We start from the raw sequence: 115343 nt of genomic DNA, 5'->3' as shown, positions 1-115343 counted from the left end.
GTATAATCCATTTTTATAGGAAGGAAGCATCTCAGTAAAATGAAAATAAATATAAATTTAAATGAATTAGCTTATAGGTATGAAATATATCAAATAGTAAATATATTTTATCCTTTTAGCGAGATAAATTTTAATACTAGTGATTCCTGTGATTTAAATATAGATGTAAACGTTAGTGACGATTTGGCAATTATATGGGATGGACTTAATAAGGATGAATTTAACCTTAAAAGTGAGTTTACTAAAAAAGAAGTAATAAAAAATCATCTTTACCTGTTTTTAAGTTTAAAGACAGGTAAAAGTTTTCCATGGGGGACGCTCATTGGAATAAGACCAAGCAAAATAGCACTTGCACTTATGAATGAAGGTAAAGATTATAATGAAATAATTAAATATTATGAGAAGCGTTATTTAGCTAGTAAAGAAAAAGCAGAGTTATGCATAAAGATAGCTAAGCGAGAAAAAGACATAGTCAACAAATCAAGTGAAAATATATCAGTTTATATAGGAATGCCATTTTGCCCTACAAGATGTTTATATTGCTCCTTTGCATCTAATCCAATTAAAGGGTGTAGTAAACTTGTAGAGCCATATTTACAGGCGTTAACATATGAAATTGAGAGAATAAGTGAATTTATAAATAAAAAGCGTTTAGTAATAGAAAATGTGTACTTTGGAGGGGGAACCCCTACATCTGTAAGTAATGATCAATTTGAACGAATAATGAAAGATATATATAATAAGTTTATATACAAAAATAATATAAAAGAATTTACAGTAGAATGTGGAAGACCTGATAGTATAAGTTTTGAAAAGTTGGATACTATGAGAAGATATAAGGCTACGCGTATAAGTATAAACCCACAGACTATGAATGATGAAACTTTAAAGCTTATAGGTAGAAATCATAATTCCCAGGATGTCGTTGAAAAGTTCAACTTGGCGAGAAGCATGGGATTTGATAATATAAACATGGATTTAATAGTTGGACTTCCAGGTGAGAGATTAGTACATATGAAAAAAACTTGTAGTGAAATACTGAAATTAAAGCCTGATAGCTTAACAGTGCATGGTATGTCTGTTAAAAAAGGATCAAAGCTTCTAGATGACTTAAAGCAAAATCTTAATCTTGTAGATTTGGATGAGCTAATTGGAATGCACGATGAAACCGTTAAATTAGCAGAAGCTCTGGAAATGGAACCATACTATATGTATAGGCAAAAGAACATGCTTGGTAATATGGAAAATGTAGGTTACTCATTGCCTGATAAGGAAAGCCCTTATAATATACAAATGATAGAAGAACGTCAAACCATAATTGCAATGGGTGCAGATGCCATTACGAAAATTGTATTTTTAGAAGAAAATAGAATTGAAAGAGCCCCAAATTTAAAGGATGTAAGAGAATACAATAATCGAATAGAAGAGCTAATTGAAAAAAAGATAACCATGCTAGAAGAACTATATTAATTTACAAACTATTTGATATAGGAGACATAATTGTCCCTGATATTTTAATATAAATTTTAATTACTAACTTCGGATTAATATGAGGAGGAAAACAAATGGGAGAAGCATTAAAAGGATTAAAAAGAACCATAATGTGTGGCGAATTGAGAGAATCCCATGTAGGTAATAAATTTACTGTAATGGGTTGGGTACAAAGAAAAAGAAACTTAGGAGGATTAATATTTGTTGATTTAAGAGACAGAACAGGAATCCTTCAAGTAGTTTTTGGAGAAGAAATAAATAAGGAAGCTTTTGAAAAGGCTGATACTGTTAGATCAGAGTATTGCATAGCAATAACTGGAAGTTTAGTAAAAAGAGAATCTGCAAATGAAACATTACCAACTGGTATGGTAGAGCTAAAGGGAGAGAGTATAAAGATCTTATCAGAATCAGAAACTCCGCCAATATACATAAAGGAAAATCTAGATGCAGGTGAAAATATAAGATTAAAACATAGATATTTAGACTTAAGAAGACCAGATATGCAGAAAATCTTAATGATAAGACATAAGGCATCTAAGGCAGTAAGAGATTTTATGGATGGAGAAGGTTTCCTTGAAATGGAGACACCAATACTTACTAAGAGCACACCAGAAGGTGCAAGAGATTACTTAGTACCAAGTAGAAATTACCCAGGAATGTTTTATGCATTGCCACAGTCACCACAGATATTTAAGCAGCTTTTAATGGTGTCTGGTTATGATAAGTATTTCCAAATAGCAAAATGCTTTAGAGATGAAGATTTAAGAGCAAATAGACAGCCAGAATTTACTCAGGTTGACTTAGAAATGTCCTTTGTAGAAGCAGATGATGTTATGGGATTAACTGAAAGATTAATTCAACATGTATTTAAAGCTGTAAAGGGAATAGATGTTAAGCTTCCAATGGAAAGAATACCTTACAAAGTGGCTATGGAGAAGTATGGAAGTGATAAACCGGATTTAAGATTTGGAATGGAAATTAATAATTTAACTGATGTAGTTAAAGCGTCTGAATTTAAAGTGTTTAAGGATGCTATAGAAAATGGTGGCTCTGTTAGAGCTATTAGAGTAGAAAACTCAGCAGATATGGGAAGAAAGCAGTTAGATAAGTTAACTGAATTTGTTAAAGGATTTAAAGCTAAGGGATTAGCTTGGATTGCTTATAAACAAGATGAAATAAAATCTCCAATATCTAAGTTTTTATCTGAAGATGAATTAAAGGCTATTTTAGACACAATGAACGCTAAGGTAGGAGATCTTATATTAATAGTTTCAGATGCTAAAGATAAGGTGGTTTTCCAAAGTCTTGGACAATTAAGATTACATGTTGCCAAAGAGCTTGAGATTTTGAAGGATAATAAAGAATATAGATTTGCATGGGTTACAGAATTCCCACTAGTTTCATACAATGATGAAGAAGATAGATGGGAAGCAGAACATCATCCATTCACAGCACCAATGGATGAAGATATTCAGTATTTAGATACTGATCCAGGTAAAGTAAGGGCCAAGGCTTATGACATGGTGTTAAATGGAGAGGAACTAGGCGGAGGAAGCATAAGAATACATGACTCAAATCTGCAAGAAAAAATGTTTGGTGCTATTGGATTGACTAAAGAAAAAGCTTGGGAAAGATTTGGATTCTTACTTGAAGCATTTAAATATGGTCCACCACCACATGGCGGATTAGCATTTGGATTTGATAGAATGACAATGTTCCTTGCTGAGACTGAGAACATAAAGGATGTAATTGCATTCCCTAAGAATCAAAATGCATATTGCCCAATGTCAGAAGCTCCTAATGTAGTGGATGAAGATCAGATAAAGGAACTTGGAATAGAAATAATAAAAAATTCATAAAAAGTTTTTGATAAATTTTAATAAAAAACATTTAAATTGAGTATAATAATATTATAAGAATAGATAACTAAATAAAGATCCTGCTGTGTGCGTGAAGTGAGTTAATATTGAGCCAACATATTTTTGAACGGGAATCTAACTCTTTTAGTGGAATGATGCTTAGGTTAAACTTAGTCATTAATAAATATATTAAGGTTAAGTTTATATACTTGAGAACAAGAAGCAAAAAGGTGATGCCCACCTGCTTAGTCAGGTTCAACAATAACTCACATAACGGCATGGCGGGATTTTTTAGTTTTTAAGAATTAAGTTTACGAAGATAGGAAATTTGCATAGCAAAGGCTTTTAGCATTATCATAAATTACCCTAAATATAGTTATAAAAATAGAGTTTCGGTTTAATATTAAACCGAAACTCTATTTTTTGTAACTAGGCTTGATATAACAAATGCTATTAAAGCAGGTATAACCCAGCTAAATCCTTGTTTAGAAAGTGGAATATATGAAATGAAATTTACTATAGGAGATATAGTAAATCCTATGATCTTAAGATTATCTAATATACTTATTAGCAAAGTAGTATAAACAGTAGCTTTTAATACAGAATTATTTCTTACTAGTTTGCTCATTAATGTAAGTATAACAAGGACCATTACTATAGGGTATAATATTTGTAAAATAGGTACAGCTAAAGCTACGATTGTATCAACTCCAAGCATTGATATTAAAATACTTACAACAGATATAATTATAGCGTTAAAGGTATAAGAGATTTTATTATTAAAAAGATCACTAAAGTATTTTGCAGCTGATGAGGTTAAACCTATAGAAGTAGTTAAACAAGCTAGAGCTACAACAATACTTAAAAATATAATTCCTGTATTACCGAGTATCTTTTGTACTATATCTGTAACTAATTGAGTTTTTGTAATATCTCCTGGAAATATAGAAACAGTTTGACTTCCAAGATATAAAAGTCCACCATAAATTACTCCAAGTCCTATTACCGCTATTATTCCGGATAGTGAGGTTATTTTTATTATATCAGAAACCTTAGAATACCCTTTAGCTCGTACAGAAGATAATATTATAGATGAAAATATAACTGAGGCTATAGCATCCATAGTTTGATAACCTTCTATTAATGAAGTTGAAAATACATTTTTTGCGTTTGTGCTTACAATAGGTCCTATAGGTGATAATACTCCTTTGGCTATTATTATAAGTAAAATTAAAAGTAACAAAGGGGTAAGTAACTTTCCTATATTGTCTATTAGTGATGAGGGTCTTAAAACAAACACTAATGTTATTAAAAAATATATAATAATAACAGGAAGTATTTTTACATTTGGAAATAGTGGTAGAACACTTAACTCATAGGTAGTAGCTGCAGTTCTAGGAATAGCAAGCATAGGCCCTATGGCAAGTATTATACTTGTAGTCACTATAATAGAAAATGCTTTACCAATAGGATGAGACATTTCTTTAAACGTACCATTTATTTTAGCACAAGCAAGAATGCCTATTAACGGAAGTCCTACTCCTGTAATAACAAAGCCTAAAATGGCTGTAAAAAAATCACTACCAACAGTTTTGCCTAAATACGGAGGAAATATTAAGTTCCCAGAACCAAAAAACATAGCAAAAAGGGCAAGTCCGATTATTAATGAATCTTTAATAGATTTACTCATATAATTCTCCTTTTCTAAATGATATTAATTATCATAAATCATAAGCATAATTATAGCATATAAATAGTTTAACGAGCATTTTTAGTATTATATGAAAATTGAAGAAAATAAATCTGTAAATATAAACTAAGACGGCAAAAATGGATTTATAGTTACAAAAAACAACTATATGTACTTAAATTATACATTAAAAACATATATAAAGATACATGTAAATAATATCAGAAAACTTAAGAAAGGTAATTGAAGATACTTCTTAAAATATTATATGTAAGAAATGCCCAAATTGAAAATGAATTAAAATTAAGTGCGTAAACATATTTATAAAATAACAGGGATTTGATGAAAAATTGTGAAAAATCAAAAAAAACCGAGTATATGCTTCCATTTTTTTATAAAACTGACTTAGAAATATTTAACATTTCCATAAATTGTTGTATAATATATATACAACAATTTTAAGAAACGGGGAGATTATATGGAACGTACTTTAGCTTTAATTAAACCAGATGGATTTCAAAGAGGACTTATAGGGGAAATTATATCTTTATATGAAAAAAAAGGCTTAAAGGTTACTGCTTTAAAAATGACAAAACCTGAAATAAATATGGTAGAAGAACATTATATAGAACATAAAGGAAGGCCATATTATAAAAGTTTGATAAAATATATTACAGAAGATAATATTATAGCTATGATATTAGAAGGAGAAAATGCAGTAGAAGTTGTAAGAAAAATAAATGGAGTTACTAATCCTTTAGAAGCAGATCTTGGCAGCATAAGAGGAAGATTTGGATTAAGTAAAGAAAGAAATTTAGTACATGGTTCGGATTCTACAGAAAATGCTTTAAGGGAAATAAATATATGGTTTCCAGAAATAACATCAGAAAGCTATCAATAATTAAGATTTAACGCAAATTTTCGAATTATTTTGAAATATAAGTGGTGTATAAATCAGATTAAGAGAGCAAGGAAAGGCGTGTGGTTTATGTTTCGAGTTGAAGAGGAAGTAAAAAAGATAGCAGAAGAAATATTATGTATGCTTGTGGTTGATGGATATAATATAGATATAATGACCAAGGAGGAAGTGGGACAGCTTGTGGATAGATATCTTCGAGAAATATATGATGATTATTTGAATGATGATAATTATAATGAGGCTTGTGTTGAAGAAGAAACCTACGATGGATTTGAAAGCTTTTATAAAAATTTTACAACAAAAGTAAAAGAAAAAAATATACATATGGAAGAATATTTAAATTAAAAATTACATATTTAGCTTAAAATTGATTGAACAAAAATATAAGGTAAACAAAATATGCTTATTTATAAAGAGGTTAAAACATATGAAGGCATTAATAAGTTACAAAACAAATGAACATATAATTTGTTTGAGAGAAGACGGAATAATAATAGAAATACTTAAAAAATTCTTGGACAAATTCTATGAAGGGGAGATTATAGATTTGCCAGATAACAAAACAACTAATATAAATTAAAATTAATTTAAGTACATGTTGACTTATTGAGATGTTTAATCTAAAACATGAATTAATAGCCAGGTATAAAACTCCTTTTTGTACAAAAAATATGGGTACAGAAAGGAGTTGTTTTTATGTCTAATAATAAAATGAGATGTACTAAAAATAACAAAAAACAAGATGGTCATTTTAAGAAAAAGAATATAAAACATGATCCTCAAGCAGAAAGTGCTAGAGCAGTTTTTGAAGATCCTAAAGCATATCCAGAAAATGATTTTTAAAATATATAGTTTGTAAATATTACGATGAAACTCAATATTAAATTTGCTGAAAAGATATGTTCATATTGAACTTTAAGGAGGGATTATAGATGAATGAAAATAAGGAACAATTAAAAGGAAGAGCAAGACAAATGCTTATAGATGGAAAAACTCATAAAGAAATAAGGACAGAAACTCATTTAAGAGAAAAAGATATAGGAAGAATACAAAGAGAAATAACTAATAGATTCTAATAACTAAAATTAGTATATGGTAATCAGTAGTTTGCCAAGATTAAATATACACTACTGGTTGCCTTTATACTGATTATTAAAAAGTTATTATATAACCTTTTGTGAACACTTTTAATAAATGTTTCATAGTTTATTAAGGTAAGATAATTTAAGAAAGGTGTTAATATATGTTTTATTGCCCATATGAAATTTGTAATCCTTATCTTTATAGACAAGAGCAATTACAATCTAATTCTTTTGTAAGAGTGCTTCATGCTTCTCCTAATGCTCCAATGGTAGACATATATGCTAATGATAATTTAATTATAAAGAGAATTAGCTATCAACAGTTCACTCCTTATTTTCAATTACCAGTAGGTAGATATAACATTAAAATTTATCCAAGTGGTACAAAAACAAATCCAGTAGTAGATACCGATGTGAATATACCAGTAAATAAAATTTTAACAGTAGCAGCAATTGGGCAATTGCCTAATATAGAATTATATGCTGTATCGGATATGGCGACTATTAATCCTAGTAAAACTCTGATAAGATTTGTTCATTTGTCTCCTAATGCTCCTAATGTTGACATTACATTGCCAAATGGAACTAAGTTATTTGAAAATGTAGGATATAAGGATACAACAAATTATATTACTGTAAATCCAGGTATTTATACTGTACAGGTAAGACCAACAGGAACTGAAAGTATAGTTTTAACTGTTCCCAACATTAGATTAAAGCCTAATAGAGCATATACTATTTATGCAGTAGGCTTAGTAGGAGCGGAACCATCTCTTCAAGTGCTCATACCACTAGATGGATGCTCTTATATTGGAAGATAACTGCTGATTTAGTATCTAAATAGGCTAGTAAGGTTGCGAAGTAATTTACTTATAGTTAATAGATAAAGAATTCACTATTAACTATAAATTAAAAGTTGCTTCGTAATTTTTGTTTTTATATTAATATTAATTACTTTTATTAATAGTGATAAAGTGACTGGATTTTTAAAAATGAAAAGTTAAGTATAGAACTAAAGATTAGGTATAAACAATAAAATTTAGAGAAAAATAAATTAGTAGTTTATGATAAATATATAAGAATCGAGGGAGTGAGATTATGCTAGGGCCAAGGGAAAAACTTCCATTGTTTGTTTATGGAAGTTTATCAGAAGGATTTTATAATCACGATATATATTTGAAGGGAAAGGTTTTAACAAAGCATGAAGCTAAAACAAAAGGAAAGTTATTTCATTTGGCGAATAAAGGATATCCAGCAATGATTGATGGTGATGAATGGGTTTATGGGGAATTAGTTACTATAGAAGATTATGAAAAAACAGTAGAAGAAATGGATGAAATGGAACATTATTATGGAGAGGATAATAATGAAAATGAGTATAATCGTGTTATACTAGAAGTAGAACTTATAGGAACAAGCGGAAAAGTTAAAGCATATACCTATAAGTATAATGAAGAAAGTGAATATGAACTTAAAAATCGACATGAAGAAGTACCACATGGAGATTGGAGAAAGTTTATGAAAGAGGAATGAAGATAAAAAGCAAACACATAGGTATTTATAATTAAATTAACAGTGTGTTAAGAAATTTATGTGATTTTTTGTTTAAGCATAGATATATGTTTGTTAATGTGAGGATAAATTTTTAGATTTATCCTCCTTAGCATTTGTGTCATAAATTAGTTTTTTTCAGGACGCGTAAATAAGATATAAACTATATAAGAAATGTTATTTTCTAAAATTCATCTATACTTTGTAAATACAAAAGGATAGAACTAGAAAGGGGTCTAGTCTATCCTTTATATATTATAGGGGGTCGGGGACAATTTATTTTATACCTTAATTATGTCCATATTTTGAAACTTTAAACATTATTTATGAAGAAATATTATTGGAATATTTCTTCATAAATGGAGAGCGAGAATTAAATCTTAACTGTAGGCAAAACTATTTTTAACAAGTTTTTTATATAAATTAAATTTGATTATAGAAGGGAGTAACTATAATGGTTAACAAACGCAGTTTTACTCAAAAGCAAATGGCTTCACTGGGAATTAGAAAAAATGAAAGGGGAGATTACGAATATATAAATCCTGAAGATAAGAATAAGTCAAAATATAAAGAAATAAGGAAAGAAAATAAATAAGAAATATAAATAGCAAGAAAATATTATGAAATTGAATAATTAAGGAGGCATAAATATGATTCCAGAAAAAATGAAAGAAGTATTAAAATATGAGGGGGTAGTTGCCGTTGCAACACAAGGAGAGGGTAAGGCACATTTAGTAAATACTTGGAACAGTTACATACAAGTTATTGATGACAACAAGGTATTATTTCCTGTTGGTTTTATGAATGAAACTGAAGCTAATATAGAAAAAAATAATAAAGTTGAAGTTACAATGGGAAGCAGAGAAGTTCAAGGGTTTCAAGGCCAAGGCACAGGTTTTTTAATCAATGGAACCATGTGTTTTATAAAGGAAGGGAAAGAGTTTGATTTAATTAAACAGAAGTATCCATGGGCAAGGGCAGCAGGAGAAATAAGAATTAATTCTATAAAGCAAACTTTATAATATAGTAGATCAATAATGTAATAAAAAATATGATTATTAATAATGAGAAAAGTATTGCTTGTGTAAAATAAAAAATCACTTTAGATTAAATCTAAAGTGATTTTTATGGTGCCGAAGGAGTGACACAATTAGTATCCGCACCTTTTTTATATCGGCATAGAATCGTATTTCAAGTTAACCTCTATATCATCTTTATATATTATAACAGAATTTACATAACTTGAAATAAAATTTTTAACTTCTATAATATTTCTATTTAATACATGTTCTCTTTGAGATAAAAGATTTTTTTCGATTTCTCCTGGAGTAATTTCTTTAGTATCTAATTTTAGTTTAGTTATTTCATAATCATATCTTATTTTTTTAAGTTCTTCATCTAGTGAAGTAAGTTTCTGGTTAAAAATGGGCTGATCATATCCTTTAGCTATAGCTGAAATTATGTTATTTTGTTCAAAAGTAATTTCATTAATTCTAGATTTCAAAAATTCAAGCTGCTTATTTTCCTGCTGTTTTTTACCTTTTAAATAGCTATTTAATTTTTTACTTAAATATGTCAGTGCATTTCTGCTAAAGATATTTTCAATAAGTTTTTGAAATACAATTTCCTCTAAAATCTCTTTATCTACTTCAGTATTACTACATCTACCATTACATCTATACATAGTATATACCTTACCAGAGCCATTATGCTTTCTGCTGCCGCAATAAGGCTTCTCACATTCACCACAGAATACAAGTCCACTTAGTAAGTAAACCTCTTTAGCTTTTCTTGTAGAGCGTTTCTTAGGCACCATCAGCTCTTGAGTTATTAAGAAAGTTTCAGTATCTATAATTTGTGGTATTCCATCAGGTATTCTTATAATTTCACTTTCATCTTTATAAGAACGATTATTTCTTTTACCATCTATATTTCTAGATGCTCTTCTATTAAAGGTGTAAACACCAGCATATTTTTCATTACACAGCAGGTCATGAATACTTGCATAAGTAAAGTCTTTTCCATGCCTTGTTTTTATACCCAATTGTTTTAAGGTACTTATTATAAGTGGATACTTAGCTCCATCATTGTACATCTTAAATATAAGTTGAACGTAGGGAGCTTCTTTATCATTTATAATATAAGCCTTAGTTACTGGATCTACAGAATAACCAAAGGGCACATAGCCACCATTAAATCTGCACTTATAAGCATTTTCCCTTAACCCTTTCATAGTTTCTTTAGCTAGGTTAAGAGAATAATATTCAGCAAAGGACTCTAATATACCTTCCATGAGTTGCCCCTCTGGAGAATCATCTATGGCTTGTCCAGAAAATACAACCTTAATATTGCATTTCCTTAAGCTATATTTATTAATGGCAGATTCAATTCTATTCCTGGCAAATCTATCTACTTTATGGCATATTACTACATCAAATAAACCCATCTTAGCATCTTTAAGCATTTGCTGAAAAGCTGGTCTATCATCTGTCTTACCTGACATAGCTTCATCACAATAGTCTTTTATTATTTCAATGTTATTTCTTTTAGCATATTCACGATTAAATCTTATTTGAGCATCTATGCTTTCTTCTCTCTGCATAGTAGAGCTAAATCTATTATAAGTAACTCCTTTTAACATACAGTTCCTCCTAATCAAAAAAATAAAAACCCAATACACAAGTGTATGGGTTTCGTAGAATCTGTATTTTAAAAGTAAAAATAACTTTCATAGGTTTCTGTATACAGAATAACAAATGAATTTATTAAAGTCAATAAAAAATTCACAACAAGAAATATATAATAAAAACAAAAATATTTATTAACAATCAAAACTAAAGCTTTTATTTGCATATAGTAATATTTTATTTATATTATTAGATTTTTTCTCACAAATGGATATAGAATAAAATTTGTATCTTATAATTTCCTCAGTAACATAAAAATGTTCTGACAAATCATATAAAGATGTAATATCATAACTTAATGCTTGTACAAATTCTTCATCTGATATTAAAAAGTTAGCAGCCCACAAGCGAGCTTTTTTCTCCTGTTTTGATAATTTAATTTCATCAGAGTAAGTAAAACATTCAGTTGTTAAGTCTCCAAATGAGGTAAAATGATGCCCAAGCTCTTCAGCTAGTACAGAAAGTAACTTCTTAGAGTTATTACATATAGATTTATTAATTCCGATAGTAGAGGGAAGTCCTGGTAACTTTAAGTAGATACCTTCTATATACTTATATGTTAAATTAACTTCTTCTAGTAGTATCCCTTCTTCTTCAATAATTTCATATATTTGCTCTAAATTTTTCATATTTTGCACCACCTAATAATGTAAAGTATGGTATAATTATATCATAAACAGAACGTATGTTCTATATAAAATGAAAAATTATACATATGAGGTAATTTTATATGGAAACTTGCTATTGCGAGCCAAAGAAATGCAATAAAAAGAATTTATGTAATAGGCATATAATAAAAATGAAAAGCTTTGCTTTGTAACAGAGAAAATAGGGGAGAGTCTATCGGATATTTTAAAATATACATAAGTAGATATTAATAATATTTATCTAGTTTTCAAGGCTAGTCAAATATTATTAATATGTTATCAAAATTTCTTAAAATGATATATAATAAATAAGTAATATACTGTATGAGGTGCTATTATGAGAATGTATAAAAAAATTTACAATAAATGGTTGATTTTTGTGAACTTTCAAAGAAAATATAATTATGTTTTCTATCCAATTGTTACAAGTATAATATTTAATATAATAATTAAAATTCCAAATATAATTACTGTAAATCAATCTATGAACAATAATATAGTATCTGTATCAGGAGTATTAGTGGGCTTTCTTTTTTCATCTCATAGTATATTAATTGCATTACCTGATAATAAAAAATATGTACAATTACTTAAGGAATATGGTTATTTAAAAAGAAATTTTTTAAGTATATTTTTAGGAGAAATATTTTTGACAATTTCTTTAGTATTATCTTTTTTTGAGTTGAATATATTTTTGTCTTTAAATTTTTTTATTATAGGGATTTGCTATACAATAATTTTAGCAGTTAACTTATTTTTTACTTCTATTTATATAGTTAAATAATTCTTTTTTAAGAATATCTTTTATAACTTGTTGTGTTTTAATATCATTAAGTGTTAGTTTGACAGGCACACGTTTAATTAACACTTTTTTTACAACATCTAGCGCCTCAATAAGTTCACTATCTGTAGTTTTCCCACTTATTTTATAATAACAGAACCCTTCAAGTTCACTTTCAGTTATCTTTTCAATAAATTCTTTATCTGCAATTCTATTTTCAAGTTCCAAATTAACAGTGATTTTTTTTAGATTATCGTTGCTAATAGAGTTTAGCTCTCTATAAGATGGAATCCTAGATTGTATATCATTACCGATATACGCAAAAGAAATTCCCAAAAGTTCAGTATATCTGTTTAACTCATCAGTTATATTATCAATTGGTTTTTGATAAATGGCGAAAGATTCAATGAAAACGCACTTAGAAAGGATGTATTTTGATAAACTAGAGTTTATGCTCGGAGCAGCATCATTTTTTAAAACAACTACTATGTTTTGAAAGAAATCTATATAAAAGTATGTAAAACTTTCTATCTTATTGTTACTATTTTCTGGCATATAGTCTTTTTTTTCTAGTGTTTCAGGATTTCTTTGTCTTGTTAAAGCTAATTTTATTTCACTTTCATATTTGCCAACACTACCAAAAACAAAAAAATCATCAATATCATATATATCGATTATCTTATCTTTATATGATACTGACTTTTCCTTAAATGCATATTTAAAGCACTCTGAAAGAGTATGTTTATATTCACATTCCATCACATCATATATTTTATATCTTATATCATAAAAATATATAGACATGTTTTTTTCATTATCTTTATTTATATTCATTTAAATAATATCCCCCTAAAATAAATTTAAATATAAGAACCCTATATGTGTACATATATTCAAGTTTATAATAGTACAGTAAAAGGGCCCTTTTAAATTACATTTTGTTTTTATTATTTATTTGTTCTTCCCATACTTATGTTTTAAAAACTCAATAAAATCCTCAAGCTCTTTTTTAGCTTCAGGAGGAAGGTTTTCATCATATCCATTTTCATTATGCAGAGCTATAGTTGTTTCTTTATTATTTAGGATTTTATCAGCTTGTTCTTTTATGTCAGAATAACCCATCAAATAGTCTAATGAAACGTTAAAATGTTCAGCAATTTGCCTTTTTATAGAATCACTAGGAACTCTTTTTCCGGATTCATATTGGGATAATGTAGTATTACCTATATTTAAATACTTTGCTAAATCTAATTGACTGATATTAGCATCTTCCCTTAATTTTTTAATTCTAAAACCTAAAATATTACTATCCATAAAGCTCTCCCTTTCACAATTAGTGAATTTAATATAATTATAGTTTAAAATAAATAATAAAAAAGGATTTTTCACAAAATGTGAAAAAGATGTTGACTTTCTCAAAGTGTGAAAGTATAATAAAAATATAAGGTTTGCTAAACGTGAAACCAGGAGGTGATTAGAATAAGCAACAAAATGAAGTTTTTCAGGTTAAATAATAATTTAACCCAAGAAGAAGTAGCACAAAAGCTTAGAGTATCAGTAAGTTCATACAATATGATGGAGAACGGAAGAAGGAAAGTTTCTCTAGAGACAGCTAAAAAATTAGAAGATATTTTTAATACAACAATAGATGAAATTTTTTTTAAGTTTTAGTTTCACGATTAGCAAAATAAATGAGAAAGAATATCTTATATGTAAATAATTTTACTCCCATACACAGTAGATAAAAACTATTTAAAATCTACAGCTTGGGAATTTGGAGAAGGAAAGTCTACAGGAGGATGGGCAAAGAATTAAATATTTGGAGGTAATAGTATGGAAAACATGAAACTTACTGTTACACAGGAAAAAAGAGAGTATGTTATAGATACTATTTTAAATGTTATTGAAGAAGAATTTGACGGGGCAGAGGTTACTGCAGTATTTACCAAAGCTCTTTTAGAAGAAGCCATAAGAACAGTAGAGAAAAGGTGCTGCTTAGTACCATTGAAATATATAAAGAAATAAATGATTTATTCATATTCATTTCATAGCTTTATAAATTCTTTTCAGTAAAGCTATAAAAACAAGTCATATCAAAAATAGAATGTATTTTAAAAATTAAATATTGAATAAGGGTTTCGTAGAATAAAGTATTTTAATAAAAGAGAGGTGTTTAAAGGTGAAAATAATTTTAACAAGAGATGGTGTTGAAAAAAGCAAAGTAAATACAGGATGTGTTTTTGATGAAGGTCCTGCAATAAAGTTTTTAGCTGAAATTTTTGAAACTAGAAAAGAGGAAACTACAAGAAAAAATTAAGGTTTTAAATTCCTATGAATAGGCTGAAAGGCCTATTTTAAAAAAAGTTTTCCAAGGAAAATTTTATATGATTATCCATTATATTTTATGTATTCCAAAATGTTTTGGTTACACTTTTAGGAGGGAAAAAATTGATAGGGGTTGCAATTAGAGAGGCTAGAGAGTCAAAAGGGATTACTCAGCAAGATTTAGCAGAGGAGAGTTTCTTATCTCCAAAAACCATAAGTGCTATAGAAACTGGAAGAAGAAATTTAACTCAAGAAAATTTAAAAGCAATTTGCAGTGAGTTAGATGATCCAAGAGTTTATGCTGAGGCAGTACAAGAAATATGTGGGGATGTATTTTCAATACAGTGGCTGGATGGTGAAGCAGCAGATTTGCATAGAGCATCAGTCAAAGAAAAGGTTATAGAGGAGCTATCAGAGGCTATAAGAGCCATTAATTTAACTAAGGTATATAAAAGTCCTACTGCTTGCAGTGATGGTGATATAAAAAGTATAGAGCACAGTATTGAAGAAACTATAGATGTATTTAATGCCAGTGCAATATATATAGCTGTAATGTGTAGGGAATACAACTTAGATATTAAAAGTATGTTTAAGATTCACAAACAAAAACTTATAAATCGTGGATATGTGAGGAGGAATGGAAATGAAATTTTTAAATAAAGTACATGAGGAAAGATTCTTAGAGTGCATTAGTAAAGATAGAACATGTACAGGTGATGTAGAAAGATATGCTTTATTTTATATACTAACTGGTAGCAATGACATATGGTGGAAGGGCATTGATAAGTACTACGACTTTAAGGAGCATGGAATAAAAAGTCCAAGGAGCTTAGGTAAATTATGCTTATGTAATAGCAGTTTATATTTAGTTAAGCTTGCATACAACTTATACAATGGGTACAAATCTGAAACAGTTCTAGAAACCTTTTCTTCTTTAGATAAGGAAAATACTAGATTAGCATTAAATGCAATAAAAATAAGACTTAGATTTGAGGAATAAAAAAAGAACCCTTAACTAAGGATTCTTTAAAAGACGATTTTGGTAAGGAGCTGCAACTCCTTACCCCTATTATACCATTTTATGAGATATGGGGGAAGAGAAAATGAAAAAGAAAATAAAGCTTAAATTTGTTACTTATATAGATAAAACAGGAGCTAAAAGGGTAGCTCTATTAGGGAAAAACTTTTAGGGGGTATGGTGAGAATGGCTGCTACAAAGTACAGACGAATATATGTTGATTTTTGGGAAGATCCAAAGGTTTCAGAGTGCTTCACTCCAGAGGATAAGTATTTTTATATTTATCTTCTAACTAACACACATACAAATTATTCAGGTATCTATGCTATAACGAAAAAAGTAATGGCTTTTGACATGGGATACAGCATTGAAACCATTAATAGCTTAATGGAGAGGTTTATAAGTTTCCATAAATTAATTAGATACAATAATGAAACTAGAGAACTTGCCATAAAAAACTGGGGCAAATTCAATATGAATAATGATGGTAAACCAATGCTGGATTGTTATAAATCTGAACTTATGAGTATTAAAGATAAATCGCTGATTTCATATGTGGCTGAAAATATAAAAAGCGAAAAAATTAAAGCTATTTTTAACGAGTTGTCTAACGTAACGTGCGACGATACGGCCAAGCAAAAGGGGAGCGATACGGATAGCATAAAAAATAAAAATACAGATATTAACAAATGCGACAAACAGGGGGTTCTGACGGAGCGTGAACGTGAGGGGGTACAAGATATAGATATAGATATAGATATAAATAAAGATATATATAAAGATTTATATAGTGAAAATCAATCAAATTTTTCAGATGTGGAAAATGTGGATAACTTAAATAATGCTTTTTCATCAGATGAAACATCTGATAAGAGAAATTTAACTCCTTTGACAGAAATTATGGATTTGTTTAATTCTACCTGTTTTACTTTACCTAAAGTAAAAAAACTTTCTAACTCACGTAAAAAAAGTATTAAGAATGCATATATAGCCTTTGGTAAAAATTTAGAGCGATTTAAAACTTTATTTTATAAAACACATAAAAGTGATTTCCTTTCAGGAAGGTCGGGTGCATGGACAGGTTGCGGCTTTGATTGGATTCTTAAGGAGAGTAATTATATAAAAATTCTAGAAGGCAACTATGACAATAAAGGAAAAGCTCCAGGTGTTAAGCAAGATAGCTTTAATGGGTATGACCAAAGAGCTTATGATGGTTCTGATGGCAGAGAAACTTTAGCTGATATTGAGAAAAAACTTTTGGGTTGGTAATGATATGCGACTTAAATGGCCTAAATTCGCTTAAATTTAACCTGTAACCATAGAGAATATGCAATTTAATATAAATACTTGTCCTAATATAAAATATGGTTTAAAAATGATTTTAAAGCATTTGAGGATTTGAGAGAGATTAGATTAAAAACAAGAGAGAGGGTAATTGAAATTAATAAGGTTATTTTGATTGGAAGATGGACTAAGGATTTAGAGCTTAAATTTACACCAGGTACTGGTACAGCTGTTGCAAGAGGTACACTAGCTGTAGATAGAAGACAAAAGAAGGGTTCTGTAGAAAGAGAAGCTGACTTTATACCTGTGGCAATTTGGGGGAAAGCTGCTGAAAATGCAGTTACATACACAGGTAAAGGAAAATTATGTGGAGTATCTGGAAGAATACAAACAAGAAATTATGAGGCTAAGGACGGAAGCAAAAGGTACGTGACAGAAATAATGGCTGAGGAAGTTAAATTTTTAGAATGGATAAGTAAAGATAATAGCTCAAGTCCTTATGATGGTTTAACTCCAATAGATGATCCTGATGCGCCTTTTTAAAACATGGAGGAGAATATGGAGAATAAGTGCTTAATAGAAGATGTGGTGAAGCTTTATTTTGATGGATATGGAGTTAAAGATGCATTAAAGATTGCAAAGGAAAGAAATGAGCATAGAGAATGCTTACAAGGTGATTTAGATTATACAATAAGCATTAAGTCAGCAACGGAATGTACAAGCTGTAATGAACCTAAGTTATTAGCTATGTGTAGATGTTTAAACGGATTAGAGGATATTGGAGGATTAAATTATGGGGAGAATAGAAAAGCAGAAATTAAATGAAAAAATAAAGAAAAAGGCAGATGAACTTGTAGATGCAGCTGAAAAAATAGGTAGCTTAAATTTCTTTGAAATAAGTATCAAGCACGTAAATGGGGAGCTTATAACAAGCCTTGAAACAAAGTATAAAGAAAAGGTTTAGGAGGATTTGATTTGAAGCTAATGATTTTAACTAAGGTTGTAGGGCACAACAAGAAAAAAATAGATAATTCCAAAACTACATGGGAGGATTGGAAGAAGAAGATCATTGAAGAAGTAGATGAACTTATAGATGCAATACGTGAAAAAGATAGAGTACACATGCTTGAAGAGGTGCTTGATATTTTACAGTGCTGCATAGGAATACTAGCAAAGCTTGCAAGAGAGGGAGTATCAATAGACCAAGGGATTCATCTTCACAATAAAAAGCTAATTGATAGAGGATGTGAGCCAAGTGCGGAAATCAATATTCGCATTACAAGGAGAATATGAGGACAAACATTTGGCTTATGGAAAGATTATAGTTACGGCCATACCATACAAAAGTTTCAAAGAAAAGATATGGATTGTAAAAAAGTACACTAGCTCATATAAAATCGATGATTATGATGAATTTCTATACTTAGAGAGGAGAGGTTATCGTGGATGAACTTAGAGAGGAACTATATCAATGCATTAGCAGCATGGGGGTAAAAGATTTAAAAACTGTACAGGTTAGCCAAAAGTTAGATGAATATATAGTTCAGGAAATGTTGAAGACAACTCCAGTAATGGAGTCAAGAGGATGGAAATATCAGCAGGTTGAAATGAATATAGGCTTGATGATTGGAAAAGAAAGAACTAAAAGAAACATGACACAAAATGAACTTGCTAAAAAGGTTGGTTGCACAACAAGAGCTTTGCAATATTGGGAATGTGGAAAAAGAAATATAACCCTTGAATATTTGGATAAAGTTTTAAAAGTCTTAAATTTAACAATGAAGATAGGGTGTGAAAGTGGATTGGGATAATTCATAAGCAGAGGAGGATGAAAATGAGGGCCAATATAGTAAGTGAAAATGCTGTAGCACTTATATTATGCATAGTTAATAAAGATTTAAGCAGGGATGATGCATTGAGAAAGTGTGGTGTGAAAATATCTTCTTCTCAGGGCAAATCTGGAAATAAATCAATAATTCCAGAGGGTGAAGCAGAAAAAATATATAAATATTACAACAAAGACAACATGACGTTACCTGAAATCGGAGAAATATACGGAGTGTCAGCAACAACAATAGGTAATTTTATGAAAAATAGAGGAATGAAAGTAAGACATAGAGGAAAAAGAGAAGAAAAGTTATGAGAGAGGTGTTGATATCTTGGCTAAGGTACATTACTTAAAAACATGGTCACCATTTTTTAAAGATGTCAAAAGTGGAATTAAACCGTTTGAAGTAAGAAAAAATGATAGAGACTATGAGGTTGGAGACACATTAATACTAGAAGAGTTCGACCCAAATACGGAAAAGTATTTGGGTGGATGGATACCTAGATTAGTTACTTATAAACTTGATGATACACGTTTTGTAAAGGAAGGTTATATAATTTTAGGTTTGAAAGATATTAAATTTTGATAGTACACAATCTGAAAATAAGGCGAAGGAAGGTAAGTATAGTTGAAGGTTACAAAATTAAAAGAGAAACTAGAAGAATTGATTAAAGAGCATGGAGAAGATATTGACGTACAAACATTTAGTTGCCAATTAGGAATTTATAAAGAATGGGATGAAGTTGAAAGGATAGATTTACAAGAATAAATTAATGAAAAGGGTGAAAGTTTATGAATCAAAATTGTAAGACTTGTGGATGGGGAAGGCAAATTCCAACTGTAAAAACAATAATGAAATGTGGGTGTCCATTGAGTGGTTGTTTTGGTACAGATGTTACAGAAGATGAAAGCTGCGATAGATGGAAAAAGGCAAGTGATGAATATTTAAAGGCTATTGGTGAATTAAAGTAACGACGGAATACAAATATAAGTGTACTTACAAATAAATTTAAAATACGGGAGGAATAGCATGGGTGTTAAAAAATATATTCCTCACAAAATAGATATTAACTGGGAGGAGTATTTTAGACTTAAAGATGATGGATGCTTAGACAAACAAATAGCTAAATATTTTCAAATGAGTATCAATACTTTACAACGTAAAAAAAGAGAGAAAGGTTTAACTCGGCCAAAAGGCAAACTAAACTAAAAGGTTATAACTCAGGAATAGAAAGGATGAGAATTTGTATATTGATTTTAAACCATTGATAAATAATTTATTAGCAGTAGCTACTGAAAAAGCTATCTTAGCTGTACTTACATATGGTGAACATAAAGATAGTACAAGCTTTGTAAAAAGTATAAGAAAAAGAGCAAAAGATTTAGGGGTAGTTGTGATAGTTGTTGACTTAGAAAATGTAGATAATGTATTAGATAAAATAAAGGAAGTACAAGCTCTTGCGGATGCAGTAATACCTATAAAACCTTTTCCTGATATCATAGCGAAAGTAATAAAGCTTTCACTAGATGGAGCTAAAGATGTAGATAATTTTACAGAAAAAGATGTATTTAAAAATTGCACAGTTGAAGCCATAGAAGAAATTTTTAAATTTTGTAACATAAAAAAGAATAAACGAATTTGTATTTTAGGTAGAAAATTAGGACTACAAATAGGAATGTCTTTATTAAAAATGGATTTCACACCAGTTATATGTCATTCACAAACTCCGAATTCAGATGAATATATTAAGGAGTCAGATGTAATTATAACGGTAACGGGAGCAAGAGGGTTGATAAAAGGCAGCATGGTAAAAAGAAATAGTTTAGTCATAGATGTAGGACTTGGGGACGTAGAAGATGATGTTTATAAAATAGCAGACGTAACTCCTGAAAGAGAAGGTGTTGGAGCCATTACCACTGAGATACTTTTTAACCATATAAATAAATATAAAGAAAAGTTAAGATAAATAGGCTGACCGAGTAACGGAGGCACTATTCCAGATGAGGAATAGTGCCTTTTCTAGTTTATAGGAGGGATAAGAGATGGAGAGAAACATAAGCAAAGAATTTGATAGAATAAAAGAAGTTGAAAATTGGTTATGCAACTATAAGAGTACAAAGGCAGGAATTGAAAGTTTAAAAGAAGAGTATGAAGTTTTGAGTAATAATAGTGAAACTGAAAATAAAGATATTAAGTTAGTTTTGGTTGATAGTAGAATAAAAATGATGGAGAGAAAAATAGAAAAGATAGACAGAGCATTGAACTCACTTAGCAGCATTGAAAAAGAAATTATAGAATATAAATGCATAGAAGGAATGTACTACTATGAATTTACATATAGGGTTTATAAAAGTGAGAGGCAGTGTAAAAGAATTAAGAAAATAGCATTAGAAAAGGTAGCTGTAGCCCTTGGTTTATATAATGGCACTTTTATGTCCCTTTAATGGCACTTCATTTTAAAAACAATAAGTTATAATAGAATTATAAAAATATATTACCTATTTTCATAGGAATAAGGGATGTCCCTTTTAATGGTTTGGGTGAATTATACACTTTTTTAGGAGTTGATGATATGAGAATTATATTGGATAAAGAACATGTTAAAAAATTATATTTAGATGGGTTGACGGCCACTGAGATTGCTAGAAAATTAAATTCAAATAAAGAGACTGTAAAAAAGTGCATTCAAAGAAATTTTAATGATTTGAAAGATAGACATGAACGTGCCATAATACAAAGACGTGATGTTTTAAAAGCAATCAATTATGAATCTAATAAATATATGGGAGATAGTACATTTATAAAAAAAAATAGATCAATATATAAGACAAATCCTAATGGAGATATAGTCATAAATAAAGAGGTTGCTCCTGTAGTAACATGGGATACACCTAGGAGATTAGTAAATGAAAATAAAGTTAAATAAAGTTAAAAAAAGAGTTGTTATATCAGCAAATGATGTAGCAGCTCTTTTTAATTGTGAATTTAAGGAGGGAATTTATGAAAATAGGAGAGGTTTTAAGAGACAAGGATGTTGATAACTATAATAAACTCATAAAAGTAAAAGATAAAAAGAAAAGTGATAACTTAAGTGAGTGTGAAATAAGAGAGTTAATGTCTCATTCATGTTATAGAAGGCACAAAGGAGCAATAAAGCAGGTGAAGTAATGGAAGCTAGAATAAGAGACTGGGAGAAGGGAACATCTAGTCCTATTCCACCACTAAAATATGAAAAATTTAAAGAAAAATTAGCTGAATATAGTGAGAGAAATAAAGACAGAAATTTAATGTTATTTATATTAGGAATAGCAACAGGATATAGATCTGGTGATCTAGTTAGCCTTACTATAGGTGAGATAAAAGATGCTTTGGAAGCTGGATATTTTAGCATCCAAGAAAGCAAACAGTATGAGCAATGGAAAACTATATTAGCTAAAAATCCTAATAAGAAAAAGCCAGAGAAAAGAGATGCTCCAATTGGAAGAAACTTAGAAAAATATTTAAGACAATATTGCAAAGGGAAAAAGCGTTCTGAATATGCATTTCCATCTAATAAAGGCAATGGGAATGCATATATAAGTCAAAAGGCTTATAGTTCTATATTAACTGAAATAGGCAAAAGCATTGGACTTAAAAATATTTCAGGGCACAGTTTAAGAAAAACATATGCTACAAGAATATATGAAGAATCAAATAAGGATCTAGAACAGGTAAGAGTTGCATTAAATCAACAATCCATAGAAGAAACTAAACGCTATTTAGGAATAAAAGAAAAGATGAGGATTAATGCAGCACTAATAGCAGATTCAAATATTTGATTTTTTTATTTGTAGTATTTTGGGTAAAAAATAAAATGGTTCTTATTTGAGTTATTTATAAAAAATATTACTAATATAAGTGACTTGAAAATGGTATGCGTAATCCTCCATGTTATTACTTATTTGTGGATAAAAAATAAAAGTGCTTTAAATATAGTGTTTTCAATGCTTTAAAATAACTTTCATGAAAAATAATTTTCTTAGGTTTTAGGTAGTTTTAAAAATAAAGAGCTCTTGAAAATAAAAAGGTTCTTTATTTTTCGAAAATAAATACCTTAAATACCTTTCAAAGCAAGTAATATCAATTATTAAGATGGTGTTCACTATTTTTTCTAATTGGTGCATTTAGGGCTCAAAAAAAGAAAAGAGGTGATGTTGTGGGGAGAAAAGCAATAGATGGAGAGTTAGAAGAACAACTAGCTTTGATAATATCCATGATAAAAGATGGGGCAAAAGATAAAGAAATAATTGAGACATTAGGCATCTCAGCCTCAACATGGAAACGTAAGAAAGCACAGAACACTAAAATTAAAGAAGCACTAGAAGAATTAACTGATGCACGTAACCAACAGGTAGAAGAATCATTATTTAAAGTCTGTACTGGATATAGCTATTATGAAGAAGTAGTTACAAAAGTTAAAGAAGAAGTTCTTGCTGATGATGGAGAAACAATTCTAACTAAAGAGGATGTTAAAATATCTAAGGTTAAGAAGTATAGAGGGCCAGATATAAATGCACAAAAGTACTGGCTTAACAATAAAAAGAAAGCTGTTTGGAAAGATGATCCTCACAAAGTGGAGAATGATAAGAAGCTTACTAAGCTCAAGGCAAAAGATATGGAGAATAAAGAAAAACTAATGAAACAGTTTGAAGATGATTAACAAATGAATATATATAATCAAGACGAAGTTGGAGCTTGGATAAGTAAACTAATAGCAGAGAATAGACTAGAAGAGTTCTATAACTCTAAGTATTGGAGAAAGCTAAGGAAAGAAGTATTAGCAGAGCATAAAGGAGAATGTCAGATATGTAAGTCTAGAGGATTCTATACTGAAGCTAATACAGTTCATCATGTTCAGTATGTTAGAAAACATCCAAGACTAGCATTAAGTAAGACGTATATATTCCAAGGAAAGGAGTATAAAAACCTTATTCCTTTGTGTCATGACTGCCATGAGGAAGTACATGGATATAGGCAGAAGGAAAAGAAGAAACCTTTAACAGAGGAGAGGTGGTAAGTGTGGGGTTATCAAGATTAAGTAAGAAGTGTCGAGAGTGTAAACATACAGATACATGTGAACATAAAAGGATGGAAGCATTAGCTTATTTAAATGAGTCATCAACTGTTGCAGGAGTAAATGCTGCAGCATCTATAATGCAACCGCATGATTATAGGAATATAAATATAAGTACAGATGTAACAGTTACAATTGATTTAGAAGAAATGAAAAATAAAATAATTAAATCGATGTATCCAAACTTCTTATATGGTGATTAAATAAATACCCCCGGTCAAAATAAAACGCATTTTAATTTTTGGGGTTGTAACTCGGTTGGGTTATAGACAAAAGATATTTTTTTAAATTCTCACATGAGGGGGTGGTAGCGTGCCAGCAAATGAAAAAATAAAAAAATATTTAGAGTCGGAATTGTATAAAGAAATTAAAAGTGATCTCATGGATCAGTTAGAGAGAAACGGCACAGTAGGAAAATATTATGATGATCTAGCTAATGATTATATGGATATGTGGGTTACCAAATGTCTTCTTGTTGATGATATCCAAAAGCGTGGAGTAAACATTAAATATAACAATGGTGGGGGACAATTAGGCTATAGAAAAAATGATAGTGTAGATCAGCGTATGAAAGTAAATGCACAAATGTTAAAGTTATTAAATGAACTTGGAATAAAGCCTTCAAAAATGGACAGTGATACAGATGACGATGAGGAAATGTAGTTATCATCCTTATATTGATGCCTACATGGATGATATAAGAAATGGAATTATACCATCTTCTGAAGAAATAAAACTAGCTATGGATTATATAGAATTCAAATTAGATAATCCAGATGTAGTAATAGATAATGAAAAGATAGATAAAGCAGTGGAGCTAACAGAAAAGTATTTTGAATTCAAATTACTAGATTGGGAGCTTTTTCTTTTTGCTTTGATTCATTGTTACTATAAGTCAAATGATACTGTGGTATTTGATGAATATTTCATTATGATGGGTAGAGGAAATGGTAAGAATGGTTTTATATCTCCAGTAGCATGGTATCTAACAACTCATTATCATGGGATAAAAGGATACAATGTTGATATTATAGCTAACAGTCAAGACCAGGCTGAAACTTCCTTTAATGATATTTATGACGTTCTAGAAAAGTTTTGGACTAAGTTAAAGAAGTTTTTCCATAAAACTAAAGAGATAATAACCAATGTAAAAACAAAATCTTATATCAAATTCAATACATCTAATGCTAGAACTAAGGATGGTAAAAGAAGTGCATGTTTAATATTTGATGAAATCCATGAGTACGAGAACTATAGCATTATAAGTGTATTTACATCAGGTTTTGGTAAAAAGAAACATTCAAGAGCATTTTACATTACTACTAATGGTCATGTTAGAGAAGGCGTTCTTGACGATAAGCTAGCCATGGCTAAGGATGTTTTAAATGGTACTATAAAAGATTTAGGTATGTTGCCCTTAATTTATAAAATAGATTGTGAAGAAGATGCTTTAAATCCTGAAATGTGGCACAAGGCTAACCCATCCTTAAGGTTTTTCCCAGAGTTAAAAAAGGAAATGGATAAAGAATTTATTTCAATGAAATATCAACCACACATGGAACAGGAGTTTTTTACCAAGCGTCTAAATTGGCCTAAAGGAAACAAGGAACTTCAGGTAACAGAATGGGATAACATCATAGCAACAAATAAGCCTATTCCAGATTTAAGCGGTTTATCTGCTGTAGTTGGAGTTGACTACACTAAAGTTACTGACTTTGCTTCAGTAGATTTACATTTTAGGGATGGGGATAGAAGATATGATATATCTCACTCTTGGTTATGCTTAAAATCTGCAGATATTCCAAGGTTAAAGATACCATGGCAACAATGGGAAGCTGAAGGGTTGCTAACATCAGTTGATGATGTTGAAATTAGTCCTGATTTAATTGCAGAATGGATTTCAGAACAGGCCAAGAAGTACAATTTGATAGAGTTAGCACTAGATAACTATAGATATGCTCTACTTGCAAACTCACTTAAAAAGGTTGGATTTGATGCTAATGAATTTAAGAATGTTAGACTTGTAAGACCATCTGATATTATGAAAGTGGTGCCAATTATAGATAGTTGTTTTGCTAATCAGTATTTTGTTTGGGGAAATAATCCATTACTTAGATGGGCAACGAATAATACCAAGTTAATTCCATCAGGTAAAAAGCAAGGTACCGATACTGGTAACTATTATTATGGGAAGATAGAAGCTAAAAGCAGAAAAACAGACCCATTTATGGCATTAGTTGCTGCTATGACTATAGAAGATAAACTTGGTGATGGTAGTAGCTTAGAAACACCAGATGTTGATGTTTATACCTATTGAAAGGGGGTGATAATTTGGGATTACTTACATGGATTAAGGACAGGGTGCTAAATGGCCAACCAATAGAAACAGAAGTAGATGGAGCAACATTTTTTAATCTTGCTGCAGAATTGTACATTAGAAACTTAGCTTTTCAATCAGCTGTAAATCTTATAGCAAATGCTGTTAGTAAATGTGAGTTTAAAACTTATGTTAACAATAAAGAAGTTAAAAAAAGAGAGTATTATTTATTTAATATTGAACCAAATAGGAATCAAAATTCAAGCCAGTTTATTCATAAATGGATAACAAAGCTCTATGAAGAAAATGAGTGTTTAATAATTGAAAATGCAGGTCAACTTCTAGTGGCGGATACTTTTTCTACAAAAGAGTATGCGCTTTTTGATTATCAATTTTCACAAGTAACTGTGGACAACTTCACTTTTAATAAAACCTTTAATATGAGTGAAGTTATGTATTTTAAACTCAATAACAAAGATATTAGAAAGCTAATCAATGGGATGTATGAAAGTTATGGAAAGTTAATTGCATATGCTCAAAAGAGCTATAACAAGTCAAGAGGTAGCAAAGGTACGTTAGAAGTAAGTGCAATGGCTCAAGGAAAACCTAATTTTCAAGAAACCTTTGAAAAGTTAATGAATGAAAGGTTTAAGAAGTTTTTTGAAGCTGATAATGCAGTTTTACCATTATTTGATGGATATAAATACACAGATATAGGTTCTAAAACCTACAGTAATGAAGGTACTAGAGATATAAAAGCTATGATAGATGATATTTATGATTTTACAGCTAGGGCCCTTTGCATGCCTCCAACTCTTCTAAAAGGGGATATGGCAAACATAGGAGATGCCGTAGATAATTGCTTAACTTTCTGTATAGATCCTTTATGCGATATGCTTCAGGAAGAAGTTAATAGAAAGCGTTCAGGCTATGAAGGCTTTATTCAAGGTATCTTTACTAAAATTGACACTAAGTCTATAAAACATGTAGACCTGTTAAGTGTATCTACTGCTATAGATAAGTTGATAGCCAGTGGAGCATTTACTATCAATGATATAAGGAAAGTAGTAGGTGATGAGCCTATAGATGAAGAGTTTGCAAACTCACATTTTATGACTAAAAACTATGCTACTGTCCAAGATTTATTATTAGCAATTGAAGGAGGTGAAAATAATGAAGAAGATTTGGGAACTTAAACAATCAGTCAATCCTGATACTTTAGACATGTATATCTATGGTGATGTTCAAGGAGATTATTTTGACTGGTGGGAATGGCAGCAGGTTGAAAGTGAAACCTCAGCTAATCATTTCAGAAATGAGCTTGCAAAATATCCTGATATAAAAAATATTAATCTTTATGTTAATTCTTTTGGCGGTTCAGTATATGAAGCTATGTCCATTAGAAACCAACTAAAAAGACATAGTGCTTATGTAACTGGATATGTTGATGGCTTTGCTTGTTCAGCGGCATCTTTTCTATTAACAGGCTGTGACAAGGTTGTTATGTATTCCAATACAATGCAGATGATTCATAATATGTGGAATGCTTCAATTGGGAATTCAAAGCAGCATAGGAAGGCAGCGGACGATTTAGATGTAATTATGCAAGGCAATAGACAGGCTTATCTTGAAAAATCAGGCGGTAAAATATCTGAAGAGAAGCTTATAGAGTTATTAGATGCAGAATCGTGGTTAACAGCAGCTCAATGTATTGAATATGGTTTCGCAGATGAAATTCTTGATAAAGAAGCTGATTTAACTGAAGCCAAACAAATGCTTCAAAAAGTTAATAAGACATTTGAGCAGCAGTTAAGTTATAACAAAGCTTTAATGGCACAGGCAAGAGAATTTATTCAAAAGACTGAACCAACTCCACCAGAATCACCAAAGGAACCTGAGACTAAACTAGAACCAAAAGAAAATAAAACTATAAAATTAATGGCGGCATTGTTCGCAAAAAAGGAGAGATAAATAATATGAAAAATTTAGATTTATTAAACCAAAAGAAAGTTGAAATAATGAACAGATTAAACCAATCAATGAAAGATGGTAATGAAGAAGCATTTGCCCAAGCATTTACAGACTTCACTGAAAATATTCAACAGGCTGTAATGGAAGAAGCAAAGGGGTTAGTCCAATCTGTAGATACTAATGTTCTAGTTGGAAGAGGAGTTAGACAATTAACTTCTGAAGAAAGTAACTATTATCAAAAGGTAATAGAAGCTATGAAGTCAAGCAATCCAAAGCAAGCATTAACTGAATTGAATGTAGTACTACCTATAACAACTATAGATGCAGTATTTGAGGATTTAGTTGCTGCACATCCTTTACTTGAAGTTATAGACTTCCAAAATACAAGTGGATTAATAGAGTTCCTTGTTAATACAAATGGTAAGCAATTAGCAACATGGGGAACATTAACATCTGCAATTGTAACTGAACTTACGAGCGGATTTAAGAAAGTTAATATGGGATTGCATAAACTATCTGCTTTTCTACCAGTAGCAAAATCTATGCTTGATTTAGGACCTGTATGGCTAGATAGATATGTTAGGACAATTCTTGCTGAAGCATTAGCATTTGGACTTGAAGAAGCTATTATTAATGGTACAGGAAAAGATATGCCTATTGGAATGAATAGACAAGTTGGTGAAGGAGTAACTGTTACTGACGGAGTTTATCCATTAAAAGCAACTGTATCAGTAACAAAATTAGATCCTGTAACTTATGGAACTTTAATTGGAGGAATGGCAGTAGATGTAAAAGGAAATGCAAGAACAGTAAATGAAGTTATTATGGTTGTTAATCCACAGGATTATCTTACAAAAGTTATGCCTGCAACAACTGTAAGAAATGCAAATGGAACATATGTAAATAACGTATTCCCATTCCCTACAAGAGTTATTCAATCTGCTCAAGTAGCTGCAGGAAAGGCTATATTTGGACTACCAAAGAGATATTTTATGGGAATAGGCACTGCAAAGAGTGGAAAGATTGAGTATTCTGATGAATACAGATTCCTTGAAGATGAAAGAGTATATTTAATCAAGCTTTATGGTCATGGTGAGCCACTCGATAACAACGCATTTGTATATGCTGATATTAGTGGATTAGTTCCAACCATCCAAGAGGTAAGTATTAGCGGCACAGTAAATACTCATGAGGTAGTATAATAAATGAATGTTAGAGCAATCTGTTCATTTATAGGTAAATACTCTATGAAATTTATACTACAAAGTAGGTGATTGAATGGCTTTGCCAGAGGGATTGTTGAATGGGGTAAGAAACTATCTTGATATTACGTGGGAAGATCCTGTTGGAGATGAAAAACTTTCTGGTATTATTCAACGGGGTGTGAAATATATAGATGGAATATCAGGGAAGGAAATGGATTATACGCTAGAGGATAAGCCTAGAGAATTACTCTTCGATTACTGCAGATATGCTCGTTCAAATGCTTTAAATGAGTTTCAAAAGAATTACTTACATGAGCTCCTTACTCTACAAATGACACAGGAGGTTGAAGCTTATGAAGCAGCAAACTCAGACGTTTAATGATGGAGTTGTAAATATATACTCCATTGGAAACATATCTGAACCAGGTAATATGCCAAAGGAAGGACTTACTCTAAAAGTAGGTCCTCTAAGGTATGAAGAAAGAACTGTAGGCATGGGAAGGTTTTGGACAGCCATGCAGGCACAAGTAAGAGTTGAGCAAATACTAAGAGTACCAAGACTTGATTTAATATCTTCTCAAGATATAGCGATTCCAAATGACGGCAAGCAGTATAGAATAATGCAAATACAATATCCTAAGGATGTAGAACCACCTTCAATGGATTTATCTTTAGAAAGGGTTGATGCTGATTATGAGCTTGCTTGATTTAAGAGATTTATTACTAACCGTTACGCAAGATACATTTCATTACCACGCACATAAAAAGCCAGATAAATATATAGTATGGGCCGAGGATGGAGAAGCAGGTTCAAATAATGCAGATGATAATAAGGTTAATCAGGTTATTCAAGGTACCATAGACTATTTCACTAAAATGGAGTTTGATCCTAACTTTGATTTAATTCAGGAAAAATTAAATTCAATTAATATTAGCTGGAGCTTAAATTCAGTTCAATATGAAGAAGATACAGGCTATATTCATTATGAATGGATTTGGGAGATGATATAGTGGCTAAAATGACAATTAAAGGGTTGGATGAATATTCTTCAAAGCTTTCTAAGCTTGGTAAGGATGCTCCAGAAATAGCAAAGAAAGTTGTTATGTCAGGAGCTAGTCCTGTAGCTGATGAAATTAGAAAGAATTTAGAGAATAATTTATATGATCCTGCTTATGCAGGAACTGGAGATGGCGGTATATGGGGAGTGAAGCGATATAAGTTTAAAGGAGATTTACTTAACTCTTTCGGTATAGCTCCTCCTGGTGTAGATAGCCATGGTAATACTAATACTAAGATAGGTTTTGAAGGCTATGATAGTAAAGGTGTTCCTAATGCGTTAAAAGCTAGAGCAATGGAGAGCGGTACAAGTACATTAAGAAAAAGACCTTTTGTAAGGCCTGCAGTTAATAGTACAAAGGCAAAAGCAATAAAAGAAATGGGTAGAAAATTAGATGAAGAAATGAAAATATATGCTCTATGAGGAGGTATAAAATAAATGGCAAAGATAGGATTAAAATATCCAGTTTATAAAGGTGCTACAAAGCAGGGAGTAATAGGTAAAGCTATCCAGGCCGATATATCTATATCAGTAAATGATTCAAAGCTCTATGCAGATGATGCTGTTGCAGAATCTGATAAGAGTTTTCAGAGCGGTGCTATAACTTTAGGAATAGATGACCTGTCTGATGAAATTCAAACTGAATTTTTAGGACATGTAAAAGATGAAACAACTGGAGAAATTACTGCTAATACTAATGATGGGAATCCTTATATAGGTATTGGATTTTATGGCATTAAAATGGTTAATGGAGTAAGAAAATTTCGTGCTGTATGGTTTCCTAAAGTACAATTTGCAGAGCCTGAAGATACTAATGCAACGAAAGGTGAATCTGTTGAATTTAATACTCCAACCTTAGAGGGAACAATAATGTTAGATAATAACGGAGATTGGAAGAAAGAGAACACATTCGGCACTGAAGCAGAAGCAAAGACATATTTAGAAACAAAGGCTGGTATAACCACAGGAGTATAAGATACGGATGGATTAAGTTCCATCCTCTTTTTTATAAGGAGGGAATTAAATGATTGATATTATAAAATATATTGAAGTAGGAGATAAAAAGTATCCAATTGCGTTCACATTAAATGTGATGGAAGAAATACAGAATAAATTTGGCAGCATGGAGAAATGGGGCAAAGCACTGCAGCCTGAAGCTGGTGAGCCTAAAATAAAAGATTTAAAGTGGACATTTGCGCAGTTTGTAAATGAAGGTATTGATATTGAAAATGAGGAGAATGGCGGAGATAGACCTTTTGTAACAGAAAAGCAAGTTGGCAGAATAATATCTGCTATAGGTATGGAACAGGTAATAGGCTCTATTTTTAAAACTACGTTACAAAGCACAGATACAGGTGAAGAAAAAAACGAGATGACCAAGCAGAATCAGGAGGAATAATTGATTTTGCTTGGCTTTTATTTATAGGAATGAATAAATTAGGCTTTACAGAAGGAGAAGTTGGACATATGACTATTAGAAAATGGCACAAATTATATAAAGCCTATAAAAGTAATTATGACCTTGAATTAACTATGAAACATAAAGGTTTAAGATATATGGATATTGAAAGAGAGGTAACAATTGATGATGTAATTCCGTTATAAAGGTGGTGAGAATATGGCGTATGATATAGGACCTAAGATTGGTATTGAAGGTGAAAAAGAGTTTAGGGATGCTATAAAAAATATAGATACTAACTTAAAGACACTTGGTACAGAAATGATGGCAGTTACATCTCAATATGATAAAAATGATAAAAGTTCAGATGCTCTCACAGCTCAAAATAAGGTTTTAAACAAACAAATAGATGAACAAAAGAATAAATTATCAGAACTGCAAAAAGGTCTAGAAGCTTCAGCTGAAAAGTATGGAGAAAATGATAAAGTAACCCAAGGGTGGAGACAAGCTGTAAATAAAGCAACTGCTGATTTAAATAATATGCAGAGGGAGCTTGACAACAATACTAAGTCGCTTGAAGAGTTAGGTAATCAATCAGAAAAGACTAACACATTATTATCTAAAGAAGATGCAGTCAATAACATTAAAAACATGAGTAAAGCTTTATTGGCTTTAGGAGCTTCTGCATTGGCCATGGCGGGAACAGCTGTAAAATCATTTAATAATGTACAAGTTGCATCAAATAAATTACAAACTCAGACGGGTGCCACGGATAAAGAAATGCAAGAGTTTAATAAAAGTATGAAAAATATATATGCAAATAATCTTGGCGAAAGCTTTGAAGACATTGCGCAAGCTATGGCAGAAGTAAGAAAGCAAACAGGGTTAACAAGTTCGGAACTTGAAAAAGCAACTCAAAATGCTTTAATATTGAGGGACACTTTTGGATTTGAAGTTAATGAAAGTACAAGAGCTGCTAATATGTTAATGAAACAATTTGGGATGACAGGTGAAGAAGCCTTTAATTTGATTGCGCAAGGAGCACAGGCAGGACTAGATAAAAATGGAGATTTGCTTGATAGTATTAACGAGTATTCAGTACATTTTGAGCAATTAGGCCTAGATGGTGAGGAAATGTTTAATGTGCTCAAAATGGGTTCAGAAAATGGAGCGTTTTCTATTGATAAAGTAGGAGATGCATTTAAGGAATTTGGTATAAGAGTAAAGGATGGAAGCGAAACAACATCAGATGCATTTACGATTCTAGGGTTAAATGCAAAGGATATGACATCAGCATTTAGTGCTGGTGGTGATAAAGCTCAAAAGGCTTATTACAAAGTATATGATGCATTAGAAAGAATAAAAGACCCTGTCAAGCAAAATGCAGCAGGAGTTGCACTGTTTGGAACAATGTGGGAGGATTTGGGAGCTAAGGCAACTTTGGCGGCCATGGGTATGTCGGATGAATTTAATGGTGCAATCGACACAATGAATAAAATAAATAAAATAAGATATAATGATTTTGGTTCTGCCCTTACTGGGATTGGAAGGCAATTACAAGTTGAGTTTATAATGCCTATTGGTGAGAAGCTGTTACCTTTATTAAATGATTTTGCATCATCTATAAAAGGAGCAAATGGTGATATAGGCAAAATTATTGAGGGTGCAAGTACATTCGTTACAGCGCTTGTAGGTGGAATAGTACAGAATATGCCCGCAATGATTGAAACAGGGAAGACAATACTTACAAATTTGATTAATGGTTTAACAGAAGCATTACCTCAAATTATACCAGTTGGAATTTCAATTATAACTAATTTAGCTGATAAAATAATAAGTAACATAGGCACTGTAGTTGATATGGGGATTAAATTAATATTAGCTTTAGTGCAAGGTATTGTAAGTCAATTCCCTATATTAATACAGGAAGTTCCTAGAATAATAAATGATTTTTCTAATGCCATATATGAGCAACTGCCTAAAATACTGAAAGCTGGTATTGATATAATCTTAATGCTTATAAAAGGATTAATTGATAGCATACCGACTTTAGTAGCTAACATTCCACAAATTATTATGGCAATTGTAAATGTAATTACTCTATATAACTGGGCGAATTTGGGTAAAACAGCGATTACTAAGCTTGGCGAGGGAATAAAGTCAATGAAAAGCAGCATTGGAGAAATTGCTAAAAATACCGCCAATGGTGTTTCTGATGCTATCACAGGAGTTTTTAATGGTGGCTTAAGTTGGGGCAAAAATTTAATCTCCAACATTGGGAATGGATTTTCTTCAATGAGTAGTTTCTTAAGTAGTACAGCTAAATCAATAAGTAACAGTGCTATCAACTCTATTAAATCAGTTTTTTCAGGTGGACTTGACATAGGTAAGAATCTAATTAAGGGTATATGGGAAGGTATTTCAAGTGTAAAGGAATGGATACTAGAAAAGATAGGCGGTTTCGCAGGTACTATTATAGGAGAAACAAAGGCTGCATTTGGTATACACTCACCATCCCGAGTATTTAGAGATGAAGTTGGTAAAAATCTTGCTTTAGGTTTGGGATTAGGATTTACAGATGAAATGAAAAAAGTTTCAAATGATATAACGGGCTCTATACCTACAAGTTTTAAGACTGAATTAGGTACTAGCAGTTCTAATAATTTGGGATCATTAACTGAAACAAGTAATCAAAGGAATATAATTATACAATTTATAGCTGAGGGTAAAAAACTAGCTGAAGTTATTGCTCCATATAGTGATATAATACAAGGTAATAATTTAAGACTGGCGGGAAGGGGAATGGTATAATGAGAGGTTTTAAATTTAATGACAAACATAGCTATAATGATTATAAACTACTCTTAGAAAAGAAAACTATTCTCCCACCAGGAAAGAAAAAGATTAAATTAGATGTTCCTTATGCGAATGGAACTTATGACTTTTCTACTGTGGCAACTAATGGTGAAGTAGTATTTGAGGAAAGAAAAATTGAAGTTCTACTAGGAATTGCTGCAAGATCTAAAGAACATTTACATGTATTATATAGCAATATCTTAGAATGGATAACAGATACAGGTAGACAACAGTTAATATTTGATGATATATGCGACTATTACTTTATTGCAGAAGTCGAGGGTGTAACGGACTTTCAAGAGGTAATTAGATTTGGGAAACTAAAAGTAACATTTACAGCACAACCGTTCAAAATAGGGGTTAACTTAGAGGGTTCTGATATATGGGATACTTTTAATTTCGAGGAAGATGTGGTTCAGGACACGGAATTTGATGTATTAGAAACTAAAACAGAAACTATTATAAATGTAGGTAGGCCTGTAACACCTATTATTAATGTTAATGCTCCTATGGATATTACTATAAATAATAAAAACTATAATCTTAATATAGGGGATAACAAAATATATGGTTTAAAACTCCAACCTGGAGAAAATGTTATAAATATAAATGGCACAGGACATATAAAGTTTATGTTTAGAAAGGAGAGGTTGTAGTGTACCAAGTTAGTGTATTTAATGGCGAGGTAGAAACTATAATACATTATCCAACGGCAGATACAGAAGTCTCACACTTGAATAAGCTAGACCTAAAAGAAGGATTATCTTTAGTTGATAGTCTTTCTTTTTCTTTATACCCCAATAATCCAGGTTATGATAAAGTGTTTGAACTTACAACAAAAGTAAAAGTAATAGATTCAAGGGATAATTCTATTAGATTTACAGGTAGAGTCTTAAGTATTAATGAAAAGATGGATAGCGGCGGTGTGTTCTGTAAAGAAATTTTATGTGAAGGTGGTCTATCTTATTTAAATGATACTAAGACCAGGAGCGAAACCTTCTTAGGTTCTCCAAGCGATTTTACACAGTGGATATTAAATAAGCATAATACAAAAGTAGAAGATGCCAAGAAAATCCAAGTGGGAAACATCGATGTAATTGGGAGCGTGGCTTATACATGTGACTTCAAAAGCACTTTAGAAACTCTATTAGAGGCAAAAGAAAAACTAGGCGGAGATATAAGGGTAAGGGAAACAAATGGATTGCTTTATTTAGATTGGCTTCAATCTTTTTATAATAACACTACAGAGATTACTCTAGGACTTAATATGAAAGAAATGATTAAGCATAAGGATATAACTTCTTTAGGGACTAGAATAATACCTCTCGGGGCTAATAATCTTACTATAGCTGATATAAACAATGGAATAGATTATATAGAGGATATAAACGCAGAAACTGTATATGGGGTATTGGAAAAGGCGGTAGAATATAGAGAAATTACAGACCCTATAGAACTGTATAACAAAGCTTTAGAGGACTTACCTAACCATACACAACCTTTATATCTGTTAGAGTCAGGAGCGCTGGATTTAAGCTTTATAACTGGGAATAAGGCAGAGCAATTTGTCTTAGGTGCTAATCTCCATGTGTTTAATCTAATTATGGCAGTAGATAATGTATATAAAGTAGTAGCATTAGATTTAGATTTACTAAAGCCTTATGATCCTAAATTGACAATTGCTAATTTTCCTGTAAAGCTTACAAATACTATAAATGATTTAAGAAAAACAAGTGTACAAAACAATGGAGTTTATAATAGTGTACAAGTTGGGGATGCTTTTGGTATTAGAGCAGTCAGGTCGGATGGTAAAGTAATCACTACACTAAATGCTATCGAAGGAATATCAATAGAAAATGGAAATATTAAAGTATTCTATGTAGATGAAAATGGTACTTTAAGGGCTGTAAAGGGGATTTTTGATGATATTACTGCTAATAACATGATAGCAAATGAAATGAGGACATCTAATACAAGTAGTTATATTATCTTGCATGACCAGTACATGGATTTTTTTAAAAATGGAAATTTAGTAATGCAGCTAGGGTTTGAGCCGACAAATGCTTTCCCAAGCGTCCTGCTTTATAATAACGAGGGACAATCTAATGGCATAGCGATAACTGGCAGTGGAGAGTTAGCAGCACTGGGAGCAATGTCTTTTGATTCTCCTGTCAATTTTTATAGCACTGCAAAAATAGGTGGAGATAGCATTGCAACAAGAGACTGGGTAATGAATTATGTAAGCTCTATGTCTACACCATCTGAACCATAGAAAGGAGCGTGATAACATGGCAATCATAGCAAGCATAGTGCAAGCAATAAGATCAGTAACATTTGGTAAAGATATGAGAGAAAACATTGCTAGAGGAATTGAAACTATAAATACAGAAGTTGAGAGTACTACTGCAAAACAAAGTCTATTAGAAACTGTTTTTGAGCAGCTTATAATTGATAAAGGAAACTCTAATGCTGAAATAGTACAGGCTAGAGTTGATGCTGATGGGAAAGCTTATGTAAATTTAAAGGAAAGAATGGATACTGTTGATTCGCATTTGGCAGAAAATGTGCCATTATTAGCACAAACACTATCAAGTGAAGAAATAGATATATTTTTAGTTTATGGGCAATCTAATGCAATGGGATATGCAGGAAATTCAGTAGGAGATCCAACATATAAAACGCCTAATGTAACTGTATGGGATGGAACAAAAGAAATACCACTCACCAACTATATGCCTACTTCTCAAGGAGAAATAAGCACTGGTGGAGCGTGGGTTGCATTCGCCAATGAATATGCTCGTCAAACAGGTAGAAAAGCAATATTGGCAAACTGTGCAAAAGGTAGTCAAAGTATTGCATCTCTTTCAAAAGGTTCAACTAATGCACTTTACAGCAAATTAGTTGAGTGGACGAACGCTATAAAAACTCATATTACTGATAAAAATAAAATTGTAGGTAAGGTAGCAATCTTATGGTGTCAAGGTGAAGCTGATGCGATAGCACAAACTACTAGAGCATCATACGAAACATCCATTAGTGCTTTATGGACAAATATTAAAGCAGATATTGGAGCAAATTCATTTAATATTTTTACAGTTGGATTTTATAATGACAATACAAAAAAATACGGTTGGCAAATTCAAAATGCACAAAGAAACTTTTCAAAGGCAAACACTGATGTATTTATTGTTTTTGATAACATTGACTCATTAGCGGGAAATAATATGAAGGTAGATGGGGTGCATTTAAACCAATATGGATATAATTTTATGGGCGAAATCGGAGCAAAAAACTACTGCGAAACTGTACTGCTTAAGCCATCTAATGAAGCGTTACCATTATTGAGCAGAAGTGGGAGAATAAATTTAGACGGAACGCAAGAATGGCATTTATTTGGAGGATGGATAAGAAAACTTGATGGTGTATGGGAAGTATCTTCACAAACGGCAAGAGCCATTACTGGAATTCAAAGTGCTTCAGAGGTTAGTGGTGGTTTACGTATTACATTAGCCGAAAAAATAAACTATATTTTATACGAAGATGCAAAAATAAGTTACGGTTTATCGGAAATAGAAAACAATCAAGTTATTAAAGCCAAAGTTATTCCTGTGACGTATGAAACTGAAAATAACAGTAATACAGAGGCTATTATTCACTTTTATGCAGATGTTGTTGTGGATATTGATTTAGATTCTCAAACTTTAAACACGAATAGAATGGGCTATGACTTTTCAAATTTATTTACTGCGACCTTTGCTACTGGTGGTGTCACTCTTACTCATCCAAAATATAGAGGTGGTTCTTGCGCTAATGTCCATACTACAGATAACACACCTAGGTTAATAAGTTTAAATAACAGTTCGAACGATTCGACGAATGTGAGAACTTTTAATACCACGGGTACATTAGTTAATTCTAAAATCTCAATCGTTTTTAAAGATATGAGAATACCTGTTGAAAACTTACCTTCTACATTAAATACCACTTCAACTGCAAAGCCAGAATTGATGTTTTATGTTATTGGAGCAAAGAAACAAAATTCGTAATAGATTGAAGTGGGATATCTAAGGCTTACAATACTACTACCGAGGTGAGGTATAGATGGAACAGCGTTGATATTTAGAATACATTTTAATTTAAGTACCATAAGTATCCTTGTAATATTATGGAACGAATAATATAATAAGGGTATTGGAGGGATGATGAATGAAAAAGACAAAGGGAGTTGCAATAATTTCCATATCCATTAATTTGATTTTAGGATTTTTAATAATGTATAAATTGGGAATACCATATATAAATAATAAGTTAAACCCTAATTCAGTAATGACTAGTGGAGATTATTATTATCTAGCTAAATCAGGATTGCTTGAGGAACTAGATATAAGTAAACAGGACATAGTGTTTCTAGGAGATAGCTTAACAGATAGAAATGAATGGCAGGAATATTTTAAGAATAACTCTATAAAGAATAGGGGCATTGATGGAGATACAACCTGTAAGTTGTTAGAAAGGCTAGGCTCAATTACAAAAGGCAAACCTAGCAAAATGTTCATTATGGTTGGAACCAATGATTTAAATAATGGGAAAAGTATTGAGTATATTGTGGATAACTATAATAAGATTATAAAAGAAATAAAATCTGATTCGCCAGAAACCAAAATTTATATTCAAAGTGTTTTACCTGTAAACGAAGAGATGAACAGATCTAATCGTAAAAACAAAGATATTTTTTTATTAAATAGTAAAATTAGAGAAGTTGCTGATAGTTATTCCGTACAATATATTGACTTAATTCCACATTTATCAAAAAATAATGAATTAATTAAAGAGTTTACTATTGATGGAGTTCATTTGAAATCTGATGGGTATCAAATGTGGACGAAGGCGATAGGAAAATATGTTACACAATAGGTTAAAAGTGTGAACTAATGTGTATTAGTGTGTATCAATACACATTATAAGTTATGAGTGTAAAATATGGTATATAATTACTCATAAGGGGTGATTATATGGCAGTGAAAAGACAGAACATAACTCTAGATCCAGAAATCTTTGAAGAGTTTTGCAGATATGCTGCACCTATGGGTATTAAAATTTCTACATGGATAAATGCAAAAATGAAAGAGTTTGTAGATGATCAGAAAATGCTTGAAGAATTAAAAAGAAATAAAAACAAGTAAAGGCACTCAATAATGGGTGTCTTTTTAATTTAAAAAATTGGAGGAAAAATATAATGGAAAAGTATATAAGAATAGAACTAGTAAACAATGAAATTAGCTTACACGCTATGCTTGAAGACCAGAGGTTAGGAGTTATAAATAATAAAAATATTTTAGCTATAGAAGATAATCCTGATTTACCTTCCGGTGTTTCTATAGGACCACAAATGGTTGAGAATTTTATAAAAGAAGTTCACATTTCTACTATAGGAGAGAAAACAACTCTAGTTAGAGCTGTATTGGTTAATGGTTTTGAAGTTATAGAAAGTTCAGCATGTGTAGATAAAGCAAATTATAATGAAAATATAGGTGCTGAGGTATGCATGAAAAAGATAAAGGATAAGATATGGTTCTTACTTGGATTCTTACTTCAATCAGCAGTTGGTGGAGTTAAATAATTAAGTCGCATTTGTAACTATTAACATATATTAGTGTAAACATAGATATATCAATGGTTACAAGTGGATATACAAGCTATTCGGTTTATAGTTAATTTATATCTATATATACGAGTGTACAAGCAAAATAGGAATGTATGTTCCTGAAATCCTCATAAATTCATAGATTTTGGAAATCCTATAAATAGAAAGAAGAAGGTTCCAGCCTCGCAAGCAAAGAAACCTTCTTCCTCAAAAATATCTCCAAGGAGATATCACTTTAATTATGGACAGATATCTTCTTGGTTATACAGGAGGATTAAGAAATTTATGAATTGTAATGAGGAATTTGTAGTAAGAGCAGTCGGAAAAGTTACTCTAGAGTGGCCAGAGATTAATCAACTGAGATTGAGGGATATTCTCTATGAATGTCTTTACAATTATAATGTATTGCCTGTGGAGCAAGCCTTAGTTACGAGCGACATAGAAGAAAAAATGATGATATTTATTGCATCTAAAAGGCTTGAGGGTAGAAGTGAAAAAACTCTATATAATTACAGACTTATATTGGGGAAATTTGCTTCATATGTCCATAAGCCCATTTCAACCGTAACCGTTATGGACCTTAGAATGTATTTAGGAGCTACTACTAAGAATTTAAAGCCAGGAAGCATAAATACTATAATGTCTTGCTTTAAATCTTTCTTTGGATGGCTAGAGTTAGAAGAGTATATTCCTAAGGATCCTACACGAAAGTTAAAACCATTTAAACAACCAATACGAATCCGAAAATCTTTAACTATAGATGAACTAGAAAAGCTTAGAGATAATTGCGAAACAGTTAGGGAAAGGGCATTACTAGAATTCACTTTTTCAACTGGCGCAAGAGTGTCAGAAATTATAGGAACAGATATAGAAGATTTGAATTTTGCTGAAAATAGCTTAAGAGTAGTTGGAAAAGGTGATAAGGAAAGAGAAGTTTACTTTTCTCCTAAAGCAAAATTATATTTAGAGAAATATTTGGATACAAGGAAAGATGCATGTCCTGCATTATTTGTTAGTAGTAGATATCCAGTTCATAGAATAGGTACTAGAGCTGTAGAAAGGGAAATAGGAAAGATAGCAGAGCGTGCTGGATTTGATAAAGCAGTTTTCCCACATCTCTTAAGGCATACAATGGCTACACTGGCAATACAAGCAGGAGCAAAGCTTACTACAGTACAACACTTACTAGGGCATACAGACCCAAGTACAACACAAATTTATGCAGAAACAAGTTTGGAAGATGTAAAACATGAATATAAACAACATTTAATACAATAAGAAGTCCATACCGGGCTTCTTTTTAGTTTAAGGAGGTAGGGATGGCAGATTTAGAAATAATTCAGGAAATAAGAGAAAGACTTATTAAAATAGAAGCAACATTAGAAAATAACTTTAAAATGTCTGACCTTAGAATTAAAGAACTAGAAAATAGAATAGGTAAGTTAGAGAGTACTTATTCATGGTTATGGAGAACTGTTGCTGGATCAATAATATTAGGCGTTCTAGGGGCGGTAATTAAGTTCAGTTAGGGGGGATGGTAATGAAAATAGCAATAGACTTTGGACATGGTACTGGTCAAGATAGAGGAGCAGTTGGAAATCTAAATGAAGAGGTAACTGTAAGAGAATTTGGCCCAGTAATAATAGAAGGATTAAAGAAGTTAGGAAATATAGTTTATGATGTAACACCAAAACAATCAGGATTAACATTAGCACAGTCCCTTGCTTATAGAGTAAATATGGCAAACTACTATAAAGTAGATTTATTTGTATCTCTACACCTTAATGCTTTTAATACTAATGCACATGGATGTGAAGTTGAATATATAAGTGTTAGTGGCAAAACATATGCAGATAAAATATGTAAGGAAGTAGCAAAATTAGGATTTGAAAATAGAGGAGCTAAAGCTAGAGAAAATTTATATGTGCTGAAATATACCAACATGCCTGCAATACTTATTGAAAGCTTTTTTTGCGATAATATTTCTGATTGTAACTTATACAATAAAAACAAGCTTGCTAATGCAATTATAAAAGGAATAACTGATAAGGAAGCGAATATGGACGTTCCAAAAGAGCAAACACCAAAATTACCTGACATAGATTATTCCATTCCTAAGTTTAATGGAATAATAGCTCTTAAAGGTGACTTTGGATATATTCAAGCTTTACCTGAAAGAGGAAGAATTGACATTCATCTTGATAGATATAACTATCTTACAATTCAAGATGATAAAAAAGAAGGTAATAAAATTATATTAAATACGAGAACTAAAGGTTCAAAAGTATTATTATAGGAGGAGATTTTTATGACAAATACATTAATAAATGGAATTACAGGTATAATGGTACAGGCTGTATTGAGTGTTTTAGGAGTAACAGTTACTTATCTTACTACAGTAGCAGTAACATACTTAAAGAAAAAAAGAGAAGCCCTTATAAAAGAAATAGGTGCTGCTCAATATAATACAACGTATAGTATAGCTAAAAGCATTTATTTCGCAGTAGAGCAGCAGTTTAAATTTATTCCTGCGGCAGGAACGAATAAAAAAGAACTATTTGATAAGATGTTATTAGAAAAAGTACCAGGATTAGAACAAGAAGATCTAAATCATTTCAGAGAGGCTGTAGTTGGAGAAATAAATAGCCAGATACAACAAGCAAATATATTACAACCTGCCCCTACATTTAATCCTGAAGTTGACGAAGCAGATATAAAAGTTATAGAGTAAAGAATAACCCTGAGCTTAGGTTCAGGGTTATTTTATTTTTTGTGATAAACTTCAGTGCCCATTTTAGTAAATGTTTACAATATAAACCATTACATGTATAATATATACATAATTAACAGAACAGGGGGACGATGAACATGGAGATGAAACCAAAGAAGAAATTCTATAAGAAGTGGTGGTTTTGGGTTATTGCGGTAGTTATTATAGGAGCTATAGGTTCTGGTGGTGGAGATAAAGATAGCCAGCTTAAGAATGAGGAAAGTAAACAGACTATTCAGCAAAATAAAAATGAATTAACTTCTTCTGATAAGGAGTTGTTGAAAAAAAATTATAAAGATTTTAATGTTGAGCAAAGAACACAATTTGCAGAGATAGAAGACAAATATAAAAAAATGAGTGATACAGAAAAGGAAAAAGTTAAATCAGATTTTGAAAGATTATCCAAGGAAAGGGAGGTTCAAGTTGCCGAATGGGCCAAGCAAGAAGAAGCAGCAAAAAAAGCTAAGGCAGCAGCAGAAGCTAAAAAACAAGAAGAATTTATTAAAAAAAATTCTAAGCAATTATCAGCAGGAGAGCATTTAGTTGGAACCCATTTAGACCCAGGAGTATATGATATTACCTTTAATGGAAGTGGTAATTTTGTTGTAAATGGAAGTGATAATTCACTTTTAAGTAATGAAGTTGGTGGTTCAGATATAGGCATTTCCAAGTATAGAGCTATATTAACAGAAGGATCTAAAATAAAAATATCTGGCATGAGTATTAATACAAAACCAGCTAAAAGAACTCTTATGTCTTATAGTAATGTTAGTTTATATGCTGGATATTGGATTGTAGGTCAAGATATAACAGCAGGAAGATATAAGGCTACTTCAACTGGTAATGGTGGCAATTTTGTAGTTTATGGAGGTAATGGCTCAATAAAAATAAATGAAATTTTAGGTGGAGATATTGGAGTTAATGAGGTAGTTATTAATCTCAATAATAATGACATAATTAGAATTTCAGGAATAAATAATGCAAAACTTACTCCAACAAACTAAAGGAGATAGTATAGTTTTAACCCAGGAATTTCAGGTGCCTGGGTTTTATTATGATAATAATGGGGTGGTTATATGGCGATAAAAAACAGACTATTAGAGATACGATTTAAACTAGGATATAAAACTCAAAAGGATTTTGCTGAATATTTGGGTATAAGACGTGTACAATATAATAAATATGAAAATAATAAAGAGCAGCCAACTTTAGAAGTACTATACAAGATAAGCTTAAAATTAAATGTGAAGATGGAGGATATTATTTACCTTGAGGAATAGTATCCTCTTATTTTTCGTTTAAATTAGTTCTGTATAAGAGATTTTAGTTCAAAATAGGAAACATTTATGGAATGTGTGCATATATTACTATTAGGTACATCAAAAAGGTATAAAGAGGAGGTATAAAAATATGTTACAAATGATATTAAAAACACTAATAAGAAAACACTGTAAACCAGAAAAAACTAGATATGCAGAGGATATTCTTTATCCAACAACTACTTATCCATTATATCTTTGTGTGCAGCAAGCTTTCAATTATTGCATCAAAAATAAGCTAATGAAACGTGATGATATTCTTTATATGAAAGAAATGTTAAATAGCTATGTAGATAAAAACTATTATAAGAGTATCAAGTTTCAAAATGATGTACATGAGATATACAAGAAACTTAAGAGTCACGACATTAATCCTAAACAAATGCAAAAACTCTTAGATTTTGTAAACCAATTTGTAATAGTCATACCTGAGCCTATTGAAACGGTTAAACATCTAAGAGTTATTAAGTAACCTTATATAAGCCTACCAGAGCTTATAACAAAATGAGATTGAGAATTTATATAAATATAGGCTATCATACCTTTATTTGAAATTCTCTTTCTCTATCTCCCTTATTTACATAGATACTTATTTAATAAGTATTATGAACAATTTTCTGGAGGTTATTCATGATAGATCTATTCGCGCTTGATAAATTTGTGGTTGGAGTAATTATTGCTTATTTTAGTAACCCTGTAAACATGATTTCTGGTCTTGTTGGAGCATTAATAGCAGCTAATGTATATGAAAAAAGTACTAAGAAAAAGGGGAGAAAATAAGTATGTTTATCGAGTTAGGTATTGGTGGGGCTTTAATGTATGGTTACAAAAGATTTAATTATAGAGATGTATACTTCATAAAGAAAGAATTGAAAAATATACTTATAGATAATAAATTAGACATCTACACTATTGTAGATGTAAAAAGAAGTCTTCCATGGGGATATACAATAATAGTAAATCTAAATGGTAATGGATTTGGCAAGTTGTGTTCAATTAAAGAGAATATTGAGACTAAATTAGGATATGAAACTTATATTCAACAAAATGTAGACTTTAAAACGGCAACTATTAGAATAATAATATTACCTATAGATGAATATACAAAATTTGAGCCAGTAAAAACTAAGCCTTATGAGGCATACTTTGGACTTAATTATATAATGGAAGAGTTAATTGTTAATTTAACAAAATACCCTCATATTTTAGTTACTGGCCAAACAGGATGTGGTAAAACAGAATTAATAAGATTACTATTAACAAATCTAATAGATAAATTCACAGATAGAGATATAAACATATATTTCTCAGATTTATCTGATATGTGTGATTTCAGTGGTTTTGAGAAATGCAAACAAGTTAAAGGATATGCTAAGACTATAAAAGAAGCTGAAAAATTATTTAACTATCTCATGCATATATACACTAAGAGGTTGGAGATATTTGAGAAGAATGAGTGTAAAAATATTCAAGAGTACAACAAGAAATTTTATGGAAAAAGAATGTCTTACAATTATATTATTATGGATGAAATGGCAGATTATTTTCCAGTAAATAAATTAGATACGGATTATGAACTGAAAGTGAAATGCTACAATCTTTTAAAGCATATGGCTAGAAAATTTAGAAAGGTTGGTATGTTTTTAGTTATAGGTATCCAAAGGCCAGATACCACAGTACTAGATCCTAACCTGAGAAGTTGTTTATGTACCAAAATAGGGTTTTCACAAAACAGTGATGCTTCAAGTTTAACTGTTTGTGATACTACAGAACTAACTAATATTGAAAATAGAAAAGCATTATTAATGTATGGTAATAAGAGGGAGTGGTTAAAAACCTTATTTATAGATGATGATGTTATAAATCAATATATAAAGTCTAGCTTAGTAAATGGTAGTAGGGAAAAGTTAGATGATTATAATAGATTTTTACCCAAGCAAGAAACTACCACTAAGAATATTAAAGAAGACTCAAGTATACAAATTAATACTACAAAGGAACCGGCTAAAGGTAAAAAATCACCTTCTACTAAAACGAAAGTGAAGGTGAAAAATGTTGTTAAGTAAAAAAGATAAAATGATATTGAATTATATAGACGAGCATGGTTCTATAACTATTAACCAATGTGCCAAGGTGATTTTTACAGGGAATAAATATGCTTATGACCAAGCAAGAAAAAAATTAAGACAACTGTACAATGAGAAAGCAATAGCACGTTATAGAAATTCTGTAAGTGATGAAGCAATATATTATATAGATACTAGACTTAATATACATGCTCTTAAACTATTAGATGTATATGGAGAACTAATTGCAATGGGTGCTAAAATAGAAAGTTTTTGCAAAAAGTATAGAGTGTATACTGATGGCAAGAAATATCGTGAAATTGATGCTCTGATAGAATTATACTATGATGATTACTTTATACCACTAATAGTAGAAATAGATTATTCTCATAACACATCTATAGCAAAATTACAGGAGATATACAAATCAAATCACTTTCAGCATAAATACCAGGAACTAAGTGAAGATATATTCCCATCAATTGTTATATGTAGACCTGTAGTAAAAAAATCTCTAGTTGTAGAAAGTGACTTTCAAATCCTCTACACAGACTTCACCTTACAGAATTTAGGGCAAGTTTTAAGCTAGTAAATTTTAAGGTTCGCACGGCTCACCTAATACTTTTTAATTCTTATTTTATTGTTATTGTGAAACTTAGTAATATCATTGTTTTTAATTATAAAAAAGTACCTATACGTTCGTATGAGCTATAGGTACTTTTAATAGGTATAAAGTCAATGCTAATTGAGAATAATATCCAAATAGAGGTGAGTGTAGATGATAAAATCAATTATATCATTCTTGTATAATAATTTTAATACGATAGTTTTAGTTTTGTTTTTAGCAGCAATATTATACAGCTGGATAAGTATGTTTATAAATAAGGACTATAGATATATAGCAGAGTATAATAGAAGGTTTAGAGACAGAGTTTTGACTTCAGAAGATTTACAAAATATTAAACATGAAATTGAGCATATGGAAGGTAGAGAGTTTGAAATATTTTCTGAATGGTTATTTAAAAACATGGGGAAATATAAATCCGTTACTTTAACTCCAGCAACTAATGATGAGGGCAGGGATCTAATACTAGTTGATAGAAATGATGCTACTACATTTGTAGAATGCAAAAGATATACGGATAATGCTACTACAACAGAAAACTTTATGATAGGTAGAGAAATATGCCAAAAGTTAGTTGGAGCAATAGTTGCTGAAGGAATAAAACAAGGGATAATTATTACTACTGGTAATGTACATCAAAATGCATGGGACTACATAGTGAAATTAGAGAAGAATAGTACTGTAGGAATTCAAGTTATGACTTCAGATGATATTATGAGAACAATTCAAGAAATAAATAAAGCTGAGGTTTTAAGAGTCGTCGGATTAGCTTAAAAATCGTTATGATAAAGGAGCCACTTTAGGCTCCTTTAAAAATTCCTACTATTATATATAGTTAAATCTATTAATATCAACTAATCTTAATAGACTTCAATTATGTTACTGACTTTTTGAAAATAAAAAAATCCACATTGTTTTAAACAATGCGGATACTAATGGTGCCGAAGGCGGGAATCGAACCCGCACGGTATTGCTACCTCCGGATTTTGAGTCCGGCGCGTCTGCCAGTTCCACCACTTCGGCATATCGTATATCAATAATATCATATATTAGAGTGATAAGTCAATAAGGTTTAATAGAATTATTTATTTGGACAAATATTTCAAATATTTGTCCTGAATGTCCTGTTTGTATTTCTAAAGCCCATTTATCTTAATTATTAATAACAGAGAAAAAAGATAAGAAAATATAAATTTATGCAACTTTATGTATTGATTGACCTTCTTTTGTGATGATGAGTTAGCTGTAATTGAGTTGAGGGATTTAGAAAAAATATAATTATAGGAATTTTATTTTAATTTGGCATGGAATTTGCTTATATAAAAATATAAAATAACTAATGGGGAGGAATTAAAATGCAAACCGCAGAAACTACAACAAAGAAAAAAGGCCTATTTGAGCGATTTATTAAGGGAATTGAAGTTGTTGGAAATAAGATACCTCATCCCTTTACAATGTTCACTATCTTGGCCGTATTTATTTTAGCATTATCCATGCTTTTATCAAAGGCTGGAGTATCTGTAACTTATATGGCGGCGTCTAAAGTTGCAGGGGAAGCTTCAATTGAAACTACAGTTATAGTAAGGAATTTACTTAGCTATGAAGGAATAAGGGAAATTTTAGCGGGGTTTGTTTCAACATATGTTAATTTTGCTCCGCTTGGTATAATTGTTATAATGATGATCGGTATAGGAATGATAGAGCAGACAGGCTTTATTTCCGCACTTATGAGAAAAACAATACTAGGTGCACCGGATTTCATGGTAACAGCAGTATTAGCTTTCGTAGGAATAAACTCCAACTTAGCATCAGATGCAGGAACGATATTTAGTGCTGCTATAGGTGGTACTTTATTTAAGGCTCTTGGTCGTAATCCTGTAGTTGGAGTAATAACAGGTTTTGTAGCAGCATCCGGCGGGTTTACTGCAAATTTATTTATAGCTGGAACAGATGGGCTATTAGCAGGTATTACAGAATCAGCAGCTAAGAGCATGAATATAGATGCTCCAACTCATCCTTTAATTAACTGGTATTTTATGATTGTGGCAACTTTTGTTTTAACATTAGTTACAACTTTTGTAACTGAAAAGTTTATATCTAAATATCTAGAAGAAAAAAGGACTAACAAAAAGGATAAATCTGGTCTTCAGGAACATGCTCTTACAGAGGACGAAAAGAGAGGTTTAAGATGGGCAGGGATTGCATCAGTAGCTTTTATAATAGTTATATTAGCACTTACACTCCCACAAGGAAGTTTATTTAGAAATGAAGAAGGTGCAATATTACCTAAGTCACCATTAATTAGCAGTATGGTACCACTTCTGTTTTTCTTATTTGTAGTTGTAGGTCTAGCTTATGGTATTGCATCAAAGGTTGTGAAATCAGAAAGAGATATACCAAAGCTAATGCAAAAAAGTCTTGCAGGAAATTTAAGTTTTTTAGTAGTGGCACTTCCAGCAGCATTATTTATAGATTTATTTAACAAGAGTAACATAGCAACAATACTTGCAGTAAGTGGAGCAGGAGCACTTAAGTCTGCCAACCTTCATCCAACTCTACTTATGATTATTCTGATATTTGTAACGGCCTTTATAAATCTATGTATGACAAGTGGTCCTTCAAAGTGGTTAATACTCGCACCGATATTTGTACCTATATTCTCAATGCTCGGACTATCACCGGCAGTAACTCAGCTTTGTGTAAGAATAGGGGACTCAGCAACAAATATTATATCTCCTATATTAATTTATATTCCAGCAATAATAGGTTTTATGGAACAGTATAAGGAAGAGGGCGATGATAGAGTTATTGGAATTGGCTCTGTAATATCTCTTACTATGCCTTATTCCATTGCATATATGATATCATTGATTTTAATGTTAGTAGTATGGTATTTCTTAGGAGCACCGATAGGACCAGGAACTTATATAACAATGTAATGTAAGGAGGACGTAAAATGTTATTTCTTAAAAATGGACAAGTACACACCATGATGGGTGAAATTTTAAATGAAGCTAGTATTCTTGTTGATAATGGGAAAATAAAGGAAATCGGTACGGGGATTGTAGAACCTAAAGGAGTAAGAGTTGTAAATCTTCATGGTAAAGTGGTTACTCCAGGTATTATTGAGGCTCATTGTCATCTTGGTATGCAGGAAGATTCAATTGGTTTTGAAGGAAACGATGTTAATGAGACCTCAGATCCAGTAACTCCTCAACTAAGAGCAATAGATGCTATTAATCCAATGGACAAGACCTTTAAGGAGGCCTACGAAGGTGGAGTAACCTGTGCAGCAACTGGTCCAGGAAGTGCTAATGTTATAGGGGGTCAGTTTATTGTAATTAAAACTTACGGAGATAGAATAGATGATATGGTGGTTAAAGATCCTGTAGCTATGAAGTGTGCTTTTGGGGAAAATCCTAAGAAATTCTACGGTCAAGGTAAAAAACAGCCAGCAACAAGAATGGCAATAGCAGCAATGATTAGAGAATATCTTAGAAAAGCTAAGGACTACAGTGAAAAGCTTGAGGAAGCAAAGGATGATAAATCTAAAAGACCAGCTTTTGATGCGAAATTAGAAGCACTTGTTCCCGTGGTTAATAGAGAAATTCCGCTTAAGGCTCATGTGCATAGAGCTGATGATATATTTACAGCTATAAGAATAGCTAAGGAATTTGGAGTTAAGATGACGCTTGACCATTGTACAGATGGAAGTCTAATAGCAAATGAGCTTGCAAAGGAGAATTTTGATGTTATTGTTGGGCCAAGTTTTGGATATAGAGGTAAGTTTGAGCTTAAAAGTAAATCCTTTGAAACCCCAGGAATTTTAAGTAGGGCAGGACTTAAGGTGGCAATAACAACTGACAGTCCAGTTGTACCGCTCAACTACCTTCCAATGAGTGCTGGACTTGCTGTTAAGGCAGGAATGGACAAGGAAGAGGCACTTAAGGCAATAACAATAAATGCTGCAGAAATACTTGGTGTAGATGACAGAGTCGGAAGTCTTGAAGTTGGTAAGGATGCGGATATAGTGGTTTGGGATGGACATCCTTGTGATTTATCATCAACTGTAAATTACACAATTATCAACGGTGAAATTGTATATTCTAATATGGAATAATTATTTTAAAAGAAACTGGATTATTCCAGTTTCTTTCTATATAAGCTACTTTAACACAATAAACTAGATCATATAAGGGAGAGATTAACATGATGAATGAGCAAGTTGAAAAGTTAATTGATAAATATATAGATGAAATTATAGAAGTAAGAAGAGATATACATGAAAATCCTGAACTAGGAATGAATGAATATAGGACAGCTAAGCTTGTAGCTGAAAAATTAAAAGATATAGGGTTAGATGTTAAGGAAAGTGTAGGAGATACTGGAGTAGTTGGCTTATTAACTGGAAAAGAGGATGGAAAAACAATACTTTTAAGAGCGGACATGGATGCACTTCCTATAGAAGAACTTACTGATCTCCCTTTTAAGTCTAAAAATAGTGGAGTGATGCATGCTTGTGGACATGATGCACATACTGCTATTTTATTTGGAACAGCTAAGGTATTAAATCAATTAAAGGAAAATATAAAGGGAAGTGTTAAATTTGCATTTCAACCAGCAGAAGAATGTAATCCTGAAGGTGGAGCAAATTTTATGATAAGAGATGGAGTGCTTGAAAATCCAAAAATAGATGCAGCGGTTGCACTTCATGTATGGGATATGCCCTTAGGTAAAGTAGCTACTAAAAAGGGAGTTATAATGGCACAATCAGATAGAGTATTTATAAAGATAAAAGGTAAAAGTTCTCATGGTTCAGCTCCTCATCAAGGGGCAGATGCTATCGTTGCTGCATCATATGTGGTTACTTCATTGCAAACTATAGTAAGCAGAAACATAGATCCACTGGATAGTGCTGTAGTTTCTATAGGAATTATGAAGGGCGGATATAGAGAAAATGTAATAGCGGATGAAGTTTATATGGAAGGAACAGTAAGAACTTTTAATAAAGAGATGGGAAACTTTATGCGTAAAAAGATAGAACAAATAATGAAGGGTATTTGCGAATCCCTAGGGTGTACTTATGAATACGAATATGTATATGGATATCCAGCGATGTATAACAATGAACAGCTTACAGAAAATTTAATAGAAGGATTAAATGACAGCTTTGAGCATGGAAACGTAATTATTGTTGAGAGACCGGCTTCGGGAGCAGAGGATTTCGCTTTCTTTTCTCAAAAGGTTCCTTCAACACTTATATGGGTAGGGTGTAAATCAGATATGAATAAGGAGCAATGCGTGCTTCATAATCCTAATTTTTTGTTAGATGAGAAATGTATTAAGATTGGAATAAAGGCTATGTGTGCAGCTGCATTAAAATTTCTTAACCAATAATCTGTATAATTTATAAAAAAGTTTCTATATGCTTTATTTAAACTAACTCCCAGCTTGTTTGAGTTGATTTATACTGATGTTTTAATTATCATAAAGTTATAGAAGATTTATGAATTAAATATTCTGTTTTCTGAGAGGGGAATTAGATTGGGTAAGAAGATTATTGGAATAGGTGCTTTAAATGAAAATACAAGGCAATTTTATGAAGAAACTCTAAAAAACATTCTGGGAGATAAGGGGATTATAAAATCTTATAATTTTAGTAAGCAAATAGAGGGTAAGGTAGATGTGGACGTGCTTTTGATATCTACTCCTCTTATGATAAATATGGTAAAAAAACACATAAATGTTTCTACTAAGCTAATATTTATGAATAGAACTTTTTCTAAGGAGGCATATGAAGTTCTTAAGTCAGTTCCTAAAGGAACTAAAGCCCTATTGGTTAATAATGGTATAGATACTACATTTGAAACTATATCACTTATTTATGCCTTAGGTTTTGAGTTTGAGTTATACCCGTATTATCCAGGACAAGAAATTTTAGAGAACATATATACTGCTATTACCACTGATGAAGAAAATTTAGTGCCTAAAAATATAAGCAGGATATATAATATTGGTCATATGGTATATGACATGCGTACACTTATAGATTTATTGAATGAGTTAGATTTAAATAATAATACAAAAGACGAAATGCTTCATAATTATCAAAAAACAATAATACCTTTGGGTAAAGGTATACACGATTTGTTTGGAACTAGCATAATTATAAAATCTGTAATGAACACATCATTAGATTTGATAGACGATGGGGTTTTAGAGGTGGACAATAATAAGATAGTAATTATGGCTAATAAAAAGTTCAGAGAGATTTTATGTATAAACGAAGAAGAATTACTAGGAAAAAGTATAGATGAAATATTTGAGGATGAAGAAATAAATTTCAATAGTGAAATAACTGATTTACTTATAAAGCATGGTAACAACAAACTTATAATAAATTTTAAAACAATGGATATTTTTAACAAAAGGGCAGGATATATACTCATTATAAAAAATGTAACTGAACTCAGAAAATTAGAAGAACAGGTGAGGAGAGAAGTGTCATTAAATGGATATATAGCCAAATATAATATAGATAGTATAATTGGGGTAAGCGAAAAAATACACGAAACTAAAGAAATAGCTAAAAAAATGGCCTTAGCAGATGCATCTGTGCTTATAATTGGTGAAAGTGGTACTGGAAAAGAGCTTTTTGCACAGAGTATCCATAATAATTCTAAAAGAAGCAAATTTCCTTTTGTTGCAATAAATTGTGCAGCACTTCCTAACAATTTAATAGAAAGTGAGCTGTTTGGGTATGAGGGTGGAGCTTTTACTGGTGCTAAAAAAGAAGGGAAACCGGGGGTGTTTGAACAAGCACATTTAGGAACTTTATTTTTAGATGAAATAGGAGATTTAGATTTAAGTATACAAGCTAGGCTTCTTAGAGTACTTCAAGAAGGAGAAATTGTAAGGATAGGAAGTACTAAAATAAGAAAAGTTAATGTAAGAATTATCTCAGCAACTAATAAGGATTTATTTCAACTAGCTAAAAAGGGTGAATTTAGATGGGATTTATACTATAGACTAAATGTTTTTCCACTTAATATTCCACCTTTAAGGAGCAGAAAAGAGGATACAGAGCTTATATTTAGACATTTTTTAAAAGAATTTGGATGCAATAAAAAAATAGATAATGAAGTGTGGAATATACTGAAACAATATGAATGGCCTGGGAATATAAGAGAATTAAGGAACTTAGCAGAGTATTTATGTAACATGGGTTCTAATATTATAGTAAAAGGCGATTTACCATATAATTTTAAAGAAAATAAGGAGTGTTTTGCAAGCAAAGGAACGGAGAATTTATCAGAAGAAAAGAAAGCTATACTAAAGATAGTTTATTCCAATATGCTTTTAAAGAAAAAAATAGGCAGAAGTAAAATAGCTCAAATGCTTGAGTATGAAGATATACTTTTAACAGAAAGGGAAGTAAGAAATAAGTTAGAAGATTTAAAAGCTAAGGGTTATATTGAATTTGGAGTAGGGCGGCAAGGAACAAGGATTACCCAGGAAGGTATTATGATTATAGAGAATTATACTATATAGGGGGAGCACATTATGAGTAGATTGCTAAAAACTATAATTGAAAGCAACAAAAGTTATACTAAAAATGGGGAAGTAGCATCTTACATACCAGAGCTTGCTAAAGCAAACAGGGATGCTTTAGGTATATATATATGTAACATTGATGGAGAAGAGGAATTTGCAGGAGATTTTGAAACAAAATTTACTATGCAAAGTATTTCAAAGATAATATCTCTTATGGTTGCTATTTTGGACAATGGTGCTGATTATGTTTTTTCAAAGGTGGGAGTAGATTCTACTTCAGATGCATTTAACTCAATAGTAAATTTAGAAATAAAAAATCCACATAAGCCATTGAATCCAATGATAAATGCAGGAGCTATTGATACTGTGGGCTTAATAGAAGGCAAAAATTCAGATGAAGTTTTTAATAAAATATTGAAGTTTGCAAGAATGATAACTAATAATGGTGACATTACAATAAATGAGGCGGTTTATAAATCTGAAAAAATAACTGGTAATAGAAATAGAGCTCTTGCGTATTTTATGAAAAGTACAGGTGTTATAATAAAAGATGTAGAAGAAGTCTTAGATGTGTACTTCAAACAATGTTCAATAGAAACAACTTGTAGAGATATTGCTAGGATAGGGGCAATGCTTGCAAATGATGGGGTAATGCCATGGAATGGTAAAAGAGCTATTCCAAGACATGTTGCTAAAATAATAAAAACAATTATGGTAACCTGTGGTATGTACGATGGTTCTGGAGATTTTGCAGTTAATGTAGGGGTGCCAGCAAAGTCAGGAGTAGGTGGCGGAATACTTGCTGCTGTTCCAGGAAGAATGGGAATAGGGGTTATAGGTCCTGCATTAGATATCAAAGGTAACAGTATAGCGGGAATAAAGGTTTTAGAAGATTTATCAAGGGAACTTGATTTAAGTATATTTTAAGAAATTGCCTAAGGGCAATTTTTTTGTGGGTGATTTTTTGGCTAAAAATGTGTAAACTATATATAGTTACCAAAGTAAATTTTAGGAGAGATAATTATGTTGAGATTTTTAGATGCTGGGGAATCCCACGGAAAGATGATTTTAGCTATAATAGATGGAATTCCATCTAATTTTGATGTTGATATAGATTTTATAAATAGTGAACTTAAAAGAAGGCAACAGGGATATGGACGTGGAGAAAGAATGGAGCTTGAGGATGATAAAATAGAAATTATCACAGGACTTAGGGGAGATAAAACTACGGGAAATCCAATAACTTTAGCAGTATACAATAAAGACTATGAAAATTGGAAACATATATTAGAGGTTAAAGCGGGGCCTGAGGATAGAATAACTGTGCCAAGGCCTGGGCATGGAGATATGGTTGGGTATTTTAAATATGGCACAGGAGATATAAGAGATGTTATTGAAAGAACCTCAGCTAGAGAAACCACTATAAGAACTGCTGTTGGAGCAATGTGTAAACTTATATTAAAGAGTATTGGCATAGAAGTTAGAAGTGTTGTAAATAGCATAGGAAACTTTCATGAAGAAGAAATTGATTTGTTTGACGATAATATATATGAGAAAATAGAAAAAAGTCCAGTTAGATGTTACAATGAAGAAATGTCAAAAAACTTTATGAAAAAGATAGACATATGCAAGGAGCAAGGAGAAACTATAGGAGGAAGTGTGAAGATTTCTGTAAAAGGAGTACCGCTAGGGATAGGAAGCTATACTCAATGGGACAGAAAACTAGATGCGATATTAAGCTATGCGATTATGTCTCTCCAAGGGGTAAAGGCAATAGAATTTGGAAATGGACTAGATTTAAATCGCAGAGGAAGTAATTTTAATGATGAAATATATTATGATGGCAATAATATAAAAAGATATTCAAATAACTCAGGAGGAATAGAAGCAGGAGTTTCCAATGGTGAAAATATAGAGGCCAAGGTCTTTATAAAACCTATTTCTTCTGTAAAAAAGGATTTAAGAACCATAGATCTTAGAAAAAGAAAAAATACTGAAACTAGATATGAGAGATCAGATGTGTGCGCAGTAGTACCAGCTTCAATAGTTCTTGAAAATATAGTTGCCTTTGAAATTTTAAAGGAAATTTTAAATAAATTTCCGGCAGATGAATTTTATGATCTTAAAAGAAGTATAAATTTTTATAGAGAAACCGTATATTTAAGGTAGATAGCTAATAATTACAATCATAAATGTTATTAGAATAGTGAGTAGAGATTAGGATTTTAAAATAAGGGAGATGAACTAATTGAATAAAGAGAAACTGATAATTTTAGATGGAAATAGTCTTATGAATAGAGCCTTTTATGCATTACCACTGCTTACAAATAGAGAAGGCATTCATACAAATGCTGTATATGGATTTACAAATATGCTTTTAAAAATGAAAGAGGAAATAGAGCCAGATTACATAGTATGTACCTTTGATAAAGCTGCACCCACCTTTAGACATAATGAATATAAAGAGTATAAAGCAGGAAGAAAAAAGATGCCATCAGAGCTTGCAGAGCAATTTCCTATAGTCAAAGAACTTTTAAGTAAATTTGATATAAATATATTTGAAATAGAAGGATTTGAAGCGGATGATTTGATAGGAACGTTATCTTGTAAGGCGGAAGAACAAGGGATTGAAGTTTATATTGTTACAGGAGACAGAGATGCACTTCAGTTAGCAAGTGATAACATAAAAGTAGTTTTAACTAAAAAGGGAATAACAGAAAAAGAGATATACGATGCAAATAGAATGATTGAGGAGTATGGTGTTACCCCTAAGCAATTTATAGATGTAAAAGGGCTTATGGGGGATGCCTCTGATAATATCCCTGGAGTTCCTGGTGTTGGAGAAAAAACTGCTTACAAACTTATTAAGGAATATGGCAGCATAGAAAGTGTACTAAGTAATACTGAAAATATAAGTGGCAAAAAGATTAAGGAATCTCTTATAGAAAATAGTGAGCAGGCTATATTTAGTAAAAAACTTGCTACAATAATGTGCAATGTTCCAATTGAAATAGATTTAGATTCTATAAAATCCAATGAAAATTATGATGCAGAAGCTATAAGAAGGATGTTTTTGGATTTGGAGTTTAAATCATTGCTAGATAAAATATATTATGAACAAAAGGAAGAAAATAAAATACTTGAAGAAGAAACAATTGAATTTAACGTAATACATAACAATGATCAATTAAAAAGTCTTATAAAGAATATAGACGATAATAAGGAAAAGGAAATATTATTTCTGTTATTTAATACAGAAAATGAAAGTACTTATTCCTTAGTAAATATAAAAGATATATACATAAACTTTTTAGATAAAAACTATGCTATAAATATAGAAAATTTACAGGGTAAAGAAGAGTTTTTAAAAGATTTTAAATATATTTTAGAAGCAGAGGATATTAAAAAAGTATCTTATGATGTAAAGGCTCCTTATGTGGTTTTAAATAAATGGGGAGTAGATTTTAAAAATGTAATATTTGATATCAAAATAGCAGCTTATTTAATTGAGCCTTCAAGAAGTGACTATAATTTAAATATTTTAATTCCTCACTACTTAAAGCGTGAAATAAGAGCAGATGGTGAAGAAAAATTTATAAGACAAGTTTCAGCTTTAAAGGATTTATACGAAGAAATAAGAGATGAAATAAGGTCACTAGATATGGATATGCTTTATTATGAAGTAGAGTTACCGCTAGTTAAAGTACTTTCTTTTATGGAACAAGAAGGATTTAAAGTTGACAGAGAAATGCTTCAACAAATAGGAGAAAAGTTTCAGATAGAAATAGATAAAATGCAAAAGGAAATTTATGCTGTGGCTGATGAAGAATTTAATATAAATTCACCAAAGCAGCTTGGGAAAATACTATTTGAAAAACTTGATTTACCTGTAATAAAGAAAACAAAAACGGGCTATTCTACTAATGCAGAAGTTTTAGAAGCACTTAACGATAAACACCCTATTATAGAAAAAATAACATATTATAGACAGCTTACAAAGCTTTATTCAACTTATGTAGAAGGACTTAAAAACGTGATTGATACGGATGAGAAAATACATTCAACATTTAATCAAACAGTAACTACTACAGGAAGGCTTTCAAGTACAGAGCCAAACCTTCAAAATATACCTATTAAATATGAAATGGGTAAGGAGATAAGAAAGGTATTTGTAGCAGAAGATAAGAGTTCATTATTGTTATCTGCAGATTACTCTCAAATAGAACTAAGAGTACTTGCTCATATTTCTGAAGATGAAAATTTAATTGATGCTTTTAAACATCATGATGATATCCATACAAAAACTGCTTCAGAAGTATTTAAGGTACCTTTAGGTGAAGTAACATCAACTATGAGGAGCAATGCTAAGGCTGTAAATTTTGGAATAGTATATGGCATAGGGGACTTTAGTCTAGCTCAAGATTTAAAGATTTCCAGAAAAGAAGCAAAAGCATATATAGATGCCTATTTTGATAGATATCCTAAGGTAAAAGAGTATATGGATAAAACTATACAGCAGGCTCATAGGGAAATGTATGTAACAACTATATTAAATCGAAGAAGACATATTCCTGAAATAGCAGACTCTAAAAAAATGGTAAAGGCATTAGGCGAAAGGTTAGCCATGAACACTCCAATACAGGGAAGTGCTGCAGACATTATAAAAATGGCTATGGTTAAGGTATACAATAGCCTTAAAGAAAGTAAATTAAAGAGTAAGCTGATTTTACAGGTACATGATGAACTTATATTAAATGTGGAAAAAAGTGAACTAGAACAGGTAAGAGAAATTGTGAAAAATTCCATGGAAAATGTAATGCCTCTTAATGTACCGTTAGAAGTAGATATGCATGAAGGAGAAAGCTGGTATGATGCAAAGTAGAGAACTAAATGAAGATGGGAAAAATATCAGATTATATAGTTTTTACCAGTTGAAAACAGAGTGCTTAAGAAGGTATAATGGCAATATGCTAAGAATTGGATTAACTGGAGGGATTGGTAGTGGAAAAACTACCATATCTTCCTTATTAAAAGAAAAGGGTATACCTATAGTTGATGCAGATATTATAGCACGAGAGGTTTTAAAGGAATATCCCGTAATTATTGAAACTATCAAAGAAAAATTTGGAGTGGAATTTATCGATGAAAATGGAGAGCTGATTAGAAGAAAGTTTGGGAACTTTATATTTAAAAACCCACTAAAAAGGTTAGAGTATGAAGAAATTATAATTCCGTATATAAAAAAAGAAATATTTGATCAAATGAATCAATATGAAAAGCTGGGAGAGATGGCATGTGTAGTAGATGCACCAACTCTTATAGAGCAAGGACTTAATGAATGTATGGATTTTAATATATTAGTTTGGGTAGATAGAGATACTCAAATTGAAAGAGTGAAAGAAAGAGATAAATTAAGATATGAAGAAATCTTGGATAGAATTAACTCACAAATGTCATTAAACAAAAAAAGAAAAATAGTAGATTTTATAATAGATAATACCTTTACTATAGAAGAAACTAAAAAACAAGTTGAAAGACTTGTGAGAGTGATAAAATCGGGGGTGTAAGGTTTTTGAAAAAAGTCATAAAAATAATCTTAGTAATAGTTGTAGCATTTTATTTGTTTAAAGTTCCATCTATAGTGAGAAGGCTTTATCCATTAAAGTACTCTGAAAGTATATATAAATATGCAGATAGATATGAAGTGGATCCATACTTAATAGCTGCAATTATAAGGACAGAAAGCAGTTTTAATCCAGGCGCTGTTTCTTCAAAGGGTGCAAAAGGATTGATGCAAATCATGCCTGAAACTGGAGAATGGATTTCCATGAAAATGGATATAAAGGATCATGGTGAAGAAAAACTTTTTATGCCAGACTATAATATAAATATGGGATGTTGGTATATAAGTGATCTTATTAAGCAGTTTGATAATTTTGATTTAGCATTAGCTTCGTATAATGGTGGTAAGGGAAATGTACAAAAGTGGCTAAAGGACACTAGATATTCAAAGGATGGAGAAACTTTAAGTTATATTCCATTTAAAGAAACGGATAAGTACGTGAAAAAGGTTAAGGTGAGTTATAATATTTATAAGTTTTTATATGGAAGATAAAATTTAATCTATGCCACTTGACTGTTAACATTGATGTTGATATAATAAAAATGTATAAGTGATAATGATTTGCAGATGTGGTGGAACGGCAGACACGCTATCTTGAGGGGGTAGTGTCCACAGGGCGTGCGGGTTCAAATCCCGCCATCTGCACCAGATAGGATTTAAAACTACCTACTAGTTAGGTAGTTTTTTTGCGTAGCGAACGGTTGTATAATTTATAGAAATCTATGATTTCGTTATAAATTAGTACATCTTAGTATGCTGAGATGTTTCATTATTATCAAAATTCCATACGACCTGTTCAACATTAAAAATGTCGTCTTATTTCTAAAAGTTGTAACTAAATTTTAAACTTTTGCATATATATATAATGGTGAGAAATTTATTTTAGGGGGAAATATGCAGTATAAATGTCCTTACTTATGCTATTGTGGAATGCCTATGTCTAACATGCCAGAAGAAAATGATAGGGATGAAGATGATGAAAAGTTAAAAGGAATGTATCCTGAGCTTTATAATCAAGTTATACCTATGATAAAGTATCATTGTAATGTTATGGAATATAAATATGGTAAGGAATATTGTCCATCTAAGGACTGGGTTAAAAAGGTTTGTGATGATATAATGGATAAATGCCATATAAAAGATGATGATAATGATGTAAATAATTATAGAAGCCCTAATGGAATATGGTGGGGGCCAAGACCTTTACTTGAAATACTTTTACTTAGTGAACTACGTGGAAGAAGAAGACGTAGAAGAAGACGTAGAGGAAGAAGACGTAGAAGAGATCATGGCTGGGGAGATTGGGATTAATAAGTTTAATGGCTGCTTTTTAGCAGTCATTTTCATTTTAATCAATTAAAAGTAAATTAAATTTTATCAGTAATATACAAGGAGATTTAAATTATATGTAGAATAGTTTAATAATGAAATGCCTTAAATGAATTTAAACATGCTAATTTGTAATGAAATCATGTATGAAATGGGGTGAGGATAATGTTAGATATAAATTTAACTATAGATAATATGACTATTTTAAGTATACAAAAAGAGGATGTAACATATATAGATCATTATTTGAAGAATCAATGTAAGTCACAGAAGGAAGAATTGGAAGTAGGAGATATTTATGAAAAATTTTTGGAATATTATGTAAGTGAAAATGAGTTCTTTTTGAAGATAAATGATAAAGAAAATCATGAGATTTTAGGAATTATAAAAGGTAGAGTTGAATTTAAGAATCCTCATGAAGCGTGGATATGGTCTATTTCTTTAAATAAGTCTATAAGAAGCAAGGGAATAGGAAGCATAATCTTAAAAGAATTGAGTATTTATTTAAAGGAAGAGTATGGGGTAAGAGATTTTTATACACGAATTATAAAAGAGAATGGTTCTAAGTTGAAATTTTGGACTAGAAATGGATACGAAGTTATAAGAGTTTCCGAAGAACTTTATAAGACAAATAATAAAAGAAGCAATATGTTTATATTAAAAAAATCCTTAGGGAGGTATAATAATGGACAAATTTATGCAATGGAGAAATGAAAAGTTAATAGAAAGAACTATTGAAAATTTAAAAAGAAATAATATGGAAGCAGTTTTAGTGCAGGATGAAGTAGAACTAATTGGAAAGTTAAATAGGTTAATAAAAGAGGGGGCTGTAGTATCTGTAGGAGGTTCTGAGACTTTATTGGAAACAGGAGTAATAGATTATCTAAGAAACGGTAATTTCACATTTTTAGATAGATATGATTCTAATTTAACAATTCAGGGAAGAAAAGAACTTAATAAAAAGGCCTTTTGTGCCGATACTTATTTATGTAGTTCTAACGCCATAACGGAAAATGGAGAATTATTTAATGTGGATGGAAATGGTAATAGGGTAGCAGCTATGCTTTTTGGACCAGATCAAGTTATTGTAGTGTGTGGTGTAAATAAAATAGTAAAAGACTTAAAGGAAGCAGAACAGAGAGTAAAGAAAATTGCAGCTCCTGTAAATGCAAAAAAGTTAAATAAAAATACCCCATGCGCAAAAGTTGGATATTGTATGGATTGTAATAGCGATGATAGAATTTGTTGTGATTATGTAATAATGAAAAAACAAAGAAATGATAGAATAAAGGTTATTATATTAAACAAAGACTTAGGATTTTAAAAAAATAAACAAAATATACAGATAATTAAAAAAAAAGTGTTAACTTTTATTGACTAAGTATTAACAAATCATGTATAATAAAACAAGGAAATATATGAAATAGACTCAAACTAATCATTTCGATAAAATCATATATAATAATACTCATGAAAATCAAGAAAATATAAACTATATAAATAAGCTGAATCCTGGAAAATATCTGGGTACGGAGGAACCAATGTATTGGGGTTAATCTTAATATACTATTAAATATATTAAGTAGGGGTACCTTTACCCGAACCCGTCAGCTAACTTCGGAGGCAAAGAAAGGCGGATAATAAATGAATAACAAAAGACAAAGTATAGTGGTAAGTGTAATTTTCTTTTTATCATTAACATTTCTAGGAGCGCTAAAAAATAATAGTGTACAAGCTGATTCGGTAAATTTAACTTCTAAAAATTTAGCTGTTCGTGCAGCAACAGTTAACAGGAATAAAGTTATAGTAGTACCTAAAAAAGAAACTGTAAATCCAACTGCTAAAGCAACCGCTAAGAAAGCTACTGTAAGCAGAGGCTCAAACGGAAGAGTAGATGTAGTGTCTTATGCATATAAGTTTATGGGAAAACCATATGTTTGGGGTGCAGCTGGCCCATCAGCTTTTGATTGTTCAGGATTCACTTTGTATGTATATAGAGCATTTGGAGTAAATTTAGGCCATTATACAGGAACTCAATTTGCAACAGGACAAGCTGTATCTAAAGAAAGTTTATTACCTGGAGATTTGGTGTTTTTTAATACAGATTCCTCAATTTCACATGTTGGAATATATGTAGGTGGAGGACAATTTATTCATGCATCATCAGGAAGTGGGAAAGTTATCGTAAGCAGTCTTTCAGGAAGTTATTATGCTTCCAGATATGCAGGAGCTAGAAGGGTACTTCAATAAATAATAGATAATAAGTAATGATTAATATATAAAGTCAGTTTTTAACTGACTTTTATTTTATTTAGGACAAATATATTACAAATTAGTAGTAAGTTTAGTGCTAAATGATTAGGAAGTTAAATTTAAATATTAATGATAGAATCTCTTAATCATAATTTTAAGTAAAGTATAATATTATTATATAGGTAACATATGAGCAAAATTTATATATGCTTTTTATAATAAGGTGGAGGATATCTTAGTAATGGTTTCAATGCATTGAATACTTAAGAGGGAGTGGTGAATATAAAGTATACAAGATATGATTTAAAGAGAAAAAGAAAAGATAATGTTATTTTTTTTATTATACTTATAATGATACTTATACTTTCATTCTTAATAGGAAGTATATTCTTCAAATTATTTATTAAGAATTCCTCTATAATTAAAACACAAGGAAAGGTTACAGAAACTAAAGTTAATGATAAAAATATAAATAATAAGGGTGAAACCCCTAAGCAATCCATAATAAGTAATAATAGCTTTATTTATGTGGCAATACAGGGCGGAATGTTTGGGAATGAAACTGGTGTAGAAAAGACTAGAAGTCAATTAAGCTCTTATGGGAACCCATTTGTTATAAGTGATGATAAATATAAGAGAGTTTTTCTAGGTATATATACAGAGGATGCTGCAAAAGTCATAATAAACACTTTAAATACTAATAAAGTATCAAATTCAACTATGAAGTTTGAAATAAAGGTAAATAATTTATGTGATATGGAAATAAGTGAAGTATTAAATGGATATATACAAGTCCTTGGGAAACTATCTGAAAAGAATGTAAAGGCAATACAAACTCAAGACTTTAAGAATTGGTGCAAATCATTAGAGGCTGTAGATCAAGAAAGCCCAAATATTAAAATATTAAATGAATTAAAGGATAAAGTGGGAAAATTGCCAAATGAATTAAGCAATGATAAAACAGCAGAAAATTATTCATTTATCTATTCTATACTTCAAAAAATGAAATAAAAATGCGAAGCATTTTAAATTAATAATAATCTCTAATCTTCAACTGCTAGAACATAGATTTATATAGTCTTTTAGCAATTGTGATTAGAGATTAAAAATGCTCGCATTTTTTATTTTTCCTTTTTTAAGGACTTATCTGAAGGAGTTTTATTTTTTTTTTTAGATTCGGAGTTAGAATTATTGCTTTCATCAAAATTTTTCTTGGAGTTTGCATCTTTTGCATTTTTAATATTAGTGTTACCATTATTTTTATTATCATTGGTTTCTGTTTTAATATCATCTTTTTTGTTATAGGAGTCATTAGTAGATGTTTGAGAGCCTTTTGTGTTAGAATTTGAATTAGTGCTTTCTGAATTATTTTTTGTTTTATTTTTAGAATCATTTTCAACATTTAATTTATTAGAATCTTTATTTGTATTTATTAAGTTAGTGTCTTTATTATTTAATTTTTTATTGTTTATAGAAGGCTTATTATTAATTTTTACTTCAAGTGAAATTCCATGTTCGTGAACGATAGTTTCGAAGGTTGATACATTTAAATTTTTACCTGTTACTTCTAAACTAATAGATTTATTTGCCTTATAATCTTCTGTGATAAATTTTTGATGTTCACTTTCTGTTACGATTAAGCATAGCGCATCATTAAAATTTTTGTTTTTAATATTTATACTATCTAATATAACTTTACCATCAGAATTTAAGGCACTAGAATGAATAACCTTATTAAATAAATTAGTTTTTAATTGAACGGATGGGTTTATACTGAGATTTAAAGTAGCAACTGGAGTATAATAAGCACCCAATCCACCACCTAACACTGTAAACGTAATAAGTGCAGCAACTAATGCCTTAGGTATATTTCTAATAAAGCTAGTTTGGCTGATAGTTTTAATATACTCCTCCCCTACATTCATGTCTTTAGTAGCAAGCACTTCTATAAATTCGCCTGTAGAAGTTAAAAGTACTGCTTTGTTTTTTTGAATTTCAATTATTATACCTTTAATATTATTCATTTTTATCACCTACACCTATATTAAGATAAGATTTTAGATATAAATACTCATCATTTGACATTATTAAAAAAAGTACAATTATGTATTTTCTCCATCGTTCTAATAACTTTCTGTTACAACCAGTTAAAACAGTTATTTGCTTTATAGGAAGAGCTTTATTTTTTCTTATATATGTACTTATATCATCATTCTTAGTGCAGCATAAGGCAATATTTAGCAGATGGCTTCTTGTATCTATGTGTTTAGGAGAATGATTTATCAAATCAGTAAATGTAAGCTTAAAATTAGCAAGCTCATTTTTAAGTGCATTAATTTCATCAATTCTTTGTTCGCTTTCCTTTTGAATTTCATATTGATTAATAGAGTTTTTGTAATCAATATATGTAAAAGATTCTTCATTATTATCAAATACTAGTAAAGAATTATTCTTATCTTTTCTAAAAAAATCGATTATTGAATTATTTATAAGTACCTTAGCGTAGCTATGAAAGTTTCCTTTAGTATGATTATAAGTATCCAAGGCTTTATTAAATGCAATCATTGCTATACTTAATTCATCATCATTTTCCCAATGAAGTATTCTTTTGCATATTTTATAAGTGCACCCATATATAAAATTTTTATTTTCTTCTATAAGTTTATTTTTATCTTTAACCTCAGAAGGATTTATATTATCCATAATCTCACCCCTTCTTATAAGTATATACGTTCATTATAATAAATTTTAGAGGGTTAGGTAAAACTTAAAATTTGGCAATGCTCACCCCCTTAAAAAACATATGTCTTCCCGTATTGATAAGTGAAAATAATAAACAGTGAAATGTTTCAAGTACTTGAGATATGCCAATTTAAGGAGGATATTAAATTATGAAAAAATCTATAACATTATTAACAGCTTTAGCAATTGTTGCTACAATTAACACTAATACTTTTGCTGCAGGGGAGGTATCTCTAAAGGATAAGGCTGGTGTAACACCTGACAGTATTATGTATAAATTAGATTGCCTAGTTGATAGTTTTAAAATAAAATTATCAAAGAATGGGGAAGCGAAAATTAAATTACTACTAAATATTGCTCAGGAAAGACTTGGAGAAAGTCAAGCGATGGCAGAAGAAGGTAATGAAGAGTTAGCAAAAGAATCAGTTGAAAAATATGAAGAGAATATGGAAGAAGCTGAAAAAGCTTTAGAAGAAATGCAAGAAGATACTGTAATAGGTGATGAATCACAAGATGATAAAGACCTAGCAGATGAAGAGAATGCTGAAGAAGCAATTGAAGAAAATACTCAGGAAAATGAACAGATTGAAGATAATAATACAGAAGATACAGAAGTTGTAGAGAATGAAGAGTTGGAAGAAATCGAAGATGAAATATTAGAAAACCAAAAAAACTCAATTGAAGTTTTAAAAATCGTTAAAGACAAAGTTTCTGAAAATGCACAAGATGTAATTGCAAAAGTTATAGAGATGCAAACACAAAAGGTAGAAGCTATGACTGAAATAAAACAGGCAAGAGAAGAATTAAAAGAAGCTAAAAGAGATCTTAATACTGTTAAAGAGAGTCTAAATGAAGCCAATGAATCAGGAGATGATGAAGCAATAAAATTAGCTAAGGATTCTTATGAAAAAAGTTTAACTGATTATAATAAACAAAAGGAAGAATTAAAGATTTTAGTACAAGCTAAAAATGCAAATAAGATGAGTGTAGGGCAGTTAAAGAAAGAAGAAAAGAAATTAGAAAAATCAGCAGGCGATGTAAATGAAACAAAGACTAAGACTAATACTAATACTAAAGAAACACCAGTTAATAATCAAGAAGATAGCTCCACCGATGATATAGTTGATGAAACTAATGCTACAGTTAAAACTAAAAATGTAAATAATAATCAAACCAAAGCAAAAGCTGAGGTTAAAGATAAAGATGAGTCTGTAAATAATAAAAGAAAAGACATTAATCAATCATCAAATAATGAAAAAGCTAAAGAAAAGATGGAAAAAGAAGCTAAATAAATAACTAGAAAAATAAATTAAATTTAAATGCGAAGCACTTTTAAGATATTAGTTTCTAATATTTAGTCGCTTAAAGGATTATTAAATCCATTCTTAGTGATTAAATAGTAAAGATTAGTAATCAAAAAGGTGTTTCGCATTTTTTTCAATATACGACAATACTTTCCATAAACAAAAAAATTTTAACAATATTGTATATGGACTTGTTTAACAAATTATTAAATGTTAAACTATTAAAAGACATAAAGTAAATGATATTAATTTATTTATAAAACCTGTTCTGAATAAGATATAAATCAGGTAAAAATGGAAATAATATTACATGCAAAACTTAAAAAGGCGATGATAACATGGAAATTATATTAGCATCAGCTTCTGAAAGAAGAAAAGAACTGCTAAAAAGAATAATTAATGACTATGAAGTGATTACAAGTGATTTTGATGAATCTGAAGTTGAATTTCATGGAAATGAAGCTGAGTATGTAATGAAAATTGCAGAAGGAAAATCTTTAGCAGTAGCAAGAAAATTCTCAAACTCAAACAAGATAGTGATTGGATGTGACACTGCAGTATTTTTTGGAAACAACGTATTAGGTAAGCCTAAAAATTCTCAACACGCTTTTGAAATGCTTAGCATGTTAAGTGGTAATATTCATAAAGTGTACTCAGGGTTAGCTATAGTTGATATATCAAAAAATATGGTAAAAAAAGACTATGTATGTACAGAAGTAAAGTTTTCAAAGCTATCTACTGACCAGATATTAAATTACATAAAAACTGGAGAGCCTATGGATAAGGCAGGGGCTTACGGTATACAAGGCTATGGTGGAATTTTTGTTGAAAAAATTCATGGATGTTATTATAATGTTGTAGGACTGCCAATAAACAAATTGTATGGAATGTTAAAAGAATATTAGTACACAATTAAAATTAAACATGAGCTATATGATAGATATCCATTTACAAGGAAGTTATAAATTTCTGAAAGTAATACAGGGATGGGGGTAAAGCTAATCTATAAGGGAGTAATTAAAATGAATGATTCTTTAAAGATTATGGATTTACCTGAAGGTGAAAGGCCTAGAGAAAGACTTTTTAAATATGGGCCAGAGTCGTTGTCAAACATAGAACTTTTGGCAATTATCCTTAGGACAGGTACTAAAAAGGATAATGTGTTAAACCTATGCGGTAAGCTTATGAAGGGTTTAGGAGGATTAAATGGTCTTATAAATTCTTCAACAAATGAGCTAATGAATATTCAAGGTATAGGAAGTGCTAAGGCTGCTCAAATAGTGGCATTAAGTGAACTATCAAAAAGATTTAAGGCTCATAGGTCTGGGGAAGAGTATAAAATTACTAAACCTCAGGATGCAGCAAACATTGTAATGGAAGAAATGAGATACTTAAAAAAAGAAATTTTGAAAGTAATAATGCTAAATACAAAAAATGTAGTAATAAAGGTTAAGGATGTTTCTATGGGAAGTTTAAATTCTTCTATTGTTCATCCTAGAGAAGTATTTAATGAAGCAATTAAAAATAGTAGTTTTTCAATAATTATATGTCATAATCATCCATCTGGTGATCCGAGTCCAAGTAATGAGGATTTAAATATTACCAAAAGACTCAATGAATGTAGCAAAATAATAGGAATAGAGCTATTAGATCACATAATAATTGGAGATGGAGTTTATATAAGTTTAAAAGAAAAAGGTATATTGTAAATTGAAAGGAGAAAATTAGATGCGTTTATTTGGAATGTCTAGGGATTTAGGTATAGATCTTGGAACAGCTAACACTCTTGTATATGTAAAGGGAAAGGGAATACAGCTCCGCGAACCATCAGTAGTTGCTATAAATACTAATACTAAAAAGGTTTTAGCTGTAGGAGATGAAGCAAAGCAAATGATAGGAAGAACTCCAGGGAATATTGTAGCCATAAGGCCAATGAAAGATGGAGTTATTGCAGATTTTGATGTAACACAAGCGATGATTAAGAAATTTATTGAAAAAGTAAGCCCTAAAAGTGCTTTTACAAGTCCAAGAATAGTAATATGTTATCCATCAGGAGTAACACAGGTGGAAAAAAGATCTATTGAAGAAGCTGCAAAGTCTGCAGGAGCAAGAGAAGTACATCTTTTAGAAGAACCAATGGCTTCAGCAATTGGAGCAGGGCTTCCTGTAAATGAGCCAACAGGAAGCATGATTGTAGACATTGGAGGAGGAACTACAGAAGTTGCTATTATATCCTTAGGAGGAATAGTTACAAGTAAATCCTTAAGAGTGGCTGGAGATGAACTTGATCAATCTATAATAGATTACGTAAAGAAACAATATAACCTTATGGTAGGTGAAAGAACAGCAGAAAATATAAAAATAGAGTTAGGTTCTGCTTATGTATTAGAAGAAGAAATTTCAATGCAAATAAGAGGTCGTGATTTAATCACAGGACTTCCAAAAGTTATTGATATTACAAGCACTGAAGTTAGAGAAGCCTTAAGAGAGCCTATAGCAGCTATTGTTGATGCTATAAAAAGTACGTTAGAAAAAACGCCACCAGAACTTGCAGCAGATATAATGGATAAGGGTATAATGCTTGCAGGTGGAGGAGCAATGTTAAGAGGACTTGACAAGCTTATATATGATGAGACACACATGCCTGTTCATACAGCTGAACTTCCTATTGATTGCGTTGCTCTTGGAGCGGGAAAAGCATTAGATACTTTAGATAAGCTTTCAGCGAGCAAGAAAAGGTAAGTATGAGATTTTTCAAAAATAAACTGACAGTAACAATAATTGTTCTGTCAGTTACATTTTTAATATTAATTGGTTATAGTGCAAAAAGGGATAAGGTATCTTTTGCTGAGAGTAGTGTAGGTGGAGCTTTAAATACTGTACAAGGAGGCTTGTACAATTCAGGCAGTGGTGTGAAGGATTTTTTAGGATTTATTTTAAATTTTAATGTAATAAGAGAAGAGAATAATAATCTTAAAGCTAGGAATAATGAGCTAGAAAGTAAGGCGTTAGAGTATGATGCTTTAAAAAATGAAAATGAAAGATTAAGAGAAATGCTTAACTTTAAAAATCAAAACTCCCAATACAATTATATAGGAAGTGACATAATTGGTAAAAGTGGAGGAAGTTTTTTAGATGAGTTTACTATTAATAAAGGAAAAAATGACGGAATAGAGAGACAGATGGTAGTAGTTACCTCCCAAGGATTAGTAGGTCAAGTTACATCTGTAGGCAATAGTTGGGCTATTGTACAAACTCTTTCTAATGAAAATATTGCAGTTAGTGGAATTGTTCAAAGCACTAGAGAAAGTGTAGGAATTATAAAAGGGTATAGGGATAGTGATAATACACAGTTAGCAAAAATATATTATTTACCTTTGGATTCGAAGATAAAGGAAAATGATGTGATACTTACATCAGGACTTGGCGGACTATATCCTAAAGGTATAAGAATTGGTTATGTTATAGGTGTAGAAGAAGATAAAGGAAAAGTAATGAAAAATGCAATTATTAAGCCCTATATAAATTTAAATAAGTTAGAGGAAGTTTTTGTAGTAGTTCCCAAAAATAAAATAGACAAAACATATTAAGGTGATAAAAATGAAAAAAATTTTAACTTTGGCAGGCTTGACTATTATTATGCTAATTTTAGATAATTCGGTGGTGCCCTTTTTTTCTATAAAGGGGTTTTCGCCTAGTTTGTTATTTACATTTATAATTAGTTATTCTATAGTAAACGGATACTCAGAAGGACTTTGGCTGGGGGTATTTGCAGGATTGTTTCAAGATATTTATTTTGCAAATATTCTTGGAGTAAATGCTTTAACTAATATGATATGTGCTGTGATATCAGGCTTTATAGGAGTAAGTATTTTTAAAGAAAAAACTCTTATACCTGTACTATCAAATTTTGTTATAAGTATATTTAAAGGGATTTTGGTTTTTGTAATTCTATATGTAGTAGGAGTAGGAATGAGTTTTAGATTTGTGTTTTTTAACAGCTTATATAATTTATTTTTATCTATACCCGTATATAGATTAACTTATAAGTTATGTAGTATAGATTATATGAGACGAAATTGGAAATTTTAAAGGAATGGTGAGCTATGAAAGAAAAAAAGAAAAAACTTAATAGATATACCGCTTTTTTTGTAGTAATGGCTGTAATTTATTCTATCATTGGAAGTAAACTTATTAGCCTACAAGTAATTAAAACAGAGGAATACAAAGAAAGAGCAAATACTAGAGCAATTACAGAAGTGCCAGATCCAGCTCCTCGTGGAAATATTGTAGATAGAAATAATATAGTGCTTGGAACTAGCCGTCAAAGTTATATGCTTGTATACAATGAAACAGATGAAAGTAAAAAGTACTTTTTTGAGACCATGGATAAGGTATTTAAACTTCTTGATGATAATAAAGAGCAACAACAAGATGAATTTGAATTAAAAGTGAATCCTTTTAGGTTTGAATTTAAAACTGATGATGTAAATGCTAGAAGAACTTTAGAAGTAAGATTTAAAAGAGATAGAGGATTGAATGAACAAGTACAAAAAGAACTATTTCCAGGTAAAAAGGAAAAGTTAACTAAAGAAGAAGAAAAACAAATAGATGAAGAATTACTAAAGATATCTCCCGAAGAAACCTTTAACTATTTGATAAAACAATATGATATAACTCCCAAAAGTGATTTCAAAAATCTTTTAGCTCAATACAAAATATCACCAAATGAAGCTGTAAGTGAGATTGTTAAAAGATTTAATATAAAAGATGCTACAAGTTTAAACATTAAACTAGATGAGTATAAAAACAATACTAAAAATTCAAAAGCCATTTTGGACGGATTAATAGAACAATATGATATAGAAAAGCTTCAATATAGTTTAGAAAAACAGCGAAAATATATGATTATAAAAGATACAATTAAAATGCAGAGTTTTTCTGGATATAAACCTGTAACTATAGGAAGTAATATAAAAAAGGAAACAGCTTTTATATTTTTAGAAAGATTAAATGATCTTCCAGGTATAGATGTGAGTACACAGCCACTAAGAACTTATCCTTACGGAGAACTTGGTTCAGCATTTTTAGGATATATATCAAAAATTAGTGGAAATACAGAAAAATACAGCGAAAAGGGATACGATGTAAGCAGTGATTATGTAGGAACTGCAGGTCTTGAGTATGTATATGAGGATAGACTTAAGGGTTCTAAAGGCGGAAGAATAGTTAAACTTAATAAGCAAGGTAGAATAATAGAAGAACTAGGAAGAAGGGAACCATATCCTGGAGAAACTCTTAAGCTTACTATTGATAAAAATGTACAATTAGCAGCAGAAAAATCATTAGATAAAGTAATGGCAGATCTAAGAGCAAATCCAATAAGTTATGATGGAGCTAATTCAAGTAATGCAACTAGAGGAGCTGCTGTAGCTATTGATGTAAATACAGGTGGAGTATTGGCACTCGCAAGTAGGCCAGGATATGACCCAAATATATTTTCTACTCCAGGAAAACTTACTACAGAATTATATAATAAGTTTTTTAACCCTGATTTAGAGGCGTTTGCAAAAGATTATATAAGTAGTAGAGGACTTCCTGTAACTGTAGATGAAATATTCCCACCAGTAGATAGCTCAAGTAAGGGAAGCAAAGTCTTAAGAAAAGACCCATATGATATTTATCCAAAGCCTTTTTATAATTATGCTACTTCATCACTTACTGCACCAGGATCTACTTTTAAACCATTGACTGCTATAGCAGGTATGGAAGAGGGTGTATTGTCATCTAATGAGACAATATATGATGCATTAATTTACACAAAGCACGGGTATAATGGTAGGAGTTGGAACACATCTACTAAAGGTAATATAAATGTAGTTGAAGCACTAGCATACTCTAATAACTATTTCTTTTATGAGGTAGGAGATAGACTTTATCAAAGAGGTCTTGATACCTTAGCAAAATATGCATGGAAGTTTGGACTCGGAGTAGACCCAAATTCAAAAGAAGATCCATCTACAGGTATTGAAATACCAGAGAACTACGGACAAGTATTTAATGTGCAATCTGTGAAGAATACATCTTCCATATATCATTTATGGAATTTGTATGAAGATTTAAGAAAAATCAAGAAAAATAAAAGCACAGGTGAATATGAAGGAATAGACATTGAAATAAAAAAGGGAGACAGTGATGAGCTAAAGAAAATTAAAGAAAAGATACAAAATACTATAAGACAGCAAATGAGATATAGAGACGTCAAAGAATTTTCTAAAACTATGATGGAGTTATTTAAAGAACTTATAGCAACGGATGAAAAGTTAAATAAAAAGGGCCTCACAGATAGTGATATTAATACTGCAATAAGTAAAATTAATCAATCTGTAAATTCAGTAATTGAAGAAGCAACTAGACCAGGTAATGTATATAATGCATCTATAGGGCAGGGGACGAACCAATTTACTCCTCTTCAATTGGCAAATTATATATCTATGATTGCCAATGGAGGTAAAAGGTATAAGCTTCATTTAGTAGATTCATTTTTAGATTCAAATAATCAAGTAATTCAAAAGGTAGAACCAGAAGTTATAGATGAAATAAAATTAAAGCCTGAAACTATGCAGACAGTAAAAGAGGGAATGCTTGCGGTTACTTCTTATGATGAGGGAACTGGATCTACAGTGCTTAAGAATTTTCCTATTCAAACTGCTGGTAAAACAGGATCTGCTACATTTAATGAGCAGATACAGGATAAGATAGGAAGAACTTCATCTGGAGTATATGTTGGATTTGCTCCATATGATAATCCTCAAATTGCAATATGTGTATTAATATTTGATGGAGGACACGGAGCCGCATCGGCTGAAGTTGCAAAAGCTATGTATGAAGGATATTTTAGGGAAGAGTTAGCTAAGATGAATTACACACCAGAGTTTAAATTTGACTAATTAATAATAGGGCATGTACATGATAATGTATGTGCCCTGCATGATTTGCATGATTTATAGAAATCTATGAGTTCGTTATAAATCAGTACATCTCAGCTAAACTGAGATGTTTCTATTAAAAAATTTAGGATTTATTATAATGTTAGAAGGAATTGAGAAGTATTTGTTGAAATATAAACATAAGCCCAGTTTTGGAGGTTGCTATGATAGATGACAGCATAATTATTAAGGGAAATAGAGAAGGCTTAAATGCAGTTATTAATATGAATAAGTTCAAAGACGTTGACGAAATGCTGGACTCTCTCATTGAAAAGTTGTCTAGAGGAAAGGTGTTTTATAGGGGGGCTACCCTAAAAGTTACTACACAACTAAAACACATTAATGAAAGAGAATTAAGGAAACTTAAAGACATTCTTTTCGATGAGTTCTTAATAAAAGATTGTATATTTGAAAATTCTGAGGAAACAATAACTAAAGTATTTTCAGGTGTGAACGAAGGTAGAACTAAGTTCGTAAAAAGAACTGTAAGAAGTGGACAAGTTGTAAATTACCCAGGAAATTTAGTTATAATAGGTGATGTGAATTCAGGAGCAGAAATTTATGCTTCTGGTAATGTAATAGTTCTTGGCGCATTAAGAGGCTATGTTCATGCAGGATATGAAGGTAATTCAAAAGCAATTGTAGCAGCGTTTTATCTTCAGCCTCAAATACTACAAATTGGCGATGTAGCTACCAGGGCACCTGAAGATAATAGTAAGCCTCAATATCCTGAAGTAGCAAAAGTAAGAGAAAATAGTATAATAGTAGAGCCTTACTTGCCAAACAAATTTATCTAATGGAGGGAAATATATGGGAGACGCTATTGTAATAACATCTGGTAAGGGTGGAGTAGGAAAAACTACTACTACTGCCAATATTGGAACAGCCCTTGCAGCAATGGGTAAAAAAGTAGTTGTTGTTGATGGAGATACTGGACTTAGAAATTTAGATGTTTTAATGGGATTAGAAAATAGAATTGTGTTTACGTTGATGGATGTTATTGAAGGTAACTGTAAATTAAAGCAAGCACTTATAAAAGATAAAAGATTTCCACACCTTTTCTTATTGCCTACTGCTCAAACAAGAGATAAAGATGATATTTCTAAAGAAAACATGTTAGATTTAGTGGAGACATTAAAGAAGGAATTTGACTATGTACTGCTAGATTGCCCAGCTGGAATAGAGCAAGGGTTTGAAAATGCTATAGCAGGTGCAGATAGAGCACTAATAGTTGTAAATCCTGAAGTTACATCTATTAGAGATGCTGATAGAGTTATAGGAAAGTTGGAAGCTAAGGGAATAGAAGACCATCAGCTTATAGTAAATAGAATAAATGCTGAAATGGTTAAGAATGGGGATATGTTAGACGTAAACGATATACTAGATAGTTTAGCAATAAAACTTATAGGAATAGTTCCAGACGATAGAAATATTACTGTGTCTACAAACAAAGGTGAGCCAATAGTTCTTACCGAAGGTACAATATCAGGACAGGCTTTTAAAAATATTGCTTGCAGGGTTTTGGGAGAAAATGTTCCGTTTTTATCTTTAGAGACAGAAAATAAAGGATTTCTACAATCCTTAAAAAAACTATTTGGAATGAAATAGGGGGGGATATAAATGGATTTTCTTAATTTTTTTACTCCTAAATCACCATCCAAGAATGTAGCAAAAGAAAGACTTAAATTAATACTTATACATGATAGGGCAGACTTTTCTCCAGAATTACTAGAAAGTATAAGAGAAGATATTATGCAGGTAATTTCAAAGTATGTTGAAATAGATAGGGAAGATATGGAAATTAAAATGACATCCAGTGATGAAGAGCAGAGCTCTTCTCCAGCACTAGTTGCAAGTATTCCTATAAAGAGCCTGAGAAGAAGATAATAAGGATTTAATTTAAAGCTATGTATAATTTATACATAGCTTTTTTCGATGTATATTGTTATAATTTTATAAGTAACATACCAAGTGAATGGGGGGAGAAATGTGCTAGAAAAATTAAAAATAAATAAGAAATTATTGAGAGAATTAGATTTTAGCATAATTTTAATAGTAGCGATTATAGGATTATTTGGAGCTTTAAATATATATAGTGCAACCAATACAAGGGCAGGGATAGCTGTATTTAAGTCTCAGCTTGTGTGGCTTACCATGGGATTTGGTGTTATGTATTTTATATTGGTATTTGATTATTCTTTAATACAAGGATATGCAAATATAATATATTGGTTAGGAGTTATACTTCTTTTTCTAAATGATACTATATTTAAGTCTACAGTAAATGGAGCAGGATCATGGATGAAAATAGGTTCCGTAACAATAGGACAGCCTTCGGAACTTGCAAAGTTAGGGCTTATAATAATGCTTGCTAAAGAATTAGATAGTATGGAGTGTAACATAAATAATCTTAGAAACTTCTTTAAGTTATTAGGATATGCTGCTATTCCAATGATACTTATAATAATACAACCAGATATGGGTATGACTATGGTGTGCTTTTTTATAGTTCTAGGAATATTTTTTGCTGCAGGGCTTGATTCGAAAATTATAGGCGGCGGAATAGCATCAGTTGCAGTTTTAATTGCTATAGTATGGAATTCACCTATTATGCATGAATATTGGAAAGTGCGACTTACTTCCTTTTTAAATCCAGAAAAAGATGAGCTAGGATCAGGTCTTCAACTTATACAATCTCAAATAGGAATAGGGTCTGGTGGAATGCTAGGTAAAGGATTTTTAAAAGGAACCCAAATAGAGGGCGGATTTATACCGGAGTCTCATACGGATTTTATATTTTCAGTAGTAGGAGAAGAATGGGGACTTATAGGAGCTATATTTTTATTATTAATGTATGGAATACTTATATACAAGTTTATAAATATAGCTAAGACTTCAAAGGATGTGTTTGGGTCAATGGTTACTATTGGAGTGGTTTCTACATTTTTATTTTCAATAATGCAAAACATAGGTATGACTATAGGAGTTATGCCTATTACAGGAATCACACTACCTCTTATGAGTTATGGAGGAAGTTCCATGCTCACGGCATTTATGTCTATTGGATTAGTAATAAATATTGGAATGAGAAGGAAAAAAATTAACTTCTAAATATTTGGAGGGATTTAAATGAATATAGCTTTTATAGCGCATGATAAGAAAAAAGATGACATGGTAGATTTTGTAAAAAGATACAGAGAAGTATTTGAGGGCCATAACTTGTTTGCAACTGGAACTACGGGTAAAAGAATAAATGAGGAATTAGGTCTTGATGTAAAAAGACTTTTATCAGGTCCTATAGGTGGAGATCAGCAAATAGGAGCAATGGTAGCCGAAGGCAGAATGGATTTTGTAATGTTTTTAAGAGATCCTCTTACATCTCAACCTCATGAACCAGATGTAAATGCATTACTTAGAATATGCGATGTACACCATGTGCCTCTAGCTACAAACTTAGCATCAGCAGAAGTTTTTGTTAAGGCGCTAAAGGCTTATATGTAGGAAACTGAGACGTCTTTAATGTTGAACATATAGTATGAGATTTGCATTGTGGAAAGCATTCAATGAGCTTTCTTAGATGCAAATTCTATACGGTAGGTTCAACGTTTTTTTATGTAATAACTTTACCTTCTTATAAATATATATATATCAGAGATTTTTACAAGTGGTGTAAAAATTAGTGATACTGAAGGAGGAGAAAGTATGGGAAACTATAATAATCAGTATGAGGATTATTATAAAACCTTAAGAAAAAGTTTTAATACAGGCTATACAAGCTCACAAAGGAAAAGTTCAAGTGGAGTAGGAGAGTATTTGCTAAAAAGGCTTCCTAGAGATTTAATTGGAGCCTTAAGCATTATATTTGTTATTATGTTTTGCAAATTAGTTGTAACTCCTCAAACTCAGGCAGTTTATAATTATTCTAAGAATTTAGTAAATGAAAACTATGATTATAAAAGTGCCTTTGCTCAAGTGAAAAGTTTAAATGTAGTAACAATAGAAGATAAGGTTACAAATTTGATGGAGACGCTCAAAAGTAAGATTAGTGGTGAAAAAACTTTAAAAGATAAGGTAAAAGAGAATTTTACACTTCCTGTTCAGGGACAAATAACATCTCCTTATGGGTATAGAATTGATCCTATAGACAAGAAAAGAGCTTTTCACGAGGGGATAGATATAGAGGTAAAGGAAGGAACGGAAGTAAAATGCTCCTATGATGGTACGGTTAAGGATTCTGGACAAGATGAGAAATTGGGTAATTATATACTAATAGATCATGGTGATGGCATAGAAACTAAATATGGTCATTTGAAAGAAATAAAGGTTAAAAAGGGAGATGTGGTAAAAGCCGGTAGTATAATTGCTTTAAGTGGGAATACAGGAAAATCTACTGCACCACATTTACACTTTGAATTTTTATATATGGGTGAAAATAAAGATCCCAAGGAATTTATAGCAATTTAAGAAATGGAGAATATAAGTTTGATAAAGGTCAGTAAATATTTTTTTCCTTATATAATAGTACTTATATTAATAGGGTATAGGGAGAAGATACTTATATCTTTTCTAATAGTTTTTTTGCATGAACTAGTACATTATAAAACTGCTAAAATACTTGGATTTAATGGCTTTGATATACAAATAATGCCTGTGGGTACTGCACTCGAATTAATAGATATAGATGAAGCATCACCAAAAGAAGATTTAATAATTTCTTTGTCTGCTCCATTTATGAATTTAATTTGTGCAGTACTTTTTTATATGCTGTATCATAAATATAAATTTAACATTTTAAATGAGCTGTACCAGTGTAATTTAACTATAGGTTTTATAAATATGCTTCCTGCATTTCCATTGGATGGTGGAAGGGCATTAAGGAATATTATAAATATAAAGTTTATATATAAAAAAGCAAATAATATAACTATTTACACAAGCATTATAGTAGGGGTTTTACTTATGATATACTATCTTTTTTTGTTTTTGGGTGGAACACTCAATATAAGTATAGGAGTCATAAGTATATTTATAATATCTTCGGCCTTGAAGGAAAGGGAAAGGATATGTTATGTTATTATGAAAGATATAATAAAAAAGAAGATTAAATTTTTAAAAAGAGGGTATATAGAAAATAGAGGAATATCTGTACATTGTAAAAAAGATTTACTTTTTATATTAAGCTTGGTTGAAAAAAATAAATACAATATGTTTTTTATATTGAATGATGACATGAAGCTTATAAAAACCATATATGAAGAAGAAACAATTGAAGCTTTAAAAATTTATGGAAATATAAGCATAGAAGAGTATATAAACATAAAGGAATAATTAATAAAATAAATTTCAATTTACAACTAGATGTGCTAGAATATAAAATTGAGTACGTAAGAGGAGGTAATTAAATGAACTTTATTTCAGACGATATTTTATTTAAAGTAGAAAAACCAGCTAGATATATAGGCGAGGAGCTAAATTCATATAAAAAGGACAAAAGTAAGGTAGATATAAGATATGCATTTTGTTTCCCAGATGTTTATGAGGTTGGAATGTCTCATTTAGGTACAAAGATATTATATTACTTATTAAATGAAAGAGAAGATACCTTTTGTGAAAGAGTTTTTGCACCATGGCCAGATATGGAAGAACAATTAAGGAAAAATAATATACCACTATACGCACTGGAAAGCAAAGATTCACTAAAGAATTTTGATATTTTAGGTTTTACGCTGCAATATGAAATGAGTTACACTAATATATTAAATATGTTAGATATGGCAGGAATCCCTGTTAGGGCTTCACAAAGAGGAGAAGATGATCCAATTGTAATGTTTGGAGGACCTTGCGCATATAATCCTGAGCCTCTTTATGACATAGCAGATTGCTTTGTGCTAGGAGAAGGTGAGGAAATTACCAATGAATTATTAGATGTATATAAGGAATTTAAGGGAAAGTCAAAGAAGGAATATTTGAAGGCAATATCAAAGATTCAAGGTATATACGTTCCGTCATTATATGAAGTATCTTACAACGAAGATGGAACTATACAGGAATTTAAGCCTACAGAAGAAGGCGTGCCTAAAACAGTTAAAAAAAGAATAATAAAAAATCTAGATGATGTAGCTTATCCGGATAAATTAATAGTTCCTTATGCTGAGATAGTACATGACAGAATTACACTTGAAACTTTTAGAGGGTGTACACGTGGATGTAGATTTTGTCAAGCGGGCATGATTTATAGACCATTAAGAGAAAAGAAAACAGATACACTAATGGAACTTGCTGAGAAGCTTATAAGAAATACAGGTTATGAAGAAATTTCACTTACTTCATTAAGTATCTGCGATTATTCAGATATCGGAAATTTAATTAATTCGATAATGGAAAAGTATAAGAATGAGAAGATAGGAGTATCACTTCCATCTATTAGAATAGATTCTTTTTTTGTAGAACTTATAAATGAAATTCAAAAGGTTAGAAAAACAGGACTTACCTTTGCTCCGGAAGCTGGAAGTCAGAGAATGAGAGATGTTATAAATAAGGGAGTTACAGAAGAAGATTTAATAAGGTCTGTAAGCAGCGCCTTTAATTCAGGATGGTCTACAATAAAGCTTTACTTTATGTTAGGGCTTCCATATGAAACTCTTGAAGATGCTAAGGGTATAGCAGATCTTACTGAAAAGGTTGTAGACGAATATTATAAGATTCCTAAAGATAAGAGAAAAAAGGGGTTAAAAGTTACAGCAAGTGCTGCTATTTTTGTTCCAAAGCCTTTTACTCCGTTCCAATGGGTAGCTCAAGCATCACAGGAAGAAGTTATGGAAAAAGTTTATGCAGTTAAGGATAATATTAAGAGCAGAGCTATAAGTTTTAACTATCACGCCTCTAAAGTTAGCTTTTTAGAAGCTATTTTTGCAAGAGGGGACAGAAAGCTTTGTGATGTATTAGTAGAAGCCTTTGAAAATGGTGCTAAGTTTGATGGATGGTCAGAGCATTTTAAATATGATATTTGGATGAATGCTCTTGAAAAATGTAATGTATCTGGGGATTTTTATGCTTATAGAAATAGAAGTTATGATGAAATATTACCTTGGGACTTTATTGATATAGGAGTTAATAAAAAGTTCTTGATAGATGAAAATGAAAGAGCAAAGAGAGCAGAAGTGCTTCCGGATTGTCGTCTTGGATGTACTAACTGTGGAGTAAATGTAAATCTTGAAGGGAAGTGTTTTGAAGGTGCGTTATTTAATAAAGTTCAGTAAGGAAAGCAATATAAAATTTATATCTCACTTAGATTTAATGAGAACTATACAAAAAATAATAAAAAGGGCAGCACTTCCGATAGAGTATTCAAAGGGATTTAATCCACATATGACTATTTCTATAGCTCAACCTTTATCTGTTGGAGTATATTCTTCAGGAGAATATATGGATGTAGTATTAAAAGAAGAACTAGATGAAAATGAGATAAAGGAAAGATTAAGTAGCAATGTTCCCTCAGGAGTAAAAATACTTGAGGTCGTAAAGGTTAAGAGCTTAAGCGATAAAAAGGTACCTCAATCTATGGCAGCTATTGAAGCAGCTAAGTATGAAGTAGCTATAAAGTATACTAACTCTTCTATTTTAGAAGAAGAATTAAAAAAGCTTCCAAGATTAAATGAATGGAATATTGTTAAAAAAAGTAAAAATGGAGAAAAGGAAGTAAATATAAAGCCTTTAATCAAAGAATTTAAATATAAATTAGAAGATAATATATTAAAATTACAAGTGTTATTAAGTGCAGGAAGTAGCGAGAATTTATCTGCTGATCTACTCGGAAAGTTTATAAAAGAAAATACTACAGGGGTTAATGAAGAAGCATTTGTTGATATTCAAAGAAAAGATATGTACGGACTTAAAAATAATAAATATATACCTCTAATTGAGTTACTTTCTAATTATTAAAGGGTGTGAGATAGTTTGAAGGAAATTTTTATTGAACGCAGTAATAAGTTATTAAGAATTGCTGTAAAGAAAAATAATAAGTTAAAAGAATGTTTTATTGAAGAAGAAAACATGGAGCCTTCCCCAGGAGAGATTTATAAGGGTGTCGTGAAGAATATCGTACCTGGGATAAAATGTGCATTCATAGATGTAGGATTTAAAGAAAACTGTTATATGTATATGGATAGAAAGTTTAAAAATACTAATCTTAAAAAGGGAGATGAGGTATTAGTACAGGTAGTAAAAGAGAAGGTAGGCAAAAAGGGACCTAAAGTTACTAGTGCTATATCCATTCCAGGCAGATTTTGTGTTTTAAATACCTTAGACAATGAAATGGTATTTTCTCAAAAAATTAACGATGAAGATGTAAAAAGTAATATAAGAAATAACATAATCAAGCCAGAAGATGTAGGGGTTTTAATAAGAACAAAGGCTTCAAATGTAGATATTAATATTATAAATGAAGAAATAAGAGAGCTCTATGCTACATATAAGAGTATAAAAGGTAAACTTGCCTTTTCAAGTAAGATGGGTATTGTGTATAAGACTGGTGGAGTATTTGGAAGAATAATAAGAGATAAGCTTGACTTAGAAACAACTAAAATATATATAAATAGTGAGGAAGATTATAAGGAAATATCTGATTACTTGATAAAAAACACTGATAATAATACTCACTTAGAATTCCATGATAATGAAAGAGAGTTATTTGATTACTATGGGATAGAAAAGGATATATTAAAGCTTAGAAATCATAAGGTTCAACTAAATTGTGGTGGATATATAATAATTGAAAAAACTGAAGCTATGTATGTAGTAGATGTTAATTCAGGAAAAAACATAGGAAATGCATCACTTAAGAAAACTGCATTCATTACCAATCTTCAAGCGGCAGAGGAAATTGCTCATCAAATAAGACTTAGAAATTTAAGTGGGATTATACTTATAGACTTTATTGATATGGAAGATAGAGAAAATAAAGATAAAGTATATGAAAAACTTTTAAAGGGATTTGAAGATGACAAAAGCAAAACTGTAGTATATCCTTTTACAGAATTAAACCTAGTGCAAATTGCTAGAAGAAGAATGGGAAAGTCTATATATGAATATATAGAAGAGGAGTGTTCTTCATGTCATGGTAAAGGGATGAGATTAAAACTTTCCTATATAGAACTTTTAATAAAAAATGAAATAGAAAAAATAGCTAATCACAAAGAAATAAAAAATATATACATCGAAGTAAATGAAATATATAAAAATGATATAAAAAATGATATGTTAGAATTTATAAAAAGCATAGATGCATTAGATAAATGTATATATTTAAATTATATTTCTGGAGAAGAATTTTTTAGTGTAGAGCCATTGTTATTTATCAATCAAATGGAAAACTTAAAATTATACAAGGTATATGGATAAATAACTTTACAAGCACCATTATTTATGATAAAATGGCTTTTGTAGACCGCTCAGAAAAGGTGAAAACTAGCAGAAATTTCTGTGTACCTTAATTGGCGAGACTGGTTTGAGGAGGTGTTTTGAATGTACGCAGTTATAGTTACTGGAGGAAAGCAATACAAAGTTGCTGAAGGAGACGTAATATACGTTGAAAAGCTAAATGCAGAAGCAGAAGCTAATGTAGAAATTACAGAAGTTCTTGCTGTAAGCAAAGAAAATGGTGAATTTGTTATTGGAAAGCCTGTAGTTGAAGGAGCAAAAGTTACTGCTAAGGTTGTAAAGCAGGGCAAAGCTAAGAAAATACTTGTTTTCAAGTATAAGAGAAAGAAAGACTACAGAAAGAGACAAGGACATAGACAGCCATACACAATGTTACAGATAGAAAAAATTAATGCTTAATTATGATTAGCGTTATTTTTCAAAGAAAAGAAGAAAAAATAGTTTCTTTTAACATAAGTGGGCATGCAGAGTCTGTAGACGAAGGATACGACCTTGTTTGCTGTGCAGTTTCAGCTATTTCTATTACGATTGCTAATGGAATTACTGAAATATTGAACATAGATGCTCCTACTAAAGTCAAGGATGGTTTTCTAAGTTTATGCTTAGAAGGTATTTCTAAAGCTAAAGTGGAAGAGTGTCAGGTGCTGTTAGAGACTATGGTTTTAGGATTAAAAAATGTAGAATATAGCTACGGTGATTATATAAATATCATAGTAGAGGAGGTGTAACTCATGATACTAATGAACCTTCAGTTATTTGCTCATAAAAAAGGGGTAGGTAGCTCAAGAAATGGTAGAGATAGTGAATCTAAAAGACTTGGAGTAAAGTCTGCTGATGGACAGTTCGTTTTAGCTGGAAACATATTAGTTAGACAAAGAGGTACTAAGATACATCCAGGTAACAACGTAGGTAGAGGATCAGATGATACTTTATTTGCTAAAATAGATGGTATAGTTAAGTTTGAAAGATTAGGAAGAGACAAGAAGAAAGCTTCTGTTTACCCAGTAGATGTAGAAGAAGTTGTTGTAGCTGAATAATTTAAAGCACCCTTAATATTTTAGGGGTGCTTTTTTTAAGTGAATTAATATTTTTAATATTATAAGCATTAGCAAAGCAGAATATTTGGATAGAATTTTATCAAATTGCTAATAATTATATTATTAATGATATAATTATAATTAGTTTTACATAGGAGAGATGAATAGATGTTTATAGATAAAACCAAAATTTTTGTAAAATCTGGAGACGGCGGAAATGGAGCTGTTTCTTTTAGACGTGAAAAGTATATTCCTTTGGGAGGACCAGATGGAGGAGATGGAGGAGATGGGGGAGACGTAATTTTAGTAGCTGACCCTAATATGACCACTCTTTTAGATTTTACATATAAAAGAAAGTATAAAGCTGAAGCAGGGCAAAGCGGATCAGGTTCTAAATGTTATGGAAAAGATGGAGAAGACTTATATATAAAAGTCCCAATGGGTACTGTTATAAAAGAAGCAGAAAGTGGCAAGGTGATGGCTGACTTGTCCCATGCAAATGATAAATTTGTAGTAGCTAAAGGTGGTAAAGGGGGTAAGGGTAATGTTAAATTTTGTACCCCTACTAGACAGGCGCCTAATTTTGCAGAGCCAGGTATGCCAGGAGAAGAATTTAATATAGTATTAGAGCTTAAGTTACTTGCAGATGTAGGGCTACTTGGATTTCCTAATGTAGGTAAGTCAACTATGCTTTCCATGGTTTCAAATGCTAGGCCTAAAATAGCTAATTATCATTTTACAACCTTAAGTCCAAATTTAGGAGTTGTAGGATTATCAGGTATAGAGCCTTTTGTTATAGCAGATATTCCAGGAATTATTGAAGGAGCTGCTGAAGGAGTAGGGCTTGGACTAGACTTCTTAAGACATATAGAAAGAACTAGACTTTTAATACATGTAGTAGATATTTCCGGAATAGAGGGAAGAGACCCTTATGAGGATTTTTTAAAGATAAATGAAGAATTAAAAAGATACAGTGTAAAGCTTTGGGATAGGCCACAAATAGTGGCTGCCAATAAGATAGATATATTACAAGACGAAAGTAAATTCGAAGAATTTAAAGAAAAGGTAGAAAAGCTTGGATATAAAAGTATATTTAAGATTTCAGCAGCTACAAGACAAGGTGTTGATGAGTTAATGAAGGAAGCAGCAAGAATACTTTCAACAATACCTGTAGTTGATCTTGAAATAAAAGAAACAGATAAATTTATACCTGAAGAAAAGAAATTTACTTATACTATAAGACAAGAAGAAGATACATTTATAGTAGAAGGAAGCTTTGTAGACAGATTGCTTGCTAGTGTAAATGTAAATGATCCAGATGGCCTTAGATATTTCCATACTGTACTTAAGAACAAGGGCATAATAGATGAATTAGTACAAATGGGAATTGAAGATGGTGATATTGTAAGATTAAATCATTTTGAATTTGAATTTATATTGTAATTTTAGTATTGGAGGGGTAAGTATGATTACTAGTAAACAAAGAAGTTATTTAAGATCTATTGCTCATGATATGCAGCCTATATTCCAGATTGGAAAAGGTGGTATAGAAGAGAGTATGTTAAAACAAATAGATGAAGCATTAGAAGCAAGAGAGATTATAAAGATAAAGGTATTAAATAATAGTGGTTTAGAGGCAAGAGAAGCATCAGATATAATATGTGAAGACTTAAATTGTGAAGGAATTCAGGCAATTGGAAGCAAAATAGTTTTATATAGAAGATCGGTTAAAAAACCAAAAATTGAATTGCCATAAGTAAGTTTAGGGGGGAGAAAAGTATGAAGAAAATAGCTATATTTGGAGGTACCTTTGATCCTATTCATAATGGTCACCTCCATATAGCCTATGAGGCTCTATATAAACTCAATCTAGATGAAATAATATTTGTGCCGGCTGGCATTCCCCCTCATAAAACTAAAAGAAAACTTGCAAGTTCAATTTCCAGATATGAAATGGTAAAAATGGCTACGAGAAACGAAAAAAGGTTTACTGTAAGTGATTATGAAATAAACAAAAAAGATATAAGTTATACTTTTGAAACTCTTAAATATTTTACAACTAAATATCCTGATGCATCTTGGTACTTTATTACAGGTGCTGATGGATTAATGGACATAGAAAACTGGAAGAATGTAAAAGAAATATTTAAGCTCTGTAATTTAGTGGTATTTAATAGACCAGGAAATAATAAATATGATATAATTTTTCAAAAGGGAAAATTAGAAGAAAAATATAAAGGAAATATAATTTTTTTAGATATACCTTTATTAGATATTTCGTCTACAAATATAAGAAAATTAATTTCAGAGGGAAGAAATATAAGTTATTTTGTCCCGGAAGGTGTATACAATACTATAAAAGAATTAAAGTTATATGATTAATTTTATGGGAGTGATAGGGATGTGGAGCGAAGAAAAAATGGAGCAGTACTTAAAAGAGAATTTAGACTCCAAAAGATATGCCCACAGTGTAAGTGTTAGGGATACAGCTGTAAAAATGGCAGAACAGTTTAATGAAGATATAAATAAAGCGAGAATAGCTGGACTTCTTCATGATTGTGCTAAAAATTTAAGAGGATATGAACTTATAAATACTGCTAAAAAATATGGATATAATGTATCAGAAATATATCAAAAGAGTCCTCAGCTTCTACATGGTCTTGTTGGGGCTATAATCTCAAAAGAAATTATGGGTGTAAAAGATAAAGAGATTTTTAATGCTATAGCATATCATACTACGGGAAGAAGAAATATGACTATGTTAGAAAAAATGATATATTTAGCAGATTACATAGAGCCTTTAAGAAAATACCCTGGGGTAAGTGAAATAAGAGAATTAACTTATAATGATATAAATAAAGCTGTGTTACGTTCTTTTGATAATACAATAAAATATGTAATAGATAGAGGGCAAATGATCCATCCAAATACCATAGAAGGAAGAAACTACTTAATTAAAATATTGGAGGATTAAAATGGAAGAAAAGAATAAAACTAAAAAAAATACAAAAAGAAGAAAAAAGAAATCTCATAAAGGACCTGTACTTCTTATAGCTTTCTTTTTAATAGTTGCTGCAGTTGGAGGATTCTATGTATATCTTTTAAATTTTAGCAATAATTCATCTAAGCTTCCAAGTCCTAACATCAGTAAACAAGTTGAAAAAGATGAGCCAGTTAATATTTTAGTTATGGGAGTTGACATAGGAAATCCTAAAAATTCGGCAGAACCTAAGAGAACAGATACTATAATTTTGCTTCATTATAATCCAGTAAGTCAAAAGGCGGAAATGATTTCGATTCCTCGTGATACTTTGATACAGATTAATGGGAAAAATCAAAAAATAAATGCTGCTCATGCTTTTGGTGGAGTAAATTTGTTAGTTGAAGAAGTAGAAGAATTGCTTAGCATAGATGTAAATTATTATGCTAAGGTAGATTATGATGGGTTTAGAAATGTAATAGATAGTATTGGTGGAGTTGATGTGACAATACCTAATAATATGTATTATGATGATGCTTCACAAAACTTGCATATTAACTTTAAAAAAGGTGAGAATGTGCATTTAGATGGTAAAAAGGCAGAAGAATTTTTTAGATGGAGACAGAACAATGATGGTACAGGCTTGGCGAATGGAGATATTGGAAGAATAGAAAATCAGCATATGCTTATGGAAAAAATAATAGATAAGTTTAAAAGCCCTGCAATACTTCTAAGAATACCAAGTTTAATGTCAGCTCTCCCAAAGTACGTGGAGACAAACATGAATCCAGATGAAATTATTAAATACGCCTATAATTTTGGATATAAAGTAGACAAATCTAATATGAAAATGGCTACACTTCAAGGAGAAGGTGAATATATAAATGGAGTATCTTATTATATATTCAAGAAAAGTTTAAATAAGCAAATACTTACAGTGTTACATGAAGAAAGTAATGTAGAAACTTTTGATAAAAGTAGTTTTAAAATTGATATATTAAATGGAACAAATAGAAATGGATTAGCAGCTAGAGTATCTTCTAAGCTTCAACAAAAGGGATATGTAAATATCAAAACGGCAAATGGTAATAAAAGCACTAAATCTAAATTAGTAGTGAATGGATTAAGTAAGGAAGTAGAGCAGATACTAAAGAGAGATTTTAATATAGAAAATATTGAATATGATGAAGATGGGGAAAATAATTATATCAAAGCTATATTAGGAGATGATTTTAAAGAATAGTCATAGCCAAAGGAGAAATAATAATGAGCAATAAATTAACTTTTAAAATAAGGGAACATAAAGGCTCAAAAATAAAGGATTACTTAAAATCGGTAGAACTTTTATCTAGTAGATTAATTAGAGGAGCAGCAAAAGAAGGACGAATTAAGGTTAATGGCGAAAGAGTAAATTTAAGATATATTTTACAAGATGATGATGTGGTTGAAGTTTATATAAATAAAGAAGAAAGCCAAGACATAGAGCCAGAAGATATGAATTTAAAAGTTATATATGAGGATGATGATATAATTGCTGTAGATAAGCCATCAGGGATAGTTGTGCACCCTACCAAAAGTCATCTTTCAGGAACTTTAGCTAATGGAATATTATATTACTTTAAGTCAAAAGGAGAGAATTGTATAGTAAGATTGGTAAGTAGACTAGACATGGATACATCTGGAGTTATAATAATAGCTAAAAACCAATTTTCACATGCAGCTTTGTCTCGAGAAATGCAAGAAAATACTTTTAAAAAGGAATACATAGCTTTAGTTCATGGCGTAATGGATAAAAGTGAAGGCACAATAGATTTACCTATATATAGAGTAGGAGAAGGAACAATAAAAAGAGTAATAGATGAAAGAGGCCAAAGAAGCATAACACATTACGAGGTTTTAGAAACTTTTAAAAATGCTACTTTAGTTAAACTTTTATTGGAAACTGGAAGAACTCATCAGATAAGAGTTCATTTAAGCCATTTAGGATTTCCTCTTTTTGGGGATAAGATATATGGTGAAGAAAATAATGACGAAGAATATATTAATAGGCAAGCGCTTCATGCATATAAAGTAGGATTTCCACATCCAAAAGATAAACATATCGTAAATCTAGAAAGTCCTTTACCTGAAGATATGAAAAGTTTAATAGAAAAATTAAAGGCTTTGGGTTAATATCTACCCCTAAGCCTTTTTTTGCGTCTATTTTGTTTGATTTTTTCAATTATTAAAAGTAAAATTAATAATACAAAAGTAAAAGATGCTATATATTTAATTATAGGAAGCTTTTCTGGAGAAGTAGCAGTATTTAAAAATTTTTTAGGTTCATAGTCCTGTCCAGCTAAAAGCTTTAATGAGCCTAGAGACTTATCATTTAGAGTTATAGTTCCTTCTGATAAAATATCGCCTTTTTTAAATGCACTATCAAAAATAGTAGTATCTTTATTATTTAAGCTTATAGCAGGGACAGAAGATGAATCTTTTTCTTTTACATAATAAAAATCCTTCTCTGCTAATAATGGAATTGATAAGTTATCCTTTTCATAATTTGTTACAAGCTGGCCTTGAGAATAAAGTTTTGCAACCTCAAAATTATTAAAACCATAATCAAATAAATTAGCTGCATCCTTAAAATAGGTTTTATTTTTGTCGTGGATAAGTGCAAGTATAAGTTTTTGTCCATTCCTTTCAGCAGTAGCTACATAAGAATGTTCAGATTGAATAGTATAACCTGTTTTACCACCCTGGCAATCTCTATAATAATATTCAGAACTTTTCTGAATAAGTCTGTTTCCATTCCATAAAGGTCTTTCTTTGTTCATTTTATTTGTAGGTGCAATTTTATAGGATGAAGTTGTAGAAATTTCGGTGTATTCAGGATGCTTAACTAGTTCTCTCATTATTATTGCTAAGTCTTTTGCAGATGTCTTGTGATTAGTATCATACAATCCATTTGGATTTACAAAGTTAGTACTTGTTGCACCAAGTTCTAGTGCACGTTTATTCATCAACTTCGCAAAATCTTCTTTAGATCCTGATATATGTTCAGCCAAGGCTTCAGCAACATCATTTGCTGAGGCAAGTAAAAGAGCATATAATAGATCCTTTACTTTAAACTGTTCTCCTTCTGATATGTATATTTTGCTTCCATCCGCAAAAGGTGGTTTTGACCCGACAGTTACTACATCTTCTAAATCACAATTTTCAAGAGTAAGTAAAGCTGTCATTATTTTGGTAGTGGAAGCTGGGGGATATGGTGAAGTCATATTTTTACTATAAATTACTTCTCCTGTGGAAGCATCCATTAGTATGGCTCCATCTGCAGACACCTCTGGTGGCCTGACAGCAGCAGAAACAGTATTATTTAAAAATAATGTTAGCAATATGATAACGTTTAAGAAAAATTTACATATTTTTTTCATTTCATCTCCTCCAATTATTATAAAAATAATTATAACAAAAAAATTATTCTAATGCGATATTAATTATTGAAAATTGACAATAATTCTAAATGGCAATATATTCAGAAGGAGGAAAATTCCTTGAAAATTAAGATTCAAGATAAAAAAGTATATGGTTCCTTATTCATATTATGCATATTTATTATTTTTTTAATTGTAGGATATAAAGTTTCTAATGTCAATAAACCTGTTAATAATCAAGATATCTTTGAAGAAGAGGCAATAGAAGATAAGAATAAAGGTGGAAATATAGTGGTATATGTAAATGGAGAAATAAAAAATCCTGGAGTATACATACTTAAAGAAAATAGCAGAGTAGAAAATGTAATAAAAGCTGCAGGGGGATTTACTGAAAAAGCTGATAAAGAAAAAATAAATTTAGCTAAGAAATTAAAGGATGAGGATTATATACTAATAAGTAAAAGAGTAGATGAATTAAGTAATAATACATCAAATAAAGAAACAAAATCTAAAAAAGAACCTTTATTTAAAGAGCCTGATAAAGTGAATTTAAATACTGCAACTAAAGAAGAACTAAAAACCATCCCAGGAGTAGGTGATGTAACTGCACAAAGGATAATAGATTATAGAGAGGAAAAGGGAAGTTTTAGTTCTATTGAAGAACTAAAAAATGTAGAACGAATCGGTGATAAGACCTTTGAAAAAATAAAACAATATGTAGATGTGATGTAATTGTCTAAAGCAAATCGTTGATATATAATTAAACTAAATTACACTAAGCTAAATTATAAAGAAAGAAGGTGTCTTGGCGTGGACATAAAAAGACTTACTGAGATGTCAGCTCATTCTGGATGAGCGGCTAAGATAGGGCCAGAAACTCTTTCGAATATCTTAGGTAGGTTGCCTAAGATGAAAGATGAAAATTTATTAGTAGGAATTGAGACTTCAGATGATGCTGCTGTTTATAAGATAAATGAAGATACTGCTTTAATACAAACTTTAGACTTTTTTACTCCAGTTGTTGATGACCCTTATACATATGGTCAAATTGCAGCATGTAACTCTTTAAGTGATGTATATGCTATGGGAGGTAAGCCAACAGTAGCTTTAAATATAGTAGGATTCCCAAGCTGTCTTCCTATAGAAATGTTAGGTGAAATACTTCGAGGGGGAGCGGAAAAGGTAATAGAGGCAGGAGCAGTTGTAGTAGGTGGACACTCCATTGAGGATAATGAGCCTAAGTATGGGTTATCTGTTACAGGACTTGTACATCCAAATAAAATACTTAAAAACTATGGAGCAAACGAGGGAGATATATTAATTCTTACAAAACCTTTAGGAACAGGAATAATGAATACTGCAATAAAGGCAAATACTGCCACAGAACGTGGATATGATGAAGCAGTGAAGATAATGACAACTTTAAATAAATATGCAGCAGATGTTATATTAAAATATGAGATAAATGCTTGTACCGATGTAACTGGATTTGGACTTATGGGACATAGTTATGAGATGGCTTCTTCTTCAGAGGTGTCCTTTGAAATATATAAAGATTTAATTCCATATATAGAAGAAGCAAAGGAACATGCTAACATGGGAATGGTTCCAGCAGGAACTTACAAAAATAAGAATTATTTAAAGGATAAGTATGTGCTTAATGGAGTTCCGGAATGGATGGAGGATATTTTATTTGATCCTCAAACTTCAGGAGGGCTTTTAATATCTTTAGATAGTGAATATGGGAAAAGTATTATGGAGGAATTATCTAAGTTGGAATTAGAAAGTTCCATCATAGGAAAAGTAGTTAAAAAGCAAGAAAAAACAATAATAGTTGAATAGTTATATAGGCGGATAGGTGAATTTATGGATAAGAATGATTTACTAAGAAAGCTTCCTAAAATAGATGAAGTTCTTAAAGATGATAAATTAAATTATGCTTTAAATAATAGCTGTAGAATTATAGTCTTAGAAGCTGCAAGAAAGGTTATAGACAGCTATAGAGAGAAAATATTAAAGAAAGAAATTGAAGACTATAGTAAAGAAGAAATTATAGAAGAAATCTTAAAAGAAATAAATAAGAAATCTCTAAGCAATTTAAGGAAAGTCATAAATGCTACAGGAGTAATTATTCATACAAATCTTGGTAGGTCAATTTTATGCAAAGAGGCTATAAAAAATGTAATGAATGTAAGTGAAAGCTACTCTAATTTAGAATATAATCTTGAACAAGGCTTAAGAGGAACAAGGTATGAACATATAGAAGAATTGATTACTAAACTGACAGGAGCAGAGGCGGCATTAGTTGTAAATAACAATGCTGCAGCTGTTATGCTTGCATTAAATACAGTATGTAATGATAAGGAAGCTATAGTTTCTAGGGGAGAGTTAGTTGAAATAGGTGGGTCCTTTAGAGTGCCAGATGTTATGAAATTTAGTGGAGCAAAACTTGTAGATGTGGGAACTACTAATAGGACACATTTATATGACTATGAAAATTATATAAATGAAAACACAGGAGTGCTTTTAAAGGTACATACTTCTAATTTTAAAATATTAGGGTTTACAGAAAGTGTACCCTTAGAAGAAATGGCAAGGCTAGGTGATAAATACAACATACCTGTTATGGAGGATATAGGAAGTGGAACCTTAATAGACTTTTCCAAGTATGGATTAAGTTATGAGCCTACAGTACAGGCAAGTATAAAGAAGGGTATAGATATAGTAACTTTCAGTGGAGATAAGATGCTTGGAGGACCTCAAGCAGGAATAATAGTAGGGAAAAAGAAATACATAGATGAAATGAAAAAAAATCAGTTAACAAGGGCTTTAAGAATAGATAAAATGACATTGTCGGCTCTTGAAGGAACTCTAAAAATGTATCAAGATGAAAATTTAGCAATTGAGCAGATACCTACTTTGCATATGATACTAAGTGATGAAAATATACATGAAAAAAGAGCTTATAAATTATTAGAAATGCTTAAAAAGGAGTTAGATAGCAGTTGGAAATTAAAAGTAGATAGGGATTATTCCATGGTCGGAGGCGGCTCAATGCCAGAGGAAAAGATAAGTACTTATGTTGTTAAGATTAAAAACTCTATTTATAAGCCAATGCAATTAGAAGGAATGCTAAGAAAAAATGAACCACCTATAATTATTCGCATAAGTAGGGATGAAATTATAATGGATTTAAGAACTATTTATGACAAAGATTTTGAAATAATAGTAGAAGCTCTAAAAGATAAATAACTTTAGAAAATAAAAAGGAGAGGGGAGGGCATAAATGAACCATATTGTAGTTGGAACGGCAGGACATATAGACCATGGCAAAACTACCCTTATTAAAGCGTTAACAGGTAAAGATACAGATAGATTGAAGGAAGAAAAGCAAAGAGGGATATCTATAGATTTAGGATTTGCTTTTTTTGATTTGCCGTCTGGCAATAGGGCAGGTATAGTTGACGTTCCAGGACATGAAAAATTTATAAAGAATATGCTTGCAGGAGTTCAAGGAATAGATATAGTTTTGATGGTTATTGCAGCAGATGAAGGGGTAATGCCACAAACCATTGAACATCTTCAAATACTAAAACTTTTAGGAATAAAAAAGGGATTAATAGTCGTCACTAAATGTAGCAAAGTTGATAGGGAATGGTTAGAAGAAATTAAGTTAGATATTAGAGAAAAGTTTAAGGATACATTTTTAGAAGATGTTGATATACATGAGGTAGATTCGATTACAGGAGCAGGATTAAAGGAACTTATTACATCCTTAGATAAAGCTTCATCCGAGGTAACTGGGAAAAATATAAGTGGTCATTTTAGAATGCCTGTTGACAGAGTGTTTTCTATAAGTGGTATAGGAACAGTAGTAACAGGAACTATTTTAAATGGAAGTGTAAATGAAGGAGACTCTATTGAGGTATATACTAAAGGAGCTACAAGCAAAGCCCGCAGCATACAGGTCCATGATCAAAGTGTGAAGGTAGCAGAAAGTGGAGAGAGATGCGCATTAAATCTTTCTGGAATTAAAACTTCAGAAGTTAAAAGAGGAGATATAATAGCTGCGATAAATTCACTAAATCCTTCGTTTATAATAGACTGCAAATTCAACTATCTTAAAAGTAATGAAAAGCCACTTAAAAATAATCAAAGAATAAAAATTTATCATGGCACATCCGAAATAATAGGAAGAGTAAGTATTTTAGATAAAGAAGAAGTTATTCCAGGAGAAGAAGCATATATACAAATAAGGCTAGAGGAGGAAATTGCATGTAAAAGGGAAGATAAATTTGTAATAAGAAACTATTCTCCAATGGTGACTTTAGGGGGAGGAACAATAATTGAATCATTAGCTAAGAAGGCAAAGAGATATAATAAAAAATATATAGATGAACTAATTATAAAAGAAAAAGGAGAAAAAAAAGAAATACTAGAAAAACTCATAGAAGATTTGAGTAACATATTTCCAAATAAAAAAGAGTTATTGAAGTATTTTTCCATAAGTGAAGAAGAATTTAGCAGCCAAATAAAAGTTCTATTAGAAGACAAAAAAATATTTAATATATTATTAGATAATGGAGAAGTATACGTTCACAATAATTTTTTACAAGATAGATTTAATAAAGTGGTTCACGAATTAGAATTATTTCATGATAGAAATCCTTTGAGGCTGGGCATGGATAAGGAAGAGTTAAAAAGTAAAATGTTTAAACAAGGGGTAAAATCTAAAATATATGACTATATACTTTCTTATGGTATAGAACAAGAATTAATTAGAAGAAATGACAATTACATATCTTTAAAAGAATTTAACATAAAATATACTGAGGTACAAAATAAGATTAGAAATTATATCATAATAGAATATAAAAAAGAGATGTTTAATCCTCCCAAATATAGTGATCTAATAAAATTTGAAAAAAGTACACAAGACTTTGAGAAAATATATAATTTACTAATGGAATCAGGTGAGCTCGTAAAACTTCCAGAAGAAGTTGTTTTAAGTATTGAAGCAGTGAATCAAGCTAAAGACAAACTTATAAGTTATATTGAAAAAAATGGTAATATTAATGTAGGAATTCTTAGAGATGAATTAAAAACTAATAGAAAAGTAGCTGTTGCCCTTTTAGAGTATTTTGATGAAATTAAATTAACTAAGAGAGTAGAAAATACAAGAATATTATATTGAAATTGCTAATCTCCAATTTATAGTCTCTTTTGTTAGCGATTAGAGACTAGTGATTATAAGTTGGTATTGACTTATTAAAGCATATAATTTAAAATGTAACTATTCTGGGGGTAGATAAGTGCTGGTGTGCTTGCTGGTCTTCAACACCATGTTGCCGTGCTAATACCACGACGGGTGGGTTCGATTCCCACATACTCCCACCAAATAAATTGTATAAAGGCGTTTAACTAATTTAATTAATTGGTTAAGCGCCTTTTATTTGATAATCACTAAATTCAGTTGGTTTTTACGGAATACAGTTCTTTATTTGTATACTTATAAAAAATTAATAATAAAAAATGATATTGTGGTTATAATAATTATTGTACGATAACCTCTTCATTTTTAACTTCCCGCGTAATGCGGGATTTTTTGTCTCAAAATATGAAAAAACAGGAGGGAAAATATATGCATAAAGAAAGTAAAAAAAGAAATGGAAGAGAAAATAAAGATTATAACAAAAGCGGTGGAAGACCTGAAATAATATCTGATGACGAAATTAAGAAAAATCCTATAAAAGGGGCAAAATAGCAATTAGGGATTAGGTACTAGGTTTTGAATTAATAAAATTTTGTATATGTAAAGTTTTATAGTTCCTAGTACCTTAGTTCTAATTTACATGGTTGGTTGTTAAATAAAAAGGAAATTAGTTTTTAATGTAGAATATATATTAATTTAGGATATAAAAATAGTATAAATTTTTTGCTAAGAAGGGAGCAATATATATGGAAAAAGAGTTTGTATTTAATTATGGAGATTCAGAACAGTTTATTGATTACAATCCAGGGGACAAGTTTGAATTTAATTTTCCAAGTGGAGCTATATTTTTTGCAGCAAGCAACGAAGGTATGGTTTTCTGTAATAAAATAAACATATTTAAAGAAGAAATAGGAACACAAATACATACAAAAATAGGTTTATATGATAATGAAAATTTATTAGGTTTCTTTTTTGTAGATGTAGAGAAAAAAATAAACATAATATTATCATCAGATGATACTGTATTTAAAGGAGTATTTATATATAACGCGTATTAGAAAAAGCTGTCTTAACAAAGACAGCTTTTTAACAATTTAAATAGATACAATTTGTCAATTTGTTAACATTATTTTCAATAAATGGTAGAAATGAAACCATTTATCTGGTAAAATATATAGATAAAATATATAGATAAAATATCTCAATAAACTAACATGCACTAATTCTAATGAAATCAGAGATTTCTTTAAATTATGTAATTATGTAAGCAAATGTGTTAAATTAAAACATCAGGGGGGATAAAGGTGCGTAAAAAGGAAATTGTGGCAATGATATTAGCAGGTGGACAAGGTACTAGATTGGGGAATTTAACAAAAGAAAATGCAAAACCAGCTGTTCCTTTCGGAGGTAAGTATAGAATAATAGATTTTACTTTAAGTAATTGTTCAAATTCAGGTATTTATACAGTTGGAATACCTACACAATATCAACCACTTATTTTAAATTCTCATATAGGAATAGGAAGTCCTTGGGATCTAGATAGGGCAAATGGAGGGGTTGTATTATTACCACCTTACCAAACTAAAACAGGTGGCGATTGGTATAAAGGTACTGCAAATGCTATCTATCAAAATATAGGATTTATAGATCAATATGATCCCGAGTATGCTCTTATATTGTCAGGAGATCATATATATAAGATGGATTATTCTAAAATGCTGGATTTCCACAAGGAAAAGGGAGCAGATGCAACAATTGCAGTTATAGAAGTTCCATATGAGGAAGCAAGTAGATTTGGAATTATGAATACAGATGAAAATGATAATATATATGAATTTCAAGAAAAGCCTAAAGAGCCTAAAAGCAACTTAGCGTCCATGGGAATATATATATTCAATTGGAGTAAATTGAAACAATTTTTGCAAGAAGATGAAAAGGACAAATTATCTTCAAATGACTTTGGTAAAAATATAATTCCTAAAATGCTCGGTGAAAATGAAAAACTTTGTGCATATAGATTTAATGGTTACTGGAAAGATGTGGGAACTATTGAAAGTTACTGGCAAGCTAATATGGATTTAATAAAGGATGATATAGATTTTAATATATATGATAATTCATGGAAGATATATTCAGTAAATCCAGTAAGGCCACCTCAATATATTTCTTCGGAGGCTTCTATAAAAAATTCACTTATAACAGAAGGATGTTATATATATGGTGAAGTTATGAATTCAATAATATTTCCAGGTGTATATATAGAAAAGGGAAGCAGAATAGAGAATTCTGTAATAATGTCTAATGTTCATATAGGAAAAAACTCTACAGTTAAAAAAGCAGTAATAGGAGATAATGTGAAAATTTCAGATGACTCAAATATTGGCGATGGACAAGAAATTGCTGTGATAAGTTTTGAGGAATAACTATCCTAAAGGAGTGAAAGATATGCTTAAAGATTATATGGGGATTTTAAGTTTAGATGAAAATGAGGATAATATAAGACCTCTTACTTTTGGAAGGCCATTAGCTTCCATACCAATAGGTGGTAGATATAGAATTATAGATTTTATATTATCGAATATGGTTAATTCAGGAATAGATAATATAGGTATATTTACAAAAACTAAGTCTCGTTCACTTTTAGATCATTTAGGTTCTGGGAAACCTTGGGATTTAGATAGAAAAATAAATGGATTGTTTGTATTCAACTTTGGGCCTATTGCATCCTATGATGGAGATGTAGATTCCTTGAAAAATAATATGGAGTATTTTTCAAGAAGTAAACAAAATTATGTAATATTAGCATCTTCTAATATGATATGTAATATTGACTTTAGTAAGGCAGCACGCCATCACGAGGAGTCAGGTAAAGATGTAACATTTGTGTATAAAAAGGTTCAGGATGGAAGAAGAAATTTTATAGGGACAGATGTTATAAATTTAGAAAACAATAATAGGATAGTAAGTATAGGGAAAAATATAGGAAAAGAAGATAATCTTAATATATTTATGGGCATAATGATTATGAAAAAGGAATTTGTAGTTGAAATAATTCAAACTTGTCTACAAACAGGCTGTGCTAAGAATATTAAAGATTATATAAAAAATAATCTTAAAAATATAACCACTGATGCATATGAATTTAAGGGTTACTTACAATGTATAAATTCAGTAAATGCATATTTTAAGGCTAGTATGGATATGCTGGACGAAAAAATAAGTAGAGAACTTTTTTATGAAAATGGACTTATATATACAAAGGTAAAGGATGAAGCGCCAACAAAATATGGTGAAAATGCAGAAGTGTCGAATTCATTAATAGCCAATGGATGTATAATAAATGGTAAAGTAAAAAATAGTGTAATTAGTAGAAGAGTAAATATACACAAAGGGGCGCAAATTGAAAATTGCATAATCATGCAAGGTGCGGAAATTCATGAAAATGTAAAACTTAAAAATGTAATAATAGATAAGAATAATATAATCGAAAAGAAGAAAGAATTAAGAGGAGATAAGGAATTTCCAATAGTTATAGAAAAAAGATCTTTATACTAGGGAGTGTAGCACTATGAAAGTATTATTTGTAACATCAGAAGCTCATCCGTTTTTAAAAACAGGGGGGCTTGCCGATGTAGCATTTGCTTTACCTAAAGCGTTAAGAGCTCTAGGTATAGATGTAAGGGTTATCATGCCAAAGTACAGTGATATAAGTGAATGCTATAAAAATAACATGGTAACCCTTAAGGAATTTAATGTAAATTTAGGATGGAGAAATCAGTATGTAGGGCTTCAATATATAGAAGAAGAGGATATACCTTTTTATTTTATAGATAATGAGTATTATTTTAAAAGAAAAGGTGCTTATGGATATGATGACGATGGAGAAAGGTTTTGTTATTTTTCTAAGGCAGTAATTGAAAGCATAAGGTACATGAAGGATTTTAAACCTCATATAATTCATAATAATGATTGGCATACTGCAATTATTCCAGTGCTTTTAAAAGAAAACTATAGCAAGGATGAGTTATACAGCAGTATACAAACTATACTTACTATACACAATTTAAGATATCAGGGAGTGTTTTCTAAAGAATTTTTAGGAGATTTACTTCCTCTTGGGGAAGAGTGCTTTGTAGAAAATAAGCTTAAATACTATGATGCGATATCTTTTATGAAAGGTGGCATAGTATATTCAGATAGAGTGACTACGGTAAGTGAAACCTATGCACAGGAAATACAAACACCTTTTTATGGAGAAGGCCTTGATGGGCTTTTAAAGAAAGTAAGTTATAAGTTAAGTGGAATAGTAAATGGTATAGATTATGATATATATAATCCTAAAAAAGATAAGGATATATATTTAAATTATAGTGAGGAAAGTATAGTAAATAAAAAGAAAAATAAAGAAATGCTTCAACATCAGTTAGGACTACCAGTAAACAAAGATATTCCTATGATTGGTATAATATCTAGGCTTGTAGATCAAAAGGGATTTGATTTAATATCAGAAGTAATGGATGATATAATGAACTTGGATCTACAAATGGTTATATTGGGTACTGGTGATAATAAGTATGAAAAAATGTTTAAGTATTATGCAGAAAAATATCCAACTAAAATATCCTGTAATATATACTTTAGCAATGATTTATCTAAAAAGATATATGCAGGATCGGACTTGTTTTTGATGCCTTCTTTATTTGAACCTTGTGGAATAGGGCAGCTTATTGCAATGGAATATGGAACTCTTCCTATTGTAAGGGAAACGGGAGGACTTAGAGATACAGTGATATCATATAATGAATATACAGGAAAAGGTAACGGGTTTTCCTTTACCAATTATAATGCAAAAGATATGTTATATACTATAGAAAGAGCTATAAATTTTTATAAAGATAGATCAGTATTCAATAATATAGTAAGAAATGCTATGAGGACAGATAATAGCTGGAATAGCTCAGCGTACAAATATATAGAACTTTATGATGATCTTTTGTGGAATAAATAAAATTGCTAAGTAATTTTTTAGCAATAAGGAACTAGGTGCAAGGAGATAGGAAATGTAGGAATTTTGTCTTAACAAAATTCCTTATAACCCTAGTACCTAGCACCTGTATCCTAGAACTTAAGAGGCTGCTTCACAACTTCTTAGCGGGGTGATATAAATGATGATAGGCATAGGAGAAGTAGACTTACAAGCAAATTGGGTTCATTCGTTAAAGGAAAAGAGAATGATAGTACAAAGTTTAATAAAAAGAGTTCAAAACAAGTTTAATGTTTCTATTGCTGAGGTAGATAATCAAGATAAGCATCAAATTGTTACTTTAGGCATTTCTTGTGTAAGTAATTCAACTGCACATGCAAATGAAGTAATACAACATGTAATTAATTTTATAGAATCAAATACAGATGCAGTGCTAATTGACTTTCATATAGAGATAATTTGAAATTTATTTAACAATAAAGTAATTAAGTTGAAATTTAAAACGAAAACATCTCAATATAAATTGGGATGTTATTAATTTTTCCAATAAATTATCGATAATATCACTATAATACCACTATATGGAGGAAAGACAGTGTTATGAATTGGTACAACAAAAGTTGGAATGATGTAGTAACAGAGCTTAAAAGTGATGTTGATGAAGGATTAGATATTACTCAAGTAGAGGAAATCAATAAGGAGAATGGTGGGAATATAATTAAAATACCTAAAAGTAATAGTTTTTTTAATATTTTATTAAAGCAAATATTTGAACCTTGGTCAATTATTATGCTTTTATCTTTGAGTATATATTTATATTTTAATAAGTGGATAGAAATATTTCTATTTATAATTATGTTTTTCATAAGCATAGGAATTTTAAGTATAATCAAGTACAGGGAAGGAAATGAATTATTAGAATTAAAAAAACTAGAAGCTTTTAAATGTAAAGTAATAAGGGATGGGAAAGAAGAAATAGTTTTATCAGAGGAATTAGTTAATGGTGATATAGTAATATTAAATAAAAATGAGATAGTTCCAGCAGATATTAGAATTATAGAAGCATATTCATTAAAAGTGAAGGAAGGAGCAATAACAGGAGAAGGTGATTTGGTAGAAAAATATTCCACAATGATAGAAGAAAGAGAAATACCACTAAGTGAAATGAGAAATATACTTTTTAAATCATCTGTTATTATAGATGGCTATGTTAAGGGGATAGTAATTTCAACTGGTATACATACAAAAATAAGTGAAATAATTTCAGCAAGTTTTAAAGCACAAGATAATAAGGCTTCTTTTATAAATACCTTAAAGAAGATTGTTAACCAATTTGTATTATATATTTTATACATAAATTTCATGTTTTTGTTAATAAGGATTCTCTTTTTAAAAAAATCTATCACTAACTCGTTAGTTTTATTTGCTAATACAAATTTTGCAGGAATTCCAATTAGTTTAATATTCATATTTATAATTATAATTTCCTTTGCTCAAGAACATTTTAATAAGGGAAATATAAATTTAAAAGACATATCTGTTATAGAAAAGCTTTCTATGACAAATTTGATATTGAAGGAAAAGGTAGGATCCTTTTCAGAAGAGTATGTAAATGTAGAAAAAGTTTATACAAACAACACTTTAATACATCATAAAGACATAAATAACTATTATGATAAAGATGAAAGTCATATGATTAAAAGACTATTACATATTGGAATATTGTGTAATGATACTAAATTTATAGATGATAATTATGTAAATGAAAAGATGGATTTATCAGAAATTGAACTTGTGAGATTTTCTCTTCAGTTTGGTATAAAGAAATATATTCTAGAGGATAAATATAAAAGGTTGTATAAAATTCCATATGATAAAGAAAGAAGAATGATGACTACTATAAATTACATAGATGGGAATTATAGAGCTCATGTTAAAGGGTCAGTTAATTCTATTTTATCCACATGTACACATATATTAAAAAATGGCATAGAAAGAGAAGTAACTGATGAGGAGATACGTAATATAAAAAATATGCATAGACTTATGTCTACTCAAGGTCTTGCAGTTACGGCATTTGCCTATAGAAATTTCAACTATGAACCGAGCCTTAAGGAAAATATAGAAAGTAATCTTGTGTTCGTAGGCATTATAGGATTCTTAAATCCACCTAAGGAAAATATAGAGGAAGTTTTAAGAGAATTTAACCTATTAAATATAAGACCAATTTTAATTACGGAAGAAAATAAATTAACTGCAGAGGCATTTGGCAAAAAAATAGGAATTATAAACAATATTAAAAAGTCATTAACAGGAGCAGAACTTGATAATATAACTTTAGAAGAGCTTAAAAGAATATTGAGTAAAATAAATGTATTTTCAAGGATAGGTGTAAAACATAAATTAAAAATAGCAGAGCACTTTAAAGAAAATAATTTAATATTTATGGAAGGAAGCAAAGTTTCAGATCTTCCATACTTAATGCTTACCAATGTATCTTATTCTTATGGGAAAAGTAATATACTAAAGAACATATGTGATATGTCAGGAGAAAAAATATCATTAGAAACTCTTTTGAATACAATTAAAAGTTGTCGTAAAATGATAAATAAAATAAATAGTACAATAGAATATATATTTACTATATATACTTGTAATGTACTAAGTATTATTTTGTTGGATTTGCTCAACTACAGTATAGGAATTAATTTGATAGATATATTTTGGACAAGTTTCTTAACCATATCTATAGGTGGACTTTGTATATTTTTAGATTTTCTTAATGAAGAAGATATTTATTATGGAAATCTCTTGGATAAAAACATTTTAAAAGACAATAAAGTTAATTTCTTTATAAGAGGAATATTTATAAATGCATTGTTAGGTGGAATTATTTACATATTACTAAGACAAGATTTCCAGTATATGATGTTGGCAGTGAATTTAGTGAACAATATAATATTTGCAGTTTATTCATTAAAATTCTTTAAATTTAATCCATTTAAAAATAGTATTTGTAGAAATATATTTATTTTAAATTTAATACTACAAATGTTATATATAGGAATAAAATATTACCATAATCTGATTACTATGGTTAGCTCATAATATACTTTAACTCATATAATGAATTATAAAAATATAATAATTCATTATATGGGAGGGAAATGTATGGAGTTTAGTTATAAAGGGGTTGCTCTTATCCCAATAATAACTTTTTTAGTAGATGTGCTTAAAAGTTTAGGGTTAAAGCCTAGATATGCTCCCTTTGCATGCTTAGTACTTGGAATATTATTTGGTATGTTTTTTTTAGAATGTAGAGATATAAGAGAAAATATACTTCAAGGAATACTAATGGGAACCAGCGCTACTGGATTATACTCTAATGGTAGACGAGCTAGTAATACAATGAAGGATATGAAAAATAAAAGAGAAAACAAGAATAAAGAATAATGATAAAATGATTAAACCTCCATATTGATGGCTAAAATTTAATGTGGAGGTGTATTTTTGTTATGGAATATTTAATTATATACTACTCCATGGCGCTATTAATTGGATGTTTTACAGCATATTTAATCAATTTTAATATGCTTTATGCCGCAATTTGTATCATGTGCTTTTTAGTGGTAATGTATTTTACAATGCCTAAAAAGTTTTTTTGTTTAAATATAGCTTTTTTCATGTGTGGCTTTTTAAGCTTTAAATTTTACTTTGACTTTTCACTTGCAAATAATACGGAAGTAAGAATTTTAGAAGTTAAGGAAGATACTGCCTTAGGTTCTGTAAGTGGAAGAAATATTTTGATTGAGGGAGAAATTAAAGATTTGAAAGTTGGCTATAAGACTTTTATTACTGGAAGCTTTAAAAAGCAGAATATATATGAAAGGGGTATTATAGGAATTTATGATATAAAAAGCCATGAGACTAGTGGAGAAGATTTAAAATCTTTATCTTATAAGTTAAAGGAGTATACTAACAAGTCCTTAGCTGTGTTTTTAACAGAAAATGAAGCAGCGCTTACTAGATCATTAAGTTTTGGAGATACAAGTCTTCTTTCAGAGGAGCAAAAATTAATATTTAAAAAGTTAGGGGTTGTGCATGCAGTAAGTGTTTCAGGACTTCATATATCTATAATATATAAAGCAGTGGAAGGGATAGCAGGTACTTATTTAGGAGTTCTTATATCTTTATTATATGTACTATTTTCAGGAAGCAAGTCCTCGGCATTTAGAGCATTTATAATGATCTTAATTTTAAAATTATCTAAAAAGATACATAAAAATTATAATGGAATTTGCTCATTAAGTTTTGCATTTATGCTGTTGCTATTTGCTAAACCTTACTATTTTATGGATATGGGATTTTGCCTATCTTTCCTAGCAACACTTGGAATCATTCTGTACTATTCTAATATCCAAAGAGCCCTCTATAGGCTTCCAGATATCTTAAGAAGTCCTTTAAGTTTAACTTTAAGTGCACAAATATTTACATTGCCTTATCTTGGCCTTAGTATGGGAACCTTTAACTGGAGCTTTATTGCAGGAAATATATTTCTCATACCTATATATTCTATATTGGTTATACTTGGGAACTTGAGTATTTTGTTTTTATGGATACCTAATGTATTTAAGCTTATTTGTTACGGTATAAAAATAATTTGTATAGCTCTAGAAGGGGGGTACTATTTACTTCTAAATGGAACATCTCTAACTACAAATTTTGGACAAAGAGAAGCTATATGTTTTTTTATAATATATTTAAGCTTTGTAATGATAAAGTATGGATATAAGAAATTCGAATTTATTCCAATGTTTATAGTTATAAGTTTAATTTTTAGTTATTTTACATTGTTCCCTGAAATAAATATTATAAAGTTTAAGGACATAGAAGCAATAATAGTTCAGGATAAATTTAATTCTACCATGGCAATTTCATATCCTATAACTGAAGGGAAATATGCAATTAGGCTTGAAGAATATTATAATGTACACAATATAGTAAGTTGTACGTATAAGGATATGCCCGTATCTTATAAATTAAAGGATTTAAAAATAAGTAACAGTATTAAGGACAATATAATAAAACTTAAAAATCAGAGTAATAAACATGGTGAGAAAAATATTTATTATCACTATGATATAATAGATGAAGATGTAATAAAGGTATCTTCTTATAAAATATTTTTTGGAAGACCTATTAATTGGAGGTGGGATAAAATTTGATAGATATATCTAAATTAGATGATCAAATAAAAAAAGATAAATTTCACAATTGTTATATATTTTGTGGATATGATGAAGAGCTTATCAAAGAAAAAATAAATCGAATAGTAAGTAAAAACATAGATGAAAATTTTATAGACTTAAATTATGTTAAGTTTGATGGAAACAAGTTGGAAAGTCTTGATGTAGTTATAAATGCATCAGAAACATTGCCATTCATGAGTGATAAAAAAGTTGTATTAGTATATAGAGCGAGTTTTCTTGAAGATGGTGAGGATACTGCTAAAAAAGCCATATATAATAATTTTGAGGCATATATAAAGAACGTACCTAGTTCTTGCATATTAATTCTTTATTATGTGTTTAAGGATAAAAGAGAAAAGCCGAGTAAGAAACTAAATAAACTAGATAAAATTTCATGTGTAGTTAAAATGGATAAGATTTATGGAAAAAACTTAGAATCAAAGGTAAAGGAATTTTTTGAAAAAAGAGGTAGGAATATAGGTAATACAGAGTTAAAGCTTTTTTGTTCAAATCTTCCTAGCGATTTAGGAATAGTGGAAAATGAAATAGAAAAGTTATGTTGTTATGCTATGGATAGGGAAATAACAAAAGATGATATTTTGCAATTATACCCTAAGAAAAGGGAGAATGATATATTTGATTTAGTTGACTATATGGGGGATAAAAAATTAAAAGAAACCATAGATGTAGTAAACGAGCTTATGTTTAAGGGGCAGGAGGAAATTTACATATTATATATGATTGAAAGACAACTTAAGCTTTTATATAAAATAAAGCACAGTATTGATAATGGAAAGAGTAGAGCTACACTAGGCACAGAATTAAAACTGCCGCCTTTTATTGTAGATAAGTTAGTTTTACAAAGCAAAAAATTTACGGCAAGGCAATTAAAAGAAGCTATTAAAATATGCTTAAATTCTGAGCAGTTACTTAAAAGTTCTACAGTAGATAAAAGAACGGAATTAGAATTACTTATAATAAACACTATAACCTTAAAATAAAATAAACCGGTGAAATTCACCGGTTTTTTTATTATGCATTTAAAGCATTTAATTTTGCAGCTAATCTTGATTTAGCTCTAGCAGCTTTGTTTTTATGTAAAACACCTTTACTAGCAGCCATATCTAAAGCTTTAGTTGTAGCTTTGAATTCTACTTTTGCTTCATCAGCGTTTCCAGCAGTAACAGCAACTAAAAACTTCTTTATTGTAGTTTTTAGAGCGGACTTAACCATTCTATTTTGCATAGTTTTCTTTTCGATAACTTTTATTCTTTTTTGTGCTGATTTTATATTTGCCATTTCTTTTCACCCCCTTGTATTTTAATAGGGTCTCAGCAGTTTTTGGGGAAATCTGCGTATGAGTTTCACTTTATTAACAAATGCTATTATAGCATTTATTTTTGTGTACTTCAAGTATAATTTAACTTTTATTTATGAATATGAGATACACGCAAGGGAATAATAGGATTAAAAATATTAGGTATAGAAAGGAAGAAATGCTATGCTAAATATAAGAACGGACTTGGCGGTAGAAGCAAAGGAGATATATGAAGAACAAAATAAAGGGAAAATTCCAGGTGTTGAGGTAAAAGATTATGTTGAAAAAGATATAAAGGTTACAGAAGTAAGTATCTTAGATGATGTAGGAGAAAAGATCATGAATAAGCCTAAGGGGAAGTATATAACCTTAGAAATACCAGAAGTCACAACTTATGATCAAGAGGGATTAGAAGAAATAAGCAAGATTTTTGCAAAAGTACTGTCAGGTTTGGTAAAACTAGATGAAAGTATGACAGCCATGGTAGTAGGACTTGGAAATTGGAACATTACACCAGATGCATTGGGACCTAGGGTTGTAGAGAAAATTATGGTTACGAGACACTTGAAACAGTTAATTCCAGACCAAATAGATGAAGGGATAAGACCAGTATGTGCATTAGCTCCAGGTGTGTTAGGGCTTACTGGAATGGAAACAGGTGAAATAATAAAAGCTGTATCACAGAAAATAAAACCTAATTTAATAATATGTATAGATGCATTGGCTTCAAGAAGACTTGAAAGAGTAAATAGAACTATACAAATAGGGAATACAGGGATTTCACCAGGATCTGGTATAGGAAATAAGAGAATGGAAATAAGTGAAAGAGCATTAGGAATACCTGTTATAGCTATAGGCGTGCCTACTGTGGTGGATGCAGCAACCATTGCAAATGATAGTATAGATATGGTATTAGATGAAATGATACGTGGAGCAACTCAAGGCGGGAAGTTTTATAGTATGTTAAAATCTATAGACAGAACTGAAAAAGAGAGAATGATACAGGAACTTTTGAGACCTTATGTTGGAAGCTTGGTTGTAACTCCTAAGGATGTAGATATGGTAATAGATTCGGTATCAAAGGTATTATCAGCAGGAATAAATATAGCTCTTCAACCAGCTCTTGAATTAAAAGAAATAAATCAATATATAAATTAATAGTCTAAAACCAGCCCTTACCTCATATATATAGTATATAATTTTACATAAGAGGTGAGGGCTATGGATATTAAAGAGCCAAAAGAGAAAAACACTCCAAGTTACTATAAGGCAAATAATCATCAAAATTTAAAACTTATATTTGCGATCATTTCTTTTATAGCAAGTGTTATTTTAATACTTCCTTTTGCAGTAAAAGCAACCTCAGGGGGAGAAACTTCAAGGCAAAATACTTTTTATATACAAGTACTTAATAATGCTATGCCAATAGTTAAGACTTCAATTTTTAATGAAGAGGATTTAGCTGAAGGGGGATTTTCTATAAAAAAAGAAGTACTTAGTGTATTTAATATAGATTTAAATAATCCTTTAGCCTTAGTTCTTAGAGAAATTCCTTCTATGTATCAAGAAGGCGAAGAAGGAGAAAATCATGAGAAAAGTGTAATATTTAATCCATTTAAGTTAAGTGAAAAAGATATATCTATTGAGCAAGAACAAAAATTGGACTTGCCTGATAAAACTGTAGGAGTATATAATCCTAAGCTTAAAAAGACTTTAAATAAAGCAAAGCCAGAAGTGTTAATTTATCACACTCACACAACCGAGAGTTTTGCTGGAATTGGAAAGGATAGTCTTCAATCAGATAAAAATATATGTGCAGCAGGTGATGCATTAGCTAAGGAATTAGAAGAAAATTACGGTATATCTGTTATTCATGATAAAACTGTTCATAATGCAGCATCATATACTGAAAGTTATGCTAGGTCGGGACCTACTGTAGATAAATATTTAAAGAAATATGGAGACTTTAAGCTTATAATAGATTTACATAGAGACTCAGTAGAAAATAAGAAGGCTGTTACTACAAGGATGAATGGAGAGGACGTAACTAAGATAATGTTTGTTATGGCTAAGAAAAGTCCCAGATATAAAAAGAATTTAGCAGTAGTAAATAACTTAATAAAAATATCTGATAGCTTATTTCCGGGTTATTGTAGAGGAATATATGACTATAATTATGGAACTAAATATTTTCATCAAAATAAGAGTGATAATGCAGTGCTTATAGAAATGGGCTCATATGTAAACAGTATTGAAGAGGCTAAAGATTCCACTAAATATCTTGGAAGAATTATTGCAGAACATATTAATGGTAAAAAGTGAATAAAAGACATATAAAAGGACATCCTTATATAATGAAATATAGTATAGGGGTGTTTTTTTATTATGAAAAAAAGATATATAGTTATAATTTTAATGGCTATATTTATAATATTTTTAGGTTTTATAGTTGTATCAAATAATACGCCTAAGTTTATAAAAAATAATTCTCCGTTCAAAATCTATTTTACAGCCAAACCTTTTGATTTTAAAGTAGAAACAAAGAAATATGTGTTTTATGTAAATGAAAAAGCTAGTGAAAATATAAAATTAAGTACATATAACTTATATAATGGCTTAAATGATAAGATAAGTTATGTTGAAAGTAAATTAGAGGATGCTTCAAATTTAATTAAAGGCAGCTTAATAGAAGTTTTAAAAAGCATCCCAATACTTAATATTATTGTTATAAAACCTTTAATTCAACATAATTATTGACAGTCCCCCTTTTGGTTGTGCTATAATTTACAGTGAATTATTCTACATTGGAGGGTACATTGATGCAAAGTGAAAGACAAAAGCATATTAGAAATTTTTCTATAGTAGCACATATAGATCATGGTAAATCAACTCTTGCAGATAGATTACTAGAAAAGACAGGAACTCTTACGGAAAGAGAAATGGATGAGCAAACATTAGATACAATGGAACTTGAGAAAGAAAGAGGGATTACAATAAAATCTCAAGCTGCAAGACTTGTATATAAAAGAGAAAATGGAGAAGAATACATACTTAACTTAATAGATACTCCAGGACATGTGGATTTTAACTATGAGGTATCTAGAAGCCTGGCAGCCTGTGAAGGAGCAATTCTTATAGTAGATGCTACTCAAGGGATACAAGCACAAACTTTAGCAAATTGCTATCTTGCTTTAGATAATAACTTGGAAATAGTGCCAGTGATAAATAAAATAGATCTTCCAAGTGCAAGGCCAGATGAAATTAAAAAAGAAATAGAAGATGTAATAGGATTGGATGCCCATGATGCGCCTCTAGTATCCGCTAAGACAGGGTTAAATATACAAGACGTATTGGAAGCAGTTGTAGAAAAGGTACCTGCACCTGAAGGCGATGAAGATGCTCCGTTAAAGGCACTTATATTTGACTCCTATTATGATACTTATAAGGGAGTAGTATGTCATATAAGATTAAAGGATGGAAACATAAAGGCCGGAACTAAGATAAAGTTTATGGCTACAGGTAAAGTGTATGATGTAACAGAGGTAGGAGTATTTGTACCTCAGTATATGAAGATGGAGGAACTTGGAGCAGGGGATGTTGGATACTTTACAGCTTCTATAAAAAATGTTAGAGATGCACGTGTAGGTGATACAATTACGTTAGCAAGCAATCCAACTAAGGAAGCAATGCAAGGATACAGGCCTGCCATTCCTATGGTATTTAGTGGTATATATCCTGTGGATGGAGCTAAATATGATGAGTTAAAGGAAGCTTTGGAAAAACTTCAAATTAATGATGCAGCATTATCCTTTGAACCTGAAACATCCATTGCACTAGGATTTGGATTTAGATGTGGATTCTTGGGATTACTTCATATGGATATTATACAAGAAAGAATAGAAAGAGAATTTAACTTAGATATTATAACCACTGCACCATCTGTTGTATATAAAATAATAAAAACAGATGGGACGGAGTTAGAAATAACTAATCCTACTAACTTACCTGATGCAACAGAAATAGATTATATGGAAGAACCTGTGGTTAAGGCATCTATAATAACGCCTTCTGAATATGTAGGCGCAATTATGGATTTATCTCAAACAAGAAGAGGAACATTTAAGGATATGCAATACCTTGAAACTACAAGAGTAGTTTTAAATTACGACATTCCTTTAAATGAAATAATATATGATTTCTTTGATGCTTTAAAATCAAGAAGTAGAGGATATGCTTCCTTAGATTATGAAATCAAAGGATATCAAAGAACAGAACTTGTTAAACTTGATATACTTTTAAATGGCGATATAGTTGATGCGTTATCAATGATAGTACCTCAAGAGAGAGCGTATGCAAGAGGAAGAGGTATAGCTGAAAAATTAAAGGAAATTATACCAAGACAAATGTTTGAGATTCCAATACAAGCAGCGGTAGGCTCTAAGGTACTTGCAAGAGAAACTGTTAAAGCATTAAGAAAAGACGTGCTTGCTAAATGTTATGGTGGAGATATTTCCAGAAAGAAAAAGCTTTTAGAGAAGCAAAAAGAAGGTAAAAAGAGAATGAGACAAGTAGGAAGTGTTGAAGTTCCTCAAGAAGCCTTCATGTCTATTTTAAAAACTGAAGAATAGAAAATTATGACATTTTAAGATAATGTTGAACCTACCGTATGGGATTTGCATCTAGGAAAGCGTTCATTTCGCTAAGAGCGGCTAATATTTATAAATTTAAAATACCTAAGCCTCTTAAACTCGCTGTCGCTCAGACAGTAGGAGGCTCTATACGGTATTTTAAATTTATAAATAAAGCCGCTCTAAAGCTCATTCAATGCTTTCTACGATGTAAATCTGATACTATATGTTCAACATTAAAAATATCACTTACACCTGCTAAAGGAAGAAATTCAGCTAACTGAGTTTCTAAAATATTTTAGGATTTATCACATAAAAGTCTTTTAGGGCGATAGCCTGAGGAGTTACAAGAACTTATACGAACTAAATGAGGAAATTTAAATTACAAGTTAAAAATATAATACAATAAAAGATTTTTCATAAAAAATAGAATGATTAATATTTTATGACCTATCGGTCTTCGGGATTACCATCCCTTTAGTCAGGTAATCATGAATGATATTTTTAATGTTGAACACAAATATAGAATTTGCATTGTAGAAAGCATTGAGCAAGCAATTAAAAGCTCTTTATTTCTGATTTCATGGCGCCGTATAGAGCCTTCTATTGTTTGAGCTATAGCGAGTTTAGAGGGCTTAGGCGCCTTGAAAGGAAGAAATATTAGAGCTTTTTTGCGTAGCCAACGCTTTCTTATTCTAAAGGGAGCTGATTAAAAATGAAAAAAGAACTTTCATTATACATACATATACCTTTTTGCAAACAAAAGTGCCTTTATTGCGATTTTCCATCATATTGCGGAGAAGAAGCTTTAATGGATTCTTATGTGGATGCTTTATGTACAGAACTTGATGATTTAGAAGATTATAAATTTAAAACTATATTTATTGGAGGTGGAACTCCATCTTATTTAGATATAAGACATTGGGAAAAATTGAAGTATAGCATAGACAAGCTAGATAAGAGTGATGGCTTAGAATTTTCTGTAGAAGTAAATCCAGGTACTGTAAGTAAAGAAAAACTTTGTAGGTTTAAGGAAATGGGAGTTAATAGATTAAGTATAGGGCTTCAAGCATGGCAAAATGAGCTGCTGCAGGGTATTGGAAGAATACATAAATTAAATGACTTCTTGGAAACATATAAGGAGGCAAGAAAGCTTCATTTTAATAATATAAATATAGATTTAATGTTTGGTCTCCCAAATCAAACATTAGAACAAATAGAAGAAACATTAATAGAAATAATTAAATTAAATCCTGAACATATATCATGCTATAGTTTAATAATTGAAGAAGAGACTCCGTTTTATACTAAATATGAAAATGATGAGTTGACTTTACCAAGTGAAGAAGTAGAAAGAGAAATGTATTCAAAGATTAAAAGAAGTTTACAGGAAAATGGATATAATCAATATGAAATATCAAATTTCTCAAAGCTGGGGAAAGAATGTATACATAATTTGGTGTATTGGAATTTGGATGAGTATATTGGCTGCGGAGCATTTGCTCATTCATATATAAATCATAACAGATATAAAAATGTAGAAAGTATAAGAAATTATATAAAAAAAATAAATAATAATGAGGAAGTTAAGCTAGAAATTCATCATAATACTTTAAAAGATGATATGGAAGAATTTATGTTTATGGGCCTTCGAAAAATAAATGGAGTAGATATAAATGAATTTAAAAAGAGATTTAATAAAAATATATACGAAGTTTATGGGCAAATAATAGATAAATATTTAAAGGATAAATTACTTATATTAAAAGACAATAAAT

136 protein-coding genes, 3 tRNA genes, 1 other RNA gene and 1 riboswitch (2 of these 141 cut by a window edge) are annotated in these 115343 nt (G+C 30.5%); of the genes, 130 read left to right on the top strand and 10 right to left on the bottom strand.

Annotation, left to right across the window (positions count from 1 at the left end; genetic code table 11):
- The 4 genes from BSD9I1_RS14385 to ssrS form a co-directional block, all read left to right on the top strand.
- Positions 1 to 19, top strand: the final stretch of a protein-coding gene (locus BSD9I1_RS14385; RefSeq protein WP_186430927.1) for an MBL fold metallo-hydrolase. The gene continues 587 nt to the left of window position 1, outside the view; the window shows 19 of its 606 coding nt (coding positions 588-606); its start codon lies beyond the left edge, outside the window; it ends in the stop codon at positions 17 to 19.
- A 20-nt stretch (positions 20 to 39) separates the two neighbouring features.
- Positions 40 to 1470: a coproporphyrinogen III oxidase gene (locus BSD9I1_RS14380; RefSeq protein ID WP_186430926.1), complete on the top strand. Its 1431-nt coding sequence runs from the start codon at positions 40 to 42 to the stop codon at positions 1468 to 1470.
- A gap of 95 nt (positions 1471 to 1565) precedes the next feature.
- Positions 1566 to 3350, top strand: a complete 1785-nt coding sequence (gene aspS, locus BSD9I1_RS14375; RefSeq protein ID WP_186430925.1) for an aspartate--tRNA ligase — start codon at positions 1566 to 1568, stop codon at positions 3348 to 3350.
- A gap of 74 nt (positions 3351 to 3424) precedes the next feature.
- A non-coding RNA gene (gene ssrS / locus BSD9I1_RS14370) (6S RNA) lies at positions 3425 to 3642 on the top strand.
- Between the two features lie 111 nt (positions 3643 to 3753).
- Here ssrS and brnQ read toward each other — a convergent pair.
- The gene (gene brnQ / locus BSD9I1_RS14365; protein ID WP_186430924.1) at positions 3754 to 5040 is read right to left on the bottom strand and encodes a branched-chain amino acid transport system II carrier protein; all 1287 of its coding nucleotides are present in this window, start codon (positions 5038 to 5040) and stop codon (positions 3754 to 3756) included.
- Between the two features lie 478 nt (positions 5041 to 5518).
- Here brnQ and ndk point away from each other — a divergent pair, with 478 nt between their 5' ends.
- The 9 genes from ndk to BSD9I1_RS14320 all read left to right on the top strand — a co-directional run bounded on the left by ndk (position 5519) and on the right by BSD9I1_RS14320 (position 9614).
- A complete protein-coding gene (gene ndk, locus BSD9I1_RS14360) occupies positions 5519 to 5941 on the top strand; it encodes a nucleoside-diphosphate kinase (protein WP_186430923.1) in 423 nt (140 codons plus the stop codon).
- Between the two features lie 87 nt (positions 5942 to 6028).
- On the top strand, positions 6029 to 6304 hold the full coding sequence (locus BSD9I1_RS14355; protein ID WP_186430922.1) for a hypothetical protein: 276 nt from the start codon (positions 6029 to 6031) through the stop codon (positions 6302 to 6304).
- A gap of 82 nt (positions 6305 to 6386) precedes the next feature.
- The gene (locus BSD9I1_RS14350) at positions 6387 to 6539 is read left to right on the top strand and encodes a hypothetical protein (RefSeq protein WP_186430921.1); all 153 of its coding nucleotides are present in this window, start codon (positions 6387 to 6389) and stop codon (positions 6537 to 6539) included.
- A gap of 116 nt (positions 6540 to 6655) precedes the next feature.
- The gene (locus BSD9I1_RS14345; protein ID WP_186430920.1) at positions 6656 to 6802 is read left to right on the top strand and encodes a CPC_1213 family protein; all 147 of its coding nucleotides are present in this window, start codon (positions 6656 to 6658) and stop codon (positions 6800 to 6802) included.
- A gap of 89 nt (positions 6803 to 6891) precedes the next feature.
- A complete protein-coding gene (locus BSD9I1_RS14340; RefSeq protein ID WP_186430919.1) occupies positions 6892 to 7035 on the top strand; it encodes a hypothetical protein in 144 nt (47 codons plus the stop codon).
- A 167-nt stretch (positions 7036 to 7202) separates the two neighbouring features.
- Positions 7203 to 7862 carry a DUF4397 domain-containing protein gene (locus tag BSD9I1_RS14335; protein ID WP_186430918.1) on the top strand — a complete coding sequence of 220 codons (660 nt, stop codon included), beginning with the start codon at positions 7203 to 7205 and terminating at the stop codon, positions 7860 to 7862.
- Between the two features lie 277 nt (positions 7863 to 8139).
- Positions 8140 to 8574, top strand: a complete 435-nt coding sequence (locus tag BSD9I1_RS14330) for a gamma-glutamylcyclotransferase (protein ID WP_035308315.1) — start codon at positions 8140 to 8142, stop codon at positions 8572 to 8574.
- A gap of 472 nt (positions 8575 to 9046) precedes the next feature.
- Complete coding sequence (locus tag BSD9I1_RS14325) at positions 9047 to 9187, top strand: hypothetical protein (protein ID WP_186430917.1); 141 nt, start codon at positions 9047 to 9049, stop codon at positions 9185 to 9187.
- A 55-nt stretch (positions 9188 to 9242) separates the two neighbouring features.
- Positions 9243 to 9614 carry a pyridoxamine 5'-phosphate oxidase family protein gene (locus BSD9I1_RS14320; protein WP_186430916.1) on the top strand — a complete coding sequence of 124 codons (372 nt, stop codon included), beginning with the start codon at positions 9243 to 9245 and terminating at the stop codon, positions 9612 to 9614.
- Positions 9615 to 9760: 146 nt separating this feature from the next.
- Here the strand turns inward: BSD9I1_RS14320 and BSD9I1_RS14315 are convergent, their stop codons facing one another.
- Entirely contained in the window at positions 9761 to 11233 is a 1473-nt protein-coding gene (locus BSD9I1_RS14315; RefSeq protein WP_186430915.1) for a recombinase family protein, read from the bottom strand.
- 180 nt (positions 11234 to 11413) lie between these two features.
- Entirely contained in the window at positions 11414 to 11908 is a 495-nt protein-coding gene (locus BSD9I1_RS14310; protein ID WP_186430914.1) for an ImmA/IrrE family metallo-endopeptidase, read from the bottom strand.
- 355 nt (positions 11909 to 12263) lie between these two features.
- Between BSD9I1_RS14310 and BSD9I1_RS14305 the strand changes: the two genes are divergently transcribed.
- Positions 12264 to 12710, top strand: a complete 447-nt coding sequence (locus BSD9I1_RS14305; RefSeq protein ID WP_186430913.1) for a hypothetical protein — start codon at positions 12264 to 12266, stop codon at positions 12708 to 12710.
- Here BSD9I1_RS14305 and BSD9I1_RS14300 read toward each other — a convergent pair.
- Positions 12678 to 13541, bottom strand: a complete 864-nt coding sequence (locus tag BSD9I1_RS14300) for a hypothetical protein (RefSeq protein WP_186430912.1) — start codon at positions 13539 to 13541, stop codon at positions 12678 to 12680. The genes BSD9I1_RS14305 and BSD9I1_RS14300 overlap by 33 nt on opposite strands.
- A 117-nt stretch (positions 13542 to 13658) precedes the next feature.
- Complete coding sequence (locus BSD9I1_RS14295; RefSeq protein ID WP_186430911.1) at positions 13659 to 14021, bottom strand: XRE family transcriptional regulator; 363 nt, start codon at positions 14019 to 14021, stop codon at positions 13659 to 13661.
- Positions 14022 to 14198: 177 nt separating this feature from the next.
- Here BSD9I1_RS14295 and BSD9I1_RS14290 point away from each other — a divergent pair, with 177 nt between their 5' ends.
- The 55 genes from BSD9I1_RS14290 to BSD9I1_RS14025 all read left to right on the top strand — a co-directional run bounded on the left by BSD9I1_RS14290 (position 14199) and on the right by BSD9I1_RS14025 (position 48280).
- On the top strand, positions 14199 to 14378 hold the full coding sequence (locus tag BSD9I1_RS14290; RefSeq protein ID WP_242966494.1) for a helix-turn-helix transcriptional regulator: 180 nt from the start codon (positions 14199 to 14201) through the stop codon (positions 14376 to 14378).
- Positions 14379 to 14540: 162 nt separating this feature from the next.
- The gene (locus tag BSD9I1_RS14285) at positions 14541 to 14732 is read left to right on the top strand and encodes a hypothetical protein (protein WP_186430910.1); all 192 of its coding nucleotides are present in this window, start codon (positions 14541 to 14543) and stop codon (positions 14730 to 14732) included.
- Positions 14733 to 14886: 154 nt separating this feature from the next.
- Positions 14887 to 15024, top strand: coding sequence for a hypothetical protein (locus tag BSD9I1_RS14280; protein WP_186430909.1), 138 nt, complete (start codon positions 14887 to 14889; stop codon positions 15022 to 15024).
- A gap of 131 nt (positions 15025 to 15155) precedes the next feature.
- Positions 15156 to 15692, top strand: coding sequence for a helix-turn-helix domain-containing protein (locus BSD9I1_RS14275; protein ID WP_186430908.1), 537 nt, complete (start codon positions 15156 to 15158; stop codon positions 15690 to 15692).
- A complete protein-coding gene (locus BSD9I1_RS14270; RefSeq protein ID WP_186430907.1) occupies positions 15676 to 16032 on the top strand; it encodes a DUF6075 family protein in 357 nt (118 codons plus the stop codon). Before BSD9I1_RS14275 ends, BSD9I1_RS14270 begins: the two co-directional genes overlap by 17 nt.
- 204 nt (positions 16033 to 16236) lie before the next feature.
- Positions 16237 to 17319: a hypothetical protein gene (locus BSD9I1_RS18955; RefSeq protein ID WP_186430906.1), complete on the top strand. Its 1083-nt coding sequence runs from the start codon at positions 16237 to 16239 to the stop codon at positions 17317 to 17319.
- 171 nt (positions 17320 to 17490) lie between these two features.
- Entirely contained in the window at positions 17491 to 17877 is a 387-nt protein-coding gene (locus BSD9I1_RS14260) for a single-stranded DNA-binding protein (protein ID WP_186431104.1), read from the top strand.
- Between the two features lie 15 nt (positions 17878 to 17892).
- The gene (locus BSD9I1_RS14255) at positions 17893 to 18159 is read left to right on the top strand and encodes a hypothetical protein (RefSeq protein ID WP_186430905.1); all 267 of its coding nucleotides are present in this window, start codon (positions 17893 to 17895) and stop codon (positions 18157 to 18159) included.
- On the top strand, positions 18128 to 18298 hold the full coding sequence (locus BSD9I1_RS14250) for a hypothetical protein (RefSeq protein WP_186430904.1): 171 nt from the start codon (positions 18128 to 18130) through the stop codon (positions 18296 to 18298). Before BSD9I1_RS14255 ends, BSD9I1_RS14250 begins: the two co-directional genes overlap by 32 nt.
- 20 nt (positions 18299 to 18318) lie before the next feature.
- On the top strand, positions 18319 to 18627 hold the full coding sequence (locus BSD9I1_RS14245; protein WP_186431103.1) for a MazG nucleotide pyrophosphohydrolase domain-containing protein: 309 nt from the start codon (positions 18319 to 18321) through the stop codon (positions 18625 to 18627).
- A 149-nt stretch (positions 18628 to 18776) separates the two neighbouring features.
- Entirely contained in the window at positions 18777 to 19145 is a 369-nt protein-coding gene (locus BSD9I1_RS14240) for a helix-turn-helix domain-containing protein (protein ID WP_186430903.1), read from the top strand.
- Between the two features lie 23 nt (positions 19146 to 19168).
- A complete protein-coding gene (locus tag BSD9I1_RS14235; RefSeq protein ID WP_186430902.1) occupies positions 19169 to 19477 on the top strand; it encodes a hypothetical protein in 309 nt (102 codons plus the stop codon).
- 16 nt (positions 19478 to 19493) lie between these two features.
- Positions 19494 to 19748 carry a DUF3850 domain-containing protein gene (locus BSD9I1_RS14230; protein WP_186430901.1) on the top strand — a complete coding sequence of 85 codons (255 nt, stop codon included), beginning with the start codon at positions 19494 to 19496 and terminating at the stop codon, positions 19746 to 19748.
- A 42-nt stretch (positions 19749 to 19790) separates the two neighbouring features.
- On the top strand, positions 19791 to 19931 hold the full coding sequence (locus BSD9I1_RS14225) for a hypothetical protein (RefSeq protein ID WP_186430900.1): 141 nt from the start codon (positions 19791 to 19793) through the stop codon (positions 19929 to 19931).
- A gap of 23 nt (positions 19932 to 19954) precedes the next feature.
- A complete protein-coding gene (locus BSD9I1_RS14220) occupies positions 19955 to 20134 on the top strand; it encodes a hypothetical protein (RefSeq protein ID WP_186430899.1) in 180 nt (59 codons plus the stop codon).
- Positions 20135 to 20192: 58 nt separating this feature from the next.
- Positions 20193 to 20372, top strand: coding sequence for a hypothetical protein (locus tag BSD9I1_RS14215; protein ID WP_186430898.1), 180 nt, complete (start codon positions 20193 to 20195; stop codon positions 20370 to 20372).
- A gap of 34 nt (positions 20373 to 20406) precedes the next feature.
- Positions 20407 to 21129 (top strand): bifunctional 5,10-methylenetetrahydrofolate dehydrogenase/5,10-methenyltetrahydrofolate cyclohydrolase, encoded by a 723-nt coding sequence (locus tag BSD9I1_RS14210; protein ID WP_186430897.1) that lies wholly within the window; start codon positions 20407 to 20409, stop codon positions 21127 to 21129.
- Between the two features lie 76 nt (positions 21130 to 21205).
- A complete protein-coding gene (locus tag BSD9I1_RS14205; protein WP_186430896.1) occupies positions 21206 to 21607 on the top strand; it encodes a hypothetical protein in 402 nt (133 codons plus the stop codon).
- A 128-nt stretch (positions 21608 to 21735) separates the two neighbouring features.
- Complete coding sequence (locus tag BSD9I1_RS14200) at positions 21736 to 22089, top strand: DNA-binding response regulator (protein WP_186430895.1); 354 nt, start codon at positions 21736 to 21738, stop codon at positions 22087 to 22089.
- Positions 22070 to 22201 (top strand): hypothetical protein, encoded by a 132-nt coding sequence (locus BSD9I1_RS19035; protein WP_278281261.1) that lies wholly within the window; start codon positions 22070 to 22072, stop codon positions 22199 to 22201. Before BSD9I1_RS14200 ends, BSD9I1_RS19035 begins: the two co-directional genes overlap by 20 nt.
- Positions 22164 to 22331 carry a hypothetical protein gene (locus BSD9I1_RS14195; protein WP_186430894.1) on the top strand — a complete coding sequence of 56 codons (168 nt, stop codon included), beginning with the start codon at positions 22164 to 22166 and terminating at the stop codon, positions 22329 to 22331. Before BSD9I1_RS19035 ends, BSD9I1_RS14195 begins: the two co-directional genes overlap by 38 nt.
- Positions 22331 to 22981: a tyrosine-type recombinase/integrase gene (locus BSD9I1_RS14190; RefSeq protein ID WP_186430893.1), complete on the top strand. Its 651-nt coding sequence runs from the start codon at positions 22331 to 22333 to the stop codon at positions 22979 to 22981. Before BSD9I1_RS14195 ends, BSD9I1_RS14190 begins: the two co-directional genes overlap by 1 nt.
- Positions 22982 to 23358: 377 nt before the next feature.
- The gene (locus tag BSD9I1_RS14185; protein ID WP_186430892.1) at positions 23359 to 23862 is read left to right on the top strand and encodes a Xaa-His dipeptidase; all 504 of its coding nucleotides are present in this window, start codon (positions 23359 to 23361) and stop codon (positions 23860 to 23862) included.
- A gap of 3 nt (positions 23863 to 23865) precedes the next feature.
- Positions 23866 to 24219: an HNH endonuclease gene (locus BSD9I1_RS14180; RefSeq protein WP_186430891.1), complete on the top strand. Its 354-nt coding sequence runs from the start codon at positions 23866 to 23868 to the stop codon at positions 24217 to 24219.
- A gap of 2 nt (positions 24220 to 24221) precedes the next feature.
- Entirely contained in the window at positions 24222 to 24479 is a 258-nt protein-coding gene (locus tag BSD9I1_RS14175; RefSeq protein WP_186430890.1) for a hypothetical protein, read from the top strand.
- A 109-nt stretch (positions 24480 to 24588) separates the two neighbouring features.
- The gene (locus tag BSD9I1_RS14170) at positions 24589 to 24939 is read left to right on the top strand and encodes a P27 family phage terminase small subunit (RefSeq protein WP_242966492.1); all 351 of its coding nucleotides are present in this window, start codon (positions 24589 to 24591) and stop codon (positions 24937 to 24939) included.
- A complete protein-coding gene (locus tag BSD9I1_RS14165; protein WP_242966491.1) occupies positions 24920 to 26593 on the top strand; it encodes a terminase large subunit domain-containing protein in 1674 nt (557 codons plus the stop codon). The genes BSD9I1_RS14170 and BSD9I1_RS14165 overlap by 20 nt, the downstream gene beginning before the upstream one ends.
- 14 nt (positions 26594 to 26607) lie before the next feature.
- The gene (locus tag BSD9I1_RS14160) at positions 26608 to 27789 is read left to right on the top strand and encodes a phage portal protein (protein WP_186430889.1); all 1182 of its coding nucleotides are present in this window, start codon (positions 26608 to 26610) and stop codon (positions 27787 to 27789) included.
- Positions 27767 to 28564: a head maturation protease, ClpP-related gene (locus tag BSD9I1_RS14155; RefSeq protein WP_186430888.1), complete on the top strand. Its 798-nt coding sequence runs from the start codon at positions 27767 to 27769 to the stop codon at positions 28562 to 28564. Before BSD9I1_RS14160 ends, BSD9I1_RS14155 begins: the two co-directional genes overlap by 23 nt.
- 5 nt (positions 28565 to 28569) lie before the next feature.
- Positions 28570 to 29766, top strand: coding sequence for a phage major capsid protein (locus tag BSD9I1_RS14150; RefSeq protein WP_186430887.1), 1197 nt, complete (start codon positions 28570 to 28572; stop codon positions 29764 to 29766).
- Between the two features lie 76 nt (positions 29767 to 29842).
- Entirely contained in the window at positions 29843 to 30148 is a 306-nt protein-coding gene (locus BSD9I1_RS14145; protein WP_186430886.1) for a hypothetical protein, read from the top strand.
- Positions 30123 to 30476, top strand: coding sequence for a hypothetical protein (locus BSD9I1_RS14140; protein WP_186430885.1), 354 nt, complete (start codon positions 30123 to 30125; stop codon positions 30474 to 30476). The genes BSD9I1_RS14145 and BSD9I1_RS14140 overlap by 26 nt, the downstream gene beginning before the upstream one ends.
- Positions 30463 to 30780: a hypothetical protein gene (locus tag BSD9I1_RS14135; protein ID WP_186430884.1), complete on the top strand. Its 318-nt coding sequence runs from the start codon at positions 30463 to 30465 to the stop codon at positions 30778 to 30780. Before BSD9I1_RS14140 ends, BSD9I1_RS14135 begins: the two co-directional genes overlap by 14 nt.
- Before the next feature lie 8 nt (positions 30781 to 30788).
- Complete coding sequence (locus BSD9I1_RS14130; RefSeq protein WP_242966516.1) at positions 30789 to 31250, top strand: HK97-gp10 family putative phage morphogenesis protein; 462 nt, start codon at positions 30789 to 30791, stop codon at positions 31248 to 31250.
- 15 nt (positions 31251 to 31265) lie between these two features.
- Positions 31266 to 31802, top strand: coding sequence for a major tail protein (locus BSD9I1_RS14125; protein WP_186430882.1), 537 nt, complete (start codon positions 31266 to 31268; stop codon positions 31800 to 31802).
- Between the two features lie 49 nt (positions 31803 to 31851).
- On the top strand, positions 31852 to 32226 hold the full coding sequence (locus BSD9I1_RS14120) for a hypothetical protein (RefSeq protein WP_186430881.1): 375 nt from the start codon (positions 31852 to 31854) through the stop codon (positions 32224 to 32226).
- A 68-nt stretch (positions 32227 to 32294) separates the two neighbouring features.
- Entirely contained in the window at positions 32295 to 32432 is a 138-nt protein-coding gene (locus BSD9I1_RS14115) for a hypothetical protein (RefSeq protein ID WP_186430880.1), read from the top strand.
- A 13-nt stretch (positions 32433 to 32445) separates the two neighbouring features.
- Positions 32446 to 35037: a phage tail tape measure protein gene (locus tag BSD9I1_RS14110; protein ID WP_186430879.1), complete on the top strand. Its 2592-nt coding sequence runs from the start codon at positions 32446 to 32448 to the stop codon at positions 35035 to 35037.
- Positions 35037 to 35738 carry a distal tail protein Dit gene (locus BSD9I1_RS14105; protein WP_186430878.1) on the top strand — a complete coding sequence of 234 codons (702 nt, stop codon included), beginning with the start codon at positions 35037 to 35039 and terminating at the stop codon, positions 35736 to 35738. The genes BSD9I1_RS14110 and BSD9I1_RS14105 overlap by 1 nt, the downstream gene beginning before the upstream one ends.
- Positions 35738 to 37354 carry a phage tail spike protein gene (locus tag BSD9I1_RS14100; protein WP_186430877.1) on the top strand — a complete coding sequence of 539 codons (1617 nt, stop codon included), beginning with the start codon at positions 35738 to 35740 and terminating at the stop codon, positions 37352 to 37354. Before BSD9I1_RS14105 ends, BSD9I1_RS14100 begins: the two co-directional genes overlap by 1 nt.
- A gap of 16 nt (positions 37355 to 37370) precedes the next feature.
- Positions 37371 to 39128: a sialate O-acetylesterase gene (locus tag BSD9I1_RS14095; RefSeq protein ID WP_186430876.1), complete on the top strand. Its 1758-nt coding sequence runs from the start codon at positions 37371 to 37373 to the stop codon at positions 39126 to 39128.
- Positions 39129 to 39288: 160 nt separating this feature from the next.
- Positions 39289 to 39996 carry a GDSL-type esterase/lipase family protein gene (locus BSD9I1_RS14090; RefSeq protein ID WP_186430875.1) on the top strand — a complete coding sequence of 236 codons (708 nt, stop codon included), beginning with the start codon at positions 39289 to 39291 and terminating at the stop codon, positions 39994 to 39996.
- Positions 39997 to 40094: 98 nt separating this feature from the next.
- Complete coding sequence (locus BSD9I1_RS14085; RefSeq protein WP_186430874.1) at positions 40095 to 40265, top strand: hypothetical protein; 171 nt, start codon at positions 40095 to 40097, stop codon at positions 40263 to 40265.
- Positions 40266 to 40318: 53 nt separating this feature from the next.
- The gene (locus BSD9I1_RS14080; RefSeq protein WP_186430873.1) at positions 40319 to 40702 is read left to right on the top strand and encodes a Gp49 family protein; all 384 of its coding nucleotides are present in this window, start codon (positions 40319 to 40321) and stop codon (positions 40700 to 40702) included.
- Between the two features lie 309 nt (positions 40703 to 41011).
- Entirely contained in the window at positions 41012 to 42004 is a 993-nt protein-coding gene (gene xerA / locus BSD9I1_RS14075; protein ID WP_186430872.1) for a site-specific tyrosine recombinase/integron integrase, read from the top strand.
- A 41-nt stretch (positions 42005 to 42045) separates the two neighbouring features.
- On the top strand, positions 42046 to 42255 hold the full coding sequence (locus BSD9I1_RS14070) for a hemolysin XhlA family protein (RefSeq protein ID WP_186430871.1): 210 nt from the start codon (positions 42046 to 42048) through the stop codon (positions 42253 to 42255).
- A gap of 11 nt (positions 42256 to 42266) precedes the next feature.
- Complete coding sequence (locus BSD9I1_RS14065) at positions 42267 to 43022, top strand: N-acetylmuramoyl-L-alanine amidase (protein WP_186430870.1); 756 nt, start codon at positions 42267 to 42269, stop codon at positions 43020 to 43022.
- Between the two features lie 12 nt (positions 43023 to 43034).
- Positions 43035 to 43457 carry a hypothetical protein gene (locus tag BSD9I1_RS14060; RefSeq protein WP_242966490.1) on the top strand — a complete coding sequence of 141 codons (423 nt, stop codon included), beginning with the start codon at positions 43035 to 43037 and terminating at the stop codon, positions 43455 to 43457.
- 137 nt (positions 43458 to 43594) lie between these two features.
- On the top strand, positions 43595 to 44500 hold the full coding sequence (locus BSD9I1_RS14055; protein ID WP_186430869.1) for a hypothetical protein: 906 nt from the start codon (positions 43595 to 43597) through the stop codon (positions 44498 to 44500).
- 72 nt (positions 44501 to 44572) lie between these two features.
- On the top strand, positions 44573 to 44776 hold the full coding sequence (locus BSD9I1_RS14050) for a helix-turn-helix transcriptional regulator (RefSeq protein ID WP_186430868.1): 204 nt from the start codon (positions 44573 to 44575) through the stop codon (positions 44774 to 44776).
- Between the two features lie 130 nt (positions 44777 to 44906).
- Positions 44907 to 45287 (top strand): hypothetical protein, encoded by a 381-nt coding sequence (locus BSD9I1_RS14045; protein WP_186430867.1) that lies wholly within the window; start codon positions 44907 to 44909, stop codon positions 45285 to 45287.
- A gap of 158 nt (positions 45288 to 45445) precedes the next feature.
- Positions 45446 to 45595, top strand: coding sequence for a hypothetical protein (locus BSD9I1_RS14040; RefSeq protein ID WP_186430866.1), 150 nt, complete (start codon positions 45446 to 45448; stop codon positions 45593 to 45595).
- Positions 45596 to 45597: 2 nt separating this feature from the next.
- Positions 45598 to 46881, top strand: a complete 1284-nt coding sequence (locus BSD9I1_RS14035; protein ID WP_186430865.1) for an FtsK/SpoIIIE domain-containing protein — start codon at positions 45598 to 45600, stop codon at positions 46879 to 46881.
- Positions 46868 to 47470 (top strand): hypothetical protein, encoded by a 603-nt coding sequence (locus tag BSD9I1_RS14030; protein ID WP_186430864.1) that lies wholly within the window; start codon positions 46868 to 46870, stop codon positions 47468 to 47470. The genes BSD9I1_RS14035 and BSD9I1_RS14030 overlap by 14 nt, the downstream gene beginning before the upstream one ends.
- 189 nt (positions 47471 to 47659) lie before the next feature.
- Positions 47660 to 48280 (top strand): restriction endonuclease, encoded by a 621-nt coding sequence (locus BSD9I1_RS14025; RefSeq protein WP_186430863.1) that lies wholly within the window; start codon positions 47660 to 47662, stop codon positions 48278 to 48280.
- A gap of 162 nt (positions 48281 to 48442) precedes the next feature.
- On the opposite strand, the gene BSD9I1_RS14020 is transcribed toward BSD9I1_RS14025, so the two are convergent.
- Positions 48443 to 48529, bottom strand: a tRNA-Leu gene (locus tag BSD9I1_RS14020).
- Positions 48530 to 48861: 332 nt separating this feature from the next.
- On the opposite strand from BSD9I1_RS14020, the gene BSD9I1_RS14015 reads away from it, so the two are divergent.
- The 15 genes from BSD9I1_RS14015 (at position 48862) to BSD9I1_RS13945 (ending at position 65276) form a co-directional block, all read left to right on the top strand.
- Positions 48862 to 50445 carry an AbgT family transporter gene (locus BSD9I1_RS14015; protein ID WP_186430862.1) on the top strand — a complete coding sequence of 528 codons (1584 nt, stop codon included), beginning with the start codon at positions 48862 to 48864 and terminating at the stop codon, positions 50443 to 50445.
- A 17-nt stretch (positions 50446 to 50462) separates the two neighbouring features.
- A complete protein-coding gene (locus BSD9I1_RS14010; RefSeq protein ID WP_186430861.1) occupies positions 50463 to 51626 on the top strand; it encodes an amidohydrolase in 1164 nt (387 codons plus the stop codon).
- A gap of 89 nt (positions 51627 to 51715) precedes the next feature.
- Positions 51716 to 52903, top strand: coding sequence for a M20 family metallopeptidase (locus BSD9I1_RS14005; protein WP_186430860.1), 1188 nt, complete (start codon positions 51716 to 51718; stop codon positions 52901 to 52903).
- A 147-nt stretch (positions 52904 to 53050) separates the two neighbouring features.
- On the top strand, positions 53051 to 55057 hold the full coding sequence (locus tag BSD9I1_RS14000) for a sigma-54-dependent Fis family transcriptional regulator (protein ID WP_186430859.1): 2007 nt from the start codon (positions 53051 to 53053) through the stop codon (positions 55055 to 55057).
- 12 nt (positions 55058 to 55069) lie between these two features.
- On the top strand, positions 55070 to 55987 hold the full coding sequence (glsA, locus tag BSD9I1_RS13995) for a glutaminase A (protein WP_186430858.1): 918 nt from the start codon (positions 55070 to 55072) through the stop codon (positions 55985 to 55987).
- 96 nt (positions 55988 to 56083) lie between these two features.
- Positions 56084 to 57229 carry a chorismate synthase gene (gene aroC, locus BSD9I1_RS13990; RefSeq protein ID WP_186430857.1) on the top strand — a complete coding sequence of 382 codons (1146 nt, stop codon included), beginning with the start codon at positions 56084 to 56086 and terminating at the stop codon, positions 57227 to 57229.
- Positions 57230 to 57308: 79 nt separating this feature from the next.
- Complete coding sequence (gene polA / locus BSD9I1_RS13985; RefSeq protein ID WP_186430856.1) at positions 57309 to 59942, top strand: DNA polymerase I; 2634 nt, start codon at positions 57309 to 57311, stop codon at positions 59940 to 59942.
- A gap of 85 nt (positions 59943 to 60027) precedes the next feature.
- A complete protein-coding gene (gene coaE / locus BSD9I1_RS13980) occupies positions 60028 to 60627 on the top strand; it encodes a dephospho-CoA kinase (RefSeq protein ID WP_186431099.1) in 600 nt (199 codons plus the stop codon).
- Positions 60628 to 60632: 5 nt separating this feature from the next.
- The gene (locus BSD9I1_RS13975; protein WP_242966488.1) at positions 60633 to 61175 is read left to right on the top strand and encodes a lytic transglycosylase domain-containing protein; all 543 of its coding nucleotides are present in this window, start codon (positions 60633 to 60635) and stop codon (positions 61173 to 61175) included.
- A gap of 71 nt (positions 61176 to 61246) precedes the next feature.
- Positions 61247 to 61331 (top strand) — tRNA-Leu (locus BSD9I1_RS13970).
- Between the two features lie 246 nt (positions 61332 to 61577).
- Positions 61578 to 61994, top strand: coding sequence for a hypothetical protein (locus tag BSD9I1_RS13965; RefSeq protein WP_186430855.1), 417 nt, complete (start codon positions 61578 to 61580; stop codon positions 61992 to 61994).
- 183 nt (positions 61995 to 62177) lie between these two features.
- The gene (locus BSD9I1_RS13960) at positions 62178 to 62726 is read left to right on the top strand and encodes a GNAT family N-acetyltransferase (protein WP_186430854.1); all 549 of its coding nucleotides are present in this window, start codon (positions 62178 to 62180) and stop codon (positions 62724 to 62726) included.
- Positions 62698 to 63336 carry a lactate utilization protein gene (locus tag BSD9I1_RS13955; protein ID WP_186430853.1) on the top strand — a complete coding sequence of 213 codons (639 nt, stop codon included), beginning with the start codon at positions 62698 to 62700 and terminating at the stop codon, positions 63334 to 63336. Before BSD9I1_RS13960 ends, BSD9I1_RS13955 begins: the two co-directional genes overlap by 29 nt.
- Positions 63337 to 63505: 169 nt before the next feature.
- A riboswitch (cyclic di-AMP (ydaO/yuaA leader) is annotated at positions 63506 to 63653 on the top strand.
- A gap of 3 nt (positions 63654 to 63656) precedes the next feature.
- Entirely contained in the window at positions 63657 to 64262 is a 606-nt protein-coding gene (locus tag BSD9I1_RS13950; RefSeq protein WP_035308331.1) for a C40 family peptidase, read from the top strand.
- A 279-nt stretch (positions 64263 to 64541) separates the two neighbouring features.
- Positions 64542 to 65276, top strand: a complete 735-nt coding sequence (locus BSD9I1_RS13945; protein WP_186430852.1) for a hypothetical protein — start codon at positions 64542 to 64544, stop codon at positions 65274 to 65276.
- Positions 65277 to 65386: 110 nt separating this feature from the next.
- Here BSD9I1_RS13945 and BSD9I1_RS13940 read toward each other — a convergent pair whose 3' ends face one another.
- Positions 65387 to 66289: an anti-sigma factor domain-containing protein gene (locus tag BSD9I1_RS13940; protein WP_186430851.1), complete on the bottom strand. Its 903-nt coding sequence runs from the start codon at positions 66287 to 66289 to the stop codon at positions 65387 to 65389.
- Positions 66282 to 66968: an RNA polymerase sigma-I factor gene (gene sigI / locus BSD9I1_RS13935; RefSeq protein ID WP_186430850.1), complete on the bottom strand. Its 687-nt coding sequence runs from the start codon at positions 66966 to 66968 to the stop codon at positions 66282 to 66284. Before sigI ends, BSD9I1_RS13940 begins: the two co-directional genes overlap by 8 nt.
- Before the next feature lie 188 nt (positions 66969 to 67156).
- Between sigI and BSD9I1_RS13930 the strand changes: the two genes are divergently transcribed.
- The 26 genes from BSD9I1_RS13930 (at position 67157) to BSD9I1_RS13805 (ending at position 90927) form a co-directional block, all read left to right on the top strand.
- A complete protein-coding gene (locus BSD9I1_RS13930; RefSeq protein ID WP_186430849.1) occupies positions 67157 to 68299 on the top strand; it encodes a DUF5667 domain-containing protein in 1143 nt (380 codons plus the stop codon).
- 350 nt (positions 68300 to 68649) lie between these two features.
- Positions 68650 to 69216, top strand: a complete 567-nt coding sequence (locus BSD9I1_RS13925) for a Maf-like protein (RefSeq protein ID WP_186430848.1) — start codon at positions 68650 to 68652, stop codon at positions 69214 to 69216.
- A gap of 117 nt (positions 69217 to 69333) precedes the next feature.
- Positions 69334 to 70020, top strand: a complete 687-nt coding sequence (radC, locus tag BSD9I1_RS13920; protein WP_186430847.1) for a DNA repair protein RadC — start codon at positions 69334 to 69336, stop codon at positions 70018 to 70020.
- Between the two features lie 19 nt (positions 70021 to 70039).
- Positions 70040 to 71053 carry a rod shape-determining protein gene (locus BSD9I1_RS13915; protein ID WP_035308344.1) on the top strand — a complete coding sequence of 338 codons (1014 nt, stop codon included), beginning with the start codon at positions 70040 to 70042 and terminating at the stop codon, positions 71051 to 71053.
- A 2-nt stretch (positions 71054 to 71055) separates the two neighbouring features.
- Complete coding sequence (gene mreC / locus BSD9I1_RS13910) at positions 71056 to 71901, top strand: rod shape-determining protein MreC (RefSeq protein WP_035308347.1); 846 nt, start codon at positions 71056 to 71058, stop codon at positions 71899 to 71901.
- 10 nt (positions 71902 to 71911) lie between these two features.
- Complete coding sequence (gene mreD / locus BSD9I1_RS13905) at positions 71912 to 72403, top strand: rod shape-determining protein MreD (RefSeq protein WP_035308348.1); 492 nt, start codon at positions 71912 to 71914, stop codon at positions 72401 to 72403.
- Between the two features lie 14 nt (positions 72404 to 72417).
- Positions 72418 to 75261 (top strand): penicillin-binding transpeptidase domain-containing protein, encoded by a 2844-nt coding sequence (locus tag BSD9I1_RS13900; RefSeq protein WP_186430846.1) that lies wholly within the window; start codon positions 72418 to 72420, stop codon positions 75259 to 75261.
- A gap of 203 nt (positions 75262 to 75464) precedes the next feature.
- Positions 75465 to 76097: a septum site-determining protein MinC gene (gene minC, locus BSD9I1_RS13895; RefSeq protein ID WP_186430845.1), complete on the top strand. Its 633-nt coding sequence runs from the start codon at positions 75465 to 75467 to the stop codon at positions 76095 to 76097.
- Between the two features lie 13 nt (positions 76098 to 76110).
- The gene (gene minD, locus BSD9I1_RS13890; protein WP_035308353.1) at positions 76111 to 76908 is read left to right on the top strand and encodes a septum site-determining protein MinD; all 798 of its coding nucleotides are present in this window, start codon (positions 76111 to 76113) and stop codon (positions 76906 to 76908) included.
- A 12-nt stretch (positions 76909 to 76920) separates the two neighbouring features.
- Complete coding sequence (gene minE / locus BSD9I1_RS13885) at positions 76921 to 77187, top strand: cell division topological specificity factor MinE (protein WP_035308355.1); 267 nt, start codon at positions 76921 to 76923, stop codon at positions 77185 to 77187.
- A gap of 102 nt (positions 77188 to 77289) precedes the next feature.
- Positions 77290 to 78411, top strand: coding sequence for a rod shape-determining protein RodA (gene rodA, locus BSD9I1_RS13880; RefSeq protein ID WP_186430844.1), 1122 nt, complete (start codon positions 77290 to 77292; stop codon positions 78409 to 78411).
- A gap of 18 nt (positions 78412 to 78429) precedes the next feature.
- On the top strand, positions 78430 to 78801 hold the full coding sequence (locus BSD9I1_RS13875; protein ID WP_035308359.1) for a methylglyoxal synthase: 372 nt from the start codon (positions 78430 to 78432) through the stop codon (positions 78799 to 78801).
- Positions 78802 to 79002: 201 nt separating this feature from the next.
- Positions 79003 to 79764, top strand: a complete 762-nt coding sequence (locus BSD9I1_RS13870; RefSeq protein ID WP_035308652.1) for a M23 family metallopeptidase — start codon at positions 79003 to 79005, stop codon at positions 79762 to 79764.
- An 18-nt stretch (positions 79765 to 79782) separates the two neighbouring features.
- Positions 79783 to 80628 (top strand): M50 family metallopeptidase, encoded by an 846-nt coding sequence (locus BSD9I1_RS13865; RefSeq protein WP_186430843.1) that lies wholly within the window; start codon positions 79783 to 79785, stop codon positions 80626 to 80628.
- 74 nt (positions 80629 to 80702) lie between these two features.
- The gene (locus tag BSD9I1_RS13860; protein ID WP_186430842.1) at positions 80703 to 82559 is read left to right on the top strand and encodes a TIGR03960 family B12-binding radical SAM protein; all 1857 of its coding nucleotides are present in this window, start codon (positions 80703 to 80705) and stop codon (positions 82557 to 82559) included.
- The gene (locus BSD9I1_RS13855) at positions 82528 to 83241 is read left to right on the top strand and encodes a TIGR03936 family radical SAM-associated protein (RefSeq protein ID WP_186430841.1); all 714 of its coding nucleotides are present in this window, start codon (positions 82528 to 82530) and stop codon (positions 83239 to 83241) included. The genes BSD9I1_RS13860 and BSD9I1_RS13855 overlap by 32 nt, the downstream gene beginning before the upstream one ends.
- 15 nt (positions 83242 to 83256) lie before the next feature.
- A complete protein-coding gene (locus BSD9I1_RS13850; RefSeq protein ID WP_186430840.1) occupies positions 83257 to 84699 on the top strand; it encodes an Rne/Rng family ribonuclease in 1443 nt (480 codons plus the stop codon).
- A gap of 123 nt (positions 84700 to 84822) precedes the next feature.
- Positions 84823 to 85137 (top strand): 50S ribosomal protein L21, encoded by a 315-nt coding sequence (rplU, locus tag BSD9I1_RS13845; protein WP_035308372.1) that lies wholly within the window; start codon positions 84823 to 84825, stop codon positions 85135 to 85137.
- Positions 85138 to 85139: 2 nt separating this feature from the next.
- The gene (locus BSD9I1_RS13840; protein ID WP_186430839.1) at positions 85140 to 85466 is read left to right on the top strand and encodes a ribosomal-processing cysteine protease Prp; all 327 of its coding nucleotides are present in this window, start codon (positions 85140 to 85142) and stop codon (positions 85464 to 85466) included.
- 3 nt (positions 85467 to 85469) lie between these two features.
- The gene (gene rpmA, locus BSD9I1_RS13835; RefSeq protein WP_035308377.1) at positions 85470 to 85775 is read left to right on the top strand and encodes a 50S ribosomal protein L27; all 306 of its coding nucleotides are present in this window, start codon (positions 85470 to 85472) and stop codon (positions 85773 to 85775) included.
- 168 nt (positions 85776 to 85943) lie between these two features.
- Positions 85944 to 87218, top strand: a complete 1275-nt coding sequence (gene obgE, locus BSD9I1_RS13830; RefSeq protein WP_186430838.1) for a GTPase ObgE — start codon at positions 85944 to 85946, stop codon at positions 87216 to 87218.
- Positions 87219 to 87240: 22 nt separating this feature from the next.
- Positions 87241 to 87531, top strand: coding sequence for a ribosome assembly RNA-binding protein YhbY (gene yhbY / locus BSD9I1_RS13825; protein ID WP_035308381.1), 291 nt, complete (start codon positions 87241 to 87243; stop codon positions 87529 to 87531).
- 23 nt (positions 87532 to 87554) lie between these two features.
- Positions 87555 to 88157 (top strand): nicotinate-nucleotide adenylyltransferase, encoded by a 603-nt coding sequence (gene nadD / locus BSD9I1_RS13820; RefSeq protein WP_186430837.1) that lies wholly within the window; start codon positions 87555 to 87557, stop codon positions 88155 to 88157.
- A gap of 19 nt (positions 88158 to 88176) precedes the next feature.
- Positions 88177 to 88749 (top strand): bis(5'-nucleosyl)-tetraphosphatase (symmetrical) YqeK, encoded by a 573-nt coding sequence (gene yqeK / locus BSD9I1_RS13815; protein ID WP_035308655.1) that lies wholly within the window; start codon positions 88177 to 88179, stop codon positions 88747 to 88749.
- Position 88750: 1 nt separating this feature from the next.
- Positions 88751 to 89998, top strand: coding sequence for an LCP family protein (locus tag BSD9I1_RS13810; protein WP_186430836.1), 1248 nt, complete (start codon positions 88751 to 88753; stop codon positions 89996 to 89998).
- Positions 89999 to 90021: 23 nt separating this feature from the next.
- Positions 90022 to 90927, top strand: a complete 906-nt coding sequence (locus BSD9I1_RS13805; protein WP_035308387.1) for an RluA family pseudouridine synthase — start codon at positions 90022 to 90024, stop codon at positions 90925 to 90927.
- Here the strand turns inward: BSD9I1_RS13805 and BSD9I1_RS13800 are convergent.
- Positions 90924 to 92174 (bottom strand): D-alanyl-D-alanine carboxypeptidase family protein, encoded by a 1251-nt coding sequence (locus BSD9I1_RS13800; protein ID WP_186430835.1) that lies wholly within the window; start codon positions 92172 to 92174, stop codon positions 90924 to 90926. The two genes, BSD9I1_RS13805 and BSD9I1_RS13800, sit on opposite strands and share 4 nt — an antisense overlap.
- 120 nt (positions 92175 to 92294) lie before the next feature.
- Here BSD9I1_RS13800 and BSD9I1_RS13795 point away from each other — a divergent pair, with 120 nt between their 5' ends.
- The 15 genes from BSD9I1_RS13795 (at position 92295) to holA (ending at position 108620) form a co-directional block, all read left to right on the top strand.
- Complete coding sequence (locus BSD9I1_RS13795; RefSeq protein WP_373419355.1) at positions 92295 to 92906, top strand: helix-hairpin-helix domain-containing protein; 612 nt, start codon at positions 92295 to 92297, stop codon at positions 92904 to 92906.
- A gap of 102 nt (positions 92907 to 93008) precedes the next feature.
- Complete coding sequence (gene selD / locus BSD9I1_RS13790) at positions 93009 to 94016, top strand: selenide, water dikinase SelD (RefSeq protein ID WP_373419358.1); 1008 nt, start codon at positions 93009 to 93011, stop codon at positions 94014 to 94016.
- 24 nt (positions 94017 to 94040) lie between these two features.
- A complete protein-coding gene (gene selA / locus BSD9I1_RS13785; protein ID WP_186430833.1) occupies positions 94041 to 95426 on the top strand; it encodes an L-seryl-tRNA(Sec) selenium transferase in 1386 nt (461 codons plus the stop codon).
- Between the two features lie 34 nt (positions 95427 to 95460).
- Positions 95461 to 97368, top strand: a complete 1908-nt coding sequence (gene selB, locus BSD9I1_RS13780; protein ID WP_186430832.1) for a selenocysteine-specific translation elongation factor — start codon at positions 95461 to 95463, stop codon at positions 97366 to 97368.
- A gap of 106 nt (positions 97369 to 97474) precedes the next feature.
- A tRNA-Sec gene (locus BSD9I1_RS13775) sits at positions 97475 to 97571 on the top strand.
- 244 nt (positions 97572 to 97815) lie between these two features.
- On the top strand, positions 97816 to 97938 hold the full coding sequence (locus tag BSD9I1_RS19030) for a hypothetical protein (protein ID WP_278281260.1): 123 nt from the start codon (positions 97816 to 97818) through the stop codon (positions 97936 to 97938).
- Positions 97939 to 98132: 194 nt separating this feature from the next.
- Positions 98133 to 98444 (top strand): hypothetical protein, encoded by a 312-nt coding sequence (locus tag BSD9I1_RS13770; protein ID WP_186430831.1) that lies wholly within the window; start codon positions 98133 to 98135, stop codon positions 98442 to 98444.
- A gap of 246 nt (positions 98445 to 98690) precedes the next feature.
- Positions 98691 to 99809: a glucose-1-phosphate adenylyltransferase gene (locus tag BSD9I1_RS13765; RefSeq protein WP_035308398.1), complete on the top strand. Its 1119-nt coding sequence runs from the start codon at positions 98691 to 98693 to the stop codon at positions 99807 to 99809.
- A 22-nt stretch (positions 99810 to 99831) separates the two neighbouring features.
- Entirely contained in the window at positions 99832 to 100941 is a 1110-nt protein-coding gene (gene glgD / locus BSD9I1_RS13760; RefSeq protein ID WP_035308401.1) for a glucose-1-phosphate adenylyltransferase subunit GlgD, read from the top strand.
- Between the two features lie 13 nt (positions 100942 to 100954).
- Positions 100955 to 102394, top strand: coding sequence for a glycogen synthase GlgA (gene glgA, locus BSD9I1_RS13755; RefSeq protein WP_186430830.1), 1440 nt, complete (start codon positions 100955 to 100957; stop codon positions 102392 to 102394).
- Between the two features lie 157 nt (positions 102395 to 102551).
- Positions 102552 to 102833, top strand: a complete 282-nt coding sequence (locus BSD9I1_RS13750; RefSeq protein ID WP_035308405.1) for a DUF503 domain-containing protein — start codon at positions 102552 to 102554, stop codon at positions 102831 to 102833.
- Between the two features lie 137 nt (positions 102834 to 102970).
- Positions 102971 to 105478: a cation-transporting P-type ATPase gene (locus BSD9I1_RS13745; RefSeq protein WP_186430829.1), complete on the top strand. Its 2508-nt coding sequence runs from the start codon at positions 102971 to 102973 to the stop codon at positions 105476 to 105478.
- Positions 105479 to 105541: 63 nt separating this feature from the next.
- Positions 105542 to 105823: a hypothetical protein gene (locus BSD9I1_RS13740; protein ID WP_035308407.1), complete on the top strand. Its 282-nt coding sequence runs from the start codon at positions 105542 to 105544 to the stop codon at positions 105821 to 105823.
- Between the two features lie 62 nt (positions 105824 to 105885).
- Positions 105886 to 107595: a ComEC/Rec2 family competence protein gene (locus BSD9I1_RS13735; protein WP_186430828.1), complete on the top strand. Its 1710-nt coding sequence runs from the start codon at positions 105886 to 105888 to the stop codon at positions 107593 to 107595.
- The gene (gene holA / locus BSD9I1_RS13730; RefSeq protein WP_186430827.1) at positions 107592 to 108620 is read left to right on the top strand and encodes a DNA polymerase III subunit delta; all 1029 of its coding nucleotides are present in this window, start codon (positions 107592 to 107594) and stop codon (positions 108618 to 108620) included. The genes BSD9I1_RS13735 and holA overlap by 4 nt, the downstream gene beginning before the upstream one ends.
- Positions 108621 to 108651: 31 nt before the next feature.
- On the opposite strand, the gene rpsT is transcribed toward holA, so the two are convergent.
- Positions 108652 to 108918 (bottom strand): 30S ribosomal protein S20, encoded by a 267-nt coding sequence (gene rpsT, locus BSD9I1_RS13725; protein ID WP_186430826.1) that lies wholly within the window; start codon positions 108916 to 108918, stop codon positions 108652 to 108654.
- Between the two features lie 202 nt (positions 108919 to 109120).
- Here rpsT and gpr point away from each other — a divergent pair, with 202 nt between their 5' ends.
- The 5 genes from gpr to hemW form a co-directional block, all read left to right on the top strand.
- Entirely contained in the window at positions 109121 to 110095 is a 975-nt protein-coding gene (gene gpr / locus BSD9I1_RS13720) for a GPR endopeptidase (protein ID WP_035308415.1), read from the top strand.
- A gap of 63 nt (positions 110096 to 110158) precedes the next feature.
- Positions 110159 to 111259, top strand: a complete 1101-nt coding sequence (locus BSD9I1_RS13715) for a stage II sporulation protein P (protein ID WP_186430825.1) — start codon at positions 110159 to 110161, stop codon at positions 111257 to 111259.
- Positions 111260 to 111322: 63 nt separating this feature from the next.
- Positions 111323 to 111694 (top strand): hypothetical protein, encoded by a 372-nt coding sequence (locus tag BSD9I1_RS13710; protein ID WP_186430824.1) that lies wholly within the window; start codon positions 111323 to 111325, stop codon positions 111692 to 111694.
- Positions 111695 to 111756: 62 nt separating this feature from the next.
- Positions 111757 to 113565: a translation elongation factor 4 gene (gene lepA, locus BSD9I1_RS13705; protein WP_035308418.1), complete on the top strand. Its 1809-nt coding sequence runs from the start codon at positions 111757 to 111759 to the stop codon at positions 113563 to 113565.
- Positions 113566 to 114280: 715 nt separating this feature from the next.
- Positions 114281 to 115343: the 5' portion of a radical SAM family heme chaperone HemW gene (hemW, locus tag BSD9I1_RS13700; protein ID WP_186430823.1), read on the top strand. It continues 68 nt past the right edge of the window; only the first 1063 of its 1131 coding nucleotides appear in the window; the start codon lies at positions 114281 to 114283; its stop codon lies beyond the right edge, outside the window.

Source organism: Clostridium sp. BSD9I1, from assembly GCF_900185645.1.
Lineage (GTDB): Bacteria > Bacillota > Clostridia > Clostridiales > Clostridiaceae > Clostridium_AK.
Note: the sequence above shows the minus strand (reverse complement) of the source record. Positions and strands in the feature narration are given on the sequence as shown.

Coding starts and splice junctions, on each gene's coding strand:
- BSD9I1_RS14380 (WP_186430926.1), top strand. CDS start 40: ATGAAAATAAATATAAATTTAAATGAATTAGCTTATAGGTATGAAATA.
- aspS (WP_186430925.1), top strand. CDS start 1,566: ATGGGAGAAGCATTAAAAGGATTAAAAAGAACCATAATGTGTGGCGAA.
- brnQ (WP_186430924.1), bottom strand. CDS start 5,040: ATGAGTAAATCTATTAAAGATTCATTAATAATCGGACTTGCCCTTTTT.
- ndk (WP_186430923.1), top strand. CDS start 5,519: ATGGAACGTACTTTAGCTTTAATTAAACCAGATGGATTTCAAAGAGGA.
- BSD9I1_RS14355 (WP_186430922.1), top strand. CDS start 6,029: ATGTTTCGAGTTGAAGAGGAAGTAAAAAAGATAGCAGAAGAAATATTA.
- BSD9I1_RS14350 (WP_186430921.1), top strand. CDS start 6,387: ATGAAGGCATTAATAAGTTACAAAACAAATGAACATATAATTTGTTTG.
- BSD9I1_RS14345 (WP_186430920.1), top strand. CDS start 6,656: ATGTCTAATAATAAAATGAGATGTACTAAAAATAACAAAAAACAAGAT.
- BSD9I1_RS14340 (WP_186430919.1), top strand. CDS start 6,892: ATGAATGAAAATAAGGAACAATTAAAAGGAAGAGCAAGACAAATGCTT.
- BSD9I1_RS14335 (WP_186430918.1), top strand. CDS start 7,203: ATGTTTTATTGCCCATATGAAATTTGTAATCCTTATCTTTATAGACAA.
- BSD9I1_RS14330 (WP_035308315.1), top strand. CDS start 8,140: ATGCTAGGGCCAAGGGAAAAACTTCCATTGTTTGTTTATGGAAGTTTA.
- BSD9I1_RS14325 (WP_186430917.1), top strand. CDS start 9,047: ATGGTTAACAAACGCAGTTTTACTCAAAAGCAAATGGCTTCACTGGGA.
- BSD9I1_RS14320 (WP_186430916.1), top strand. CDS start 9,243: ATGATTCCAGAAAAAATGAAAGAAGTATTAAAATATGAGGGGGTAGTT.
- BSD9I1_RS14315 (WP_186430915.1), bottom strand. CDS start 11,233: ATGTTAAAAGGAGTTACTTATAATAGATTTAGCTCTACTATGCAGAGA.
- BSD9I1_RS14310 (WP_186430914.1), bottom strand. CDS start 11,908: ATGAAAAATTTAGAGCAAATATATGAAATTATTGAAGAAGAAGGGATA.
- BSD9I1_RS14305 (WP_186430913.1), top strand. CDS start 12,264: ATGAGAATGTATAAAAAAATTTACAATAAATGGTTGATTTTTGTGAAC.
- BSD9I1_RS14300 (WP_186430912.1), bottom strand. CDS start 13,541: ATGAATATAAATAAAGATAATGAAAAAAACATGTCTATATATTTTTAT.
- BSD9I1_RS14295 (WP_186430911.1), bottom strand. CDS start 14,021: ATGGATAGTAATATTTTAGGTTTTAGAATTAAAAAATTAAGGGAAGAT.
- BSD9I1_RS14290 (WP_242966494.1), top strand. CDS start 14,199: ATGAAGTTTTTCAGGTTAAATAATAATTTAACCCAAGAAGAAGTAGCA.
- BSD9I1_RS14285 (WP_186430910.1), top strand. CDS start 14,541: ATGGAAAACATGAAACTTACTGTTACACAGGAAAAAAGAGAGTATGTT.
- BSD9I1_RS14270 (WP_186430907.1), top strand. CDS start 15,676: ATGAAATTTTTAAATAAAGTACATGAGGAAAGATTCTTAGAGTGCATT.
- BSD9I1_RS18955 (WP_186430906.1), top strand. CDS start 16,237: ATGGCTGCTACAAAGTACAGACGAATATATGTTGATTTTTGGGAAGAT.
- BSD9I1_RS14255 (WP_186430905.1), top strand. CDS start 17,893: ATGGAGAATAAGTGCTTAATAGAAGATGTGGTGAAGCTTTATTTTGAT.
- BSD9I1_RS14250 (WP_186430904.1), top strand. CDS start 18,128: ATGGGGAGAATAGAAAAGCAGAAATTAAATGAAAAAATAAAGAAAAAG.
- BSD9I1_RS14245 (WP_186431103.1), top strand. CDS start 18,319: ATGATTTTAACTAAGGTTGTAGGGCACAACAAGAAAAAAATAGATAAT.
- BSD9I1_RS14235 (WP_186430902.1), top strand. CDS start 19,169: ATGAGGGCCAATATAGTAAGTGAAAATGCTGTAGCACTTATATTATGC.
- BSD9I1_RS14220 (WP_186430899.1), top strand. CDS start 19,955: ATGAATCAAAATTGTAAGACTTGTGGATGGGGAAGGCAAATTCCAACT.
- BSD9I1_RS14215 (WP_186430898.1), top strand. CDS start 20,193: ATGGGTGTTAAAAAATATATTCCTCACAAAATAGATATTAACTGGGAG.
- BSD9I1_RS14205 (WP_186430896.1), top strand. CDS start 21,206: ATGGAGAGAAACATAAGCAAAGAATTTGATAGAATAAAAGAAGTTGAA.
- BSD9I1_RS14200 (WP_186430895.1), top strand. CDS start 21,736: ATGAGAATTATATTGGATAAAGAACATGTTAAAAAATTATATTTAGAT.
- BSD9I1_RS19035 (WP_278281261.1), top strand. CDS start 22,070: ATGAAAATAAAGTTAAATAAAGTTAAAAAAAGAGTTGTTATATCAGCA.
- BSD9I1_RS14195 (WP_186430894.1), top strand. CDS start 22,164: ATGAAAATAGGAGAGGTTTTAAGAGACAAGGATGTTGATAACTATAAT.
- BSD9I1_RS14190 (WP_186430893.1), top strand. CDS start 22,331: ATGGAAGCTAGAATAAGAGACTGGGAGAAGGGAACATCTAGTCCTATT.
- BSD9I1_RS14180 (WP_186430891.1), top strand. CDS start 23,866: ATGAATATATATAATCAAGACGAAGTTGGAGCTTGGATAAGTAAACTA.
- BSD9I1_RS14165 (WP_242966491.1), top strand. CDS start 24,920: ATGACGATGAGGAAATGTAGTTATCATCCTTATATTGATGCCTACATG.
- BSD9I1_RS14155 (WP_186430888.1), top strand. CDS start 27,767: ATGAAGAAGATTTGGGAACTTAAACAATCAGTCAATCCTGATACTTTA.
- BSD9I1_RS14150 (WP_186430887.1), top strand. CDS start 28,570: ATGAAAAATTTAGATTTATTAAACCAAAAGAAAGTTGAAATAATGAAC.
- BSD9I1_RS14145 (WP_186430886.1), top strand. CDS start 29,843: ATGGCTTTGCCAGAGGGATTGTTGAATGGGGTAAGAAACTATCTTGAT.
- BSD9I1_RS14140 (WP_186430885.1), top strand. CDS start 30,123: ATGAAGCAGCAAACTCAGACGTTTAATGATGGAGTTGTAAATATATAC.
- BSD9I1_RS14135 (WP_186430884.1), top strand. CDS start 30,463: ATGAGCTTGCTTGATTTAAGAGATTTATTACTAACCGTTACGCAAGAT.
- BSD9I1_RS14130 (WP_242966516.1), top strand. CDS start 30,789: ATGACAATTAAAGGGTTGGATGAATATTCTTCAAAGCTTTCTAAGCTT.
- BSD9I1_RS14125 (WP_186430882.1), top strand. CDS start 31,266: ATGGCAAAGATAGGATTAAAATATCCAGTTTATAAAGGTGCTACAAAG.
- BSD9I1_RS14120 (WP_186430881.1), top strand. CDS start 31,852: ATGATTGATATTATAAAATATATTGAAGTAGGAGATAAAAAGTATCCA.
- BSD9I1_RS14115 (WP_186430880.1), top strand. CDS start 32,295: ATGACTATTAGAAAATGGCACAAATTATATAAAGCCTATAAAAGTAAT.
- BSD9I1_RS14110 (WP_186430879.1), top strand. CDS start 32,446: ATGGCGTATGATATAGGACCTAAGATTGGTATTGAAGGTGAAAAAGAG.
- BSD9I1_RS14105 (WP_186430878.1), top strand. CDS start 35,037: ATGAGAGGTTTTAAATTTAATGACAAACATAGCTATAATGATTATAAA.
- BSD9I1_RS14095 (WP_186430876.1), top strand. CDS start 37,371: ATGGCAATCATAGCAAGCATAGTGCAAGCAATAAGATCAGTAACATTT.
- BSD9I1_RS14090 (WP_186430875.1), top strand. CDS start 39,289: ATGAAAAAGACAAAGGGAGTTGCAATAATTTCCATATCCATTAATTTG.
- BSD9I1_RS14085 (WP_186430874.1), top strand. CDS start 40,095: ATGGCAGTGAAAAGACAGAACATAACTCTAGATCCAGAAATCTTTGAA.
- BSD9I1_RS14080 (WP_186430873.1), top strand. CDS start 40,319: ATGGAAAAGTATATAAGAATAGAACTAGTAAACAATGAAATTAGCTTA.
- xerA (WP_186430872.1), top strand. CDS start 41,012: ATGAATTGTAATGAGGAATTTGTAGTAAGAGCAGTCGGAAAAGTTACT.
- BSD9I1_RS14070 (WP_186430871.1), top strand. CDS start 42,046: ATGGCAGATTTAGAAATAATTCAGGAAATAAGAGAAAGACTTATTAAA.
- BSD9I1_RS14065 (WP_186430870.1), top strand. CDS start 42,267: ATGAAAATAGCAATAGACTTTGGACATGGTACTGGTCAAGATAGAGGA.
- BSD9I1_RS14060 (WP_242966490.1), top strand. CDS start 43,035: ATGACAAATACATTAATAAATGGAATTACAGGTATAATGGTACAGGCT.
- BSD9I1_RS14055 (WP_186430869.1), top strand. CDS start 43,595: ATGGAGATGAAACCAAAGAAGAAATTCTATAAGAAGTGGTGGTTTTGG.
- BSD9I1_RS14050 (WP_186430868.1), top strand. CDS start 44,573: ATGGCGATAAAAAACAGACTATTAGAGATACGATTTAAACTAGGATAT.
- BSD9I1_RS14045 (WP_186430867.1), top strand. CDS start 44,907: ATGTTACAAATGATATTAAAAACACTAATAAGAAAACACTGTAAACCA.
- BSD9I1_RS14040 (WP_186430866.1), top strand. CDS start 45,446: ATGATAGATCTATTCGCGCTTGATAAATTTGTGGTTGGAGTAATTATT.
- BSD9I1_RS14035 (WP_186430865.1), top strand. CDS start 45,598: ATGTTTATCGAGTTAGGTATTGGTGGGGCTTTAATGTATGGTTACAAA.
- BSD9I1_RS14030 (WP_186430864.1), top strand. CDS start 46,868: ATGTTGTTAAGTAAAAAAGATAAAATGATATTGAATTATATAGACGAG.
- BSD9I1_RS14025 (WP_186430863.1), top strand. CDS start 47,660: ATGATAAAATCAATTATATCATTCTTGTATAATAATTTTAATACGATA.
- BSD9I1_RS14015 (WP_186430862.1), top strand. CDS start 48,862: ATGCAAACCGCAGAAACTACAACAAAGAAAAAAGGCCTATTTGAGCGA.
- BSD9I1_RS14010 (WP_186430861.1), top strand. CDS start 50,463: ATGTTATTTCTTAAAAATGGACAAGTACACACCATGATGGGTGAAATT.
- BSD9I1_RS14005 (WP_186430860.1), top strand. CDS start 51,716: ATGATGAATGAGCAAGTTGAAAAGTTAATTGATAAATATATAGATGAA.
- glsA (WP_186430858.1), top strand. CDS start 55,070: ATGAGTAGATTGCTAAAAACTATAATTGAAAGCAACAAAAGTTATACT.
- aroC (WP_186430857.1), top strand. CDS start 56,084: ATGTTGAGATTTTTAGATGCTGGGGAATCCCACGGAAAGATGATTTTA.
- coaE (WP_186431099.1), top strand. CDS start 60,028: ATGCTAAGAATTGGATTAACTGGAGGGATTGGTAGTGGAAAAACTACC.
- BSD9I1_RS13965 (WP_186430855.1), top strand. CDS start 61,578: ATGCAGTATAAATGTCCTTACTTATGCTATTGTGGAATGCCTATGTCT.
- BSD9I1_RS13960 (WP_186430854.1), top strand. CDS start 62,178: ATGTTAGATATAAATTTAACTATAGATAATATGACTATTTTAAGTATA.
- BSD9I1_RS13955 (WP_186430853.1), top strand. CDS start 62,698: ATGGACAAATTTATGCAATGGAGAAATGAAAAGTTAATAGAAAGAACT.
- BSD9I1_RS13950 (WP_035308331.1), top strand. CDS start 63,657: ATGAATAACAAAAGACAAAGTATAGTGGTAAGTGTAATTTTCTTTTTA.
- BSD9I1_RS13940 (WP_186430851.1), bottom strand. CDS start 66,289: ATGAATAATATTAAAGGTATAATAATTGAAATTCAAAAAAACAAAGCA.
- sigI (WP_186430850.1), bottom strand. CDS start 66,968: ATGGATAATATAAATCCTTCTGAGGTTAAAGATAAAAATAAACTTATA.
- BSD9I1_RS13930 (WP_186430849.1), top strand. CDS start 67,157: ATGAAAAAATCTATAACATTATTAACAGCTTTAGCAATTGTTGCTACA.
- BSD9I1_RS13925 (WP_186430848.1), top strand. CDS start 68,650: ATGGAAATTATATTAGCATCAGCTTCTGAAAGAAGAAAAGAACTGCTA.
- radC (WP_186430847.1), top strand. CDS start 69,334: ATGAATGATTCTTTAAAGATTATGGATTTACCTGAAGGTGAAAGGCCT.
- BSD9I1_RS13915 (WP_035308344.1), top strand. CDS start 70,040: ATGCGTTTATTTGGAATGTCTAGGGATTTAGGTATAGATCTTGGAACA.
- mreC (WP_035308347.1), top strand. CDS start 71,056: ATGAGATTTTTCAAAAATAAACTGACAGTAACAATAATTGTTCTGTCA.
- mreD (WP_035308348.1), top strand. CDS start 71,912: ATGAAAAAAATTTTAACTTTGGCAGGCTTGACTATTATTATGCTAATT.
- BSD9I1_RS13900 (WP_186430846.1), top strand. CDS start 72,418: ATGAAAGAAAAAAAGAAAAAACTTAATAGATATACCGCTTTTTTTGTA.
- minC (WP_186430845.1), top strand. CDS start 75,465: ATGATAGATGACAGCATAATTATTAAGGGAAATAGAGAAGGCTTAAAT.
- minD (WP_035308353.1), top strand. CDS start 76,111: ATGGGAGACGCTATTGTAATAACATCTGGTAAGGGTGGAGTAGGAAAA.
- minE (WP_035308355.1), top strand. CDS start 76,921: ATGGATTTTCTTAATTTTTTTACTCCTAAATCACCATCCAAGAATGTA.
- BSD9I1_RS13875 (WP_035308359.1), top strand. CDS start 78,430: ATGAATATAGCTTTTATAGCGCATGATAAGAAAAAAGATGACATGGTA.
- BSD9I1_RS13870 (WP_035308652.1), top strand. CDS start 79,003: ATGGGAAACTATAATAATCAGTATGAGGATTATTATAAAACCTTAAGA.
- BSD9I1_RS13860 (WP_186430842.1), top strand. CDS start 80,703: ATGAACTTTATTTCAGACGATATTTTATTTAAAGTAGAAAAACCAGCT.
- rplU (WP_035308372.1), top strand. CDS start 84,823: ATGTACGCAGTTATAGTTACTGGAGGAAAGCAATACAAAGTTGCTGAA.
- BSD9I1_RS13840 (WP_186430839.1), top strand. CDS start 85,140: ATGATTAGCGTTATTTTTCAAAGAAAAGAAGAAAAAATAGTTTCTTTT.
- rpmA (WP_035308377.1), top strand. CDS start 85,470: ATGATACTAATGAACCTTCAGTTATTTGCTCATAAAAAAGGGGTAGGT.
- obgE (WP_186430838.1), top strand. CDS start 85,944: ATGTTTATAGATAAAACCAAAATTTTTGTAAAATCTGGAGACGGCGGA.
- yhbY (WP_035308381.1), top strand. CDS start 87,241: ATGATTACTAGTAAACAAAGAAGTTATTTAAGATCTATTGCTCATGAT.
- nadD (WP_186430837.1), top strand. CDS start 87,555: ATGAAGAAAATAGCTATATTTGGAGGTACCTTTGATCCTATTCATAAT.
- yqeK (WP_035308655.1), top strand. CDS start 88,177: ATGTGGAGCGAAGAAAAAATGGAGCAGTACTTAAAAGAGAATTTAGAC.
- BSD9I1_RS13810 (WP_186430836.1), top strand. CDS start 88,751: ATGGAAGAAAAGAATAAAACTAAAAAAAATACAAAAAGAAGAAAAAAG.
- BSD9I1_RS13805 (WP_035308387.1), top strand. CDS start 90,022: ATGAGCAATAAATTAACTTTTAAAATAAGGGAACATAAAGGCTCAAAA.
- BSD9I1_RS13800 (WP_186430835.1), bottom strand. CDS start 92,174: ATGAAAAAAATATGTAAATTTTTCTTAAACGTTATCATATTGCTAACA.
- selA (WP_186430833.1), top strand. CDS start 94,041: ATGGATAAGAATGATTTACTAAGAAAGCTTCCTAAAATAGATGAAGTT.
- selB (WP_186430832.1), top strand. CDS start 95,461: ATGAACCATATTGTAGTTGGAACGGCAGGACATATAGACCATGGCAAA.
- BSD9I1_RS19030 (WP_278281260.1), top strand. CDS start 97,816: ATGCATAAAGAAAGTAAAAAAAGAAATGGAAGAGAAAATAAAGATTAT.
- BSD9I1_RS13770 (WP_186430831.1), top strand. CDS start 98,133: ATGGAAAAAGAGTTTGTATTTAATTATGGAGATTCAGAACAGTTTATT.
- glgD (WP_035308401.1), top strand. CDS start 99,832: ATGCTTAAAGATTATATGGGGATTTTAAGTTTAGATGAAAATGAGGAT.
- glgA (WP_186430830.1), top strand. CDS start 100,955: ATGAAAGTATTATTTGTAACATCAGAAGCTCATCCGTTTTTAAAAACA.
- BSD9I1_RS13750 (WP_035308405.1), top strand. CDS start 102,552: ATGATGATAGGCATAGGAGAAGTAGACTTACAAGCAAATTGGGTTCAT.
- BSD9I1_RS13745 (WP_186430829.1), top strand. CDS start 102,971: ATGAATTGGTACAACAAAAGTTGGAATGATGTAGTAACAGAGCTTAAA.
- BSD9I1_RS13740 (WP_035308407.1), top strand. CDS start 105,542: ATGGAGTTTAGTTATAAAGGGGTTGCTCTTATCCCAATAATAACTTTT.
- BSD9I1_RS13735 (WP_186430828.1), top strand. CDS start 105,886: ATGGAATATTTAATTATATACTACTCCATGGCGCTATTAATTGGATGT.
- rpsT (WP_186430826.1), bottom strand. CDS start 108,918: ATGGCAAATATAAAATCAGCACAAAAAAGAATAAAAGTTATCGAAAAG.
- gpr (WP_035308415.1), top strand. CDS start 109,121: ATGCTAAATATAAGAACGGACTTGGCGGTAGAAGCAAAGGAGATATAT.
- BSD9I1_RS13715 (WP_186430825.1), top strand. CDS start 110,159: ATGGATATTAAAGAGCCAAAAGAGAAAAACACTCCAAGTTACTATAAG.
- BSD9I1_RS13710 (WP_186430824.1), top strand. CDS start 111,323: ATGAAAAAAAGATATATAGTTATAATTTTAATGGCTATATTTATAATA.
- lepA (WP_035308418.1), top strand. CDS start 111,757: ATGCAAAGTGAAAGACAAAAGCATATTAGAAATTTTTCTATAGTAGCA.